Here is a 111,778-nt window from a genome sequence, read left to right on the forward strand (position 1 = left end):
GCAGGATGCCGACCGCAAGAGCGCGGAACATCGGCTCCAGCGCTTCGACAGGTACACCCTGTGCCGGAAAATTCCGCATGATGATCCCCTCGCCCATGGCGGCAAGACTGGCCACGACCAGTTCCAGGTCACCAACGGGATCAATTTCGCCGCGGGCCTTGGCGGCGCTGACGGCTGACAGAAGCTTTTCGCGCATCTGCCCTTCATAAAGCTCGCATTGGGCGGCAACGGCCTCGTTGCGGATGGCCTCCGCCCGCACCTCGGCAAAGAGCCGTGCGCTGGCATCGTCAACGCCGTTCGCCGACTTCTGGCGAACGTGATCGAGACCGACCATCACAAGCGCATCGATGATGTTCCCATACCCGCTCATGCGGTCGAGAATTTCGGCGCTTGCCTTGCGATGGCCGGCGACGATGGCTTCGATCAGGGATTCCTTCGAGGGGAAATAACGGTAAAGCGCGCCGGGGCTCATGCCTGCCTCGGAGCAGATGTCGTTCATGGACGCGCCGCGAAAACCCGCGCGGACAAAGCAGTTGGTGGCCGCTTCAAGGATGCGCGCTTCCTGGACTTCGCGGTTCTGGGCCCGCTTGCCGAACAGTTTGGTGACAAAACAACCGCAGGCGCTGTCCGATTTGTCATCGGTCAGAAGCTTCGTTTGTTTTGGCAGAATACTGTCGGTCACGGCGCACCACAAAAAAGAGCGAATGTTCACTCTCATTTAAAGCGAAACGCAAAACCGGTCAATACGAGAATGAACGTTCTCGTTTATTTTTTCAATCAGCCGCTACTGTGCGTGTCAGGAAAACTTGCCCGAGCGCGGGAAACCCTTCGGCACCATGCGGCCGGCGGAAGCGCGCGGACCGATCCATTCGGCCAGTTCCTCCCGGCTGCGCGTGAACGTCCTGTCCGCCGCATCCTGCCATGTGAGCCCCTGCTCCATGGCAAAGACGCGGATATCGGAGACGCCGCCATCCTTGTAGCGCTGCAGGCGTACGCCCTTGCCGCGCCCGAGTTCGGGAATTTCCGCCAGCGGGAACACCAGCATCTTGCGGTTTTCGCCGACGATTGCCACGCTGTCGCCGGTGACGGGAACGCAATGGCGGGCCTCGTCCGGCGCCTTGACGTTCATCACCTGCCTGCCCTTGCGGGTATTGGCCATGACATCCGCCTCCGGCACGAGGAAGCCGTTGCCGTCATGGGATGACAGCAGCAGCTGGCGCCCGGGATTGTGGACGAAGGCCGTGACGATGTCCTGATCGTTCTCCATATCCACGATGATGCGGATGGGCTCGCCATGGCCGCGCCCGCCGGGCAGGCTGTTGGCGCCGATGGTGTAGAACTTGCCGCCCGTGGTCAGGATCAGAATGCGGTCCGTCGTTTCCGCATGGAATGCCAGCTTGAGCTTGTCACCCTCCTTGAAGGTGAGCGACGAGAAATCGGGCAGATGCCCCTTCATGGCGCGCAGCCAGCCTTTTTCCGAGACGACGACCGTGACTGGCTCCTTCTCGATCATGGCGTGGTGAATATCGGTCAGGTCATGCTGCGGCGCATCGGCAAAGGTGGTGCGGCGCTTGCCGAGCGGTGTCGTGGCCGCATATTTCTTCTGCATTTCGGCAATCTGCCAGGAAATGGTCTGCCACTGCTTGGCATCGGAACCCAGCAATTGCTCGATCTCACCCTTTTCAGTGGTCAGACCGTCGAATTCCTTGCGGATCTCGAATTCCTCGAGCTTGCGCAGCGACCGCAGCCGCATGTTCAGGACCGCTTCCGCCTGGACATCGGTGAGCCCGAAACGGGCCATCATTTCCTGCTTGGGCTCATCCTCCTCACGGATGATGCGGATCACCTCGTCCAGATTGAGATAGGCAATCAGGAAACCGCCGAGAATTTCCAGGCGGCGCTCGATCTCGGCCAGCCGGTGGCGTGAACGGCGGATGAGAACATCCTTGCGGTGTTCAAGCCATTGCTTGAGCACATCGCGCAGCGACAGGACGTTGGGCACCTTGCCGTTCGAGAGAACATTCATGTTCAAGGGAAAGCGCGTTTCAAGCTCGGACAGCTTGAACAGGGATTCCATCAGAATGTCGGGATTGACGCTGCGGCTCTTCGGTTCGAGCACAACGCGTACATCCTCGGTGGATTCATCGCGCACGTCATCCAGCAGCGGCAATTTCTTGGCGATCAGGAGTTCGGCGATCTTTTCGATCAGCCGGGATTTCTGCACCTGATAGGGAATTTCGGTGATGACGATGATCCACGTGCCGCGCCCCTGATCTTCCACGTGCCAGCGGGCGCGCAGGCGAAAACCGCCGCGTCCGGTCTTGTAGGCATCGAGAATGGCATCGGCACTTTCGACAAGCACGCCGCCCGTCGGGAAATCCGGTCCGCGCACCTTGGTCCGGGCGGGATTCTCGGGATCATCCTCCAGCGACATCAGCTCTTCGACCGTTGCCTCGGGGTGCTTGATCAGGTGCAGCGCAGCCGCACAGAGTTCCGACACGTTGTGCGGCGGGATCGACGTGGCCATACCCACCGCAATGCCGGACGAACCGTTGGCGAGCAGGTTCGGGAAGGCGCCGGGAAGAACGATCGGCTCCTCGTCTTCCTCATTATAGGTCGGGCGGAAGTCGACGGCGTCTTCGGTGATGCCTTCGAGAAGCAGCATCGCGACATCGGTCATCCGCGCTTCGGTATAGCGCATGGCCGCCGGGTTATCGCCGTCGATATTGCCGAAATTGCCCTGCCCGTCGACAACCGGATAACGCACGGCGAAATCCTGCGACAGGCGCACCAGCGCATCATAGATCGACTGGTCGCCATGCGGGTGGAACTTGCCCATGACCTCACCGACGATGCGGGCGCATTTGGCATAGGACTGGTCGGGCGAAAGCCGCAGCAACCGCATGGCATGCATGATTCTGCGGTGCACGGGTTTGAGCCCGTCGCGCACATCCGGCAGGGCACGGTTCATGATTGTCGAAAGCGCGTAGGCCAGATAGCGTTCTTCCAGCGCGGCTTTCAGATCAACCGGTTCAATATTATCGTCGCCATTGTCTGGCGGAATCAGGCTTTTTCCCATGTCAATGGGTTATCAACTCACCGATTCACGGGCAAGCAATGATTCGCTGAGATCACAGCCTGTTGCCTATCGTGATCGGCAAAAAATGGGCGGGGCTTGCTTCCATCCGCCAAATCTGACTTTCTACCGCCGAATTGGCCCGATTTCGCCCGGAAAGACTGTCATAGTTTTGCCGCGCGGCATGGGATAGAACTGCTTACTGACCAAAACAAGGAACACACCATGCGTCCAACCACCTCTCTGAAATCCGGCTTGCACCTTTTGGCTGCGACCACTGCACTTGTCGTTGTCTTTGCCGGTTCAGCCTATGCGGTGGACGGCAACGCGGTGGCGGCCCGTTTAAAGGCCGTTTACGGCGAACAGGGCGGCACCCTTGAATATGCAAATGTTGAAACCAACGGCTCGACCGTCATCCTCAAGGACACCAAGCTGTCCGCAGCGGGCGCCAAGGAAAGCTTCAATGCCGGTGACGTGACATTGAGCGATGTCAGCGACGTTTCAGGCGGCGGCTTCAAGATCGGATCGGCGACCGTACCGGATATCAAGTTCAGCCCCGCCGATGAACCGGACAGCAAGGTCGCCGTCGAAGGCATCAAGCTTGAAGGCATCACCCTGCCCGCTGAAGGCGCAACCGAGCCGCTGGCAAAGATGCTGCAGTACCAAAAGGGCGAAGTGAAGCACATCGGTGTCAACAGCAAGGGCAAGGACGTCTTTGCGGCCGACAACCTGACCGTTTCCGTGTCGCCATTCACCGCGTCGGCGCCGGTTGTCTTCACGTCCAATGTCGCCAGCTTCAAGGCTGACCTGTCGGGCGTGGAAGATCCGAAGACAAAGGACGCGCTCCAGGCACTTGGCTATGAAACGCTCTCGGGCAAGATCGACATGAACGGCTCGTGGAATATCCCCGATGGCCGTCTCAACGTCGACAAGTTCGCCTTTGCCGCTGACAATGCCGGCACGCTGGGGATGAAGTTCGACATTTCCGGTTACACGCTCGACTTCATCAAGGGCATTCAGGAGGCCGTGAAGAGCGGCGACGGCAAGCCTGACGATGCCAAGGGCATGGCCATGCTCGGCCTGATGCAGCAGTTGAGCTTCACCGGCGCATCGATCCGCTTCGACGATGCTTCGCTCACCAACAAGGCGCTCGACTATGCTGCCAAGCAGCAGGGCGCCAAGCGCACCGACCTGGTCAACCAGGGCAAGGCCATCCTGCCGATGATGGCAGCCCAGCTCGGCAATGCCGAATTTGCCCAGGCCCTGGGAACAGCGGTCAGCGCCTATCTCGACAGCCCGAAGAACATCGAGATCAAGGCTGCCCCGGCCAAGCCCGTGCCGTTTGCGATCATTGCAGCCGGCGGCATGGCCGATCCGAAGTCGCTGATCAAGACACTCGGCGTGACGGTCAACGCCAACCAGTAATCGATAAGAACGGCAAAGAAAAAGCCCGGCGAGATGCCGGGCTTTTTTGTTTGTCCTGAATCGGTTGGAAAGAGTTTTTAATCCTCTTTCTTCATCGGTGCGAGGCGGATGTTGAGATCACGCAGCTGCGCTGGCGACACGTCCGACGGCGCATTCATCAGGAGATCATAGGCCTGCTGGTTCATCGGGAACATGGTGATCTCGCGCAGGTTCTTGGCACCCACGAGCAGCATCACGATGCGGTCGATACCGGCCGCCATGCCGCCATGCGGCGGTGCGCCGTACTGGAACGCGCGGTAGAGGCCGCCAAAGCGCTCTTCCACGGTTTCCCGCGAATGACCGACCGCCTCGAACGCCTTGACCATGGTTTCCGGCAGATGGTTGCGGATACCGCCCGAGGAAATCTCAAAGCCATTGCAGACGAGATCGTACTGGAAAGCCTTGATCGTCAGCGGGTCCTGGTGCTCCAGTGCGTCGATGCCGCCCTGCGGCATCGAGAACGGGTTGTGGGCAAAATCGATCTTCTTCTCGTCTTCCAGCCATTCGAAGAACGGGAAGTCGACAATCCAGGCAAGCTTGAACTGGTCGCGGTCGACGAGATTGAGTTCCTCGCCCGCACGGGTGCGTGCCGCACCGGCAAAGGAGACGAACTTCTTGGGATCGCCCGCAACGAAGAACGCCGCATCGCCGTCGTCCAGACCCAGCTGTACGCGCAGGGCCTCGGTGCGTTCCGGTCCGATGTTCTTGGCCAGCGGGCCCGCGCCCTCAAGCGCTTCACCTTCCTTGCGCCAGAAGATATAGCCAAGGCCCGGCTGGCCCTCGCCCTGCGCCCAGGAGTTCATGCGGTCGCAGAAGGCGCGCGAGCCGCCTGTCTTGGCCGGGATGGCCCAGACTTCCACCTTCGGATCATTGGCGATCATGTTGGCGAAGACCTTGAAGCCGGAACCGGCGAAATGCTCGGTGACCGCCTGCATCTCGATCGGGTTGCGCAGGTCGGGCTTGTCCGAACCGTATTTGCGCATGGCATCGTCATAGGCAATGCGCGGGAACTGCTGCGTCACCGGCTTGCCCTCGGCAAATTCCTCGAACACGCCGCGCAGCACAGGCTCCATGGTCGACAGCACGTCTTCCTGCTCGACAAAGCTCATTTCGACGTCGAGCTGGTAGAACTCACCCGGCAGACGGTCGGCACGCGGGTCTTCGTCGCGGAAGCAGGGTGCGATCTGGAAGTAACGGTCGAAACCGGACATCATGATCAGCTGCTTGTACTGCTGCGGCGCCTGCGGCAGCGCATAGAACTTGCCGGGATGAATGCGGCTGGGCACGAGAAAGTCGCGCGCGCCTTCCGGCGAGGATGCCGTCAGGATCGGCGTCGAGAATTCGGTGAAGCCGATCTCGGTCATGCGGCGGCGCATGGCGGCGATGATCTTGGTGCGCGACATGATGTTCTTGTGCAGCGTGTCGCGGCGCAGGTCGAGGAAGCGGTACTTCAGACGGATGTCTTCCGGATAGTCCAGCTCGCCGAACACCGGCAGCGGCAGTTCCTTGGCGGCGGACAGGATTTCGATCTCGCGGGCAAACACCTCGATCTCGCCGGTCGGCATGTTGGCATTGACCGTATCGTCCGTGCGGGCCTTCACTTCGCCGTCGACGCGGATCACCCATTCGCCGCGCACGGTCTCGGCCAGCTTGAAGGCAGGCGAGTCGGGGCTGGCGACGATCTGGGTCAGGCCGTAGTGATCGCGGATGTCGATGAAGAGAATGCCGCCATGATCGCGGACGCGATGAACCCAGCCGGAAAGACGAACGGTCGAACCAACGTCGGATTTCCGCAGGGCGGCGCAGGTATGGCTGCGGTAACGGTGCATGATATGTGCCTCTGAGATGCTTGATGCTTGCTGCCGGAAGACGTGAAGAAAGCTCCGGCCATGATCTTGGAATTTGCGCGGACAAGCGCATTTTGACGGCGATTTGTCAAGATTGCGAATTGCCGGAGGGCTGTTTTGTGGGCCTATCAACCATATGGACGCGACAAGCAGCGAAGAAACTCGGACAGGCGAGACAAATGCATTTCCATTCGCTATAGAAATTTCATGACCATGATTACAACCACAGATCAGCTTGACCAGGCTGTAGCCGCCCTTTCGCAATCCGATTTCGTAACAGTCGACACGGAGTTCATCCGGGAGACCACGTTCTGGCCGGAGCTTTGCGTTATCCAGCTCGCATCCCCTGATCATACTGCCATTGTCGATGCTCTCGCGCCGGGCCTCGATCTCGCGCCATTTTTCCGGCTGATGGCGGATGAGACCATCGTCAAGGTGTTCCACGCGGCCCGGCAGGATATCGAGATCATTTTCCATCTCGGCAATCTCATCCCCCACCCGGTCTTCGACACGCAGGTGGCGGCGATGGTCTGCGGCTTCGGCGATGCCATTGCCTATGATCAGCTGGTGCAGCGAGTGAACGGCGCGCAGATCGACAAATCCTCGCGCTTCACCGACTGGCGCCGCCGCCCGCTCTCCGACAAGCAGCTCGATTATGCGCTGGCCGATGTTACCCATCTGCGCGACATCTATCTCTACCTCAAGGCAAAGCTCGAGGAAGAAGGCCGCACCGACTGGGTGCTCGACGAGATGAAGGTGCTGACGGCGCGCGAGACCTATGACATGCATCCCGACGATGCGTGGAAGCGCCTGAAAATGCGCCTGCGCAAGCCGCAGGAGCTTGCCGTACTGCGCAGCGTCGCCGCCTGGCGCGAACGCGAAGCGCGCGAACGCAACGTGCCGCGCGGCCGCGTCCTCAAGGACGACGCCATCTACGAGATCGCCCAGCAGCAGCCGCGCGACGTGGAGGCGATGGGCCGCCTGCGCACCATCCCCAAGGGCTGGGAGCGCTCCAGCATAGCCACGGGGCTGCTCAACGCTGTCAATATCGCGCTGGACATGCCGAAGGAAGATATGCCGCGCCTGCCGAAATCCGTGCAGTCGCCGGAAGGTGCCGGCGCTGCCGCCGAGCTTCTCAAAGTGCTGTTGCGCCTGGTGACGGAAGAGCACGGCGTTGCCGCCAAGGTCGTCGCGACGTCAGACGAGATCGACCGGATTGCCGCCGAAGGCGATGCGGACGATATTCCGGCCCTTCAGGGCTGGCGCCGCGAAGTTTTTGGCGAAAAGGCGCTGCAGCTGATCAATGGCGAGTTGTGCCTGAAGTTCGAGAACAAGCGGATCCGGGCGGTGCCCTGCACGGACTGATCCTTCGGCCTGTGCCGAAGTATCAGTCCACCAAAACTGGCTAGCATCGGCCCAGTGAAACCATGCTGATGCGAGGCAATGATGTCTGATACCCCCGTGCAAACCCCGTCTCTGGTCAGGGAACTGGCGCTTCTCGCCGTTCTCGCCACGCTGTGGGGCGCTTCCTACACCTTCATCAGGGTGGGGGTGGAGACAATCCCGCCCATCACCTTCATCGCTGCCCGCACGCTGATTGCCGGCGGACTGCTGCTGGCCATCATCAGGCTGCGCGGCCTTGCGCTGCCGCGAGATCCAGCCATGTGGAAACGCTTTTTCATCCAGGCCTGCATCAACAGCGTCGTCCCCTTCACGCTGATCGCCTGGGCGGAATTGACCGTCAATGCCGGTCTTGCCACCATTCTCAATTCGACAACGCCGATCTTCGCTTTTCTGCTGACTGTCCTCATCACCCGCCACGAAGCCGTGACCACGCGAAAAGTCTTCGGCGTGGCGGCCGGTGTCGTCGGCATTTCCCTGATTATCGGGCTTGAGGCATTCAACGGCATCGGCAAGGAACTGGTGGCACAGCTTGCCATTGTTGCCGCAACGATCTCCTATGCGGCGGCGGCCATCTTCGGCAAGGGTTTCAAAAATCTCGATCCGATGATGCCCGCTGCCGGTTCGATGCTCTGCGGCGCCGTCATCCTCATTCCGGTCAGCCTCGTGGTCGACCGGCCATGGACGCTGGCGCCCTCGGCCCACTCCTTGCTCGCACTGCTTGGCCTTGCCGTGTTCTCCACCGCCCTCGCCTTCGTGATCTATTTCCGGCTGATCAACACGCTCGGCACCGTCGGCACGACATCCCAGGCCTATCTGCGCGTGCCGATCGGCGTCGGCATCGGCGTGCTGTTTCTCGGCGAAAGCCTGAGTTCGACCGCATGGATCGGCCTGATCTGCGTGATTGCCGGTGTCGCGGCGATGACCCTTCCCGCGCGCAGGAAGGCGGCTATCGTCGCCTGAACACCGGCAATTATTTGCCGATGGCTATTTTCAGCGCCTTGCCCGTCAGTTTCGCCAATTGCTGCAAGCGGCCTTCGGGGACATCGCCGATCAGATCGGCATTCCTGGCCGCCACCTCCAGATAGAGGCCGTCGGGCGCCTGTTTCCACGAGAGGTTGGGAACCACTCCGGCCATGGATGCGGAAAAGGGATAAACGATCCGCATGATCGCCGCCAATATCTTCGAATATTCCAAAAGCCGCGGCGTGGCCAGCGCTGCCAGCTCCGGGTCGGCTGCGCTGTTGGCAATGCCTTCGTGGCGGAAGAAATTGGCAAGCGCGATATAGGCCCGCCCCGGATGATCAATGCCAACAAAGGCGGCATTGGAGATCATGTTCAGCGCCTGCGAACCGCGATAATCGGGGTGGGCACGCCAGCTGATGTCGGCGATCAGGCAGGCCGCGCGGCGATAGCGCTTCTCGTCCGCCGTCTCGTCATAGCCGAGCGCGGCAAAGGCGTCGCCGCTCCAATCCGCCAGCTCACGCGCATAGGCGGGCGAACGGGCGCGCAGCACGGCCAGTTCATCGGCGGCGGCAATCAGCGGATCTTCCAGCTGTTCGGATTCCGACAGCAGCGAAAACAGAAATCCTTCCCGCACGCCCAGGGCCGAAAAGACAACCTTTGACGGACGCATCTTGCGGATGGTTTCAAGCAGGGCGATGGCACCATAGGACAAGAGCGCACGGCGGTTCTTCGAGACGTCCTCGATCCCGCGCATATTATCGAGATTGCCGTCCGCGACACGCTTGAGGAAGCGCTGTGCCTCCTCGAAGGGAATCTCGTAATGATGCATGACGTGCAGCGGATAGTGTTCGGCGCTCATATGCAGCTTGGCGAGGTTTCGCCACGTGCCGCCCACGGCGTAGAACGCCCGGCCCTTGCCCTTGGCCAGAAGCTTGGCCGATTCCAGCGTCTTCTTGGCGATATCGGACGCGGCGGAAAGATCGCCGTTCGACATATCCTGCAGACGCAGGCCGCCCAGCGGCAGGGTGATGCCGTCGCCGATGGTGCGGCCTTTGACGTCGACCAGTTCGAGACTGCCGCCGCCCAGATCGCCCGCGATACCATCGGGATCATGAAAGCCGGAGATGATCCCCAGCGCGGAATAATAGGCCTCTTCCCGGCCGGACAGAACCTTGATCGGTTCTCCCAGAACGATTTCGGCCTGGGCGATGAAATCGGGGCCGTTTTCGGCTTCGCGCGCTGCCGCCGTCGCCAGCACATCCAGCGAGCGGGCGCCCGCCTGATCGGCCAGGGCGCGGAACCGGCGCAGCGCCCGCAGGGCGCTTTGCACGGCCTTTTCATTCAGCTTGCCGGTTTTTACGAGGCCTTTGCCAAGGCCGCAGAGAATCTTTTCGTTGAAAAGGACGGTCGGCGAACGGGTAACCCCCTCATAGACGACCAGACGTACAGAGTTCGAGCCGATGTCGATGACACCGGCCGGATGGCGTCCTTGCACACGCCCCTGCGCTGCGGATATCATGCAGTCTTGTTTTTCGCTGCTTTGGATCGCTTGCGGTGAGCGATCAAGCGTGGTGCTGAAGACTTCAGCGACTTGCCGCGGCCGGACAGGCTGGGATTTGTCATGAAATATTCCTGCGCGTTAAAAGCATCTTCTCCATCCGCCGGAACAATCCGGCGCGATGTACCGTCTGCTAGTAACTCGTAACTCTGCTGGTTGTCGAGAAGGTTTGCCAGCATAATCTGTGAAAGAAGCTGTTGATGCACAGTTGGATTGGTGATCGGAACCAGCGTTTCGACACGGCGATCCAGATTGCGGGTCATCATATCGGCTGAACCGATATAGACGAGCGCCTTTTCCGACGGCAGTCCCGCACCGTTGCCGAAGCAGAAGATGCGGCTGTGCTCGAGGAAGCGGCCGACGATGGATTTCGCCCGGATCGTGTCGGACAGGCCCGGAACCTGCGGACGCAGGCAGCAAATGCCGCGCACGATAAGGTCGATGTCGACGCCATGCGTGCTGGCATTGTAGAGCGCATCGATGATCTGCGGATCGACCAGCGAATTCATCTTCATCCAGATTGCCGCAGGACGGCCGGCCTTGGCGTGCTCGATTTCCTCAGCGATGTGCTGGAGAATGCGCGGGCGCAGGGTGGTCGGCGACACGGCGATGCCCATCTCGCCCGATGGCTGGGTATAGCCGGTGATGAAATTGAAGATCTGGGCAACGTCGCGGCCGATCGACGGCTCGCACGTGAAGAACGACAGATCCGTATAAATCTTGGCGGTGATCGGGTGGTAATTGCCCGTGCCGAGATGCACATAGCTGCGCAGCTTCTGCTCCTCGCGGCGCACGACCAGCGACATTTTTGCATGGGTTTTCAGCTCGATGAAGCCGAAGACGACCTGAACGCCGGCGCGTTCCAGATCGCGCGCCCAGCGGATATTGGCTTCTTCGTCGAAGCGCGCCTTGAGTTCGACCAGCGCCGTCACCGACTTGCCCGCATCGGCCGCATCGATGAGCGCACGCACGATGGGGCTGTCATTGGAGGTGCGGTAGAGCGTCTGCTTGATGGCAACCACTTCCGGGTCCGCCGCCGCCTGGCGCAGGAACTGCACGACGACGTCGAAGGATTCGTAGGGGTGGTGCACCACGATGTCCTTTTCGCGGATTGCGGCAAAGCAATCGCCGCCATGCTCACGCACCCGCTCGGGGAAGCGCGGGTTGTAGGGCACGAATTTCAGGTCGGCGCGCGGAATGCCGACGATTTCGGAGATGGTGTTGAGCGCCAGAAGGCCTTCCAGCACACTGATGCGGTTGTCGGGAACACCAAGTTCCGTCGCCACGAAAGCACGCAGCGATTCCGGCATTTCGTCATCGAACTCGATGCGGATCACCTGGCCGCGGCGGCGCCGCTTCAGCGCGCTTTCGAACAGGCGCACCAGATCTTCCGCTTCTTCCTCCACCTCGATATCGCTGTCGCGGATGATGCGGAATGTACCGGCGCCTTTGACCTCATAGCCGGGGAACAGCCGCCCGGTGAACAGGCTGATGGCATCCTCAAGCGTCAGGAAGCGGAAACGCCCGGCATCGTCGGGAATCTGGATGAAACGTTTCAACGCCTGCGGCAGGCGCAACAGCGCCGTCATCGGCCGGTTGTCGATGCTGCGGCTCAATAGCATGGCGATGGTGAAACCGAGATTGGGAATGAACGGGAACGGATGCGCCGGATCGATGGAAAGCGGGGTCAGGACGGGATAGATGGTTTCAAGGAAGTGATCCTCGAGCCAGAGACGCTCGCTTTTGGTCAGCTTGTCCGGACGAACGATCTCGATGTTTTCCGCCAGCATCTCGACGCGCAGTTCGTTCAGGCGCAATTGCTGGGCGGCCTGCAGTTTGCCGACTTCATCGAGCACGAATTCCAGCTGCTCCTGCGGCGTGCGCCCGTCCGGGCTGCGATTGGCGACGCCGGCACGCACCTGCCCGGCAAGACCGGCAATGCGCACCATGAAGAATTCGTCGAGATTGGCGGCGGAGATGGACAGGAAGCGCAGGCGCTCCAGCAGCGGCTGGTGCACGTTGTGGGCTTCTTCCAGCACGCGGCGGTTGAACTGCAGCCAGGAAAACTCGCGATTGACGAAACGGTCGACACTGGTGTGCAGATCCGGCAGACCGATGGCTTCGACTGCATTCGTTATGGCGGGTGACTGATCGTTCATTGTCATTCTCCGATTAGAATAGTCCCGTCAAATGCGGAATCACAGGCCACATTAGTCAAGTCTCTTGAAGGTTTTATAGCAATCGCCGCCAATCCGCGCCCAACCCGATAAAAATCAGCACCGCCAGCTTACACCGGAAACAAAACCTTCCGCGATGAAATTCTCCCGAAGACCCGGCATAATGCCATTTGCGGCGCAACCGGGCGCTACTTGTGTCAGATTGCCTCGCTTTGGCACAGCAGAAGCGATTTTCTTCGCCGCGGAATTGCTCTATGAGAAAGGCAATCTTATTGCCTACCCACGGAAAGCCCAGGAGCGACACATGGCCGGACACAGCATTCCCCACTTCCAGAACAGCGCTGGTCACGCCGCCATCAGCATTGGCGTCAAGGAATTCATGTGCGTTGGCGCCAATCCGCCTTTCGATCATCCGCATGTCTTCCTCGACCTCGGCGATGACAATGAAAAGGTCTGCCCCTACTGCTCGACGCTGTATCGCTATGATGCGTCGCTCTCCGCCGGAGAAACAGTTCCTGCCGGTTGCACCTATGTGGACGACAAGGCTGCCTGATTGCAAACGCCCGTCATCGATCTGAAGACGGCTCGCAACAGGCGAACTCCCAATCCTGATCAAATCATCGTTGCGGGCGCCGGTATTGCCGGCCTGACGCTGGCGCTGGCGCTCAGCGCCAGGGGCTTTGCCGTCCAGATCTTCGAGAAGAGCGCCGTTCTGGCCGAAGCGGGCGCCGGATTGCAGCTTTCGCCCAATGCCACCCGCCTGCTTGCCCGCCTTGGCGTGCTGGAAAGGCTGATGCCCCATGCGGTGCAGCCGGATGCCGTCTGCCTGCAGGACGGCGTGAGCGGCAAGGACCTCCTGCATCTGCCCATCGGCAAGGCTGCCGAGCAACGCTGGCACGCGCCCTATATCGTCTGCCATCGCGCCGACCTGCAGCAGGCACTCCTTGCCGAAGTGCGCCAGCGCAACACCATCGCCATGCAGCTGGAATCGGCCGTTACCCATCACAGGAGCGATGCTCAGGGCGTGCTGGTTCGCGTCCAGTACAATGACCGTATCGAAGAGCATCGCGGCGCCCTGCTGGTCGGGTCCGACGGCGTCTGGTCGAACACGCGCAACGCGGCGTCCGACCTGGACCGCGCCCGCTATACCGGTTCCATCGCCTGGCGCTCGTCCGTACCGGCCGAGCGCCTGCCCGCATCGTTCAGCGCCCTTTTGCCCGGCGGAACCAATGTGGTTGCCTGGACCGGCAGCAATGCGCATCTCATCGCCTACCCCATCCGCTCGGGCGAGCTGATGAATTTCGTGGCGGTGGCGCGTGACCGGAAAAATCCCGGGCGCTGGGACATCGAAGTCAGCCCTGACGCGCCCAGCCAGAATTTTGCACGGGATTTCTACGGATGGCATCCGGGCATCCGCGATCTGGTGCTGTCAGCCGGGCACTGGACACCCTGGCGCCTGTTCGAGATGAAGCGGTGCAGCTTCCTGCGCGACGAGCGGCTTGTGCTGATCGGCGACGCCGCCCATGCGATGACGCCCTATGCGGCGCAGGGCGCGGCCATGGCCATCGAGGATGCCTGTGCCCTTGCCGCCGCACTCGGCCACGACAGCGAAACCTGGCCCGCAGCCTTGGCGGCCTACGCCAAAAACCGGACAAAGCGCATCGAGTCGGTGGTGCGGCGCGGCGCACTCAATCAGCTGGCCTATCACGCCAAGGGGCCGGTGGCGCTGGCTCGCAACCTGCTGCTGCGCAACCGGCCACCTGAAAAATTCGTGGCGGGCTTTGACTGGCTCTATGGGTTTGATGCGGAGTCGTAGCGGTTATTCCGCGGGCAGTCCGCGCTCGCGCAAATGCTCCCTCGCCAATGCGATTTGCTTCCTGGAACGCTCGGTTTCTTTTTCAAGCTGACTAAACTCATACCGGGCAGCAAAAAATCCACCCACTCCAATGAGATTGATCATGAAGATTGCATAAATGAGCATGTTTGCATCAATCGTCATTGCCAGCCATCTCTCAGTTTGTTTTTTCCATAAAGATGCAGGCCGCAGGATATCATCAAAGCCTGCAACAATCCACAAACGATCAATGCCTTGCCTATCCCGGCGTAGTTGCTCAAAAGGGCTGGATTCAGAACTGAGCCAAAAATCGGTCCAAGAAACCCAGTGATAAAGATGGCTGTCGAGAGACGGTCATATGCGGCAACGGTATATTTCAACACTTCATTGTTGCGGTTCTTACGCAGCAACTCTGCCGCGTCTATCTGCGCGCTTGTCAGCCCTTGAAAGTTCTCGGTCATAAAAAACTCCGACTAAAAAATATTCTAAAAATCCAGAAATTAAAAAGAATATGTCCTGTTATAAATTATTGTACATCTCAGCGGCCAGACAAGGCTTTCGCCGCCAATTCCAGTCACGCCTAACAAAACAGCGGCCAAAAAGGCCGCTGCGATGCGTTTTCAGATGATGCGCAGACGGCTCAATGCAGGATCTGGCTGAGGAACAGTTTTGTGCGCTCATGCTGCGGATTGTCGAAGAAGGCCGCCGGTTCGTTCTGCTCGACGATCTGGCCCTGATCCATGAAGATGACGCGGTTCGCCACCTGGCGGGCAAAGCCCATCTCGTGGGTGACGCACACCATGGTCATGCCCTCTTCGGCAAGCTGCACCATGGTGTCGAGCACTTCCTTGATCATTTCCGGATCGAGCGCCGAGGTCGGCTCGTCGAACAGCATGATGCGCGGGTTCATGCACAGCGACCGGGCAATGGCCACGCGCTGCTGCTGGCCGCCGGACAGCTGGCCGGGATATTTGTTGGCCTGCTCGGGAATCTTGACGCGTTCGAGATAATGCATGGCGATCTCGTCCGCCTTCTTCTTCGGCATCTTGCGCACCCAGATCGGGGCGAGCGTGCAATTTTCCAGAATCGTCAGGTGTGGAAACAGGTTGAAGTGCTGGAACACCATGCCCACTTCGCGCCGCACTTCATCGATCTTTTTCAGATCGTTGGTCAGTTCGATGCCGTCGACAAGAATCCGGCCGCTCTGGTGCTCCTCGAGGCGGTTGATGCAGCGGATCATCGTCGACTTACCCGATCCGGAAGGTCCGGCAATGACGATGCGCTCGCCGCGCATCACCTTGAGGTTGATGTCCTTGAGGACGTGGAAATCGCCATACCATTTGTTCATGTTGGTAATTTCGACGGCCACGTCGGTCTTGGAGACCTGCATGAGCGAGCGGTCGACGTGAATTTCGGATGGATCGACAACGTTTTCAGTGGTCATGCGTATGCTCCTTAGCGTTTATGTCCTGTGTCCAGCCTGCGCTCCATGAAGATGGAATAACGCGACATGCCGAAACAGAAAATCCAAAAGACGAACCCGGCAAAAATCAGGCCGGATATGGGGGTTTGCGGGGATGCCCAGTTGGCATCGTTGAAGTGCTGGCGCACGGTTCCAAGCAGATCGAACATGCTGATGATGGACACCAGCGATGTGTCCTTGAACAGGCCGATGAAGGTGTTGACGATCCCGGGGATCACCATCTTCAGCGCCTGCGGCAGGATGATCAGGCCGGTTTTCTGCCAATAGCTCAATCCCAGCGAGTCAGCGCCTTCGTACTGTCCCTTCGGAATTGCCTGCAGGCCGCCGCGCACCACTTCCGCCATATAGGCCGATGCGAACAGTGCCACGCCGATCAGCGCGCGCAGGAACTTGTCGAACGTCACGCCCGGCGGCAGGAACAATGGCAGCATGTAACTGGCCATGAACAGCACGGTCACCAGCGGGATGCCTCGCACCATTTCGATGAAAACGACGCACAGCATCTTGATGATGGGCATTTTCGAACGCCGTCCCAGGGCCAGGACGATACCGAGCGGCAAGGAGACGGAAATACCGACAAAGGACAGAACCAGCGTGACGAGCAGGCCGCCCCATGTCGCCGTTTCGATATAGGGAAGGCCGAACCAGCCGCCAACCAGCAGGAAGAATGCAACGATCGGGAAGACAAAGAAGAACACGATCGCATTGGCTGACTTGAAGGGAATCCTCGGTATCAGCAGCGGAATCAGCAGGACGACAAACATGATGCCGACAATGTTGACGCGCCAGTGCTGCTCCTGGGGATAGCGGCCATACATGAACTGGTTGAAATTGGCGTTCACATAGGCCCAGCAGGCACCCGACCAGCCTTCCGGCTGGGTGCCGCCCTGGGACACCGTGGCGCAGACCGCGCGATCCGCCCCCGACCAGGAGGCCTGGACGAACAGCCAGTTGATCATCGGCGGCACGAACCAGGCGAGAAGGAAAATCGCAAACACTGTCAGGATTGCGTCAATGGGCGTTGCCATCAGATTGAGGCGTATCCAGCGCACGATCCCGCGCTCGCCCAAGGGCGGCGTCTGGCCTTGCAGCATTTCGGTCCGTACGAAACTCAGATTGTTGTCGGCCATGATCAGCGCTCCACCAATGCCATTTTGGCGTTGAACCAGTTCATGAACAGCGATGTGAGCACACTCAGGCTGAGATAGATCACGATGAAGATCGCCACCACTTCAATGGAACGGCCGGTCTGGTTGAGGATGGTTCCGCCAACGGCGAACAGATCAGGATAGCCAACCGCGACCGCGAGCGACGAGTTTTTTGTCAGGTTGAGATACTGGCTGGTCAGCGGCGGAATGATGATGCGCAGGGCCTGCGGCACCACGACAAGCCGCGTCGTTGTACCCGCGCGCAGCCCGAGCGCGTGCGAAGCCTCGCTCTGTCCCTTTCCCACGCCGCGAATGCCGGCACGGACGATCTCGGCGATGAAGGACGCGGTGTAGAAGGACAGCGCCAGATAGAGCGACATGAACTCCGGTCCGACCAGGGCACCGCCCTTGATGTTGAAACCGCCGAGTTCCGGATAATTGACGGTGACCGGAAAGCCCTTGAGGGCGAATGCCAGGAAAGGCAGGCCGATGATCAACGCCAGCGAGGTCCACAACACCGGAAAGCGCTGGCCTGTTGCCATCTGCCGTTTATAGGCCCAGCGGCGGACCAGAAAGGCACCGATGACGGCAAGCACGAAAGCCACGCCGGCGAGCCAGGCGCCCTGACCGAAAACCGGTACGGCAAAATAGAAGCCGCGATTGTTCAGGAAACTGAACGGCAGCGCTATGCTCTGGCGCGCCTGGGGCAGAACCGCCAGAACGCCGGAATACCAGAAGAAAATAACCAGCAGCGGCGGGATGTTGCGGAACACCTCGACATAGACGGTGCACAGCTTGCGGATGAGCCAATTGTGCGAAAGCCGCCCGACGCCGATGATGAAACCGATGATGGTGGCCGTGATGATGCCGACCACGGCAACCAGCATCGTGTTCAAAATGCCGACATAGAGCGCCTTTATATAGGTCGAGTCACTCGAATAGTCGGTGAACGGATGCGAGCTGATATCGAAGCCGGAGCGGCCGTCGAGAAAACCGAAACCCGTTGCCAGGTTGGCGCGCTGCAAATTGGCAATTGTATTGTTGACAAACCAGTACCCCAGGGAAACCAGTACAATCAGAACGACGAGCTGATAGATATAACCGCGAATTCTCGGATCGTTCAGAAGTGATACTTTGGCGCTACCTGTACCGGCAGGCGTAATATCCTGCGATGCCATTGACCCCTCATTTCTTTTAATCGTTTATTTTTATTATTTTTTTTAATTGTTCCCCCGGAAAGGAGGACGAGCCCCCTTCCCGGATATCAGATCATGATTTTAAAATATCAGCGGATCGGCATTGCGTATTGCAGGCCGCCCTTGCTCCACTGAGCATTGATGCCGCGCGCAATCTTCAGCTTGCTGCCGGAACCGATATTGGATTCGAACACTTCGCCGTAATTGCCCACCGCCTTGACGATATTGACAACCCAGTCATTGGTCAGGCCGAGATCGACGCCAAGCTTGGTGTTGGCTTCCTGGCCAAGCACGCGCTTGATTTCCGGGCTGTCGCTCTTGGTCAGTTCCTGGACGTTGGCCTTGGTGATGCCAAGCTCTTCGGCCGTCAGCAGGGCGTAATGCACCCAGCGGATGACATGCGCCCACTGGCTGTCGCCCTGGCGGACAACGGGGCCGAGCGGCTCCTTGGAGATGATTTCCGGCAGAACGACGTGGTCATCCGGTGCCGAGAGGGTCAGACGAATGGCGTAAAGGCCGGACTGGTCCGTGGTGTATACGTCGCAACGTCCGGCATCATAGGCGGCGTTGACTTCTTCAAGCTTCTCGAAGACGACGGGGTTGTATTCCATCTTGTTGGCCTTGAAATAGTCGGCCAGATTGAGCTCTGTCGTGGTGCCGGCCTGAACGCAGACCGAAGCGCCCGACAGCTGCAAGGCGGAATTGATGCCCGACAGCTTCTTGGCGTTGATCATGAAACCCTGGCCGTCGTAATAATTGACGCCGGTGAAATCAAAGCCCTGCGAGTCACGGCTGAGTGTCCAGGTGGTGTTACGAATCAGAACGTCGATTTCGCCGGACTGCAGCGCTGGCAGGCGGTCCTTGGCGGAAAGCGGCGTGAATTTTACCTTGGTTGCATCGCCGAAAATGGCGGCAGCGACAGCGCGGCAATAGTCAACGTCAAAACCGGACCATTCGCCCTTGTCGTTCGGCGCAGCAAACCCGGCCAGACCGGTGTTGACGCCGCATTGCAGAAAGCCTTTTTTCTTGACGTCCTCCAGCGTGCCGGCGGAGGCCGCAGAAGCCAGCAAGAGCAGCGCCGATACCCCCAGAACGCTCTTCAAAACAAAATTTTTCATAACGACTAAACCCTTTTAATTGTTGCCCGTGGTTCCCAAGAGAGAAATTTTACACGCCGGCGGGTTCCCCCACACCCTTTCAAGGGTCCAGCATGTCTCCCATTCACCCCTGTATCGAAGGGCATTCTACGTGTTTGGTCAAGGGATAATCTTTGCTCAATATTTTTGCAGAAACGGCCGAATGGCTGCTTCTGAATGGAGTTTTCGATTATTTCTTGGTCAAAAACCCAATTCAGCGCCAGAACTGCGCGCGAAACCGCAAAACCGGGAAGAATCGTGTGCCATCGAACAGAAAGGCCGCCCGGCGCCCGGCCAGAAATCTGGCAAGCGCGAGGGTAAAGAGGAAGCCCACGCTGTAGCCCGCGACCACATCCGTCGGATAATGCGCCCTGGCAACGATGCGCGTAAAGGCAATGAACATGGTTGCCAGGATAATCGGCACCCGCCAGCGCGGAAACCAGAGGGCGAGAACGGCGCCAACTGCACCCATCGTGGTTGAGTGTCCCGAGGGAAAACTGGCAAAATCATACCCCGCCTGAAACGGCGAAAAACCATTGGCACCAAGGGTATCGATGAATTTTGGCCGGGCACGCCCGATGCAGAATTTGGCGATATTGGTCAGAATGCCCGAGAGGGCCACCGCCCAGAACGCAAATGTCGCCTGGGCATAGATCAGGCCGAGACGCACGCGTTTGGCATGGGGCAGCTTGCGCCAGTCAATGCCGATCAGGCAAACCGCAATGAAAAAGGCCGGGATCAGATACCATTGCGACAAACCGACATCCGTCAGCAGCCGCAGCGAGCTCAGCGGCCCCTGATGCGAGGACAGGTTGCGCGACAGCGCATCGTCGAAGGGGTGCAGCAGCAGAATAACGAAGAAGATCAGGACCGCCGCCATCGACATGCCGCCTGTCCATGCCGCCGGGCTGTTCGGATAGGCTGGTGCCCGCATGCGCCGCAGGAAGTTGACGATCGAGCGGTGCGCGCGTTTCAGGCCTGACGGGGATTGCGGATTGCTGGCTGCAGTCATTGTTTCTCCCATTGACCCAAGCGGGTTTATTCTTTTTCGCCGCCGTGCTCGCCTGTTGCAACGGGAACGCCGTGGCTTTATCGACTTCTCCCAGCAGTTACAATTGTTGGCATCGCAGGGCGGAGGATATTCCATGGGCAAAGAGTCGGACAAAATGGCAAAATTCGGGATCAACACGCGCCTTGCCCATGGTGGCTATGATCCCAGGGATTATCATGGTTTCGTCAATCCGCCCATTGTCCATGCCTCGACAGTCCTGTTCCCCGATGCGGAAACCATGGCGAGCCACAAGCAGAAATACGGCTATGGCACGCATGGAACCCCCACGACCGACGCGCTGTGCCAGGCCATTGACGAACTGGAAGGCTCGTTCGGCACGCTCCTCGTGCCGTCGGGCCTCGCCGCGGTAACCATTCCCCTCTTGGCCTTCCTGTCACCGGGCGATCACCTGCTGATGGTGGACAGCGTCTACGGCAATACCCGCTATTTCTGCAATACGACGCTCAAGCGGCTCGGCATCGAGGTCGAATATTACGATCCGCTGGTTGGCGCGGGCATCGAGAAGCTCATCCGCCCCAACACATCCGTCGTCTTTACCGAATCCCCCGGCTCCAACACGTTCGAAATTCAGGATATTCCGGCGATCGTCGAGAAGGCGCACGCGGCAGGCGCCATCGTCATGATGGACAACACCTGGGCAACGCCACTCTACCTGAAGCCGCTGGATTTCGGCGTCGATATCTCCATCCACGCGGCAACGAAATATCCATCCGGCCATTCCGACATTCTCATGGGCACGATTTCCGCCAATGAAAAATGCTTCCGGCAGCTTGAGGACAACTACACGGCCATCGGCCTGTGTGTCGGCGGCGATGATGCCTATGATGTCCTGCGCGGCTTGCGCACCATGGCACTGCGCCTGGAACGCCACGGCGAGAATGCACTTGAAATAGCGCGCTGGCTGGAAAAGCAGCCCGGCGTGATCGAGGTCCTGCATCCGGCGCTTGAAAGCCATGCCGGGCATGCCCTGTGGAAGCGGGATTTCAGCGGCGCCGCCGGTGTGTTCTCGATTGTCATCGAAGGCGAGACAAAACACGCACGGGCCTTCCTCAACGCCCTCGATATTTTTGCGCTCGGCTATTCATGGGGCGGCTATGCGAGCCTCGCGCTTCAGGTCAACCTGTCCGACCGGGTGCTGACGGGCAAGCATTACAAGGGCCCGCTCATCCGCCTGCAGATTGGCCTTGAGGATACCAAGGACCTCATCGCCGATCTGGAAAAGGCGCTTGCCGCGGCAAGACATGCGCAATAACGCAATAAACAGAAGGTGATTTCGCCTTGCCGATGGTTCTTGCTATGACAACGCCATGAGCAGGCTTGCCATTCTTCTGACATTTCTCACGGCGTTTTCTGCCGGCTGGGTGCCCGTGTTGGCGGCGCCCGTGCGGCTGGCCAGCGAAATGGCGGTACAATCGGCGGGTCCGATGGCCGGTCACGCCCATGCCTGCGCCACCAGCCAGGAACAGTGCACGGCAAAGATGCCCCATCCAGCGCTTTGTTCCGCCTGTATCGCCATACCAGCCATTGGCATTGCCGCCGTGACGACTGCTTCAGCCCGGATGCTGGTGCCGCACGGCACGCAACTGCCCCTCATTGCCCAGGCCAGCGCGCCGCTGTCGCCACCACCCAAACCGCTATTGATTGCTTCCTATCCTTCATAACGCACGGGTGAACAGGTCATAGCCTGTGCTTGTCTGTCTGACCTGAGGAAAGATCAATTCAATGAAAACCAGCTATTTCTCTGCCGCAGCCCTCGCCTGCGCCCTTGCCTTCACCGCACCTGCCCTGGCGCAGGAGCACAAGATGATGAAGCATGACGCCATGGCGATGCAGCCAACCGGCGATCAGGGCCCATCATCCAAGGCGTTCACCGAAGCCAACACCAAGATGCACAAGGACATGTCCATCAAGTTCTCAGGCGATGCCGACAAGGATTTCGTCCGCGGCATGATTGCCCACCATCAGGGGGCAATCGACATGGCCAAGGTGGAGCTGAAATACGGCAAGGATGAAGAAATCCGCAAGCTTGCGACCGATATCATCGCCGCGCAGGAAGGCGAAATCAAACAGATGAAAGCCTGGCTGGCCAAACATGGCGGCTAAGCCGCGCCAGCCATAGACGCTCCCAGAAACAAATTACCCGCCGGGTCAAAGCGGCGGGTAATTCAAAACCATCCAGGAACTCTCAGGAGGCGTTGTGATGCTGCATCTCGTAGGATGCAGCGCGTTTCTGCAGACTCAGTTCCCACAGGCTATGGGCAGCATCGGCATAGGTCGACGTGCCAGCCTTGAACTCTGCCGAACGCAATGGCAGCAAATCTTCCACGACATCCAGTGTCCGCGATGGAAGAATGTCGGTGCAGGTCCAAAGACGCCGGAACACGGCGCTGATCAGAACCTGCCTGTCATTGACCTCAATCTGAGGTTCATCGTGCCCGAGTTCCCAATCCTCCAAAGCATCAAGGGCGTCTTGAAAGGCACTATGCAATATGACGGGCGCGTGGCCCTCATGAAGTGGGTGCAGCAAACCAGGCATTCCTGTCTCCTCACTCTTGCGTTGCAATGCCGGGGGCTCCCGGAAGCAGAATCATAAGGGCGAGCGGGCGTGATCAGCAAGACAAAACTTCGATACAAGACCGATTGGCTAGAGATTTCTGATTAAATCGAGATTTCACTACAGTTTTAAACATCAATGCTGATATCTTTATTATGAAAAGCTATGCAACTTATTGATAAAAATGAATTTACCTACCAATTCAACTGGGCTTGCCCTGCCCCGGTCCGCCACCTGCCCGCAGCCGGGAAAAGCGGCGCGCCGCCGCCTTGGCCGGTGAACTGATTCACGCAGCCATCTTGCCAAAACCGCGGCATTGGCCCATTCATGTCCCGCTATTCGTGATCGAGGAAATTGGCACATGACGACGACGAAACACCTTCCGCTGATTATTGTGGCCGTGCTGCTGGCCGGCTGCGGCAATATACAGGGACAGCTTGATCGCGAAAAAATTTCATCCCTGCATTATGACACGGTCGAGTGCCCCGCGCTGATTGCGCAAAAGAACGCAGCGATGAGCCAGATCAGCCAGTTGACCAATGGCGCGGGCTACCGCGAGCCGAGCGTGATCACAGGCTTTGGCCCCATCCTGCCGGATTATCGCACCGCCAACCAGAAGAAGGCCGGCGCCCTGCAAGGACAGGTCGATTCCATGACCCGCTCCATCGCACGGCGCAAATGCACGGGCTGATTGCCCGCAGACGCGCGCTGTCCCGGCAAAGAAATGGCCCCTTCCGGGGCCATTCTTGTATCATGCGCCTGTTCTCATGAGCCGCGCAGCAGCTTGCACAAGGCAACCAGCGAGCTGTCATAGCTCATCGCGTTGGATGAAATTTCAACACAGCGGATTTTCAGCTTCATCCGGTCCTGAGCCGTGAGCTGCGCCAGTCTGGCAGCGATCGCCTTGTTGTTTACACCGGGATTGAGGCTGCCCGGCTTGGTGCCGCCGCCAAGGATACCGCCGCCCGTGGTGATTCCGCCCGGACTGACACCGCCGGGATTGGTACCCCCTCCCGGATTGGCGCCACCCGGATTGGTGCCACCGCCAATACCGACACCCGCCCCGGCGCCGATCCCACCGGTCCCGCCGACAGTCGCGCCAACACCGGCACTCACGCCGTTTGCGCCGCCGACATTGGCCCCGACCCCTGCGCCGATACCCCTTGATCCGATATTTGCGCCGGCTCCGGCCGTCACACCACCGGTTCCACCGACATTGGCGCCGAGACCGGCGCTAACGCCATTGTTGACACTGGCGCCCGCGCCCGCATTGATTCCGCTGGAACCGCCAATCGACGCGCCTGCTCCCGCTGCAATGCCCTTGGAGCCGCCAACCGATGCATCCGCACCCGCCTTTATGCCGCCGACATTGGCGCCGGCGCCCACGCCCAGCCCGCCATTCTGCGATCCGCCGACCGAAACACCGCCCACTGACAAACCTCCGGCAAGCGCTGGCGTCGACAGTACTGCAAGTATGAAAGAGCCAGCTACAATGCAACGCGTCTTTTTCTCGAACCTGTTCATTACAACCTCCCAGTCATTTTATTATTATTTCCAAGCAAAAACATCTTAGAACACCGATATATGCGCTATTTACTCATATAAATCAATAAAATTCATGGTTTAAATTATAAGTGATCTTTTATTATTAAAACAAACAAAGCATTACACACACCACAACATTGTGATACATGATAATACTATTATTTCGCGTCTGTATTTCTGTTCAGTTTATAATTTTACTCTGACCTCCGCCATGAATTCCAAAAAACTTTGGAACCGATAGAATGCAATACGTGTGAAAACCAAACTTAGTTTCACTTTTGAATATATTTTCCTCCATTATTGTAAAATACTCCTTTTCTTCTTGAAAGAAACACAGAGTAACATTTGAATATCGCAACATTAATTACAATTTGAGCGAATACTTACTTGATGAATCTATTCGCAGATGTAACGGGATGATTGCGCCTGATCGCGCGAGCACAAGTCTGGTCCGGGATAGGCCGTCCAAATGGGCAGCACTCCTGCCTGACCGGCTGTGCGCACGCCCCATGCGATCCACAGCGCAATGCCGGAAAAGCAAGTCTGCGGCCATGACTTTCATTTTACTTAAAATTTTCGGGACGGTGTAAGCGATGATTAAGCAAGAAACCCGGTGATACTTTGCTAACCAGTTTCTTTAAGTCAGCCGAAATTGTTGGAAGCCTAAGTTCACGACGGTTCAACGAAACCGCGTCAACAGCAACGCTTCAACAGGGATACAGAACATGACAACTCTTTTCACACGTTTTCTCAAGGATGAGTCCGGCGCAACAGCGATCGAATACGGCCTGATTGCTGCCCTCATCTCCGTCGCCATCGTTGCCGGCGTTGGCAGCCTCGGCAGCACGCTCGGCACCACATTCACGACAATCGGCACCAAGCTGAGCACCGCCGTAGCACCGAAGCCATAATATCCAGCCTGCTCAATTCGGGCAGAGCTTGCATTGGAACCAGATCTCACGATCTGGTTCTTTTCATTTGAAATGGCCGATAGGCATAAAAGAAGAATTTTATACTCATATTTGTGAAACAACGAGAGAGATTTACTTATCTTCCTAAACGTTGTTACTTCTCTCCAGTTTGTTTCAGAGTGATTTCGAACAAATCCTGGAGGGGACCATATCATGATCTTTGGCATGACTTCCTTTACGTTCATTCACGTTCTCATCAGCCTGATCGGGATCATATCGGGGCTGATCGTTCTCGCCGGGCTGCTCGCATCCGATAGAAAGGACGGGTGGACCCTGATCTTTCTGGTGACCACCGCCGCGACGAGCCTGACCGGGTTCGGCTTCCCCTATCAGGGTTTTACGCCCGCCATCGGCGTCGGCATCCTCTCGATCATCATTCTCATCATCGCGGCCGCCGCCCGTTATCCCCTCCGCCTCGCCGGTGCGTGGCGGTGGATCTATGTGATCACGGCGCTGATTGCGCTCTACCTCAATGTTTTCGTGCTTGTCGCCCAGTCATTCCAGAAGATACCGGCACTGAATGCCTTGGCACCCACCGGTTCGGAACCGCCATTTGCAATTGCGCAAGGGGTCGTCCTGCTCCTGTTCATCGCGGCGGGTTTTGCCTGCCTGCGGCGGTTTCATCCCGCCATGCGGTGAAAAACCCGTCCCGCCGCTCGACAGCGCCGGGTCATCGCACTACACCGTTTGCAGTTTTCGCCAGGGGGTATTCATGAAGCCGATCTATCTTTCCGCCGTGTTCTTGCTGGCCATGCAGGCGACAGGCCTTGCCCAGCCCATTGACAGCTACACGGCCAGGCTCAGTTCCGCCGACCATTTCAACTCGACCGGCCAGAGACTGGACAGCGCGGCGGCCATCATTCGCCAGGACCGGGCGAATTTCTATGTCTATGGCAACCGCGATCCGGACGATGAAGCGGACAGCTTCTTCCGCAGCAAGGACAACCGCGCCCGCCTGGAAAGCATGCTGAACCGGGGCAAGTTCACGCCTGCAGCGCGGCGGGCCATCGTCAACGGCACACCGCTGATCCATGTCGATATCTATGAGGACTCCATCGACGTTGCCGTCGAAGCCGATTGAGACGGGGCCAATCGCCTTCCGCGCCGCCCTCCATCCGGTCCGCTCAATCGGATGGACTAGAATATTACACCTCCCGGTACCGCCAGGTCGGTGTTATGATCGTGTTTTGAAATTGTTCTCGAATTGCCACGCTGGTCCAACGTGACTTGGCCTCACCGCGATTTGCAGGTTCAAAATCCGTTGACCTCTGCCTGGCCAAGCCCATGCGGGAGAAAGCAATGGAGGAGGAGGACGACGAAAGCAGGGAGAAGGACGATTATGCGCCCTATATGACATCCATATGGGGTTATCTCGCCGTCTTCCTGATCATCATTCCCATTGTGCTGATTCTCGGCCGCAAATTCGGACGATGACCCAGTCCAGCCGGCCTTTGTTCCGGCCTGCCCCAGACCGTTCAATCGGCCTCGCGGCGAAGGGGCAGACAAGTGGAAAACAGCATGGGGTCGCGCTCCGGTTTCCAGGGAACCGGCGTGTCCGGACCGCAGGCCTGATCGCGGCAAACCGTGGCAGAATTGCGGTTCACCGGCAACAATACCCGGCTTCGCGAAACGACTTATCTATCGGATTTCACGTGATTTTGTCACATTCATGCCCGCGTGGAACCGCACAGCGCGACACAACTGGAGAATTACGACAAAAGTACCAAAGGTTGTCGCTGACCGGCCTTTTCTGGCGCATATCGTCTTGTGCTCCACCCCTTCGTCCAATTTGCTGACACATACCTGCAGTTGTGTTGGCAGGGGACGTTTGGAAAGGGCCATCTGAGTGCTTACTCTGTACTTTTTGGAAGACTACCGTAACCCGGGCCATTCAAATCACGAGACCGAAATGGCGACACATCGCCCCGAGAACCCAAAGCCAGTCAAAAAGACCAAGAAAGTCAAACCCGTCAAGGCCGCGGCGACGACGAACTGGGATGAGCTTATCGCCCGCAGCGTCAAGCTCGAAGACAGGCTGATCAAGAAACTGAGATCGCGCCATATCGTTCGCAAGCTCAAGGTGAGGACGCTGGCCAAATAGGATTTTGACAGCTGGCACTGCACCGGTCGCGGCTCCCAAGCCGAAGACCGGTGCCATTCATGTGCGGCCTTCCATCGGATCTGTTCATGATGCAACGCTTCGACGCTTTCGCGCCGGCGCCATAGGCAACATTTAGCCTTCCATAATTACAGAAGTTCTCGTTGCATATTCGCGCAATAGTTGTATTCATTTCCGTAAAATTGTAATCGCTCTGGAATCCCCGATGTCTGACGACAACAAACAACCCAGCGTATTCGCAGGTTCCTGGCGGCTCGCGATCATCATGCTCATTATCCTGGCCGCTGTCTGGATGCTCGGTCGCGCCTTCGCATAACAACCCTAGGTTTAGTAAACGCTGTTTCAACCGGATATTGTTGCGCTGCAGCACATTTCTGTGCGTCGATTCCGCAACACTTCTGTGCCCATCAGGTCATTTTCGGTGCATTTTCTGAATTATTTTCATGCACACGCTTTGACATTTAACTTTCATGTTGATGGAATAGGCACCTGCAGACGAATTAGGGGAACATTCGAATGTATGAAGATGATGAGGACGAACAGCACTTGCACTATACCACGCCCGCGTGGTGCCATTTGCTTGTGTTTGGCTTTGCCCTGGCGATCGCCGTGCTGATTAGTCAGATTTGTTCTTCCATGGCCTGACGGCCCCCTGTCACTTCAACCATTGATACAACCGGTCCTGCGACCAGACCTAGATCGTATTTGCGGGTTTTCCCGGCTGATCGGTCGACGCGGCAAGTGTGGTGCCCAGTTGCGAGCCGGTTCGCTCGCTGACATCGATACCCGCTTCGCGCGCTGCGGCGAGGAATGCGGCGCGCGCATCTTCCGCGGATGATTTTTCATCAAGCGCGCGGCGGCATGCTTCGCAGGCAATGCCATGTTTTTCCCCCCGGCGTCGCGACCAGTACTGCGTCAGCATGCTGAGCGCGTCGCGCACGTTGCGCACGACGATGACGCGGCCGGTGCGGGGCGACTTGATGGTCACATGCGTGAAAGACAGCATTTCCATAAGCCTCCAATGCATGAGAACGAAAGTGGTTCCACTGCCCTTGATTGACGAATTCTCCCGCTTGCCCGACACTGGGCCTTTCCGAATGAGAGGGCTGCCCATGGAATATGACAAGGAGACGATCAAAGGCTCGACCGATGGTTATGGGCGCGGGGTGAAATTCGAACTCACCAACGGCCAGGTATGGGAGCAGACCAGCGCCGATGACGAGTATCTGCACCAGTTCATGCCGGAAGTTCTGCTCGATACGGCCGGAAACATCGGAAAACTCAAGATCAACGACATGAATGGCTGGGTGGAGGTCAGGCGCATTCTCTGACATCAAAGCCCCGCTTAATGTGCTCATGCGCGGCGCCGGAGACCGAAAGACCAGCCGATTGGGCGTTGCGCATCGATACCATGCAATAGTGCTGCAATCTTTGCGGCCGATCAGAGCAGGATGACACATCTTCGCGATTCCAGCCTGCCTGGCCGCCAACCGCACAGTGACGGGATTGACCTGTTGCGGGGGCTGTCGGTTGTCTGGGTCATCCTCTTTCACCTTCAACTGCGCATGCCGTTCGAAACGACGCCGCTTGGCGCCCGGCTGCCGCCGGAAATCTTCAACGCAGTGTTGCGCAGCGGCTATTACGGCGTCGTCATTTTTTTCGCCATTTCTGGTTTCCTGATTACAACCACCTCGTTGCGGCGGTGGGGGCGCCTCGACACCATCAATCCTGTGGATTTCTATGTGCTGCGGCTGACCCGGATCTGGCCGTGCCTCATCGCGCTGCTGGCCGTCCTCTGCCTGTTGCACCTGCTGGCGGCGGATGGTTTCGTCGTCACAACGGTGCCGCTCTACCGGGCGCTGCTCGCCGCGCTGTCATTTCACGTCAATTGGCTGGAGGCAGCGACAGGATATTTGCCGGGCTCCTGGGATATCCTGTGGTCGCTGGCGGTGGAGGAAATGTTCTATTTCGTGTTTCCCCTGCTCTGTCTGATAGCGCGCACGCCGGGCCGCCTCGTCGCGATGCTTTGCGTCTTCGTGGTGCTGGGACCACTCGCGCGAACGGTTCTTACGGACAACGATCTGTGGGCGGATAAATCCTATCTTTCGGGTGTCGATGCCATTGCCCTCGGCTGCATCGCCGCGCTTGTTTCCCAGCGTGTGAGGGACCGGCCCGCTCTGCGCGGCGCCTGCCTTGCCGCGGGCGTGCTGCTGTTTGCACTCATCTTCGTTTTCCGGCGGCAGACCAGCGAATTGGGACTAACGGCGCTCGGCCTCAATGTCACGGCGCTGGCGCTGGCGGTTTGCCTGATGCTCATTGCCCTGCAGGATCGCCGTCTGGCCTTCGGTGCCTGTGCCTTGGCCGTCACCGCCCCCATCCGCTGGTTCGGGCGCAACAGTTACGAAGTCTATCTCAGCCACATGCTTGTCATCACGCCGCTGGCGTCCCTCGCCCCGGCAGCGGGCAGCGATACAGTGCCAGCCCTGATGTTTTTTCTGGCCGGCCTTGTCTTGTCGGGGATAACCGGCGACCTGATTGCCCGGTTCTATTCGGCCCCGCTCAATGCGGGGTTGCGCAGCCTATACGGGCAGCGGCCTGGATAATTGCCACGGCGCCGCCGAAAACCCAGCCGAGGGGCCGGAGCGAGGTATGGGCCAGCACGGCCTTCCCCTCCCACCCGACATCAAGACGCAGGCACCCCGCCATCCCCTGGGGATAGCGGGGCGAAATGCTGCTGCAAGCCGGGATCAGTCGACTGAAATCACTTCCCCGGTGCGGCGATCGATGGAGACGCTGATGTCGTCTCCCTGATAATCGGTTCCCTCGACGATGATGCGCGACCGCGTCCGCCTGATATCGTCGACCTCGCGCACGCCTTCGGAACGGGCAATCCGCACCGCCGTCCGCTCACTGATGCTGACGCTGCGGTAAGGCCGCTCAAATTGCGGATCGACAAGGCGGACACCGCCGGGACCTATTTCGATTGATTGCGCAAATGACGGCGCTGAAGCCAACAACGTCAGAGCCGCTACACCTGCCATTGCCAAAACTTTGAACATGACTCTCTCCTTAACACGACCCACCAAAACCATACACCACATATGCTTTTGCCGACGCCCCCGAAGCAGGGTTAATGATTTGTTTAGGGCTATAGTGTGGCTGAACGCGCCGGGAAACAGCAGTCCCGATAACTTTCAGAAAACGCGTGTTACGAAGCGATCGATTTTCGATCCTTCCCGGATAAAGAGCCGACTGTCTGCAACCCGCTGATCGCCGGATCAAGGCCGTCGCGGCATCCTTGCGCTTGTCGCTGCGGGGATCATCCTGTTTGCGCCAAGGGGAAGCACCGCCTGAACCCTCCGGCATGAATCGGGTGGCTGGACATCCCGGCCCAGGCATAGATTGAACCCACACCGCAGGGAGTGTGGGTTCAATGTTGTCTCTCTTGAATGCTTTGCATGCGATGGCCGCCCGGCGGGGTGAAGGTCTGCACCCAGCATTGGCCGCGCGGCTGGAACAACATGCCGGCGGCAGCTCCGAGCGACCGGCTGCGGTCCCGCAGCCGGATCACACCGGCCCGCCGGAGGGCGGCCAGGTGGTTCAGGTCGATCTCGGCGTGATGCTGTTCAGGCGCGGCCGGGGTCGTCTGGCGGAATGATCATCATCGTATGGTTGAGGTATGGGGTCTTCTCCAGGACAACAACCGAGTCATGAAAATGAATTGCAGACGTCGTGCGCGTGATGTCCGTTTCCGCAACAACCTCGTCGCCATACAATGTTGCCGCGGCATGCATCTCATCGACAAATCCCTTGCAACGATTGATGAAATTGTTCGGCGAGCGCAGACCTCCACCCAGTTGCGGCCAGTAGCCGCCGTTCAAGTCTTCCGCCAGATAGATGCCGTCACGGGCCATCCGCGGATGAAGATAGTCGAAGGAAACATTGATATCGTCATGATGATGGCTGCCGTCATCCAGGACCACATCGGGAGCGCCGAACTCATCAAGCACGCTCTGCAGAAACTGCGTGTCGCTCTGGCTGCCAATCCTCACATGGATTTGTTCCTCTTCGAAAGCCTTGCATTCCGGCCGAATATCAATTGTCACGATACGGGCCATGGGACCAAAGTAGTATTTCCACATTTGCGCCGAACCGCCCTGCCCCGTTCCTATTTCCAGAAACGTGACAGGCCGGTTCACGTAGCGTGAAAAATATCGCTCATAGATTGGGAAATAGTGAGCGCATTTTATTATCTGTCGACCAGTATTGTTAATGAAGTACGTGTAAAGGTTCATGGTCATCTTTCTTTACGTGTAGCGTTTATCGCAGAGTTGCGCATAGCAGACATCAACAATTACTAGGGTATCCGTCAAGCTTATTTTTCTGTAGTTCCATAAAGCGAAAAACAGCCTGAAATTCTGACGAACGACGGAATTGTCATGTCGAAATTCTTGTCATCTTGCCGGTCTTGCGTGGTCGATCGAACTGTCCTTCCTGCAGCAGGCCGAAGCCATTCAGCGGTTTGACAAGGGACAAAGCGCCGCCAATAATTGGGGCGTGTTGTACCCCCGGTTTCACGGCAGCGACACACCCGTGAGAAAATGCAACGCGCCGCAGGTTCAAGAAATTCAGGAGCATCCTCGATGATCATTAATGAGATGACGAAGGCCGAAATCAATGCCTTGCTCAGCCGCGCGAGCATTGGCCGCCTGGCCTGTTCGCGCGATGATCACCCCTATATCGTCCCGCTCAGGTTCGCCTATCACTCCGTCTTTCTCTATTCGTTCACGACGCTTGGCCGAAAGGTCGAATGGATGCGGGACAACCCGCGTGTCTGCGTTGCGTTTGATGAGATCGACGCGACCAATCGCTGGCAAAGCGTGCTCGTCAACGGGCTCTACGAAGAACTGTCGAACGATCCATCCCATGTCGACGCCCGCGCGACCGCGCACCATCTTCTGAGTGCATCCGCCGAATGGTGGCAGCCCGGTTATGCAAAGACCGTCATTCGCGATTCAGAGCGGCCGCTTGAACCCATTTTCTTCCGGATTTCGATCCTTGAAACAAGCGGGCACAAGGCTGTCAAAACCGCCAGCTAGATGAATTTGACGTGCGGCGGGACTGGGACCGTGTTTTCGCCGAGCGCCCATATCCCATCGTCAAATTCAAACCCGCATTTCTGGTAGAGATCGCGGCACAAGCCGTTTGCTTCGGTTTCCGTGTACACGCCCTTCAACTGAGGATGGATTTTGGCAAGCCCTGCGATAACAGCCTGCTCAACGCCAAGGCCAACCACGCGGCAGCTCATCACGAATTGGAGGATGACCTGGTTTCTCACAATGGCAATTCCGACCAGACCGTAATCGGTGTATTTGTCACCGACTTCGAAGATCTCGAACGTGGCGCCCGACAGGAAGGCCTGCAGGCATTCGTTGACGGTCCAGCGCTTGCCCGTGGTGTTGAACTGATTTGACTTGTTGATCAGTTCCAGCGCTCGCGGAAAGCGTTCGTCGTCCACGGTGTTGATCGACCGGATGCCGACGGAAACATCAAGCGAAGCCAGGAACTCCTCCCGGGTCATATCGGCCTTTGCCGTCTCGCGCTGCACCTGCGCCTGTATCATCTCGGTGCGCCGGCTGGACTCCTGCGTGACATACGCAACCTGCGTTTCCGGCGCCCAAAGCAGCGTGCTGCGGATCGAATACAACTCCTCGCCAAGGACACGGATGGCCGGAAATGCGGCTTGCACGCTCTCCCGCTCCACCGGATTGTCATCGATGAAAAGAACGTTCTTCGACAGGAGATTGGTTTCGTTGAGAATATCCTGGATGTTTTCCGCCTTTGGCTTCCAGTTTATTTTCCGGACCGCGAAATCGTCGATATCCAGCCGGTGCTTGAGCAATTGAGGCCACAGATCGAGAATTTTCGCTTCGTCATTCTTGCTGACGATGGCCAGGATGATGCCGCGCTGCTTCAAAAATTTCAGGGCTTCGATCAGGCCGAGCGGCCACCCTTCCAGGACAAAGCGATTGTGTATGCCTTCTTCAGCGATAACGCCGCGCCACAGCGTGTCGTCCAGATCGAGGATCACCAGCTTGACGCTGTCCTGCTGCGTGAGCGTCCGGTACATTGCATGGATCTCGCTCCAAAAGCCGAAGATGAAATCCTCTATGTTAAACGGGTAAAGGCTGGTCAGTTTCGCGGGCTGGACAATGCGGGTTGTGTCGTGAATGGAATCCCAGTCATTGGCATAACCGGCATGCGACCAGTTCCAGACGAGATCCTCCTGAATGAACTTGCGGCCGAATGTCTGCGCGATCGCATCGGTCTGGACCATGTGAGCCCCATGTTCCCTTGCCAGTTCGTGCAGTTTGCGGTTCAACTGCTCGACGAAATAGGTGGGGTTGCGCAGGTCATAACGCGGCAGAAGCCGCCCCATGTGATTCTGCTGCGGCGTAAAATATTCGGACACGAAGGTCGTGAGCCTGGTGTCTTTTGTGAATGCCAGCGCGCCGGTAAATGTCTGGATCAGACGCTGCTCGCATTCCCACAATTTTTCCCTGAACGGCTCTTCGCTGGTATGCGGAATATCCGACAGCATGTTTTCCGGCACAATCGTCCGCAAGGGCAAATGTATGAGCTGGAAGGCATATTCTTCGATTGGATGCGGCGGTTCTGTCAGATCACCGGGGTAATTGTACAGGACATGATCGACTTCCGCGCCCTTGAAGATGACATGGGCGTAGTGGAATAGACCCGCCGCCATGCACGATCCGACAACGAGGATTCGTTTAACCGGTACGGGTGTTACTTCCAGTGTATCGGGGGTTCTGAATTTGTAGGCGATCTTTTGATTACGCACAGAAGCCGTGGTTTCAAGCATTCAGAGCACCTCCAAACAATCGAAGATCAAACTATGCGGTGCCTTCAAATCGCCGCAAGACACATCGCGAAGGCAAAGGACGAAAAGCGCGGCATTGGCGGTTAGAGTAAACGCCTATCCAAGTATCCTGATGGCAGCCTGTTCGAACGCAGGAACCAGCCCGATATACTCGTATTTGACGTCGTTTTGTGCAGCAAACTCCTGCAATGCCAGATGCTCGTGACGCTTCCAGTCGGGGTAATTGAAATAATCATCAAACAAGATGACGGTCCCCGGAACGATCCTGTCGCGAAGCTCAGTCAGAATTGTTTTTGTCGATGAATACAGATCACAATCCACATGAATGAAGGAAGCCTTGCCTGGATGGCTTGCAAGGAATGGCCGTAAACTTTGGTCAAACCAGCCAACGACGAGCTGAACATTTTCACGGACGGCTGGAAGGTCTTCCCGCGCGAAGGTTCCGGCCTTGATGCCAGGCGTCCAATCTTCCGGAAGGCCCTTGAAGGAATCAAATCCATAGATGACTTTATTGTGCAGTTTTTCGGCCGTTATGTTGATGGTGTGCCCGGAATACACACCGAATTCAAGCACCAGGCCATCCACCTCTATTTGATCCAGGGCGAATTTCAGAAGCTCTTCCCGGCTCGCGAACCGGGGCCGGTTGCGCATGTGCTGCTGCACATAATAAAAACACTCGATTGCAGTCGCGAAGTAAGCAACGGAATCGATGTTGTAGGGGCCGCCCACTGTCCCGAATATCTTGTCATGGGACAATTTTACCTGGTGATAGAATATCGCTTCAGCCTCTGCGCTCGGAAATAGTCCAGAGCCACCGTGATTATCCATAGCCACCTCCAAACAGAGTAAATCTGAACTACAGTCACTCTGTATGAATTCAGTAACTTCATCAATATGCGACACGTTAATCTACGCAATAAATTCTTTGCGACGATATTTCTTAGTTAATCTGTTCGTTATTTGTATAAATCTGTCGTATTTTGAATTATATCTGCATTGCCCTGCACTTGATATTACTGCAAATCAGGGTTCGCCTATGGCCTGGGCTTGATGTGAACAGCCTGCGACAGGAAAGCCGCAGCAAGGACCGTTTCCGAAACACGCGCTTGCCGAATGTCAACGCTTTCTGTATTCGTAACGTACTGGGAATGGGGTTCTCCCAATAACCGCCATGATGGCTGATGACTCCTGCTTTTAACCGGCATCCGGCCGGAAGGAGTGGGTATGGAATCGATTTCTCTTTACATTTTGGTCTTCGTCGGCGGCGGCATAGGCTCGGCCTTGCGCCTGGGTGCCAATCAGGTCTCGTTGCGTCTGCTGGGCCCAGACTGGCCCGGCGGCACCCTCTTTGTGAACCTCGTCGGCTGCTTTCTGATGGGATTGTGCGCGGGTTGGTTTGCTTTTCGTGGCGGCGGGACGGAATCCCAATCGGTCCGATTGCTGATTACAACCGGCATTATTGGCGGCTTTACGACATTTTCGGCCTTCGCGCTTGATACGGCAACCCTATGGCAACGCGATAACGGAATTGCATCCGCCGCCTATGTGATCATTTCCGTCGCCGGCTCCATCCTGGCAGCATTCATCGGCTTGTCCGTATTTCGCGGGACAACACCCTAGCAGCGGTTTGCGGCGGCCGGAAAGCCACGGGCCGTCAGGATAGGCCGTCCGGTTTTATGAGTCCCACTTCGCGCTCAAGATTGTTCCATGTCGCTTCCTCAAACGCCTGCGGCCATTCGATATTCCATCTCTCCGCCATTTTTCGAGCCCGTGGCAGAAAGGCTTTCGCGCAGGCAAGGTGAGCGTCGATCAGGGACTGGGGCGTCGGCTCCAGCGGCGGAATGCTGGCGAGCAGGCCCAGTTGCTCGGGGGAAAGCCTGCGGCTCCACGCCAGCATACCGCCCTTGTCCGACCGTTCGACCTCCTCGCTCAGGAGATTGAAGAGCATCATTCTAAGCAACTCGACGCCGGCCATGCTAAGGAGATACTCCCTGCGGCCGCTCGCGACAGCCAGGAGGCCGAACACGCGGAAAAACTCATTGATGAGATAGGCGACATATCCCTTGTTGGGTCCAGTCCAGGGAACCGTGGCCGGTAAAGCATCATACAGGCCCTGCCTGTCGATCAGGGGCTTGAGCGCGTCCCTGCTGCGCTTCTTCAGCGATTCCGCATCGGCTACGGCCAGATCGACCCGCTGCCATTGGTCGGTGATGGCATTGAAGACGCGCTCCTCCTTGCCCAATTCGTTCCAGAAGACAACCGGCGCGATGGTTTCGAGCTGGTGCCGCCACCCGGCGCTGAACTCAGCCTGATCATCACGCGCAACGATCGCCAGCAGGTCGACATCGGTGTAGGCATCGGCCTGCCCCTTTCCGAAGCTGCCCGCCAGAAACAGCGCGATCACCCTTTCATTGGGTTCAAAGACGTTCCTGATCTTCTCGATAAATTGCTCTTGCCACACGGGGGTGTTCTCCGGCCTCCATGGCAGGATAGTAAGCCGCCATCGCCGCCCGTGGAAGGGCTGGCGCCTCCGTTGCGGCCCCTTTATCGACCTGCAGCGCCCGGTATGATAGGTTTCAGCAGCCTGATCTTGCTTTCTCCCTGGCGAAGCGATGGCGGCCTGCGCCGGTCGCGCAGGGCTCAAACGGATGGCGGGTGTTTGCGATGCTGGAAACAGACAAGGTGTTCGCCGGCTCGGTTCCGGAAAACTACGACCGCTATATGGTGCCGTTGATTTTCGCGCCGTTCGCAGCCGATCTTGCACGGCGCGCCGCGTCGATGAAGCCGGGCGCCGTGCTGGAAACCGCGGCAGGCACCGGGGTTGTCACCCGTGCATTGGCGCCAGAACTGCCTCCTGGTGCCAGCTATACCGCAACCGACCTGAACCAGCCCATGCTCGACCGCGCTGCTTCGCGGCAGCCTCCCGGCCGGCCCATCCTGTGGCGCCAGGCGGATGCTTTGGCACTGCCGTTTGACAATGCGGCCTTCGATCTCGTTTGTTGTCAGTTCGGCGCGATGTTCTTTCCCGACCGCCTATCCGCCTACCGCGAAGCCAGGCGTGTGCTGAAGCCCGGCGGACATTTCCTGTTCAATGTCTGGGATCGCATCGAGGAGAACATATTTGCAAACGATGTGACGGATGCGCTCGCAAGGATGTTTCCGCAGGATCCGCCGCGCTTTCTGGCCCGCACACCGCACGGCTACCACGATACGGCGCTGATCCGTAGCGAGCTGGCGGACGCGGGTTTCTCCCGTGTGCTGATCGAGACAAGGGCCGAACAAAGCCGCGCCTCCTCGCCGCGCCTTCCGGCCATTGCCTATTGCCAGGGAACGCTGCTTCGCAACGAAATCGAGGCGAGAGGCGAGGGAAAGCTGGCAGCGGCAACCGACTATGTCGCATCCGCGCTTGCCGGCAGGCATGGCAGCGGCGCGATTGCGGCCAAAATCCAGGCTCACATCATTCTGGCGGCGGTCTGACCTGCATCACGCCCGTTTTGACCGAAAGAGGCTGCGGCGTTAAGGTAGACCGGTTGCCACGGCCACAGGGACACCGCTTTTCAATGCGGAAAGATGCGTTTGGCTCAGACGGCCGCGGATGAGGATTGGAGACCGCGTCAACGTCAAGATGGGAAAGGACGAACCATGGTAAATGCCAAGAACACGATCTGTATCTGGTACGACAAGGATGCCGAGGCGGCAGCCCGCTTCTACGCTGGGGTTTTTCCCGACAGTTCAGTCAAAGCCGTTCATCGCGCTCCCAGCGACTACCCGTCCGGCAAGGCGGGCGATGTGCTGACGGTGGAATTCACGGTTGCCGGCATCCCCTGCATCGGCCTCAATGGCGGACCGGTGTTCAAGCACAGCGAAGCATTCTCGTTTCAGATCGCCACGGACGATCAGGAGGAGACCGACCGATACTGGAACGCCATCGTCGGCAATGGCGGCGAGGAAAGCGCCTGCGGCTGGTGCAAGGACAAATGGGGCGTCTCCTGGCAAATCACCCCGCGCGCGCTGACCGACGCGATGGCTGCCGGCGGCGCTGAAGCAAAACGCGCGTTCGATGTGATGATGGACATGAAGAAGATCGATATCGCCGCAATCGAGGCGGCCCGGCGCGGGTGACGGCACGATACCGCGCCTAACGCCTGTTGTGGAATGCAAACGGCCCGTGCACGATAGCGAACTTACAGTGATGACATGACGGGGCTTCGTTTTTCGCGTACCGATGCGTGAATGAGAGGCTCCGCCACTCAGTTTCGGTATTGGCTCTATTTTTACTTTCACACACCACTTATTTGGGGGGAAACCAAATGAACCGCCATCGTGTTCTGATCACATCATCATTTGTGGTTTTGAGCCTTTCCGGCTGCGTGACAGCGGGGAATGATGCCCGAGACGCTTATACAAAGACATCTCTTTCCGGTCAGGAGATCTTTATCTACCACGATACGGAGGTCAATCCTGACTGTTCAAATGCTGGTATGCCAGTTGTCAAAGCCGTTGCAGGGCCAAGTCATGGTTCCGTCCGCATTATTCAAAGCAAAGTCTATCCCAATTTCAGCAGGGACAACATGCGCTATAAATGCAATGCAAAAGCCGTCGAGGGAATAAAGGTCCTCTACACATCGGATAAGGGCTTTAAGGGGCGAGATAAAGTGACGATTTCCGGCCATACTTCGACCGGCAATGCTCATTCAACGACGGTGGATATTAAAGTGGAATAGAGTATAGCGCACCGCCGACGAGGAGGCACTGTGCTGCTCAGCGTGCCGTCGGCACGATGCCTTCTGAATTTTCCGGCGGGATGAGTACCGGTGATCGCTCAGGGTTTTGAACCTCTTTGGTTGCGTTCTACCCAAGCCGAATAGGGTTGCACGCCGAATTCTGGATCCGGTACACCATCGAGCACATGCAATAGTTCGATAGAATGACCATCGGGATCTTTGAAATAAATCGAGATGGCAGGCATCCAGCCAAAGACCACGGGTTCGGTTACGGGCTCGCCACGAAATCCCAAAGGTTTAACGTTTAACGCGTTCAAGGTCGCACATGCGTTGACGACCAATTCTTGCGTTGCACGGAAGGCGAAATGAAGTTTCATATGCAGCGGCGCGGACCCTACGCCCCAGAGCCCCAGCATTCCAGCCTCTTTCCCTCCCACCCAAAAGAACGCAACGTTCCGCTCGCGGATCTCCGTTGCAAGCGTCAGCCCGACCTTTTGGCTGTAAAAGGCAATTGAGCGTTCCAGGTCCGAAACCGGCAGGTGCGTCTCGTAAATTCCTAAAATGCCTTCGTTCAAAACCCCTTGAGTCATAAATCGCCTGCTCCTCCGCCAACTTGATTTACCGGTTTTCGCACCTCAAGTGCTGTTGAGGTCAAGAGGGATATAGCAAACATGGCATTCCGTCCCGTTCAAGCCGCCAGACTGCGCCACCCGATTGCCATGGCCGCAGCCTCGTCATCGATCCTGAAAGGAAGGCGGACGCTTCTCAATGAAGGCCGCCATACCCTCGGCGCGGTCGTTGAGGGCAAAGGTGAGGTGAAACATCCGCCGCTCAAGGGCGAGGCCGCTCGACAGCGATCCATCAAGCCCCTGCACCACGGCCGCCTTGATCATCTGCACCACCGGTGCCGAAAGGGACGCGATCCGGGATGCAACCGACTTCGCCTCCTTGATCAGTTGATCGGGCGCTACAACACGCGAGACCAATCCCTGGCAACGCCATCGGCCATTGTAAGGCCATGCATCTCCTTGACGCCGGCGCCCGCGGCGAAGTGCAAGCCCTCCCCGGTGAGGATGATCACTTTGATCGCAGGATCAGCGTCCAGCCGGTCCAATGCACGCGTCAGCGCTTCAACCATCGCATTCGACAGGGCATTGCGCTGCAGGGCACGGCTGATCGTGACGGTTGCGACCGCCTGCTCGATGGAAACGATGATGGATTCCGGATGCATCCTGCCCTCTCGCTGGCCGGAAGCTTGGCGCAAGCGGGAGGTGGGATGAAGTCAAATATTCTCATCCGGTACACGCCGCATTTTGATGCAAAGAACACATTCCGTCGCCCGCCTCAGCTTGCCACTTTGCGGCTGGACACATAGGATTCGCTGCATTCGAGAAGAGGTCATATATGCTGATCATCATGAGCGGACTTCCGGGCACTGGAAAAACCACCATAGCGCGTGAGCTTGCCCGGCGCCTGAACGGCGTGTTTTTGCGCGCTGACACGATTGCACAGGCTCTCATTGCGGCAGAGGTTATGAAAGACGATGACAATCCAACGGCATACATCGTCGGATATGCCGTCGCGGAGGAAAACCTGCGCACGGGAGCAACCGTCATTGCCGATTACGTCAATGGTCTGGCCTTGACCCGCCGGGCATGGCGGGATGTGGCAGCCCGCGCCGGTGTTCCCTTTCATGCGATTGAGGTCATATGTTCGGACATGGCAGAGCATCGCCGCCGGGTTGAAACGCGGGCTTCAGATATTGCCGGCCTCGTGCTGCCGACGTGGCAACAGGTCGCCGGCCGGACCTACGAAAAATGGGATGCGGGAACGACGACGGTCGATACGTTTACCACCGGCCTTGAAGATGCCGTTGCTGGTTTATTGGTTCAACTCGGGAAAGGCTGCAGCGATCATTGAACGGAGCATCCCGGCGGTTGGAAAATGATTCCGGATTTTCGTCCAACCTGTTGAAAGGAAATGGCGATCCCGGCTGGATTCGAACCAGCGACCGTCGGCTTAGAAGGCCGGTGCTCTATCCAGCTGAGCTACGGGACCAGCGTTTACACCGGCGATGGCAGTATCGCCGGGAAATCCGAACAAACTGCAAACGCCTGAACGTCAAAAATCAATGCGTCCAGGGCTGCTTGCGGTCAAAGCGGAAGTTTTCCGAATAGGAAACCACACGCCGCCTTGTTTCCTTGGGTTCCTGCACCGAATAGGCAATGCCGTTCTTCTGTGCATAGGCGATTGCCTCTTCCTTCGTTTCGAAGGACAGGCGGATCTGGCTCTTCATGTCGCGCGATGACGTATAGCCCATCAACGGCTCAACCTTGCGCGGCTGTTCCGGCTCGAATTCCAGCATCCAGCTTTCGGTCTTGGCCTTGCCGGACTGCATGGCTGTTTTTGCGGGGCGGTAAATACGTGCTGCCATTAGAAGAAATCCCTTTGTCTGAAATCCCGATATAGTACAGGCTTCGGTTCAGTACCAGCAGCATCATCGGTTGAAATGGTCGGAGCGGAGAGATTCGAACTCCCGACCCTCTGGTCCCAAACCAGATGCGCTACCAGGCTGCGCTACGCTCCGTATCATGTTCAACGTTGGCTTCCCTAGAGTTTTTGATTCCGGAACGCAATAGCCAAATCAAAGAAAAGCCCGCAAACGGAACAAAAGCTTTGCAGCGGCGGCGAAGACAACGGTGAAAGTTGCAGGCAAGCCGCCGGGCATGTTCCGCCGATGTTCCGCCCTGCCCCGCAGCCGGTGCTGCCGGTGCGGCGGCGGCCTGCAATGATTCGGCGACAAATGGCTTGATTGTAACGTCCGACTTTGGAACACTCCCCCTGCTCGAACACCGGCGCGGGTCCGGCAGCACCTGCCCTCTGGCGGGAGGCTGCGCCGCGTTGAAGATACGTCCTTGACCGGGGTCATACCCCCGGAACTGGTTTTGCAGGGAACGCCCCGTTGTCCGCCGAGATGTGCGCACTGACGGCTCGTTCAAACCGTTGGAGTTTCATCATGTCAGCACACATCGAGATCACAGATACGGCAGCGTTCGACCTCGCCCAGGGCATCGCCGATACCCAGAAGGCAAAACTGCGGGAGCAACAGCTGCACCAGATCAGCGATGACGATATGCAGATCGGTGAAACCTGGTTCGTTTGGGGCATTTTCAGCGCCATCACCGATGACCGCGCGCGGCAGCAGAAACTGCTGGCCGATTATCTCGCCCGGAAAATCCAGCCGCGCGGCGACATTGCCAAAATCGTCAGGGATACGCTCGCCCTCGACAGCGAGGGCAACCAGTTGTTCAACGCGATTTCCACCGCCGGACGGCAAGCCTATCACGAAGACGGCGACCATCACCTGAGCAAGATCGCGGCGATCTTTCTCAACGCCATCAAGAACCACTGATCTTAGAGATCGAAGGTCGCCTGCCCCTCGTCGAGGGCCGTGACGACACTGGCGGCCAGCGCGCGGGTGATTTTCGATTTTTTCTCCAGTGCCGCGCGGTCAAGACGCTCGACGATGCGGCTGGCGGTGGACAGCGACCGCTCGATATGGCTCACCAGAAAGCCGATCACATTGGGATCGACAGCGATCTGCCGGTCGGCAAACAGCTTGTACATGACCCCGGATAACAGCATGTCATCCGGCTCGCCGATCTCCACCGTCGTTGCTGCCTTCAGGCGTGAGGCAAGGTCGGGCAGTTTTACCGGCCAGCTGCCCGGCCAGCGGCGCGAGGTCATCAACAGGCTCGATCCGCTCTGGCGCACGCTGTTGATCAGATGGAAAAGCCCGGCTTCATCGATCGGGCCGTCGCCGATGGCATCGATCAGGAAGGGGCCGGTCTTGCCCGAGGCATCGCCGATATGTGCGGCATCGATGACGGTTGCGTCCGATTCGGCCTTCCAGACCGCCGCCAGATGCGTCTTGCCCGATCCTGTCGGCCCGGCAAGGATGACGACGGGTGAAATCCAGCCTGGCCAGCGGTCGACAATATCCACCGCCGCCATGTTGGAGGCGGTGACAATCAGGTCGTCGCGCGAATATCCCGGCTCATGGCCAAGATCGAGCGGCAGTTGTCGCGGTGCATCGGTCATACCGGGTGAAATACAGTCAATGCCGCCCCGATGTCACCGGATTTCTTTGGACTGCCCGCTTTTGCTGTAGTCGCCTGTGTAGAGCGGGGATTGCCGGTAACGGCCGATGACAAAGCGCACGAGCACGCCCATCGCGGCTGCCGTCGGCACGGCAATCAGCATGCCGGTGAAGCCCATGAGCGAACCGAAGGCAAACAGCGCGAACATCAGCCAGACCGGATGCAGCCCGACGGAGGAGCCCACCAGTTTCGGCTGCAGGATATTGCCCTCGAAGAACTGGCCGATGAAGAACACCACGGCCACGGCCCCCACATAGAAATAATCCGGCCAGAACTGCACCAGCGCCACGCCGATCGCCAGCACCAGCCCGACCAGCGAACCGACATAGGGAATGAAACTGATGAGACCGGCAAACAGCCCGATCAGCAGGCCGAAATTCAAGCCGACAATGGTCAGCCCCACCGCATAGATCATGCCGAGCAGCAGGCACACGGTGCCCTGCCCGCGCACGAAGCCGGCAATGGCCTTGTTCATGTCACGGGCGATTTCGCGCACCGTCTGCACATGGTCGCGCGGCGTCAGATTGTCGATGCTCTGCACCATGCGGTCCCAGTCGAGCAGCATGTAGAATGCGACGACGGGCGTGACGACGAACAGCGCCGCGACATCGATCAGCGTCTTGCCCGAACTCCAGATCGACTGCAGCAGGGTGGACAGGAACCCCGCGCCTTGCTGCAGCAGGGAATCGAGGCTGTTGCGGATGACGGAGGCATCGACGCCGATGAAATCCTTCAGCCACTGGGAATCGCGGTTGGCGATGAGTTCCTGCAGCCGGGCGACATAGCTCGGCAGGCGGGCGATGAAATCGGTCATCTGCGAGGCCAGGATCGGCACGAGGATCATCAGCAGCAGTGCAAAGGTCACCACGAACAGGATGAGGATGACAATGGTCGCCAGCAGGCGCGACATGCCCAGGCGCTCCAGCCGGTCGGCCACGGGATCGAGGAAATAGGCCAGCACAAGCCCGGCCACGAAGGGCAGCAGGATGGACGAGAAGATGTAGAGGAACAGCGCCAGGAACACGACGGCGCCGGTCCAGAACACCGCCTGACGGCGCACGCTGGTTGCCAGAGTGCTCACCTGCACATCCACATGGATGTCACGTTCGGCCGGTGGTGTCGTCTTCGTCTTGCTTACGGTTTTGCTCATAGCCAGCCATATGTTGTGTCCATGCCACGAGATAGGCAGTGGAGGACGCTGCGGTCAAGAGTGCAACCATCCATACCAGAATCGTCCGCCCCGCGCCGAACGAAAATTGGAAGGTCATATCGGCCAGCGTAAACGCCACCAGCACGATCTGCAGCGCCGTGTTCGCCTTGGACACGAATAGCGGGCGCATTTCCACCGGATTGGCCATCACCGTCGACAGCAGCACCGCACTGATAATGAGGATGTCACGCGAAACAACGATGACAACCAGCCAGACCGGCAGCTCGTTGAGGAACCCGAGGACGACGAACAGGGTAACCAGCAGCAGCTTGTCGGCCATGGGATCAAGATAGGCGCCCAGCTCCGAACGCTGGTCGTAGCGGCGGGCGATGTAACCGTCGACGCCATCCGAAACACCCGCAACGACAAAACCGGCAAGTGCCGCACCGACCGAACCGGACAGCAGCGCCATGACGATGAACGGTACGAGGATGAAGCGGAAGATGGTGATATAGTTGGGAATTGTCACTCTGCCGGCTTCCTCGCACTTTCTATCGTTACGCTCTAGATGGACGCAGCAGCGGCATTGCTCAACCCCTTTCCCGCGGCCAAACTGTCGATATCTGGTGTTTTCACCCGGCTTGGGGCACTCAGAGCTTGCAGCGGCGGCGGAGTCGTGCCATTTCGCCAGCAACAATCCGGAGCTGACAATGACGATCAAAAATGGCCTCACCTATGCGCAGGCAGGCGTCGATATCGATGCCGGCAATCTGCTTGTCGAAAAGATCAAGCCGATCGTGCGCTCGACGCGCCGTCCCGGTGCCGATGGCGAGATCGGCGGTTTTGGCGGCCTGTTCGACCTGAAAGCCGCCGGTTTTACCGATCCGGTTCTCGTTGCCGCCAATGACGGCGTCGGCACCAAGCTGAAGATCGCCATCGATGCGGGCGTGCATGACACGGTGGGTATCGACCTCGTCGCCATGTGCGTCAACGACCTGGTGGTCCAGGGCGCGGAACCCCTGTTCTTCCTCGACTATTTTGCCACCGGCAAGCTCGACCCAGATCAGGGCGCGGCCATTGTCAGCGGCATTGCCGAGGGCTGCCTGCAGGCTGGATGCGCGCTGATCGGCGGCGAGACCGCGGAAATGCCGGGCATGTACCGCGACGGCGATTACGATCTGGCCGGTTTTGCCGTTGGCGCTGCCGAGCGCAACCAGCTGCTGCCATCGGGCGATGTGGCCGAAGGCGATGTCATTCTCGGCCTTGCCTCGTCGGGCGTTCACTCCAACGGCTTTTCGCTGGTGCGGCGCATCGTCGAACTCTCCGGCCTCGGCTGGGATGCCGACGCGCCCTTCAAGCCGGGCACATCGCTCGGACAGGCCCTGCTCACGCCGACGCGCATCTATGTCAAGCCGCTGCTGGCGGCGATCCGCGAAACCCATGCGATCAAGGCGCTTGCCCATATCACCGGCGGCGGTTTCCCGGACAATATTCCCCGCGTGCTGCCGAAGGAGCTGACCGCCAGCATCGATCTTTCCGCCATCGCGGTGCCGCCGGTGTTTTCCTGGCTGGCCAAGGTTGGCGGCGTCGCGCGCGATGAAATGCTGCGCACGTTCAATTGCGGTATCGGCATGATCGCCGTCGTCGCACCGGAAAACGCCGATGCCGTGCTCGCCGCGCTCAAAGCGCAGGGCGAAGACGCCGTGCGCCTTGGCACCATGGTTGACCGCGCCGACAGCGGTGTTGTCTATCAGGGCACTCTGGCGCTGTGAGCAACGCAGCCCGCAAAAAGCGCGTCGCGGTGCTGATTTCGGGCCGCGGTTCCAACATGACCGCCTTGATCGAGGCGGCAAAGGCGGCTGACTATCCCGCCGAGATCGTGGCCGTCATCGCCAACAAAGTTGACGCTGGCGGGCTGGAGACGGCAAAGGCGCACGGTATCGCCGCGCACGCCATTGCGCACCGCGACTATCCGACGAAGCAGGCGCATGAGGCTGCCGTCTCTGATGCACTGCAGGCAGCGGGAGCGGAAATCGTCTGCCTCGCCGGCTACATGCGGTTGATGTCGGCTGAGTTCGTTCAGGCCTGGGAAGGCCGGATGATCAATATCCACCCGTCGCTCCTGCCGCTGTTCAAGGGCCTGCACACGCATGAACAGGCGCTTGAAGCCGGAGTTCGCGTGCATGGCTGCACCGTGCATTTTGTCACGGCGGGCATGGATGAAGGCCCAATCATCGCCCAGACCGCCGTGCCGGTGCTCAATGGCGATACATCAGACAGTCTTGCGTTGCGGGTACTGTCCGTGGAACACGAGACCTATGCCCGCGCCCTGGCGCAGGTGGCATCCGGCAAGGCCGTCATGCAGGCCGGGCGGACAGTATTCAGCGATTGATCAAGTGACACCGCCGCCTAGGCAGCATCTTTCTTGTTCTTTGTCGCAGGCACAATTTTCAGTTGCAGTCCAAGCGCGTCAGCGACTTTTGTGATCGTCGCCAGTTCCGGATTACCCTCGCCGCTCAAGGCTTTATATATTGTCTGACGCGGGAGACCGGTTTTCTGGGAAAGCTCGGTAATCCCGCGTGCACGCGCGATCGTACCCAAGGCGCGCGCTATTTCCGCAGGCGTTCCATCTTCACACGTCGCCGCCAGATATTCTTTGATCATCTCTTCGGAATCCAGATGATGCGCGGTGTCATAGGGACTTAACTTTATCATGATCTGACTTTCCTCAAGGTGATGGCCATGGTCTGTGCCCTCTTGATATCGCGGTCCTGTGTACTCTTGTCACCGCCGCACAACAGGATGATCAAGACACTCTTTCGCTCAATATAGTAGACGCGGTACCCCGGACCATAATCAATACGAAGTTCACTGACGCCCTCGCCCACAGCTTTGACATCACCGGGATTGCCTTCAATCAATCGATCGAGCCGTTTGGCAATTCTCGCTCTGGCTCGCTGATCCCGCAGACCATCAAACCAGTCTAAAAACGTGTCGGTCTTTTCAATCAACCGCTTCATAAATGTAAACCATAGTTGTCAAAATGTATAGATGCTCAAAATTGCAGATTCAAAAAACAGTCAAAAATATCAATAAAATCAATTCATTGCCGAGCGGACCCAAACCTTACTGTCATGGAAGGCCGCACCGCCATAGGGCGCTGATGCGTCCGAACCCGTCAGCACGTTGATGCCTTCGCCGCGCTCGAATGCCGAGTTGCGGAACAGCCCTTCCGAAATCACCACGCCGCGCTTGAGACCGGCGTTCAGGCGGGCATGCACCACCACCTCGCCGCGCTCATTGCCGATTTCGACGCGCATGCCCTCCTCGATGCCGAGACCGCTCGCATCGTCCGGATGGATCAGCAGTTCCGGGCGGCCTTCCTTCAGCAGCGACGTCGGCGTTTCGGCAAAGGTTGAGTTGAGGAAATTATGGGCGGGCGATGTGCCCAGCCGGAACGGATGTTTTGCATCCGCAACTTCGATGGCTTCCCAATAATCCGGCCATTGCGGCAGGGTCGTGAACGGCCCCTGGGTGCCCATGGACTGCGGCGGACGGTTGGGCGACGGGCTGCCGGTCCAATCCGGCTTGAAGCGGAATTTGCCGTCGGGCCAGTTGAAACCTTTTTCGTAATGCGCGGTTTCGTAGTCCGGCTGCACATCGAGCCAGCGGATTTCCTTCAGCACGTCATAGCCCGGCAGATTGCTCGCCGCCATCATATGGTCGATCAGTGTTTTGGCGTCGAGATCGAAGCCCGGCAGGTCGCCGACGCCAAGGCGTTTTGCCAGTTCATTGATGACATAGAGGTTGGGGCGTGTTTCGCCCGGACCGTCGATCAGCTTGGGGCCGAGGACGATATGCTGCTGGCCGCCGCCGCGATAGATGTCGTCATGCTCCATGAACATGGTGGCCGGCAGCACCACGTCGGCCAGCTTTGCCGTGTCGGTCATGAACTGCTCGTGCACGGCCATGAACAGGTCCTCGCGCAGCATGCCCTGCTTGATCAGGCGCTGCTGCGGCGCGACATTGGCCGGGTTGGTGTTCTGGATCAGCATCGCCATGACGGGCGGCCCGCCATAGAGCGTATCCTTGTCGCCGTTGAGCGCCAGACCGATTTTGGACTGGTCGATATGGCGAACGGAGGAATCCTTGAACGCCTGCCCTTCGATTTCCCGCTTGTCCATGCGGAAAATCCCGGAATTGGAGTGAAATGCCCCGCCGCCTTCATGTTTCCAGGCGCCGGTGACGGCCGCAATGGACAGCGCCGCATGCATGTTCACAGCGCCATTGCGCTGGCGGGTGAAGCCATAGCCAAGCCGGAAGAATGTCTTCTTCGTCGTGCCGACGAGCCGGGCGAACTCTTCGATCTCGGCAACGGTCAGGCCGGTCAGCGCCGCCGCCCACTCCGGCGTGCGGCCGGCAAGATGCGCTTCCAGCCCCTTCGGATCGTCCGTATAGGCGTTGAGATAATCCCAGTCGGCAAGGCCGTCGCGGAACAGCACGTGCATGACGGCGCAAGCCAGCGCCCCGTCGGTTCCCGGCTTCAGCACGAGGCCGAGATCCGCCTGCCGCACGGTGGCATTCTCATAGATATCGATGGCGACGATCTTGGCGCCGCGCTCCTTGCGGGCGCGCACCGCATGGGTCATGACATTGACCTGCGTTGCCGCCGCATTGGTGCCCCAGATCACCACGCAATCGGACTTGGCCATTTCGCGCGGATCGACGCCGCCAAGCTTGCCGGTCCCGGCGAAAAAGCCGGTCCAGGCCATGTTGGTGCAAAAACTGTCGAACTGGTTGGAATATTTTTTGGCGTGGCGCAGGCGGTGCATGGAATCGCGCTGCACCAGCCCCATCGTACCGGCATAGATGTAGGGCCAGATGCTTTGCGAGCCGTATTCCGCTTCGGCCTTGAGAAAGCGCTCGGCAATCAGATTGAGCGCGGCGTCCCAGCTTGCCTCTTTCCACACGCCCTCGCCTTTGGAACCGCCGCGGACAAGCGGCTTCAGCAGCCGGTCTGGATGGTGGATGCGCTCGGCATAGCGGGCGACCTTGGCGCAGATGACGCCAGCCGTATAGCTGTTGTCCTTGGCGCCGCGCACGCGTCCGATCTGGCCGGAATCGAGCACCTCGACATCCAGCGCGCAGGTCGAAGGGCAATCGTGAGGACAGGCCGAGTGGCCCGTGCGGAGAATGACAGCTTTGTTCATGGCCTATCCATAGCGCAGTTTTCGCGCCGCCGGAATGGGCTGGATAAATGCTGCAGAACGCAAAATGTCGCGACCGCGCTTGACGCTGGCGGGTGGACTTGATACTTAAGTGATTACTTTAGTATTGAATGCTGTCGAAGCTTTGCATGGGAGGTCCTGAAATGTCACTGAAATTGTATTTTCACCCGCTATCGTCGTTTTGCATGAAAGTGCTGACCGCGCTTTATGAGAATGACACGCCCTTCGAGCCGTGCATGGTCGATTTCATGAACGAAGAGGCAAGCGCCGATTTCCGCAAGATGTGGCCGATCCGGCAGTTTCCGGTCTTGCGCGACGAAGCCCGGGGCCAGACCGTTCCTGAATCCAGCATCATCATCGAATATCTCGCCCAGCACTTTCCCGGCAAAACGCCGCTTTTGCCCTCCGAGCGGGAACCGGCACTGGAAACGCGCTTCTACGACCGTTTCTTCGATCTGCACGTGCATGTGCCGATGCAGAAAATCGTCACCGACAGGCTGCGCCCCGAGGGCCAGAACGATGCGCTGGGCGTTGACCATGCCAGACAGAAGCTGCGAACCGCCTATGATGTGCTGGAAGAGCGTCTCAAAGGCCGGACATGGGCGGCGGGCAGCGCCTATACGATGGCGGACTGCGCCGCCTCGCCCGCGCTGTTCTACGGCGATATGGCCGTGCCGATCGGCGAAGGATATCCCGTGCTGACGGCTTATCGCGATCGCCTGATGAAGCGGCCATCCTTTGCCCGCGCCCTGGAAGAGGCAAAGCCCTATTTTGACATGGTGCCGAAATAGGCGTCAGGCAAGGCGCATCACGGCAGCACCGGCGGCGATCAGCGCCACGGCGATCAGGCGCTTGACGCCGATATTCTCCTTGAGAACCAGGGCGGAGATGGCCACGGCGAACAGGATCGACGTTTCGCGCAGGGCGGCAACGGCGGCGACCGGGGCCATGGTCATCGCCCACAGGGCAAGACCGTAGGAGCCGAGCGTGCCGACGCCGCCGACCGTGGCCAGCCGCGTCCGCTTGAGGAAATGCGGCCAGAGTTCGCCCTTGCGGGTCACCATGGTCCAGAGGAACAGTGGAATGGCGTTGAGCGTGAAAACCCACATCGTATAGGCCGCCGGTGCGCCGGAATGGCGCACGCCGATGCCGTCGATCAGGGTATAGGTGGCAATCACCAGCGCATTCAAGAGCGCAAAGACGGTCGTGGCGCGGTTGGCTCCTGCTCGCCGCCGCGCTTCCAGCGCCAGCGCCAGCACGCCGCAGCAGATCAGGGCGATGCCCGACCATTTCTGCGCCGACAGGAACTCGCCAACCAGCGGACCGCTGGCAATGGCAACGAACAATGGCGCCGTGCCGCGCATGATGGGATAGGCCTGACTCATGTCCCCGCTGCGGTACGCCGCCGCCACAAGCGCGAGATAGATGAGCTGAACGACGCCCGATGCCGCCAGAAACGGCCAGCTTTCGCGCGCCGGTGCCGGCAGGAACGGCAGGCAGATCATGGCGATCACCCCGGCTGCCGTTACGACCACGACGGTGTTGAGGAATTTATCGCCCTCGGATTTGACGACAGCATTCCAGCTTGCATGCAGGAATGCGGCAAACAGGACAATAAGAACAACCGTTCCGGACATGATCAGACCCCGGCACACCCGAAATGCGCGTGCTCCCTGTGCTCAATGACACATTTGGGTCATAAGGCAAATTCGATAATCTCATCTTTAAAGTGAGAAGTTCTAAACGGCATTGATACCGTCGACAAAGCTGGCAAGACCGGCGCGCAGCGGCGTGCCGAATTCAGCGCTTTTGGCGATGCCGTCCGCATCCAGTTTCCTGCCCTTGAGCGGCAGGGTGAGTGCGGCGCTGGTGATCACATGCGCCGACATCGTCATCAGCACTTCCATGAGAAGCGGCGTGATGCGCTCCGAATGCGGCGAGGTATTGATCAGAAGCACCGGCTTTCCCGGAAATTCGACGCATGACACGAGCCAATCCAGCATGTTCTTGAAGCTGCCGGGAATGCCATGGGCATATTCCGGACAGGAAATGATCAGTCCATCGGCCGCGCCGACCTGCTTGCGCAGCGCCACAATCTTCTTGGGCGGCTTGTCGCCGTCGAGATCGGGATTGAAGGGCGGCAATCCCGCCAGCCCCGCATAAAGCGCCACGCTGACACCGGCGGGCACCAATTGGCTGCACGCTTCCAGCACGGACTTGTTCATGGAAACGGCGCGCAGGCTGCCGGACAGGGCGAGAAGTTTTGTCATCGGGAGACCTTCGGGAATCAATTTGACAATCAGCATAGCGAGATGCTTGTGATAGCACCAACATCGTGAAACAAGCAGGGCCATGAACTACCGTCACGCCTATCACGCCGGCAATTTCGCCGACGTCGTCAAACACATTATCCTCACGCGGATTGTGCTCTATATGCAGCGCAAGGACCATGGTTTTCGCGTCATCGATACCCATGCGGGTATCGGCCGCTACGATCTCAAGGGGACGGAAGCGGGCAAGACGGGCGAATGGCAGAGCGGCATCGGCCGCCTGCTCGAGGCCAAACTGGATACGGATGTCGCCGGTCTCATCCAGCCCTATCTGGATATTGTCCGCGCCGAAAATGCCGATGGCACCATCCGCCACTATCCCGGTTCGCCGCTGATCGTGCGGCACCTCCTGCGCAAGCAGGACCGGCTGTCGGCGCTCGAACTGCATCCGAACGATGCCCGGCTTCTCGCTGACGTGTTCGAAGGCGATGTGCAGGTGCGCGTGACAGAGCTGGATGGCTGGCTGGCGCTGGGTGCCCACCTGCCGCCCAAGGAAAAGCGCGGCCTCATCCTTGTCGACCCGCCGTTTGAAATCGGCGGCGAATTCGACCGCCTTGTGGAAGGGCTGGTCAAGGCGCACCGGCGTTTTGCCGGCGGCACCTATGCCTTCTGGTATCCGGTCAAAGACCGGCAGGAGGTCAAGCGCTTCGCCGCGCTCCTGTACGATACCGGCATTGCCAAAATCCTGCGCGCGGAGCTGATGATTCGAGCGCCCTCGCCGGAACCCCGGCTCGACGGCACCGGCATGATCATCGTCAATCCGCCTTTCACGCTGGAGAGCGAGCTGCGAACCGTTTTCCCGGCGTTGTCAAAAGTCCTCAGTGACGGGAAGAATGCCGGTTTCACCGTCGATTGGATCCGCGGCGAGCAAGTTGGTGCTTGACCGCGCGCACCGGCTGTCCGACATTGGCAGCATATCGATACCTCATGGAGAGTGACCCCTATGGCACGCGTTTCCACCCTTCTCGCCACGACCCTTGGCGCTGTACTGGCAATTTCCTCCGCCGTTCCGGCCTTTTCCGCCGATTACCTGCAACGCGCGCCCAGCCAGACCTATGACGATACCTGCGGCAAATCCGGCGTCCTCAATCGCATCGTGAACCGCTTCTCCTATCAGGTGCATCACGTTCCGGGCCTGCAGCAGGTTGCAATCCAGGATTTCAGCGAAGTCCACCAGCAGCGCTATGAACCGAGCCGCGATCCGGAAATGTCGGCCGTCGCGCGCTATTATTGCCAGGCGACCGCCCATCTGTCCGACGGCAAGCAGCGTCCAGTCTGGTACGTCGTCGAAGAAGGCCTGGGCTACGCCTCCATCGGCAACAATGTCGAGTTCTGCGTTGCCGGGTTCGACCGCTGGAATGTTTACAATGGCCGCTGCCGCAGCCTGAAATGATCCGTGACCGCTGATGCAGCTCGGCAGCCTGGCGCGCTACGCCCTGTTTGCAGCGCTTCTTGGCGTGTCCGTATTGACCTATCTGCGTGAGCAGCAGCCGCGGCAAAGTCTTGCTCCCGCGCAAACACCCGAAGTAATTGCCGCGGGTGAACGCCAGACAACAGGCGCGCCCGCCGCATCGGTACCGGCGGGCAGCGGTTTTGATTTCTATGTTCTCGCCCTGTCCTGGTCGCCCAGCTATTGCGCTGCCGAAGGCTCGAACGCCAACCGGCAGCAATGTTCGACCGGGCGCCCCTACGGTTTTGTCGTGCACGGGCTCTGGCCGCAATATGAACAGGGCTATCCGCAGGACTGCACCACGGACGAGCCGCGTGACGTGCCATTCAGCCAGGCGAGACAGCTTTCCGACATCATGCCCTCCGCCGGGCTCGTCACCTATGAATGGCGCAAGCACGGCACCTGCACCGGACTGACGCAGAAAGACTATTTTTCGGTGATGCGGCAGGCGGTATCGCGCGTTGCCATCCCGTCTGCCTACAACCAGCCCACCCAGCGGGCGCCGGTCAATCCGCAGCTCGTCGAACAGGCTTTTGTCACGGCCAATCCGGGAATGACGCGGGATGCGGTCTCCGTCACCTGCGACAGCACATTCCTGCGCGAGGTGCGTGTCTGCCTGACCAAGGACCTGCAGTTCCGCAGCTGCCCGGAGATTGACCGCTCCTCCTGCCGCAGGCGTTCCGTCGACATGCCGGGAACGCGGTAGTACTGCCGATCACCCCCCTCTGATCTGAACGCTTTGCGAAAAGCCGCCGGGCGTTTACCGTTCGCCATCGAATCGTCAACCGAGGAGCGTCATCGTGACGAAAATTCTGTATTCCCCCGCCTCGCCCTACAGCACCAAGGTGCGCATGGCTGCCCATTACGCCGGCATTCCCATTGAAAGTGTGCTTGTTGACACCAGCACGGCGCCAGCCGAACTGATCAGCGCCAATCCGCTCGGCAAGATTCCGACGCTCATTCTCGATGACGGCAAGGCACTCTACGACAGTCGCGTCATCACCCAGTATTTCAACCGCGTGTCGGGCAACAAGATTTTCCCGCGCAATGCCGAAAAGCGGCTGGAGGCGGAACAGCTGGAATCCATTGCCGACGGGCTGTGCGATGTGCTGCTCACCCATGTCTATGAGCGGCGTTATCATCCGGAAGAAAAAATCCACCAGCCATGGCTCGACTGGCAGTGGGCCAAGGCGATCCGCGTGCTCGACTATCTGAATGCGGCGCCGCCGCGCCTCGGCAAGAAGCTGCATGGCGGCCATATCGCGCTGGCCGCCGCCCTCGCCTATGCCACCCTGCGCTTCGAGGGCAAATGGGAAAAGGGCCGCTCGAAGCTCAAGCGCTGGCAAAAACGGTTCGAGGAGCTGCATCCCGAACTTGCCGCGCTTCTGCCGAAATAAATCCAGGACAATAAAAAAGCCGGGCAGTTTCCTGCCCGGCTTTTTCTAAAGGTCAAGTCCGGATTAGAACTTGTAGCCAACACCAACGCGAACTTCGTTCGTGGTGATCTTGTTCGATACGCTGTCGAGGCCGCCGAGATCATAGTCCTTCTTGCCAAAGTCGGTGTAGCGGTATTCAACGCGGCCGACGATGTTCTGGGTGATCTTGGCTTCTGCACCGGCACCGGCTGTCCAGCCGACGTGGGTCTTGCTTTCGCTGCCGAGAGGACCGGACAGCTTGCTGTCGGTGATGGCAACACCGCCTGTACCATAGAGCAGGACCGGATCAAGTGCGATACCGGCACGGGCGCGGATCGAACCTTCTACACCCTGCTTGGCCTTGTAGCCGAAGTTGTTTTCCTTGGCACCGGAATAGCCGATGTCGCCTTCAGCACCGTATACGAACTGGCCGTTCTGCAGGTTGTAGCCGCCGTAAGCGCCACCCTTGAGGCCGTCGGCATCGAGCTTGCCAACACTGGTCTTGTTCTTGTTCCAGCCATAACCGCCGTACACACCGAGGTAAGCGCCGGACCAATCGGCCTGGGGGGCCTGGTATGCAGCTTCAGGCGCAGGAGCCTGTTCGGTGATGATGTCAGCAGCCAGAACTGGGGCGGAGAGCGTCAGCACAGCCGCCGAAGCGAGGATCATTGTCTTAAGAGTGCGCATGGCAATCTCCTTTTTTAAACTCTTTTACACGGAGCGGGCACTTGGTCGGGGGGATAAACCAAAACTTGCGTCCGCTGAACGAGAGGAACATTCGCTTCTCATTGTGGCGGCACTCGCGCCAGACTGTGAAAAGAAACTGTCGAGAAAATGGCAGAAATGCGATGTGTTCATTATGCAACATCTCGATTTTACGAACGATTTCAATCAGATAAAAATAGTACGACAAAATAGATTTTACGAAATATTTGAGAAAATTTTATCGAAAAGTCAGAAAATCACCCCCTTCAATATAGTATACTTAACCGATACTTAAACTTTGCATTATGCTTGGGTTTTTCAGCTGATTTCTGCCGCTATACCCACCGTCATCAGACGAAAATGCCATGAATGAAATGAACAACTGGAATTTCTCATTTGTCAGTGCAGACGCCGCAAACCCTCGCGCTTTGCCGATATCCTCCCTATATTCGGGCCTATATTCAGGCGTGAATCGCGAGACTGGGAGAGCCGTGTGCACAGAGATAAGACCGTTGCCCTTGTCACAGGCGGCGCAAGGCGTGTTGGTAAGGCGATTGTAGAGAATCTTGCCGCCAATGGTTTTGCTGTGGCTATTCATTGCAATCATTCGCTGGAAGAAGGCCGCGCGCTGCTGGACACAGTAGAGGCAGCCGGGGGCACGGCGGCGGTGGTTCAGGCGGATCTGACCGACGCCGATGCGGTTCGCGGCCTGATCGGCAGCGCCGAGGACGCGCTCGGCCCGGTGGAAATCCTTGTCAACAATGCGTCGATCTTTCACGATGACGGGTTCGGCCATTTTGACGACCGTGTCTGGGACAGGCATTTCGCCGTGCATGTCAAAGCCCCGGTGCTGCTGGCCGACGCGATGAAATCGGCGCTTCCCGAGGGGGAGAACGGCCTCATCGTCAATATCATCGACCAGCGCGTGTGGAGACTCACGCCGAAATTCACCTCCTACACCCTGTCGAAGGCCGCCCTGTGGGCCGCGACCCAGACCATGGCGCAGGCGCTGGCCCCGCATATCCGGGTCAATGCCATCGGTCCCGGCCCGACCATGCAGGGGGAACGTCAGGAGAGAATCGATTTTGAACAACAAGTTGACGGCCTGCTGTTGAAACGCGGGCCCGATCTGGCAGAATTCGGCAACACGATCCGCTATCTCTGGCAGACGCGCTCCATCACCGGGCAAATGATTGCCCTGGATGGCGGGCAGCATCTGGCGTGGGAGACGCCGGATGTCACAGGAATGGCAGAATGACCAACGCACGCAATCATCCGGCAATCGACCCGGCCCCGCCGCTGTCCCCTGACGGGACTGCGGAGGATACCGGCGTGATCTTGGATGATGAGGGCCCGCTCGCCGCGGAAAACAGCGAGCCGATCCGCGACGTCGCGGCGCTGATCAATGCGATCGAATGGGATTCCAGCGTCGAAAGCGACGGAACCAGCGGTGCCGATGTCATCGGCGAACTGGTAAAGCGGCTGCCCAACAAGCCGGGCGTCTACCGCATGTTCAACGGCGACGGCGACGTGCTCTATGTCGGCAAGGCCCGCAACCTGAAGAAGCGCGTTTCCAACTATGCACGCGGTCAGGGCCACAACAACCGCATCGCCCGCATGATTCGCGAAACCATGAAAATGGAATTCGTCGTCACCCGCACCGAGACCGAGGCGCTGCTGCTGGAAGCGAATCTCATCAAGCGCTTGCGCCCGCGCTTTAATGTTCTGATGCGGGACGACAAGTCGTTTCCCTATATCCTGCTGACGGCGCCCAAACAGACCGACCGGCGGCTGGCACCCGGTATTTTCAAGCATCGCGGCGCCCGCTCGGCGAAGGGCGATTATTTCGGCCCCTTTGCCTCGGCGGGTGCTGTCGGGCGCACGATCAACGCGCTGCAGCGCGCCTTCCTGCTGCGCACCTGTACCGATTCCTTCTACGAAAACCGCACGCGGCCCTGCCTGCTCTACCAGATCAAGCGCTGCTCCGGCCCCTGCACCAGCGAGATCAGCGAAGCGGATTATGACGAGCTGGTCAGCGAGACCAAGGCGTTTCTGTCCGGCAAGAGCCAGGCGGTGAAAACCCACCTGTCCGATGCCATGCGCGAAGCCTCCGCCGAACTCGATTTCGAGCGCGCGGCGGTCTATCGCGACCGCCTGTCTGCTCTCTCCCACGTCCAGTCGCATTCGGGCATCAACCCGCAATCGGTTGAAGAGGCCGATGTCTTTGCCATCTACCAGGACGGCGGCACCACCTGCATTCAGGTGTTCTTCTTCCGCACCGGCCAGAACTGGGGCAACCGCGCCTATTATCCCAAGGCCGATTCATCGCTGTCGAGCGCCGAGGTGCTCGGCGCCTTTCTGGCGCAGTTCTACGATGACAAGCCCTGCCCCTCGCTGATCATGCTGTCGGAAACGGTGGAGGATCAGGAACTGCTCGGCGTCGCCCTGACGGCGAAATCCGACCGCAAGGTGACGATCACCGTGCCGCAGCGCGGCGAGAAGAAGGACCTTGTCGAACACGCGCTCAGCAATGCGCGCGAGGCGCTTGGCCGCCAGTTGGCCGAAACCTCGTCGCAGTCGCGCCTGCTCAAGGGTGTCGCCGAAACCTTCGGCCTGGAAAAAACACCGCGCCGCATCGAGGTCTACGACAACTCCCACATCATGGGTACCAATGCCATTGGCGGCATGATCGTGGCGGGCCCGGAAGGGTTTGTCAAAAACCAGTACCGCAAGTTCAATATCCGCTCGACGGAGATCACGCCGGGCGACGATTTCGGCATGATGCGCGAAGTGATCGAGCGCCGCTTCAGCCGCCTCGTCAAGGAACACGGAACACCCGAGAACAAGGACATGCCGGATACCCCGGCGGATGTGGAAATCGATGAATTCGACGAGGAGTCCGATGCCTTCCCCGCATGGCCCGACATCATCCTGATCGACGGCGGCCAGGGCCAAATGAGCGCCGTGCGCGGCATTTTGCAGGAGATGGGCATTGCCGGCAAGGTCACGGCCATCGGCGTTGCCAAGGGCGTGGACCGTGATGCCGGGCGCGAGCGGTTCTTCATGGAAGGAAAACAGTCCTTCACCCTGCCGCCGCGCGATCCCGTCCTGTATTTCCTGCAGCGGCTGCGCGACGAGGCGCACCGCTTCGCCATCGGCACCCACCGCGCCAAGCGCAAGAAGGAAATGGTCAAGAATCCGCTGGATGAGATCGCCGGGATCGGCCCTTCACGCAAACGTGCACTGCTTCATCAGTTTGGCACGGCTAAAGCTGTATCGCAGGCTGCTGTCGAAGATTTGATGAAGGTGGACGGGATATCGGAAGCAATGGCCATCACCATTCGCGATCATTTTCGCTCATAGCTTGGCTTAACTATTGAAATCGGGACACAATTGCGCCCGACTCCCGCATGATGAGCTTGACGTTTGGCGGACAAGCCCGTTTGATCGGCACTGATTTGATTGGTTGGAAATATGCCCAAGAACAACGCCTACTCCTTGCCGAACCTGTTGACCTATGGGCGCATTCTCGCGGTGCCGCTGGTCGTGCTGTGCTTTTTCCTCGAAGGCAGCCTGCAATCCAGCGATGCGGCGCGCTGGGGCGCGCTGGTCATCTTCGCCATTGCCAGCATCACCGACTTCTTCGACGGCTATCTCGCGCGCATCTGGAAACAGACTTCGACCATCGGCCGCATGCTTGATCCCATAGCCGACAAACTGCTGGTATCGGCCTGTCTTTTGCTGCTGGCGGCGGATGGAACCATTGCCGGCTGGACGCTGTGGGCGGCGATCATCATCCTGTGCCGCGAAATTCTCGTTTCGGGCCTGCGCGAATATCTGGCGGAACTGAAAGTCAGCGTGCCGGTGAGCCAGCTGGCGAAATGGAAGACGACCATCCAGATGTTTGCCGTGGCTATCCTTCTGGCGGGACCTGCCGGCGACAAGATCGTGCCGCACACGACCCAGTTCGGCATCGCCCTGCTGTGGGTGGCGGCCCTCGTGACACTCTATACCGGCTGGGACTATTTCCGCGCCGGACTGAAACATGTGGTAGATTAGAGCCATGGCAGTGAAGCTTGTATATTTCGCGTGGGTGCGCGAACGCATCGGCAAGGGCGAAGAGATCATCGATCTCGCGCCCTCCATCGTGACCGTCGGCGATCTTCTGAGCCACCTCAAAACCCGCGGCGAGGAATATGAGGCGGCGCTGGAATATCAGGACGTCATCCGGGTGGCCATCAACCAGGAACATGTCGATCACAAGACACCGATCGGCGGCGCGCAGGAGATTGCCCTGTTCCCGCCCATGACCGGCGGCTGATGCTATGACCGGCACGATCCGACCGCGCGTCGCCATCCAGAGCGGCGATTTCGATACGGCCGCCGAAATTGCCCGCCTGACATCGGGACGCCATGACATCGGCGCCGTCGTCACCTTCAGCGGGCTGTGCCGGGATGAAGCCGGAACGCTCCAGGCACTGGAAATCGAGCACTACCCCGAAATGGCCGCCCGCGAGATCACCCGCATTGCCGGTGAAGCGCTCGGCCGCTGGCCGCTGACGGGCCTGACGGTCATCCACCGCTTCGGCATGATCCGGCCCGGCGAGAACATCGTGCTTGTCGTGGCCGCTTCCGCCCATCGCCGCGCCGCCTTCGATGCCGCCGCCTTCCTGATGGACTATCTGAAGAATGCCGCGCCCTTCTGGAAGAAGGAACACCTTGCCAGCGGTGCACAAAGCAACTGGGTCGAGGCCAAATCGACCGATGCGGCTGCGCTCAAGCGCTGGAACGAGGTGAAGTAATGCGGCGGCTTGCCATTCTCTCGCTCATCGTCGGTTTCGCCGGCGTGATCGCGCTGTTCGGCCTGTCGTTCAAGGCGCGCAGCGAAAGCCGTGCGCCTGACCTCACCGGTGCGTCCTGGCTGGCGGAAGACATCAATGGCGGCGGCGTCATCGATTTCGCCCAGACAACCCTGATGATCGGCCATGACGGCGCGGTGAGCGGCTCCGGCGGCTGCAACCGCTTCATGAGCAAGGCTGTGGTCAAAGGCCGCAAACTCACCTTCAAGCCGGCGGCAGCAACGCGCAAGCTCTGCCCGCCTGCCCTGATGGATCAGGAACACAAGTTCTTTGCCATCTTGGAGCGCACCCGTGCCTTCCGGCTGGTGGATGGCAAGCTGACGCTGCGCGATGCATCGGGCAAAACCATTGCCCGGCTGGCGCGGCAGGACTGAATTGACAGCCCTTTTAAAACAAAAAAGCCGGGAAAATCCCGGCTTTTTCTGTTTCAGCTGAACCAATCAGCCGACGATTTCCGTTCCGGAGAACCAGTAAGCGATTTCTTCTGCGGCTGTCTCAGGCGCATCGGAACCGTGAACCGAATTTTCGCCGATCGACAGGGCGAATGTCTTGCGGATGGTGCCTTCGTCGGCATTGGCCGGGTTGGTGGCGCCCATGACTTCGCGGTTGCGGGCAATGGCGTTTTCGCCTTCCAGAACCTGAACGATGGTCGGTGCGGAGGACATGAATTCAACGAGTTCGCCGAAGAAAGGACGTTCCTTGTGAACGGCATAGAAGCCTTCGGCTTCGCGGCGGCTCATCCAGACGCGCTTGGAAGCAACGACACGAAGACCAGCCTCTTCCAGCTTCTGTGTGATGGCGCCGGTCAGGTTGCGGCGCGTCGCGTCGGGCTTGATCATCGAGAAAGTGCGTTCAATCGCCATGGAATAAAACCTTGTCGTTAGGGGAATTGGATGGCGGCTCTATAGCGTCAGGCAGCCCCTTTGCCAAGGGGCCGCCCGTCAGAAACCCTGCATCTTGCCTTTAGGCCGCAGCACTGATCTCGCGGGCGATACCGCCATGCAGATCGAGGCAGCGCTCGAACCAGTCATGCACCGGATCGTTCTCGTCCACGAGCTTGAACGGCGTCAGCACCCGCACCCACTGGAACGCCCCGAACACGATGTAATCGCTGAACAGCGGGCCCTTGCCGCCGATGAACGGCTGCGACAGCAGCATCTTGCGCAGCGGTTCGAGGCTTTTGGTGAAGGCGTCGTGCCTGGCGTCGCGTTCGGCAGCCACCGCCTCCAGCGGGCGGCCGAAGATTTTTTCCCGGCTCTCGCGAAAATAGGCCTGGTTCGGCGCATCGAGAATATCGTGCACCGGCATGAGAATGACCACATTGATATAGGGATGCAGCGTCATCTGCGACCAGCCCTCGACGAAGCGGGCCATGGCCCGGCCGCCCTCGCCCTTGAACAGCGACGGCCGGTCCGGATAGGTGTCTTCCAGATAGAGGGCGATCTCGAAGGAATCCGCCACGCGCGTCTCGCCATCGCGGATAACAGGCACCTTCGGCGAAAATGCGCCTTCAAGCGCCGGGATATCCTTGAACGACACGCGATTGCGGTTGAACGGCAGGCCCTTGTGGGCCAGCGACATCACGGTTTTCCAGCAGTGCGGGCTGAATGGCCGGTTCAGATCCGTACCGACGAGTTCGTGCAGAATGATTCCCATGGAAAGCCGCCTCTGTTTGGATATTGTGGCAGCAAGACTGACGCATTTCGGCAGAAAGTCAATTTGGCGCAACAGCATTTCCGCATGAGCGCCGCTCGTTATGAACGTGCCCAATCGGACACAGATATCGCCTAACCTCACTTTCCCGCGCAATCGGGCGATATCTGCGGCACGCACGGCTTGCGAAAAGCACATTTCCCGTGCAAAAGCGCGGCCATGCTTATTCTCAACGACATATCCGTGCGTATGGCCGGACGCCTGCTGATCGATCACGCCAACCTCAACCTGCCGTCGGGCACGAAGGCGGGACTGGTCGGGCGCAATGGCGCGGGCAAATCCACCCTGTTCAAGGTGATCACCGGCGAGATGCCGGCGGAAACCGGCGATTTCTTCCTGCCCAAGAACATCCGTATCGGTCAGGTGGCGCAGGAAGCGCCGGGAACCGAAGATTCCCTGCTCGAGATCGTGCTGGCCGCCGACCAGGAGCGCACCGCCCTGCTGGCCGAGGCGGAGACAGCCACGGATCCGCACCGCATCGCTGAAATCCATATCCGCCTGGTCGATATCGACGCGCATTCGGCCGAAGCGCGCGCCGGGGCGATCCTTTCCGGCCTCGGCTTCGATTCCGAAGCGCAGAAGCGCCCGGCCTCGTCCTTCTCCGGCGGCTGGCGCATGCGCGTGGCGCTGGCGGCCGTGCTCTTCGCCGAGCCGGACCTGTTGCTGCTGGATGAGCCGACCAACTATCTCGATCTGGAAGGCACGCTGTGGCTGGAGGACTATGTCCGCCGCTATCCGCACACGGTCATCCTGATCAGCCACGACCGCGACCTTCTCAACTCGGCCGTCAATTCGATCATCCATCTGGATCAGACCAAGCTGACGCTGTGGCAGGGCAATTACGACCAGTTCGAGCGCCTGCGCAGCGAAGCGCTGGAGCTGCAGCAGAAGCAGCGCACCAAGCAGGAAGCGCACCGCAAGCACATGGAAGCCTTCGTCGAGCGTTTTCGCGCCAAGGCGTCCAAGGCCAAGCAGGCACAGTCACGCCTGAAGGCCCTGCAGAAGCTGAAGCCGATTTCGTCGGTGATCGAAGACCATGTGGCGCCGTTCCATTTTCCCGAGCCGGAAAAGGTGGTGGCATCGCCGATCATCGCCATTGAAAACGGCGAAGTCGGCTATACGCCCGGCAAGCCGGTGCTCAAGCATCTCAACCTGCGCATCGACGCGGACGACCGTATCGCGCTGCTGGGCTCGAACGGCAACGGCAAGTCGACGCTGGCCAAGCTGATCAGCGGACGCCTGCCGCTGCAGAGCGGCCGCATGACGGTGGCGCCGAACCTGAAGATTTCGTTCTTTGCCCAGCACCAGCTCGACGATCTGGTGCCGGAGGACAATGCCATCGAGCATGTGCGCAAGCTGATGCCCGATGCGCCGGAATCCAAGGTGCGCGCCCGCGTTTCGCAGATGGGCCTGGCCACGGTGAAGATGAACACGGCGGCGAAAGACCTTTCCGGCGGTGAAAAGGCACGGCTTCTGATGGGGCTTTCCACTTTTCAGGGTCCGAACCTGCTCATCCTGGACGAGCCGACCAACCATCTGGATATCGACAGCCGCGAAGCGCTGATGCATGCGCTCAATGATTTCGACGGCGCGGTGATCCTGATCGCCCACGACAGGCACCTGATCGAAGCCACCATGGACCGGCTCTGGCTGGTGCGTGACGGCGCGGTTGCGCCCTATGACGGCGATCTCGACGCCTACCGTTCTCTGGTTCTGGCCGATGCCAAGGCCGAGCGCTCCGGCAACAGCAAGATCACCGCCGATGACGGGCAGAAATTGACCAAGGCCGAGCAGCGCAAGCTGTCGGCGCAGAAGCGCGAAGCGCTGAAGCCCTTGCAGAAAAAAATCCAGGAAGCCGATGCCATGGTGCAGCGCTTCCAGAAGAAGATCGAGACCCTGCAGGACCAGCTGGCCGACCCGGTCATCTACAGCCGCGAGCCGGCCAGGGCGACGCAGATCGGCAAGGAAATCGGTTACGCCAAATCCTCGCTCGCCCGGGCGGAAGAGGAATGGCTGACGCTGTCGACCGAATATGAAGAGGCAATGGCTGATCTGTAGAAATCGCAAGAGAGGGGATTTGCAGGTCGAAATCCTCCCCTCTCCTGGATTTTCCGGATCGTCCGGAACGTCGCCCGCCCCTCGTCAGGGCGGCTTTTTCATGCGGCTACGAAAGATCAGCCGCGAACACCGTCTTCCTGCGCAGCGGCAGGGCAAAACCGGCGACCATCGCGGCAAGGCCGATCATGGTTGAAACCGCAAAGATGGTCATGGTTGCAGCGCGCAGGGCCTCAGGGCTTGTTGCCTGGGGATAGCTGGCGGCATTGGCCACCAGACCGGCCACCGCGGCCCCGATGGCGTAACCGGCGGATTGCAGCGTCGGCAGGAGGGCGGAAGCCCGGTCACGCTCGCCGTCGCGTGCCGATTCCATCACGCTCTGGCTCAAAAAGCCCCAGCTGACCCCGAACCCGGCGCCGATGCTCATCTGGCCAACCAGAACCACGCCCGGCAGATCGGCGGAGAAACCCAGAACCAGAACGGCAAGGCCGGTCACCAGCAGCGCCGGTCCGAGCCGGATCATCTGCGCGCGGCGGCGCTGGTCCTGCACATTGGCAACCAGAATGGCAATGCTGCTCCAGGCGACGGCAAAGCTGGCGCTGAACGCACCGGCCATGGTCGGGCCGTAGCCCCAGAGATTCTGCAGGGTCATGACGAGATAGACCGAGGTGGAGGCCTGGGCGACAGGCATCAGCAGCACGATCCACAGGCCGATCCCCACCGTCGACGTCAGGGCAAAGGCATCGGACGGGAACAGCGGCGTGCGGCTGCGGCGGTCAACCGCAACGACGGCAATGAGAACGGCCGCAGCGCCGGCGACGCACAGGACCTCCAGCGTCAGGGTCTGCATGACGCCGGCAAGCGCCACCAGCATGATGCCGCCGCCGATGGCGCCCAGCCGCAGGAAAGGCACGGACAGCGGCGCAGCTTCGGTCGCCGAGCGCGGCACGATGCGGAACACCAGTGCGATGAAAATCAGCGCCATGGGCACATTGACGAGGAACGCGGCGCGCCAGGATACGGTTTCCGTCAAAAGCCCGGCAACCAGCGGACCGCCGAAGGCGGCGATGGCCCAGACGACGGCTTCGGCGCCAAACACCTTTGCCACCAGGCGCGACGGGAACAGGTCGGGAATGAGCGCATAGCAGATGGCGGCGATCACGCCCTCACCCAGCCCCTGCAGGGCGCGGCCAACAAGCACTTCCGTCATCGACGAGGCAAAGGCGGCGATCAGCGTGCCCGCGAGGAAGACAATGGCGGCCCCGACCAGCGCCCGGCGCGGGCCGAGCCTGCCCTTGAGCAAGGCGCCACTGGCGCCGCCGACAATGGACAGGACGAGATAGAGCGTGAAAGCCCAGGAAATCAGCTTCAGCCCGCCGATCTCGCGCACCGCCGTCGGCAGGGAGGTGGAAACGAGAAACCCGTTGAAGGCAAACAGCGCCACGCCGAGGCAGAGCGTCGTGGTTGCGGCGGAAAACTGCGGGGTCAGCAGCTCAGACCAGCGGGCATCGCTGGCTGTGTCGTCGGGTTCATGCATGGCGTCACCTCAATTAAATAAGTTTTGTGTTTTTATATTCCGGTTAATAAAATAAGCAATCGCTTTTTAAAAATAATCTTGTTATGCTCCCACCATGCAGGATCGAACGACAAACCGCATGCTTTATTCCCTGAAGGTGGCCGGCGCGCAGACCGCAGCGTCCCTGGCGGACCGCCTCGGCATTACCGCCGTCGCGGTGCGGCAGATGCTGGGGCGGCTGCATGAGGATGGCCTTGTCGCCTATGAAGACAGCCGCGAGACCGTTGGCCGTCCGAAACGCTTCTGGCACCTGACCGGGGAAGGCAACGGGCAGTTTCCCGACAACCATGCGGCGCTGACGGCCGATATACTGGCATCCGTGTCAGCCGTGTTCGGCGATGCCGGGCTCGACAGGCTGATCGCGCACCGCGAAACCGCCACGCTCGACCACTACCGCACGGAACTTGCCCATGCGGGCTCCCTCGAGCAACGGGTGCAGCGTCTGGCGGAAATACGCTCCGCCGAGGGGTACATGGCAGAAATAACCCGCGATGCGGCGGGTGCGCTGGTTCTGGTGGAAAACCACTGCCCGATCTGCGTGGCCGCCAGGGCATGCCAGAAACTGTGCCGGTCGGAGCTTGATGTGTTTCAAGCCGCGCTTGGTCCCGATGTCGAGGTCAGGCGCTTCGAGCATATCTTGAAAGGCGCCCGGCGCTGCGCCTACCGGATCACGGAAAAGCCGGGTGACAGCGGTCAGCTGGCGATGAAGCTGTAGAGCATCGGGCTCATATAGCCCCTGCCAACGCGCCAATAATCGCGCATCGGCCCGCCCTCGCATTGAAAGCCGAGCCGTTTGGCCAGCCGGATTGAAGCCGTGTTGTCGGGGTGGATGATCGCCGTGATGCGGTGCGCCTTCAAATGGGCCACGCAATACTCCATCAGCGTCTTGACCGCCTCGCTCATCAAGCCCTGCCCGTGCCATTCGCTGCGCAGGATATAGCCGATTTCAAGCCGGTGATTGCTGACCTCGCGGTGATGGTAGTTCACCATGCCGATGCATTCGTCCGTGGTCCTGTCGGCCACCGCCCAGGCCATCGAATCATAGGGCGACGTGGTCTTCGCCAGGATGCGCAGGCACCGCCGCGTTTCCTCCATGGTCGTGCAAGCGGTGAACCCCCAATATTGCGTCAGCGTTTCGTTGGCGAGGCACGCATGCAGCCCGGCCTCATCGCGGCTTTCGAACGGCCGCAGGCGCAGGCGCGGCGTCAGCAGTGTCGGACAGGCAATCTGCACCATCACCGCCCCCATTTGGGCGCGGGCGGCGTGCTGTTGGGATTGGCCTTGCGGCGCCCCAGACGCATCAGGCCTAAAATGCTGACGGCAATCAGGGTCAGACCGGCCGGAACGACGCGCTTGTCGATGCTCACCGCGCCCTTGCGCAGGACGATATCCACCTGCGCCACGTCGAGGCCGTCGGCGTCGCCGGGTCCGATGGCAAAGGTATAATCGCCGGGAAGCACGGGGTCGATGTCGCCCATCCTGTCGCGATAGACACGCGGCCCCTGCGGCGAACCGCGATTGGCGGCCTGCGCATTGACGTAGGAGAGCGTCTTGACGAGCACGTCCTTGCCGTCCCGCGACACGACCGAGGTCAGCGCGGTGCGCCCTTCGGCTGGAATGAAATTGCGCAGCGGCTGCATGTCGACAAAAATTCGCACCGGGCCGTCGCTGGCCTTCAACGAAACCGTCACCCGCTTGTACGGGCCGGGCCGGTCAAACACCCGCCATGACCCAAGCTCGCTGCCGGAAAAATTATAGGCGTACCAGGGATAGCCAATTCCCAGCGCTACACCGGCGAGCAGGAGCAACAGCAGCAGCTTGCGCATCTCTCAGGCCTTCTTTTCCCAGCGCCCCTCGGCATTCTGCTGCCAATAGGTCAGCGTGTGCCCCCCGGCCTTCAACTGCTTCCACTGCTCTCGCGCCTGTTCAAGCTGCATCTGGTCATGCCCGTCGAACATCAGCACCAGCCGTTCATAGGCTTCGACATGCGCCGGCACCGCGCCATCGACCAGAAAACGCACCGTAGCCCCGTTCGGATTGCCCTCGCCCGTGGTCAGTATGACCGGCTGCTCCTCCGGGTGCGGCTCCTGGTCCGTGGCATGGGCCAGAAAGGACGCATCGGACCAGGTCCACAGATGGTTGTCGAGGCTGTCGCGCCGCTCCTGCGATCCGGTCTGGATGACCACCTTCCACTGGCGGCTCAGCGAGCGCTCGACCAGGCCCGGAAGCGCATTTTCCAGTGTCGATTCGGTGAGGTGGTAGAAGAGGATTTCGGTCATTGTCTCTCTTGGCTCAAAAACGCGCCAGTGTCACTTCGTTGAAGCAGGCCTTGACCGATTCGTCAAAGAATGGGTGATGCGGCGGGTGGCGCAAGCCACCCGCCGCCTTCATCAGCCTTCGAAATTGTCCTGGACCAGCCGGTCAAGCAGGCGGACACCGAAACCGGACGCCCAGGACTGGTTGTACTCGCTTGCCGGCGTGCCCATGGCGGTACCGGCGATATCCAGATGCGCCCAGGCCGTATCCCCGACAAACCGCTTCAGAAACTGCGCCGCGATGATGGCGCCGCCAAAGCGGGTGCCGATGTTCTTCATGTCGGCATTCTTGGTGTCGATGAGCTTGTCGTACTCGGCACCGAGCGGCATGCGCCACACTTTCTCGCCGGTTGCCTGCCCCGCATCGAAGAGCTGCGCCGCCAGCGTGTCGTCATTGGAGAAAAGCCCCGCATGCGACTGGCCGAGCGCAACCATGATCGCGCCGGTCAGCGTGGCGAGGTTGACCATGAATTTCGGCTGGAAACGCTCATTGCAGTAATAGAGTGCATCCGCTAGGACCAGCCGGCCTTCCGCGTCGGTGTTGAGCACCTCGATGGTCTGACCCGACATGGAGGTGACGATATCGCCGGGACGCTGGGCATTGCCGTCGACCATGTTTTCAACGAGGCCGACAATGCCGACCACATTCACCTTGGCCTTGCGGCTTGCCAGCGTGTGCAGGAGGCCGGTGACGGCAGCCGCGCCGCCCATGTCGCCCTTCATCTCATCCATGCCGGCGGCCGGCTTGATCGAGACACCGCCGGAATCGAACACCACGCCCTTGCCGACAAAGGCGATGGGCGCGTCCTTGCCCTTGCCGCCCTGCCATTCCATGATCGCGAGCCGCGCCGGGCGCACCGAACCCTGCGCCACGCCGAGCAGCGAGCCCATGCCGAGCTTCTTCATGTCCTTGGGGTCGAGAATCTCGACCTTCACATCGAGTTTCTTCAATTCCTCGATGCGTTCGGCAAATTCGACCGGTCCGAGAATATTGGCCGGTTCATTGACGAGGTCGCGCGCCAGAACAACGCCTTCCGCCACAGCTTCGGCATTGGCAAAGGCCTTCTTTGCCGCCTGCGGGTCGGCCACGAGAAGGGTGATCCTGGCCGAGGATTTTTCTTCCCGCTCCTCGTCACTCCTGCCCTTTTTCGTCTTGTACTTGTCGAACGTATAGGCGCGCAGCAGCATGCCGAGCGCGAAGTCCGCGGCATTTTCGCCCGTCACGTCCGTGTCCGGCAAGGCCAGAACCACGGAAACATGCTTGGCCTTGCCGATTTTTGCAAAGGCCGAACCGCCCAGTTTCAGCCAGTCATCGGCCTTCAGCCGGGCTGGATCGCCAGCGCCAACCAGCACCAGGCGGTCAAGCTCGGTGCCTGCGGGCGCGAGCGTGCTCAGGCTTGCTGCAAGTTTTCCCTTGAAATCCGAGACATCGATGATACGCGACAGCAACGCTTGCCCGACGACAGATTCGGCTTCCTGCGCGGCCTTGCCTTCGGCTGCCAGAAGCAAAATTGCGGTTCCGTTTTCAACGGCGGCAAACTTTGCAAAACTGATGGATGGTCGTTTGGACATGATATCTCCAGATTGAACAAATTGTGACTTCCTAATTCATCAAAGTTGATGAATGAAGTGGGTAACGGTAGGGATCGGGCGCTAACACCTTGTTAACCAGCTTTCTTCGCCTATTTTTAGCCAAGACTGACTAGATTGAACATATAACGGGTTCGTCCCATAGTGCGGCAAAATAATGCCATGGATTGTATGGCATAGATGAAATCGCCGGTCATTGGTGACCGGCAGGTCGACAAACAAGGTGGCGGAACTCTTTTGCGAAACATGACATGCGCCTGATTGAGTATTATATCTTGCGACGCATCGTCGTCATGTTTCTGGCAGTTCTCCTGTCAGCGGTCGGCATTACGTGGATCGTCCAGGTCCTCGGCCGCATCAACTTCCTGACCACCAGCGGCCAGAGCTTTTTCTACATCCTGAAGTTCAGCTCCAACCTGCTTCCCGCCGCCTTTCCCGTCGTCATGCCGTTCGCGCTTGTTATCGCCGTGACGCAGACGCTGTCGACGATGAACCAGGATTCGGAACTCGTCGTCATCAATGCCTCGGGCGCGCCGCGTTCCACGGTCATCCGTCCCGTCCTGCTTTTTGCCGTCTTCGTGGCCGGCGCTTCCTTCGTCATTGCCAATTTCATCGCCCCCTATTCGCAGATGAGCATGCGGCAGATGCTGGCGGACGCCCGCTCCGACGTCATCAATCTTGTCGTGCAGCAGGGCTCGTTCCAGCGGCTGGACAAGGATCTTTATCTGCAGATTGAAAGCCGCGATGCCAATGGCGCGATCAAGGGCCTGTTCGTGTCCGATTCGCGCGATCCCGTGACCGACCTGCTTTACTACTCGAAAGACGGCCTCGTGGTCGACAAGGGCAGTCAGAGCCTTCTGGTCATGAAGGACGGCGAAATCGACCGCCGCGACGTGAAGACCGGCGATGTGTCGATCATCAAGTTCAACACCTATGCTCTTGATCTTGCTGAATTTTTGCCATCGGATGATAAGGATGTCACCATCTTCCCGAAGGACCGTCCGCTGAACTATCTGATGAACCCAGACCCGAACGACACGGTCTATCAGCAGAAACCGCTGCGCTACACGTCGGAGCTGGCCAAGCGGCTGACCGACTGGATGTACCCCATCGTTTTCGCCTTCATCTCACTGGCGGCGGCGGCGGATTCGCGCTCGCACCGGGAGGCCCGCATTTCAGCGTCCTTCACGGCCATCACATTGAGCCTTGTCGTCTTCTGGATCAGCTATTCCAGCGGCCAGGCGTCGGAAAAGAATGAAAACGTCATTCCCTTCCTCTTCGTCTTTCCGGTTCTTGTCACCATCTCGGCCATCTATGCGCTGGCGACAAACCGCCAGATCGGCGTGCCGGCAAAAATCGCGGACTTCTTCAAGAATGGGTTTTCCTCGCCGCAGGCCGCCCTTGCAGGCGTCAAGACAAAGCTGCTAAATCCCCGCTCCGGACGTGGAGCGCGTGACGAATGATAGGCTGGACCCTCGGACGTTATTTCTTTCTCCGCTACGTGACGATCACCTGCTATTTCCTCATGGGAAGTTTTGCGCTGGCGCTCATCCTCGATTTCACCGAGCTGTCGAGCAAGCTGGCCGCACTGCCGGAGTACTCCTCCATTCAGGCATTCGGCCTGTCCGTGATGCGCATTCCCTATATCATGCAGCAGGTGTTTCCGTTCATCGCGCTGTTTTCGGCGATGACCACGCTGATCTCGCTCAACCGGAAGTATGAGCTTGTCGTGGCACGCTCCGTCGGCGTCTCGGCCTGGCAGTTTCTCCTGCCTGCCTGCACCGGTGCTTTCCTGTTCGGCCTTCTCGCCGTGCTGATCGTCAATCCCCTCGCCGCCTATGGCTTCGAGAAGAGCGAAGCGGTTCAGGCGGCGTGGCGCAGCGGAAAGACCAACGATACAACCGACGATCGCGTGCCCTGGCTGCGCCAGAAAACCGATGAAGGCGAGACCATCATCGGTGCCAAGAATATCGTCAACCGCGGGTTGCGGCTGGTCGATGCCTCCTTCATCCGGCTGGACAAGAACAAGGACATTATCGAGCGTCTCGACGCCAAGACGGCCGATCTGGAAGACGGCTATTGGCAGTTGAAGGACGTGACGAAATTCGTCCTCGGCGAGACACCTGTTTCACCGGGAGATGTCCGTATTGCGACGCATCTTCGGCCTGAATTCGTTGAAGAAAGTCTGGCCCGGCCCGAGACAATTCCTTTTTTTGAGCTGCGTAACAAAATTGCCGCAGCCCGTTCTTTTGGCTATCCAGCCAATGCTTTTGACATGCATTTCCAGTCTTTGCTGGCTTTGCCTGCGCTTTTAATGGCGATGACCCTAATCGCTGCGACAGTTTCGCTGAAATTTGTTCGCTTTGGACAATCTGGAACGATGATTCTGGGTGGCGTCCTCGCGGGCTTCGTGCTTTATGTCGTCACAGTTGTGGTCAAGGCATTCGGAAATGCGGGATTCGTTCCGCCTTTCGTTGCCGCTTGGACTCCGGTCCTGATCGCAACTTTTTTTGGGGTCTCCTTTCTGCTGCACAAGGAGGATGGTTAGAGTGGGATTGAATGTAACGCGCTCGGTGTTGCCGACGTGGCTCGCACGGCTTATGTGCGGGACGGCCGTGCTATGCCTTGCAGGCGGGATTTCGTTCCCGGCCTTGGCCCAGACACAAGATGCCCTCGCAGGTAATTTCAAGACGAATCCGAATGCCCAGATGCTGCTGGAATCGGATGAACTCGTCTATGATATCAATGCCAAGACGATTTCCGCCGTCGGCGGCGTGAAGATCGAATATGACGGCAACCGCCTCGTTGCCCGGCAGGTCACCTATGACCAGAAGACCGGCCGGCTGAAGGCGCTCGGCAAGGTCGAGATCGTCGAAAAGGACGGCAACCGCATCTATGCGGAAAATCTCGATGTCACCGATGACTTCAAGGAAGGTTTCGTCAATACGCTGCGCGTCGAGGCTGCTGATAACACGCGCTTTGCGGCGGAAAGCGCCGAACGCATCGGCGGCGAAATCACCAAGTTCAACAATGGTGTCTACACCGCCTGCGAACCCTGCCGCGACAAGCCGGGCAAGGCGCCGCTTTGGCAGGTGCGCGCGCAGAGGATCGTCTGGAACGGCAAGAACAAGACCATCCGGTTCGAGCGCGGACGCTTCGAGCTGTTCGGCATGCCGCTGGCCTTCCTGCCGGCGTTTGAAATCGCCGATCCGACGGTGAAGCGCAAAAGCGGCTTCCTGATGCCGAGCTACAAATATGAGACCAATCTCGGCTACGGCGTCAGTGTCCCCTATTTCTGGGCGCTTGCTCCCAATTACGACCTGACCCTGACCGGCACCGGCTATACGAAGCAGGGCTTCCTCGCCGATGCGGAATGGCGCCATCGCCTGGAAAACGGCGAGTACAGCGTTCGCATCGCCGGTATCAGCCAAAATGATCCGAGAGCATTTTATAATACTGCCGCACCGGACAATGATGCCCAAGACTGGAACAACAAGAACCGTGGCATGATCGGTTCGAAGGGCGCGATTCACATCAACCCGCGCTGGACCCTCGGCTGGGATGCCATGGTGCAGTCGGACAAGGCCTTTGCCTATCGCTATGGCCTCGACGGCTATGCGGACTACAACAAGACCGACCAGATCTACCTGACCGGCCTGCATGACCGCAACTATTTCGATGTGCGGCTCTACAAGTTCCATGTTCAGGAAGGGTGGGCGGACTCCTTCAGCGCATCGTCGGAAAACAAGCAGCCCTGGGTTCTGCCAAGTCTCGACTATGCCTATATTCCGACCCAGCCGCTCGCTGGCGGCGAGTTGAATTTCAACTTGAACTTGCAGGCGCTGTATCGCGACAAGGTCGATGCCAATGCGGGATACACGGGTCTGCCGCGCTCCGGCTATCTCGCCGGTATCAAGGGCAATGATGGCCGCATCACCGGCGAAGTCGAGTGGAAACGCACCTTCATTACCGGTAGCGGCCTCGTCCTGACACCTATTCTCGCCCTGCGCGGCGATGGCATGTATGTCGATTCGGATTCTCCTGGCGTCACCCGCGACCAGGCCTTCCGCGGCATGGCAACCGCCGGGCTCGAAGCCAAATACCCGATCCTGTTCACGGCGGCCAATTCCACCCACGTGCTCGAACCGACGGCGCAGCTCTTTATCCGCAACAATGAGCCCTATGCCGGCCAGATGCCGAACGAAGATGCGCAAAGCTTTGTCTTCGATGCGTCGAGCCTGTTCGAGCGGGACAAGTTCTCCGGCTACGACCGGGTCGAGGGCGGCACACGCGCCAATCTCGGCATCCGCTATTCCGGCACGTTCAACAACGGCCTGTCGCTCAACGGTATTGCCGGCCAGTCGTTCCAGCTTGGCGGCGTGAATTCCTTTGCCTCGCAGGACTTTGTCAATGTGGGCGCGGAATCGGGTCTGGAATCGGCGCGCTCCGACTATGTGGCGATGATCGGTGCCAATTATGGTGCCTATACGCTGACCACCGGCGGCCGCTTCGACAAGGATACGTTCGAAGTTCAGCGCGGCGAAGTTGCGGCAACGGGCTCGGGCAAATACGGCTCCGTTTTCGGGAAATACGCATTTATCGCTGCTCAGCCGACCTATGGCTTCCCTGAAGACCGCCAGGAAGTCACCCTCGGCGGCACGGCCAAGCTGACGCCGAACTGGCGCCTCCTTGGCTCGGGCACCTACGATATCGTGCATGACACGCTGGTAAAGCGCACGGCAGCGATTGCCTATGACGATGAGTGCTTTACCTACCAGATGTACTATACGCAGCAGCGGCCCATCACCGGCGCTGGCACCGCCGGCGAAACGACGACGACATACGGCTTCCAGATCTCCTTCCGTACCCTGTGGGAATTCGGCAAGCCTGTCGATATTGGCGGCATTTGATGATTTCTTTTCAACTGGCCGCCCTTGCGGCCAGTCATGCTTTTGCCTTAGTAAAACGGCAATAGAACGAAAATGAATCTCACAGGAATGGATTTTACCGGTCATTTTTGTCAAAATGGTCAAAAGAGATCCATAATGATCGGATAATGTGGACTATGATGGTGAGGAAGCACATTCTTGCAGCGGCGATTGTTACCGCTTTGGGCTCGGGCCTGGCGGCGGGCATTTCGCTGCCTGCCCAGGCGAGCGACGTCAAGGTAATCGTCAATGGAATGCCGATTACCGACTATGACATTGCCCGGCGCGCAGCCTTTTTGAAGCTGCAGCACAAGAAGGGCAACCTGACGCAGATGGCGCGTGAGGAACTCACCGACGACATGCTGAAGCGCCAGGAAATGCGGCGGCTGAACATCACCATTTCCGATACGGAAGTGAACCAGGCCTTCGAGCGCTTTGCCACCAACAACAAGATGACGCTTTCCCAGCTCACCGGCGTCCTCGACAAGGCCGGTGTGACAGCCGACCATTTCAAGGAATATATCCGCCTGCAGATGGGCTGGGGCCGCGCGCTCGGCACCCGCAACCGGTCCCAGGGCGGCAGCCGCGTGTCCGAACAGGATGCCGTGCAGCGCATGCTGAAGGATGGCGGCAAGAAGCCGGTCTCGACCGAGTACACATTGCAGCAGGTCATTTTCGTTGTTCCGGCCACCGATCGCGGCAATATCGCCAAGCGCCGCAACGAGGCCAATGCGCTGCGCGCCAAATTCAACGGCTGCGATTCAACCCGCGACATGGCAAAGGGCATACTGGACGTGACCGTCCGCGACCTCGGCCGTTTCGTCGAACAGGAACTGCCGCCCGAATGGTCCAAGCAGGTCAAGGCTACATCAGCCGGGCATGCGACCACGACGCTCGACACCGACAAGGGCGTTGAATTCCTCGGCATCTGCGCAACGCGCCAGCTGTCGGATGATCGCGTTGCCCGTCTGGTTTTCTCGCAGGAAGCGGCAGCGGCCAACCAGAAGCCCGATGCCACGGCAGAGGCGGTGAACAAGCAGTATGTCGATGATCTGCGGAAAAAGGCATCCATCGTCAATCGATGATGGTATTGCCTTCCCATGAGCAGCATCCTCGCCGTAAGCGCCGGTGATCCCTCCGGAATCGGACCTGACATAGCGCTCGCCGCATGGGCACTGCGTGCCCCGGCGCGCCTGCCCGCCTTCTTCCTGCTCGGCGACGAGGCGGTTTTGGCGGCGCGTGCCGCACAACTGGGAATAAACTGCCCGCTGGAAACGGCGACGCCGGAAACAGCCGCAGAAATATTTCAGCGGGCCTTGCCGGTCGTTCCCCTGCAAAACAGGCAGATCAACCGGCCCGGCGTTCCGCTCGCCGAAAATGCCGCCGGAACGATCGAGGCGATCGAGCGCGCCGTGGCCTACACGCTTTCCGGCCGCGCCAGCGCCGTCGTCACCTGCCCCATCGCCAAGAAGCCGCTCTATGAGGCGGGTTTCCGCTTTCCCGGCCATACGGAGTTTCTGGCGCATCTGGCCGGTGAACAGCTCGGCCGCGCGGTCACACCCGTCATGATGCTGGCGGGGCCCCTGCTGCGCGCGGTTCCCGTGACCATCCACATTGCGCTTGCCCGTGTTCCCGAGGTGCTGGATACCGACCGGATCGTCACCATTTCACGCATCACCGCGCAGGCGCTGAAAAACCAGTTCGGCATTGCCAATCCGCGCCTTGCCATTGCCGGTCTCAATCCGCATGCGGGCGAAGGTGGCGCCATGGGGCTGGAAGACGACGAGATCGTCCGCCCGGCGGTTGAAATCCTGCGCAATGAAGGCATCGATGCCCGTGGCCCGCTTCCGGCTGATACGATGTTCCATGCGGCGGCGCGCGCGTCCTATGATGCGGCGATCTGCATGTATCACGACCAGGCGCTCATCCCGGCCAAGACGCTGGGCTTTGACGACAGCGTGAACGTGACGCTCGGCCTGCCCTTCGTGCGGACCTCGCCCGACCATGGCACCGCATTCGACATCGCCGGATCGGGCAAGGCCAAGCCGGACAGCTTCATCGCCGCATTGCGCCTGGCGGGTGAACTCGCCTCCCATCGCTCCAGCCCGGAAAACAACGCCGCATGAGCATCGACAGCCTTCCCCCTCTGCGCGAGGTCATCGACCGGCACGAACTGATGGCCAAAAAATCCCTCGGCCAGAATTTTCTGCTCGATCTCAACCTGACCGCCAAGATCGCGCGGCAGGCCGGTGATCTGAAGGACCAGACCGTCATCGAAGTCGGGCCCGGCCCCGGCGGCCTGACCCGCGCCCTGCTGGCGCAGGGCGCCCATGTGATTGCCATTGAACGCGACGAGCGCTGCCTGGCGGCGCTGCAGGAAATTTCCGATCATTATCCCGGCCGCCTGCGCGTCATAGCGGGCGATGCGCTGGAGACGGATTTCAAGGCACTGGCGGGGAACGGTACGGTCAAGATCGTCGCCAATCTGCCCTATAATGTCGGCACCCAGCTTTTGATCGGCTGGCTGTTGAGCGAGCCATGGCCGCCCTTCTATGCCTCGCTGACGCTGATGTTCCAGCGCGAAGTGGCCGAGCGCATCGTGGCAAAACCTGGCTCCGATGCCTATGGCCGCCTCGGCGTGCTGGCGGGCTGGCGCACGGAAGCCAAAATAACCTTCGACGTGCCGCCGCAGGCCTTTACCCCGCCGCCGAAGGTGACGTCCTCGGTGGTTCACCTTGTTCCGCGCGCCGAGCCGCTCGCCTGCGATGCGACCATGCTCGGCCGCGTCACGCAGGCCGCCTTCGGCCAGCGCCGCAAGATGCTGCGCCAGAGCATCAAACCGCTCGGCGGTGAAGCGCTGCTGGCCAAAGTCGGGATTGATCCGACACGCCGCGCCGAAACATTGTCCATCGATGAGTTTGTGGCGCTGGCCAACGCGGTTTAAGGTTATATTTTAAGGGGATACACCAGAGTTCACCCCCTCTGGCTTGCCAGCCATCTCCCCCACAAGGGGGGGGAGATCTCATTGGCATCAACGCTTCTGCATACTTTGCAATATCTCAGAACTGTCGAAACCCTTGTGAAGGCTGCTCTCCCCCCTTGTGGGGGAGATGGGCGGCAGCCCAGAGAGGGGTGAGGTTCCCGTTAATCGATCTTCTCATCCAGAAGGCCGCTGACGAAATCAAACAGGCCGGGGCAACGGTCGCGGCGCAGGCGTTCGGCCGTCACGATGGACGCGTTGAACCTTCATTGGGGCTACACACACGTTAGAATTTGAGGCATAATTGATCTATTAGAACCAAATCAATGTTCATGTCAGTTCGGTTTTTTATTCGTATTGAAAATCAATTTTTTGAGGATGAATAATTGTGACCCCGTCATATGGCAAGATTTTAAAAGACGTTCATTCATGGTTATCCACTCGGCTGGACTGCCTCGCGCTTCTGGCTTGGTTTGTAAGCGGAGTTTTCTCCCCATTCGTGGCAACACATGATGAAGGAACCCCAACTGCCTCATTTGACTGTGTAGAACGATGAAGCCAGACATCGCGAGGCAGCAAGGCAAAACAGTCCTCGTAACGGGCGCCTCCGGTGGAATTGGATATGCCGTATCCAACCGCTTTGTTGATGACGGAGCCAATCTCTTCATAACCGGAAAGACTAGCGTTGCACTGACAAAAGCAGCCAGCAGCTTGGGTATCTGCAGTGATCAATCCATTCAGGGCGATGTGGCGAATATACAAGATTGCGAACGGATCATTCGAACAGTCATCGCCAGAACTGGACGTCTCGATCTGCTGATTAATTCAGCGGGGGTGTGGACAGAAGGACCATCCGACGAGGCAAGCGAAGCGGATTGGGACCGCACAATCGATATTAATCTCAAAGGCACATTTTTCATGTGCCGGTATGCAATACCGCACCTTGAGAAGACATCTGGCAGCATAATCAATATCAGTTCTGATGCAGGCATCACGGGGAATAAGGAAGCGGCGATATATTCCGCGTCGAAGGGCGGGGTAAATTTACTGACAAAGTCGCTAGCACTTGAACTGGCTCCGCGAGGCATCCGCGTTAATGCAATTTGTCCGTGCGATGTGGCCACCCCTATGATCGAATATCAGGCAAATACATTCGGGAAAGGCGATCCAGAAGGCTATAAGCGCAAGTTATTATCGGCTTATCCGCAGAATGAGCATGCGCGATTTGCAGAACCTGAAGAGATTGCAGCGTTTGTCTATTTCATTGCATCAAGAGAGGCAGCACCAATTACTGGCGCGTGCCTACCCATAGATTTTGGACTGACAGCCGGTTCATAATGTGAACGCATGGCGGCTTGATCAGCGAATTCGTGCGCTCGTCAACGCGGTTTAGGTGTGGGTTAGGGGAAAACATTGGTAAATCTTGCATAACCACTGTGCGTGGTTATGCAGATATCAGATACCCTGCGCCGTTAATCGATCTTCTCATCCAGAAGGCCGCTGACGAAATCGAACAGGCCGGGGCAACGGTCGCGGCGCAGGCGTTCGGCCGTCACGATGGACTGGACCTCGTGATAGGCACGTTCCAGGTCCTTGTTGACGATGACGTAATCGTAGGAACGCCAGCGCTCGATCTCGTTGCGCGCATTGCGCAGGCGCATGTCGATGACTTCTTCGGTGTCTTCGGCGCGGCGGTGCAATCGCAGCTTCAGGTCGGCCATGGACGGCGGCAGGATGAAAATGCTGACGACATCGCCCTTCATCTTGTCCTGCAACTGCAGGGCGCCCTGCCAGTCGATGTCGAACAGCATGTCCTGCCCGTCGGCAAGAGCGTTTTCCGCCGCCTCACGCGGCGTGCCGTAGAAATTGCCATGCACTTCAGCCCATTCGATCAGTTCATCGCTGTCGCGCAGGCGTTCGAATTCGCGCACCGAAATGAAATGATAATGCACGCCGTCGATCTCGCTGGCGCGGCGCGGACGGGTGGTCACGCTGATCGACAGCGACAGCTCGAGCTTTTCCTTGTCGTTGAGCAGCAGACGGGCAATCGTCGACTTGCCGGCGCCTGATGGCGACGACAACACCAGCATGAGGCCGCGGCGCTTGATGCTGTTTGAGGCGTTGAGCATGTTTACTCCAGATTCTGTATTTGCTCGCGCAATTGATCCACAACCGCCTTGAGGTCAAGTCCAATCGACGTGATCGAGGCCGCATTGGCCTTGGAGCAGAGTGTATTGGCCTCGCGGTTAAATTCCTGTGTCAGAAAATCCAGCTTGCGCCCGACACCGTTGCCATCGCGCAGCAGCGTGCGCGCCGCCGCCACATGCATGTCCAGACGGTCCAGCTCTTCCTGGATATCGGCCTTGGTGGCGAGAAACGCCGCCTCCATGTGCAGGCGCGCCTCATCGAGTGCCGGAGAGGCATCGAGGAGCAGTGCAACCTGCGCCGCCAATCTCGACCGGACAGCGTCGAGCGTCCGGCTCGGATCGCGCCGCGCCTCCCCCGTCAGCCGTTCCACCGCATCGATCTGGGTGCTCAATATATCGCCGAGCGCCTTGCCCTCGCTCTCGCGGTTGCGGGCAAGCTGCACGAGCGTCTCGTCGAGGGCCGCAAGCACGGCCGCCTCGACCTCAGCCTGGTCTTCTTCCGTCAGTACGTCCTGGGGCGCCTGCAGAACGCCGCGCAGCGCCATCAGGCCTTCCGGGGTGGATTGGGCCAGACCGAAGTCCGCACGCAGCTGGGCGGCAATCCTCGCCAGTTCCTGCAGCAGCGGTTCATTGATGAGCGCCCTGGCATCGCCGGCGCTGCGGTCAACGCTCAGGGCGGCCTGGAAGTTGCCGCGCTTGAAATGCTGGCTGAACACGGCGCGCGCCTTCTGCTCCACGGCTTCGAAGCCCGCGGGCAGCCGGAACCGCACGTCCAGCCCCTTGCCGTTCACCGATTTGATTTCCCATGAAATCTGCGCCCCGGCGCTGTTCCGGAGGTGACGGGCAAAACCCGTCATGCTTTGCAATGACATTTTTCCCCCAAAGTCCAAAAGGACAAAGGCCTGATCGTCGCCAGGCCTTTCTATATTATTCCTCTGCCGGTGCGCTGTCGTCGGTTGCAGACGGCTTGGCATTCTTGTCGCCGGTTGCCGCTTTCGCGGCTTCATCAAGGCGATTTTTCTCGACCGTGCGCCAGCGCTTCACATTGTCGTTGTGGTCATCCAACGTTTCGGCAAACACATGCCCGCCTGACCCATCGGCCACGAAGTACAGATCCTTGGTCTGCGAAGGATGCGCGACAGCTTCCAGCGCATCGCGGCCCGGATTGGCAATCGGGCCAGGCGGCAGGCCATTGATCGTATAGGTGTTGTAGGGCGTCGGCTTCTCCAGATCCGATTTCAGGATCGGGCGGTCGGCCGGTTTGCCCTTGCCGCCGAACAGGCCATAGATGATCGTCGGATCGGACTGCAGGCGCATGCGCTTGTTCAGGCGGTTGATGAACACGGCGGCAACACGCGGGCGTTCATCCGCCTTGCCCGTCTCCTTCTCGACGATGGACGCCAGCGTGACGAATTCCTCGATGGTCTTGAGCGGAATGCTCTGGTCGCGGCGCGCCCAGATATCCTCGACCAGCTTCTTCTGGTCAGCCTGCATCTTCTTGAGGATTTCCTCGCGCGTCATGCCGCGCGAAAAGCGCTGCGTGTTGGCGAACAGCGTGCCTTCCGCCGGAGCGACGGCCGGCAATGCGCCCACCAGCACGTCATCCTCGCTGATACGCTGGAGAATCTGGTCAACGGTCAGGCCCTCGGGAACCGTCAGCGAATGCAGCACCGACTTGCCGCTGCGCAGCAGGTCCATGATCTCCCGCATCGAGGCATGCGCCTTGATTTCGTATTCACCGGCCTTCATGTCGCGCTGAAAGCCATAGGCCTGAACGCCATACTTGAACACGCGCCCATCGGTGATGATGCCGCGGCGCTCGAGCCCATCGGCGATCTCGACGATGCCGCTGCCGTTCTTGACGACATAATTGGCGGTCACTTCCGTCGGGCCGGGTTCGTTGAAGGCAACCTTGCCGAAATAGACCGCGGCAGCGGCGGCAATCACCAGAAGCACGACCAGCGACAGCATGAAATTGGCAAAGACGACGATCTGGCTGCGCGCACGGCGCGAACGGCGCCTTGGCGCGGGCGGCGGCGTGCCCGGTTCGGGGCGCAGAGCCTCGGAGGCCGACTGCGGAACAATCGGATTGCGCTCCGGCGCGCTGGCGGCGGCTGAACCGTTCGTCTCTTCAGACTGCTGATCTGAGCTCACACGGGCACCTCGAGCATGTTTTCCGGTTGGAACCGGTATTATTTTGATTGTGAATATGGCGAAAGCGCGAAAACGCTTCCGCCATTGCTTCAATCACTGTTGATAACGCCGCAAAACCAGCGAAGCGTTGGTGCCGCCAAAACCGAAGGAATTGGAAAGCGCCACATCGACGGTGCGATGCCGCGGCTTGTGCGGAACCAGATCGATCTTTGTCTCGACCGATGGCGTGTCCAGATTGAGCGTGGCCGGAGCGACATTGTCGCGAATGGCCAGCGCACAGAAGATGGCTTCGGTCGAACCGGCTGCACCGAGGAGATGGCCGATGGAGGACTTTGTCGACGACATCGACACCTTCGGCGCGGCATCGCCCAGAACGCGTTCAACCGCTGCCAGCTCAATCGTATCGGCCATCGTCGATGTGCCGTGCGAATTGATGTAGTCGACCTGATCCGGGGTAATGCCGGCGCGCTTGAGTGCCATTTCCATGGAACGCTGCGCACCCTCGCCGCTCTCGGACGGAGCGGTGATGTGATAGGCATCGCCGGACAGACCGTAGCCGATGACTTCGGCATAGATCTTCGCCCCGCGGGCCAGCGCATGTTCGAGCTCTTCCAGCACGACAACACCGGCGCCCTCGCCCATGACGAAACCGTCGCGGTCGGCATCATAGGGACGCGAGGCCGCTGTCGGATCGTCGTTGCGGGCAGTGGACAAGGCCTTGCAGGCGGCAAAGCCGGCCAGCGAGATGCGGCTGACGGGCGATTCCGTTCCGCCGGCCACCATCACATCCGCATCGCCGAAGGCGATCAGACGCGACGCGTCACCGATTGCATGCGCGCCGGTCGAGCAGGCGGTAACGACCGCATGATTGGGGCCGCGCAGCTTGTGCTTGATGGAAACCTGGCCGGAAGCGAGGTTGATCAGGCGGCCGGGAATGAAGAAGGGCGAAATGCGGCGCGGACCCTTGTCGCGCAACGTATAGCCGGCTTCAACGATGCCCTCGAGACCGCCGATACCCGAACCGATGAGAACGCCCGTGGCAATCTGGTCCTCGTCGCTTTCCGGCGCCCATTTGGCATCGGCAAGCGCCTGGTCAGCGGCAGCCATGGCATAGATGATGAAAGGATCAACCTTGCGCTGTTCCTTCGGTTCCATCCAATCGTCGGGATTGAATGTGCCGTCGGTTCCATCGCCGACCGGAATGCGGCAGGCAATCTTGCAAGGCAGATCTTCGACTTCGAACTCCGTCACCAGCCGGGCGCCACTCTTGCCAGCCAAAAGGCGGGACCAAGTCTGCTCGACACCGGATGCAAGAGGAGAAACCAGCCCAAGGCCGGTTATGACAACGCGCCTCATGGCCGATCCTTCAATGTCATATTCAGCATGATGTTTTCCGGCGGCCCTGCGCAGGTTCCGGCAGGGGCGCTGTGCCGCCTGTCAAAATCCCTGCGCTGCCGGGCCGAATGAAAATCAGGCTTGTGCTTTATCGATGAACTTGACGGCATCGCCGACTGTCAGAATGGTCTCGGCAGCATCATCGGGAATTTCAACGCCGAATTCTTCTTCGAAAGCCATCACGAGCTCGACAGTATCCAGGCTGTCTGCGCCCAGATCGTCGATGAAGCTCGCACCATCGGTGACTTTCTCGGCATCAACGCCCAGATGCTCAATCACGATTTTCTTGACGCGTTCTGCAGTATCACTCATGTGGAAACCTCAACCTGTTGTTTTTCTCCATGCCTTGGTTAGCGGCACGGATGACTCTAATCAAGCAATAAGATGGCAGGCCAGCCTTGTTTAACAGCTAAAACCCTCATCCCAGCCACTTCTTCCCTAAGGAATGGAAAAGGCATCAAATCGATTTGACACCCTGACTTGGTGCGCGACTTATCACGCTTTATTCACGGCCTCAATCGCATAAATGTGTTTGCGACGTAAACGCCCGGCGCAAAAGTGCAGCCGGGCGCGATGTTATATCGACAGGAGGGGGCAACCACCAGATCAGACCGGTGGCTTTAGCCGTTCAAAGCTCCAGTTTGATCTGGCGGGATGAAGCACCAACCAGAATTGTGGCGGGCGGCACCAGTTTCCACTTGGCATTGGCGACATCCCAGATGCTCTGCAGTTTCGGGGCGATCTTGACCGACACGGTTTTCTTCTCTCCGGGCTGCAGTTCGACTTTGTCCCAACCAACGAGCCGCTTGGGCGGTTCGCCTGAACTGGCGGGAAACTGAGCGTAGATTTGCGGGGTTTCCCTGCCAGCCAGAGTGCCGGTGTTTTCAAGCGTGAAAGTGGCCGTCTTGCTGCCATCGCCATCCGTGGTCACACGCAGATCCGAATAGTGGAACTCTGTGTAGGATAAACCGAAGCCGAACTCGAACAATGGCTCGACACCCTTTGAGTCATACCAGCGGTAGCCAACATTGAGGCGCTCCGCATAAACGGGATTTTTCTCCCATTCCTTGCCCGCCGTCGGCGTATCGGCGTCGGCTTTCGGAAAGGTAACCGGCAGTTTGCCCGATGGATTGACCTTGCCGAAGAGAACATTGGCAATGGCCGGACCGCCATTGTCACCGGGGTACCAGACCTCCAGCACGGCTGACACGTCGTTGATCCACGGCATCAGAATGGGATTGCCACTTTCAACGACGACGATCGTGTTCCTGTTGACGGCGGCGATGCGCCGGACCAGCTCATCCTGATTGCCCTGCTTTCCCTCCGCGGTGCGCGCGTTGTTCAAGCCAAGCGTACCGAGATCGGCCATCTCTCCAGCGGGTTGGGCGACAACGACAATTGCAACGTCGGCTTGCTGCGCCTGTTTCACCGCATCATCAATTTCCTGTTCCGTATAAGGCCGGAACGGTTCTGCCTCGTCACTGTTCCCGCCATATACGACCTCTGCGGAGGGTGCCGCATTCCGGATCGCTTCCAGCATGGGTACTTTGACCCGCTTCCATGGATTGGAGGTGAAACAGGGATTAAATTTTTGGGGAAAATCGATATTCCTGCACTTTCCGTCGTACAGAGGAAATGAACCGTAGGTTGTGTTGGTGACGCTGCCCGATCCGCTGCCGACCAGTATCGCCTTGTCGGCATGCGCCCCGGCCACTGCTATTTTCTTGAGCTTTGAAGCATCGAGCGGCAGCAGTTTGCGCGGGGTCTTCGCGTCCAGCGGGGCTTGCTGCGGCTGGTTTTTCAACAGGACGATGGATTGTTCCGCCGCCTTTTGCGCCATTGCTTCAGCCGCGGCAAAATTGATGTCCGGAACAAAACCCTCGGCTTGGTTGTTGGGCGGCGGATTGTCCATGACGCCAATGCTGATCATGGTTCGCAGCTTGCGGTGCACCATCTCGTTCAACCACTCGATCGTTATCTCCCCCGCCTCCAGGGCCGCTTTGACCTTGGCTGGCACAAAATATTCCGCCGCCCGGTAATGCTCGTCTTCATCCAGCCCGGCATTGATGGCTGCCGCCGTGGAGTGGGTGGCGCCCCAATCGGATTGCACCTGTCCCTTGAAACCCCACTCCCTCTTGAGAATATCAGTCAGAATATGCGGGTGTTCGCAGGCCCATATGCCCGGCGCATAGCCATCCAGCGACAGCTGATTGTAGCTGCACATGACATTGCCGGGCTGGCTCTCCTGAACCGCGATTTCAAAGGGCAGCATGTAGATCTGACGAAGGGTCCTTTCGTCGATCACACTGCTTCCCTCCGTGCGGTGGGCTTCCTGTTCATTGCCCACCATATGCTTGATGGTCGCAATAACATGCTGGCTTTGCGTTCCCTCCGTTCGGCTTGCGAGCATTTTACCCGCGAGCACAGGATCTTCTCCCAGATATTCGAACATGCGCCCTACACGCGGGTCCCGCACCAAATTGGCGCCGCCACCGAGTCCCATGCCATATCCCTGCGCACGGGCCTGTTTCGCCACTTCCGCCGCAAAGAGGTAGGCAAGATCACGGTCCCAGCTCGCCGCTATGGCGAGCGTGGCCGGGAATGTCGTGCTTTTGAAGATTTTGCTTCTTGAGCCCGCCGAGGAATCGATCATGAGCAGTTCAGGTATCTTCAACCGCGGCAGTCCGGGGATATGTCCCGCGGCGGAGCCAATCTCTGACATCTTGCGGTGATCGGTGTGGATGAACTGGATCTTTTCATCCAGGGACATCTGCGCCACCAGCGCCCATGCCCGCGCATCCGGGTCTTGCGGCAGCAGAACGTCGGCTTTCTTTGCCGGGTCAACGCTGCTTTCGGCGACTTCGGCGGGCGCGCTGGCCGAATAGGATCCCGTAGCGTCGGCTGCTGGTTTTTCGTCCTTGTTGCAGGCGGACGTGAAAATCGGAATGAGAGATAAAATAAGCGCGTTCCATATGGATTTTTTCAAAACAGTTTCCTCCTCGAAATATTCTTGGTTTAATTGTTTTGATGGTCGAAATAATTCAGGCAAAAATCAATTCTACAAAGGTCTAGAGTCGGGCCTATTCGTACCTTTAAAACAAAACCCCGGACGTTTCCGCCCGGGGTTTTCAAATACAGACAGGTCTGACCTGGCTCAGATCATCGCCATGCCGCCATTGACGTGGATCGTCTGGCCGGTGACATAGGACGCCTCATTGCTGGCGAGATAAACCACGGAGGATGCCACCTCTTCGCCCGTACCCATGCGGCGCATGGGAATGGCGGACATGATGCCTTCCTTCTGCTTGTCGTTCAGCTTGTCGGTCATCGCCGATTCGATGAAACCGGGCGCAACGCAATTCACCGTGACATTGCGGCTGGCAATCTCAGCCGCCAGCGCCTTGGAGAAGCCGATGAGCCCGGCCTTGGACGCGACATAATTGGTCTGGCCGGGATTGCCGGTCACGCCGACGACCGAGGTGATGTTGATGATGCGGCCATAGCGGCGGCGCATCATCGGATGGGTCAGTTCGCGGGTCAGGCGGAACACGGCGGTCAGGTTGACCTCCAGCACATTGTCCCAATCGGCATCGCTCATGCGCACGAACAGGCCGTCCTTGGTGATGCCGGCATTGTTGACGAGGATTTCGACGCCTTCGAGATCGGCTTCCGCCTTTTCGCCCAGCGCCTTCACTTCATCGCGGTTCGACAGGTTGGCCGGGAAAATCTTGACCCGGTCGCCCAGTTCGCTTGCCAGCGCTTCGAGTTTTTCCACACGCGTGCCGTGCAGGCCGACAATGGCGCCCTGCGCATGCAGCGCGCGGGCAATGGATTCGCCAATACCGCCGCTGGCGCCGGTTATGAGAGCCTTGCGGCCTGTCAGGTCAAACATTGCTCAATCCCTTCCGTTCAAACGTTCAGCGCGGCAACGGCCGCGTCAATATCATCCGGCGTGCCGACGGCGACACCGGATATGTCCTTGTTGATGCGGCGTGCCAGGCCGGTCAAAACCTTGCCCGCGCCAATCTCATACAGTGTCGTTACGCCATTGGCGCCGAACCATTCGACCGTTTCGCGCCAGCGGACCTGGCCCGTCACCTGCTCGACCAGCAAGGCGGCGATTTCATCGGCCGAGGTTACCGGCGCAGCGCGCACATTGGCGATCAGCGGCACCACCGGATCGTGCTTGGCGACGTTGGCCAGCGCCTCGCGCATGGCATCGGCGGCCGGCGCCATCAGCGCGGAATGGAAGGGGGCGGAAACCGGCAGCATGATGGCGCGCTTGGCGCCCCGTTCTGTCGCAAGGGCAGCGGCTGCCTCGACCGGCGCCTTCGAGCCCGAGATGACGATCTGGCCGCCGCCATTGTCATTGGCGATCTGCACCGGGCCTTCGAGCGCCGCATCGGCGCAGACAGCGGCGACAACCTCGTGCTCGAGCCCGATAATGGCGGCCATGGCGCCAGCCCCGGCGGGAACCGCCTGCTGCATGGCATTGCCGCGGATGCGCAGGAGACGCGCCGTATCGGCAAGCGAGAATGTTCCAGCAGCGCACAGCGCCGAATATTCGCCGAGCGAATGACCGGCGACATAGGCCACCTTGTCCCTGATCGACACGCCGCGCGCTTCCAGCACGCGGATGACGGCGATGGACACCGCCATCAGCGCCGGCTGCGCATTGGCGGTCAGCGTCAGGGTGTCTTCCGGGCCTTCCCAGATGATGGAGGACAGCTTCTCGCCGAGCGCATCGTCGACCTCGTCGAACACGGCCCTGGCTTCGGCAAAATTATCGGCCAATGCCTTGCCCATGCCGACGGCCTGACTGCCCTGACCGGGGAAAGTGAATGCTATGGACATGGGGCGTGCCTCCGGATTTCTCTTTATCGTCGTCAATCTGCCGCGCGATGTGCCTATCGGCAAGCCCGAAGTCAAGCTTTCATGCGCCGCGCTGGCCGCACATGCACATTATAATAGGCGGAATAACGGGTTTTCGGCGCCACGCCCGCAAATGCGTCTGGCCATTGAACGAGGAGAATGACGGGCGGTCCTTGGAACGCGGGTCTTGGGGTATGCTGTATGCGATGCTTGCGATCCAAGGACCACCCGCCCCGGCGTTTTCAGGTTTTTGCCGGTGTACCACCACCGGGCCAAACCTCCCCGGCCGCACGAGGTTTTCCTCCCTGCATGGCCGAAGCGCCGATCCTTTCCCGACTTTCGAAAGTTTCCGGAAGCATTCCCGCCGGAAAGGACAGGAATGAGAATAAGCGAGGATGGGAGAACGTGGATAAGTTGGCGTGATTTTTATTTGGGCTGGCAAAACTGTGGTGCGTTACAAATCCCCATAAACCGCCCGGCCTTTCGCGTTGCAATATAAAACGTCCATGGCGGGTTGCGTCTTTTGCCATTTGCCCGTATAAGCCGCCCGTTCATTGCTCGGCGTCAGCTGGGGGCTGAACGGAGGGCCGGATTTCGATCCGTGGAAGCGTAAAAGCTTCAGCCTCCCGTGTCTCCGCTCTCGATCGTCTCCATCAGCGTCCTTTCTTCGCCGGTCACCCGGCAGAGAGATTCGCAGAGGTTTACCGTTGATTCCGGGCAATATTAACGAAGAAAGGCAAAGACAATGGCTCTTTATGAACATGTGTTCCTTGCTCGACAGGACATTTCGCAGCAGCAGGTCGATGCGCTTGTAGAACAGTACAAGGGTATCATCGAGGCCAATGGCGGCAAAGTCGGGCGTATTGAAAGCTGGGGCCTGCGCGCCCTGACATACCGCATCAACAAGAACCGCAAGGCGTATTACTCGCTTCTCAACATCGATGCTCCGGCAGCCGCCGTTGCCGAAGTCGAGCGCCAGCAGCGCATCAATGAAGACGTTCTGCGCTTCATGACCATCCGCGTTGAAGAGCACGAAGAAGGCCAGTCGGCCATGCTTGCACGCCGTGACGATCGCCGCGAACGCGACGACAAGTTCGGTGGCCGTGATGACGATCGTCCGCGCCGTCCACGCCGCCCGCGTGACAACGAAGCCGGTGAAGGAGCAGAATAATGGTTGATATCAATCAGATCCCGACCCGCCGTCCGTTCCATCGCCGCCGCAAGACCTGCCCGTTCTCGGGTGCCAATGCGCCGAAGATCGACTACAAGGACATCAAGCTCCTGTCGCGCTACATTTCCGAGCGTGGCAAGATCGTTCCTTCCCGTATCACGGCTGTCAGCCAGAAGAAGCAGCGCGAACTCGCCCAGGCGATCAAGCGCGCCCGTTTCCTCGGCCTGCTGCCATACGTTGTGAAGTAAGACACTCGGAGGCGGCTGGATTTCGTCCCGCCGCCTTCAGCCCTCCGGGGCAATAAAGCCTTCCGCGATGGGCGCGGTCAGGCACACCAGAAAACCCAAGTTGAGGGATTGGTTGAAAAACCACCTCTAACTGCTTCAACAGGCAGGACAGCGAGCGATATGAAACTGACTGGAACAGATATCGGTATTGGCGTGCTGGCGGGCCTTGCGGCTGCGCTGCTGACGACCGGTGTCATCGTCAATTCCAGCCTTGCCATGATCTTGCTGCTGTTTTCGCCGCTGCCGATCTTTGTCGCGGCGCTGGGCTGGGGCACGGCCTGCGGCTTCATTGCCGCGCTCACCGTGGCGGTTGCCGTATCCGTCATCGCCGCCCCGACGGTCGCCGTCGTCGTCGTGCTCATCACCGCCCTGCCCGCCGCCGTCGGCGCCTATTTCACCGGCCTTGCCCGTCCCGCCGCCGAGATCGGCGGACCCAAGGACGTCTATGTCTGGTATCCCCTCGCCGATACGATGCTGCGGCTGGCGCTTGTTGTTGCCGCCGGCTTCATCGTCATCGGCGTCATGATCGGTTTCAGCGCGGATTTTGCCCGCCAGCTGGCGCAGTCGCTGACCCAGCAGCTGGCCGTGAGCAATCCGGAACTGGCGGCCAATGCCGAGCTGACGCAGAGCATGGCGCAGTTCGTCGTGCGTGTTCTGCCGGCCCTGCAGCCCGCCGCGTGGCTGAGCATCATCATTGCCAATCTCTATATCGCCCTGCGCCTGACGGCTGCTTCGGGCAAGCTGCGCCGCCCGCGGGATGACTGGCCGCGTGCCCTGCGCATGCCGCGCCCGGCGCTTGTCATCTTTGCCGTCGCCTGCGCGGCTGCGTTCCTGCCGGGCGGTCCCGGCTATGCGGCAACAGCGGTTGCCGGTGCCCTCGGCGCCGGGTTCATCCTGGCCGGCTTCGGCATGCTGCATGCCCGCACGCGCGGCGCCACCTGGCGGCCATTTGCGCTGTGGTTCGCCTATCTCGCCGTGTTTCTCTTTGTTTTTGCGCTTCTCGTCTTCCTTCTCGCCGGTCTGTTTGACACATCGCGCAACGCGCCGGTTTCGAAGGCTGTGAATACCGATACCCCACCCAATAACGACAATTGAATTGAACTTGAAAGGAAAACTCACATGGAAGTCATTCTTCTCGAACGCATCAGCCGCCTCGGCCAGATGGGTGAAACAGTCAAGGTAAAGGACGGCTTTGCCCGTAACTTCCTTCTGCCGCAGGGCAAGGCGCTTCGTGCCAACGAAGCCAACAAGAAGAAGTTCGAAGGCCAGCGCGCCCAGCTCGAAGCCCGCAACCTCGAGCGCAAGACCGAAGCCCAGGCAATCGCCGACAAGCTCGACGGCAAGACATTCGTCGCCGTTCGCTCCGCCGGTGAAACCGGTCAGCTCTACGGTTCGGTTTCGACCCGCGACATCGCCGACCTGATCACCGCCGAAGGTTTCTCGATCAACCGCAACCAGGTTGAACTGAACACGCCAATCAAGACGATCGGCCTGCACAAGATCGTTCTGGTTCTGCATCCGGAAGTTGAAGCAACGGTTACGATCAACATTGCCCGTACGGCCGATGAAGCCGAGCGCCAGGTCAAGGGTGAAGACCTCACCTCCGCCGAAGCGATCTATGGCATTGAAGAAGCACCGCTTTCCGACGAATTCTTCGACGAAGACGAAGAAGGCGAAGAAAACGCCTGATTTCAAAGCAAAAACCGCTCGCAGGAGTGGCGTTTGCTTTACCATAAAACACCCGGCAGAGATGCCGGGTGTTTTTTTGCTTTGCAGAATCAAAAAAAGAGGTAAATTTATTTAGGGTCCTGACCCTGTCCTACCCACGCCCGACCTTGGCTCGATCCCGAGCCTCATAATGGCCGAGCTCTATCGTCAATGATGGAGATTGTTCATGAATGCCATTCTTAGGGCTGCGCTTTCGCGGCTCATCCACACTGGTACACTTTCGATTACTGACTCATCCGGCCAGAAGCGCACCTTTGGTGACGGGACCGGAGAACCGATCCATTTCCGCATCAACACGGCCGCCGCCGAACGGCGGATTGCCTTCGACCCCTCCCTGCATTTCGCCGAAGCCTATATGAACGGCGAGCTCGATGTTCTCGACGGCGATATCTACGACGTTTTGAAGATCATCTTCGAAAACACCGGCGCCACCGCGGCGCGCGAGCCATGGATGCTGGCGCTGGAGGGCATTCGCCGTGCCACCCGCCGCCTGCACCAGATGAACAATCTTGCCCGTTCATCCAGCAATGTGCAGAGGCACTACGATCTGTCGGAAGAGCTGTACCGCCTGTTTCTCGACCCGGACATGCAGTATTCCTGCGCCTATTTCGAACATCCCGATGCGACGCTCGAAGAGGCGCAGCTGGCCAAGAAACGCCACATCGCGGCAAAGCTCCTGGTCGAAAAGGGCCACAAGACCCTCGATATCGGCTGCGGCTGGGGTGGCCTCGGGCTTTACCTCGCCCGGCATCTCGATGCCAATGTGCTGGGGGTCACCCTCTCGCACGAACAGCACGGCATTGCCAACAAGCGGGCCATCGACGAGGGCCTGTCGACACAGGCCCGCTTCGACCTGCGCGACTACCGGACCATCGAGGACAGTTTTGACCGGATTGTCTCCGTCGGCATGTTCGAGCATGTCGGCGTCGGGCATTTCGCCGAATATTTCCAGCACACGGCGCGGCTGTTGAAGAAGGACGGGGTTTTCGTCCTGCATTCGATCGGCCGGTCGGATGGGCCGTCCTATACCAACGCTTTCATCCAGAAATATATCTTTCCGGGCGGCTATATCCCCGCGCTCTCGGAAGTGCTTCCGCAGATTGAAAAGGCAGGCCTTGTCATCACCGACATCGAAATCCTGCGGTTGCACTATGCCGACACACTGCGCATCTGGCGCGAGCGGTTCATGGCGAACCGCGACAAGGCCAAGGCGATCTATGACGAGCGCTTCTGCCGCATGTGGGAATTCTATCTCGCCGCCTCGGAATCGGCCTTCCGCTGGCAGAACCTGATGGTGTTCCAGATCCAGCTGGCGCACCGGCAGGAATCGGTTCCGCTGACGCGCAACTACATCGAGAAGGAAGAAAAGCGCCTGAAACGGCTGGAAAGCGAGCGCAGCTGCGCCAATACCCAGGTCGACAACCGGGAATCGGCTGTCGGGCGCTGACGTCTGCTGAAACAAACCCGTTGGCCCGCCGCGATCATGATGATCGCGGCGGGCCAAAGCATGAATCGCGCCCGGTTTTCGCATCGTGGCGGCGTATTCTACCAAGTGCGCGGTGGACATTGGCAGGAGAACGCGCTTAAGCCTCCCCACGGGCTGCCGAATAGCCTAGAATCAGCAAATGCGAATCGCGCAAGAGACGTGGCCAATCTTTTTCCCCTCTGTGGATAGCGGGGTCTAAGGTTGTTACCTGCATTGCCTAGGATTCGCGGCGCAGGCCATAGTTAATTCGAACGGGAAAAAATACCATGGCTGAGGCAGCACGCAAATTCATCGAGGTACGGGAAAACGCGGACAAGCTTTACCGCGAAGCGCCGAACAATATCGAAGCCGAACAGGCGCTGCTCGGGGCCATTCTCATCAACAATGATGCGTTTTACCGGGTCTCCGACTTTCTCAAGCCCGTGCATTTCTACGAGCCGCTGCACCGCAAGATTTTCGAAGTGTCGTCGGACATGATCCGCATGGGCAAGATGGCCAATCCCGTGACGCTGAAGACTTTTCTGCCCGTGGAGGAGAAAGTCGGCGAGATGACGGTGATGCAGTATCTGGCGCGCCTGGCCGCCGAAGCTGTCACGGTCATCAATGCCGAAGATTATGGCCGCGCCATTTACGATCTTGCCACGCGCCGCGCGCTGATCACCATCGGCGAGGACATGGTCAACATCGCCTATGACGCGCCGGTGGACGTGGCGCCGCAAGGCCAGATCGAGGATGCCGAGCGCCGCCTGTTCGAACTGGCGGAAACCGGCCGCTACGATGGCGGCTTCCAGACCTTCACCGATGCGGTGAAAACCGCCGTCGACATGGCCAATGCCGCCTTCATGCGCGACGGGCACCTGTCCGGCGTCTCCACCGGCATCCATTCGCTCGACAACCGCATGGGCGGCCTGCAGCCCTCGGATCTGATCGTGCTCGCCGGCCGTCCGGGCATGGGCAAGACCTCGCTGGCCACCAACATCGCGTTCAACATTGCCGCGGCCTACGAGTCCGAGCAGCTGGCGGACGGGACGATGAAGGCCAAGAATGGCGGCGTCGTCGGCTTCTTCTCGCTCGAAATGTCGTCGGAGCAGCTGGCCACCCGTATTATTTCCGAGCAGTCGGAGATCAGTTCATCGAAAATCCGCCGCGGCGAAATCAACGAGGCTGAATTCGAAAAGCTCGTCGCCTGCTCGCAGCACATGCAGAAGGTGCCGCTCTATATCGACCAGACCGGTGGTATTTCCATTGCGCAGCTCGCAGCCCGCGCCCGGCGGCTGAAGCGTCAGCGCGGCCTTGACGTTCTGGTCATCGACTATATCCAGCTGATGCAGGGCTCGTCCAAAAAGGCCTCGGAAAACCGCGTGCAGGAAATCACCGAAATCACCACGGGTTTGAAAGCGCTCGGCAAGGAACTCAATACCCCGATCATCGCGCTGTCGCAGCTCTCCCGTCAGGTGGAAAGCCGCGAAGACAAGCGCCCGCAGCTCTCCGACCTGCGTGAATCCGGGTCGATCGAGCAGGACGCCGACGTGGTGATCTTCGTCTATCGCGACGAATACTACATCAAGAACAAAGAGCCGAAGGAAGGCACCGAGGAACATTTCAAATGGCAGGCCGACCTCAAGGAAGCCATGGGCAAGGCGGAAGTCATCATCGCCAAGCAGCGTCACGGCCCGACGGGCACGGTGAAGCTGGCCTTCCAGGCGGAGTTCACCCGGTTCACCGACCTTGCGGAAGATTCACACCTGCCAGAACGCTTCGAGTAATCAATTGAACAGCACAAAACCCCATGTCACCACCGCAGGCGCCGATCCACGCCTGGCGGGCGGGCGGCTTACCATCGATCTCGATGCGCTCGTGGCCAACTGGACGTTCCTTGCGGAAAAATCGAAACCGGCGCAGGCCAGCGCCGTCGTCAAGGCCGACGCCTACGGGCTCGGCATCGACCATGTCGTACCTGTCCTGCACGATGCCGGCTGCCGGACCTTCTTCGTGGCACTGGTCGAGGAAGGTTTGCGGGTCAAGGCAATCGCACCGGATGCGCGGGTGTTTGTGCTGAACGGCCTGTTTGCCGAAGCGCGCCCGGTGTTCGAAGCATCGGGACTGATCCCGGTCCTCGGTTCCCACTACGAAATCGACCTGTGGACCGGCGCCAATGCCGTGAGCGGGCTGAAACTGCCCTATGCCCTGCATGTGGATACGGGCATGAACCGGCTGGGCCTGACCGTGGCCGAAGCGCTCGACTTCGCCGCGAATGCCAGGGAAATGCCCGTTCTGGTCATGACGCATCTGGCAACGGCGGATGAGCCCGGTCACGTGCTCAACCAGCGGCAATTTGAGTCATTTCAAACGCTTCGCGCTGCCTTTGCAGGCATTGAATCAAGCGCGTCCAACTCCTCCGGTATTTTTCATGCGGTCTCCAATGGCGGCGAGTTGAGCCGTCCAGGCATTGCCATGTATGGCGGCGAGGCGCTGGCCGGTGTGGCCAATCCCATGCGCCCCGTGGTGACGCTGGAAGCGCGCATCGTGCAAATCCGCACCAGCCCCAAGGGCGAGACGGCGGGTTATGGCGCCACGGCGCTTTTGGAACGCGATACGCGCATTGCCATCAGCTCAGTGGGTTATGCGGACGGCTATCTGCGTTCGCTGTCGGGCAGCGGCACGCCGCTGCGCAACGTCGTGCCCAAGGGCGGCGAAGGCTTTGTCGCCGGTCACAAAGTACCGGTGCTCGGCCGCGTGACCATGGATATGGTATCCTTCGATATCACCGACCTGCCCGAGGACGCCGTCAAGCCAGGCGATCACGTCGAGCTGTTCGGCCGCAATATTGCCCTGGACGATGCAGCGCGCGCTGCGGGCTCCATCGGCTTCGAACTTTTGACCAGCCTTGGAAACCGCTACCACCGCCGCTACCTCTATTCCGGAAAAGGCGCCTGATGGCCAAGGCAAGAATTCAGTTCATCTGCCAGAACTGCGGTGCCGTGCACACGCGCTGGGCGGGCAAGTGCGATTCCTGCGGCGAATGGAACACACTGGTCGAGGAAGGCACGGCGGGCGGCATCGGCAGCGGTCCCGGCAAGCTGTCCGGCCGCAAGGGGCGCGCCGTCGCCCTCACCTCGCTGTCCGGGGAAATCGAGGATGCACCGCGCATCCAGTCCGGCATCGGTGAACTGGACCGGGTCACCGGCGGCGGTTTCGTGCGCGGTTCGGCCATTCTGGTGGGCGGCGACCCCGGCATCGGCAAATCCACCCTGCTGACCCAGGCGGCTGCCGCACTGGCGCGGCAGGGCCACAAGGTCATCTATGTCTCGGGCGAAGAAGCGGTGGCGCAGATCCGCCTGCGGGCGCAGCGTCTGCATGCCGCCGACACCGATGTGCTTCTGGCCGCCGAAACCAATGTCGAGGATATCCTCGCCACCATTTCCGATTCCAAGCGGCCCGATCTCATCATCATCGATTCGATCCAGACCCTGTGGACGGATGCCGCCGATTCGGCGCCGGGTACCGTTACGCAGGTGCGCGCCGGGGCCCAGGCGATGATCCGCTTTGCCAAGCAGACCGGCGCGGCCGTGGTTCTGGTCGGCCATGTCACCAAGGACGGCCAGATCGCCGGGCCGCGCGTCGTCGAGCACATGGTGGATGCGGTGCTGTATTTCGAAGGCGAAGGCGGCCACCACTACCGCATCCTGCGCACGGTGAAGAACCGTTTCGGCCCGACCGACGAGATCGGCGTGTTTGAAATGTCCGACCGCGGCCTGCGCGAAGTTGCCAACCCGTCGGAGCTTTTTCTCGGCGAACGCAATGACAAATCGCCGGGCGCCGCGGTTTTTGCCGGAATGGAAGGCACCCGGCCGGTGCTCGTCGAAATTCAGGCGCTGGTGGCACCCTCGACACTCGGCACGCCGCGCCGTGCGGTCGTCGGCTGGGACGGCGGCCGCCTTTCGATGATTCTGGCGGTGCTTGAGGCCCATTGCGGCGTGCGGTTCGGCCAGCACGACGTTTACCTGAATGTGGCGGGCGGATACCGGATTTCCGAGCCCGCAGCCGATCTTGCGGTTGCATCTGCACTGGTTTCCTCAATTGCCGGTATTGCCCTTCCGGCCGATTGCGTCTATTTCGGCGAAGTCAGCTTGTCTGGCGCCGTTCGCCCGGTGGCGCATGCGGTGCAGCGGCTGAAGGAAGCAGAGAAGCTTGGGTTCAAGCAGGCTGTTCTTCCCAAGGGAAGCAACGACGTGCCGAAAGGACGCAATGCCCATCTGACCGAGACCGCTTCGCTGCCGGACCTTGTGGCCCGGATTGCGGCGTCCGGTCCTGGTAAAACGAAACGCGACGACTGACGCGGCACAGTCCTTCTGAGAGGGCGTGCGGGTCGGAATTGGATTGGGGATACATGTAAATGCCTATTACGTTGCTAGACGGAATTCTTTTGGGCATCACCCTCGTTTCGGCGGTTCTGGCCATGGTGCGCGGCTTTTCGCGCGAAGTGCTGTCCGTCGTGTCATGGGCAGCGGCGGCGGCCGCCGCCTATCTCTTCTACAAGCCGGTCGTACCCTTCCTCGCGCCCTATATCAGCAATGAGACCATTGCCCAGATCGCGGCCGCCGGCATCGTCTTCATCGTCACGCTGATCATCGTCTCCGTCATCACCATGAAGATTGCCGATTTCATCATCGACAGCCGTATCGGCGCGCTCGACCGTACGCTCGGCTTCCTCTTCGGCGCGGCGCGCGGCGTTCTTCTCGTGGTTGTCGCGATGCTGTTTTTCAACTGGCTCGTCACGGACAACCAGCCCGCCTGGGTGGCACAGGCCAAGTCCAAGCCGATGATCGACTCACTCGGCGCAAAGCTGATTAGCCTTTTGCCGGAAGACCCGGAATCAACCATCCTGAAGCGTCTGAAGCCCGGCTCGAGCCATACTCCTGACGCAACGACGGCACCTGAACCCAAGGAAGATATCCCGCCGGAAGGCACGACACCGAAACCTTGAGGGGTTTTCGAGGTGCGACAAACGGTTAACTTGGCGTTTGCGTGGTAATACCCCACATAGTGTGGCATAATGGAATGACAGATCTTACAGTTGAATCTGCGGCGAAAGGCTTGCGGTAATGACCGACATTTTTCGTGATGAGACCCCTCTCATGTCCCTTGACGACGACACACTGCATGAAGAGTGCGGTGTGTTTGGCATTTTGGGGCACCCCGATGCCGCCACGCTGACGGCGCTGGGCCTGCATGCCCTGCAGCATCGCGGGCAGGAAGCGGCGGGTATCGTCTCCTATGACGGCAGCAAGTTCTGCTCGGAACGCCGCATGGGCCTTGTCGGCGACCATTACACCAACCCCGCCACGCTGGCGCAGCTGCCCGGCGACCGCGCCATCGGCCATGTGCGCTATTCCACGACAGGCGATGCGGCGCTGCGCAATGTGCAGCCGCTGTTTGCCGAACTGGAAATCGGCGGCATCGCCATCGCCCATAACGGCAATTTCACCAACGGCCTGACGATGCGCCGCAAGCTGATCGCCGACGGCGCGATCTGCCAGTCCAATTCCGACACGGAAGTGGTGCTGCATCTCATCGCCCGTTCGCGCAGCACATCGTCGAGCGACCGTTTCGTCGATGCGATCCGCCAGATGGAAGGCGGCTATGCCATGCTCGCCCTCACCCGCACCAAGCTGATCGCCGCGCGCGATCCGATCGGCATCCGCCCGCTCGTCATGGGTGATCTCGACGGCAAGCCGATCTTCGCCTCCGAAAGCTGCGCGCTTGACATCATCGGCGCGAAGTTCGTGCGCGACATCGAGAACGGCGAAGTCGTCGTCTGCGAAATCCAGAGCGATGGCACCATCAGCATTGAAGCCTTCAAGCCGCAATCGCCGAAGCCGGAACGCATCTGCCTGTTCGAATATGTCTATTTTGCCCGCCCGGATTCCGTTGTCGGCGGCCGCAACGTCTACACCGCCCGCAAGAACATGGGCATCAACCTGGCCAAGGAAGCACCGCTGGACGCCGACGTCGTCGTCCCGGTTCCCGACGGCGGCACGCCTGCGGCCATCGGCTTTGCCCAGGCGAGCGGCATTCCATTCGAGCTCGGTATCATCCGCAACCATTATGTCGGCCGCACCTTCATCGAGCCGACCCAGTCGATCCGCGCCTTCGGCGTCAAGCTCAAGCATTCGGCCAACCGCGCCGTGATCGAAGGCAAGCGTGTGGTTCTGGTCGACGATTCCATCGTGCGCGGCACCACGTCGGTCAAGATCGTGCAGATGATCCGCGACGCCGGGGCACGGGAAGTGCATATCCGCGTCGCCAGCCCGATGATCTATCATCCGGATTTCTACGGCATCGACACGCCGGATGCGGACAAGCTCCTGGCCAACCAGCACGCGACCCTTGCCTCCATGTGCCAGTATATCGGCGCGGATTCGCTGGAATTCCTGTCCATCGACGGGCTGTACAAGGCGGTCAGCGGGGCACCGCGCGATGCACAGGCGCCGCTGTTCACCGACCACTACTTCACTGGCGATTACCCGACCCGGCTGGTTGACCGGGACGGCATCAGCAATGTGCGCCAGTTCTCGCTTCTCGCAAACAATGGCTAACGGTTGAGTTCCCATTCATGATTTCTGACGGCAGTTTCCGGCTGGACGGCAAGCTTGCGCTTGTCACCGGCGCATCCCGCGGCATCGGTTATTTCCTTGCCAAAGATCTGGCAGCGCGCGGTGCGCATGTGATTGCCGTCGCCCGCACGGTGGGCGGGCTGGAAGAGCTGGACGATGAAATCAAGGCAGCGGGCGGCACGGCAACGCTGGTGCCGCTGGACCTGACCGACATGCCCGCCATCGACCGGCTCGGCGGCTCCATCCATGAGCGCTGGGGCAAGCTCGACATTCTCGTCGCCAATGCCGGTATCCTCGGCACGATTTCGCCGATCGGCCATGTCGAAGCAAAAGTCTTCGACAAGCTGATGAACATCAACGTCACCAGCGTCTGGCGGCTGATCCGCAGCACCGACCCGCTGCTAAAACTTTCCGAGGCGGGCCGTGCGGTGCTGCTGTCATCAGGCGTTGCCCACTCCGCCCGCGCCTATTGGGGCCCCTATGCGGCATCCAAGGCCGCTGTCGAGGTGATGGGCCGCAGCTGGGCCGAGGAAGCGCGCCAGACAAAACTGCGCATCAATTCGGTCAATCCCGGCGCGACACGCACCGCCATGCGGGCGCAGGCCGTGCCGGGCGAAGACCCCGACACACTGCCGACGGCGGCGGAGGTGGCCGCCAAGATCGCGCTCATCCTCGATCCGAGGATCGACGCTACCGGCAAGCTCTACGATGTGCGCGCGGGAAAACTGCTGGGCTACAACGACCCGAGCTGAGAGCTGATCATCCCGCGAGGCGAATAATTGCCGCGCCGGATTTGCCGGCGGCAAGCGCCCTGGCGCGCCAGGCCTTCGGGCTCATGCCGGTGACACGCAGGAACTCGCGGTTGAAGTTGGACTTGGTCTGGAACCCGGCATCGAACATGATGCCGGTGACGGCGCGATCCGTATCCGCCAGCAGGCGGCAGGCCTCCCGCACCCTGTAATCATTGACATAATGCGAGACGCTCATCGCCTTGACCCGGTTGACGGCCATCGACACCTGCCGGGCGGGCAGGCTCATCTTGCGGGCCAGGCGGTTGAGGTTGAGATCGGCATCCCGGTAGAGTTCCCGCGCCTGCATCAGCCGGTCAAGCGCGGCGGCGATGTCCGCGTCTTCGGCGGTGGGCAGCACCGGAGGAGCCGTATCTTCCACGGTGGTTTCGTCCCGCTCTTCCGGGCGGCTGGCTCCGGCTATGGTGGCCGCGCTCCCGAGGACGAGCAGGGCCAGGACATTGCCTATGGCAATGATGCGGGCGGAATGGCTGCCGTCCGACTGGGCAAAATCCCAGCTGATGACGATATCGATGACAGCGGAACTCGCCACGGCAAAGGCAGTGAGCTGCAGCGCCCGGTAGGAACTGATGACGCCGTCCAATCGGGATGAACCCAATGCGTCGGGCCCGGCAAAGGCGAGACGGCAGAGGGCAATGCCATAGCCCGCGAACACCAGGATGATAACCAGCGATATCGGGGCGGGCCAGAAGGCGATGAGGCCGATCACCACGAGCGTCGGCAAGAGGTGCAGCAGCAACCACGGACGTTGGGCTGGCGGCCGCTCGCTGCGCAGGCCGTCAAAGCTCAGCCATGCCAGCGTGGCGATGACAACGGCAAGCACGGCCTGGACCGGCAGGACCTCCAGCACATCGTAGCCCCAGCGCACCCCGATCACCACCGATTGCAGGGCATAGACCGACACCAGGGCGAGAAAGAACGGATTTCTGTCATTGCTATCGCTTCGCCGGATCATCTGAACGAGAAGAACGACAAGCAGGACGGCAACGACAAAGGGCAATGGCACAAACAGCATGGAACCTGCGACCGGAACGAGTGGATGAGGCCCACTATGTCCTGAAACGCGATCGCGGACGACCTGAATTGCGATCAAGGTCGAATTTCAGCGGACAGCGCCCTCCTCTGCTTGCCACGCCAAGCCACAGGAGCCCCATCATGCTGAGCCTTATCACCGCCATTCTGCTTTTCTTCGGAACCATAACCCCCAGCGCCGCCGAGGCAGAACAGGCCAAGCCGCCGCTCGATATCGCTGCGATCAACAGCGTCGCCATAACAGGAGAAGCCAGCAGCATCGTGTTCACTGCGGGCGATGGCCCGCCCTATCAGGCACGGATCATCGCCACCCGGTCCGGCTGGTTCTCCGGCTGGTATTCGAGCTGGTTCGCCGATCAATGCGCCACCCGCACCACCATGGAGATCAGGGAACAGACGCTGCGCATCCATGTGATCAATGCGCCGTTTCTGAGCCTTTCCGACTGCGCGGTGCTGATCCGCGCCAGCCTGCCCGCCGGCAGCGATGTCAGCATCGAACAGGCAGCACTGCAGGCCCGGCTGACCGGCGACTATGGTGCCGTGCGCATCAAGGGCCATGCGGCGGATTTTGCGCTCGATGGGCACGCGGCGAGCCTCGATATTTCCGGTGATGCCGTGCGCAGCGACCTGCGCTTTGCCCGCGTCAGCAGCAGCGAAACGATCCGGCTCGATTCCCGCGCGCTCGACGCCTCCTTCGCCTTCGGCAAGGACGTTTCCATCAGCTACGCCGTGGATGCCAAGGCTTCGCTTGTCGACAGCAAGCGGGACAGCACGTCCGGTGCCAAACCCGCGATCAGCATCAAAAGCGACTATGCCCGCGTGACGATCCGCTAATCTCCACCTCTTCAAACAAGGAACATTATCATGAGATTTTTCAGTGCCGCAGCTCTGGTCGTTTTGGGTGTGTTTTGGCCTCTTCAACAGGCGCTTGCCGACCAAATTGCCGGCGTACAATTTCTGTCGATTCCAAGTCCGGCCCGCTCGAAGCCGCTCGACGTCACCATATGGTACCCAGCAAGCGACGGAAGCCATCCCATTCTCGTTGGCGACGACATACTGTTCAAGGGGACCGAAGCTTTCATGAATGCACCCGTTCAATCAGGGCGCCATCCATTGATCGTACTTTCGCATGGTTCTGGCGGCTCGGTCATTGGTCTTGCCTGGATTGCGACGGCGCTTGCAAAAGCCGGTTATGTGGTCGCGGGTCCGGATCATCCGGGAACAACGCGCGGAAATTCCACGCCAATCGAAACGACCATGCTTTGGCAACGGACAAATGATCTGTCAGTGCTTCTCGACAATTTGACCACAACGTCCAAATGGAGCGATTCCATAAATGTCGGTGAAATCGGTGTCTTGGGTTTTTCGCTGGGCGGCCATACGGCATTGTCGATTGGCGGCGGTCAAGTCCGGCGGAATGATTATGCCGATTATTGTGATCAGTTCAAAACGATGCCGGACTGCGTTTGGTTTGCCAGCGGTCATGTCAATCTACGCTCGATTGATAAGGAATTGTTCGAACAATCCAATCGCGATGACCGCATTCAATCTGTCGTGGCGATTGATCCCTCAGTCATCCGGGCATTCACAGCGACGAGTTTGAAAAACATCCAGATTCCTGTGGACGTCATAAACCTTGGGACAACAGATACGATTCCTGTCGCGGTGGAAGCCAGTGCAGTCGTTGGGCAAATACCCCATGGTTCGCGAGAAACGGTCCCCGACGCTGTCCACTTCACTTTTCTGCCTGAATGCCAGCCAGATGGCCATGAGATCCTGAAGAAATTCGGCGAAACGGATCTCCTCTGCGACGATGGCGGCGGCCGCTCGCGCAGCGCCATTCATGCGCAGCTGATCGATATGATTACCAAGGCGTTCGACCGGACGCTCAAAGCGCAATAGATGCGCTGCAAAATCATTGTGCGTGTCGAACCACGCACAGAGCTTATGCAGTTCCCTCAGACGGTGCGGACTCTGAAACGGCAGCGGCGGCAGCAGCATCCGCCGCCTCGTGCCGCTTCCACGCACGGGCGCTGAACGGCAGGCTCAGGAAGAAGCCGATGGTGGTCAGCGTCAGCGTCTGCCACGTATAGCTCATCAGGAACGCCACATAGACCACGATGAACAAAAAGCTCGGCATCACCCAGTCGGAGCGCAGTTTTGTTCCGGCTGCCTTGCCGCTGAAGACAGGCAGGCGGCTGATCATCAGGATCGCCACGCACACCGTATAGGCGGCACCGGCAAAGGCCAGCGGCCTTGTCGGCGCGAGGCCGAGAAAGCCGAGATAAACCGGCAGCATCACCAGCATGGCCCCCGCCGGGGCGGGAACGCCGGTGAAAAAATTGCTCTGCCATGCCGGCTTGCCGACGATGTCGAGCATGACATTGAAGCGGGCGAGGCGCAGACAGCAGGCGATGCAATAGAGCAGCGCGGCGATCCAGCCGAAGGAGCGGGCCTGATCCAGCATATAGGCATAGAGCACCAGTGCGGGCGCCACGCCGAAATTGACGATATCGGCCAGCGAATCCATCTGCGCGCCGAATTTTGTCGAGCCCTTCATCATGCGGGCGATGCGCCCGTCAATGCCGTCGAGGAAGGCGGCGAGAAGCACCATCGACACCGCCAGTTCAAAGCGGTTCTCGAAAGCCAGCCGGATGCCGGTCAAACCGGCGCAGATGGCCAGAACCGTGATCACATTGGGCACGAGGTAGCGCATGGGGATACGCGAACCGGCGGCCTCCTGCACCTGCGGCTTTTCGTCGAACAGCGGATCGGTCTCGGGTTCGTTCATTGACCGTGCCTCAGCTGATCCGGACCAGCGGAGCGCTCGGCTCGCCGCCGAATTCCGCCAGCACGCTTTCGCCGCCGACGGCGGTCTGGCCAACGGCAACGCGCGGTGCAAAGCCTTCCGGCAGATAGACGTCGAGGCGCGAGCCGAAGCGGATCAGGCCGAAGCGTTCGCCGATGGAAATGGAATTGTTTTCATCGACCCAGCAGACAATGCGGCGGGCGACGAGACCGGCGATCTGCACCACGGCCACCTGGCCATTGGGACTGTCGATGACGACGCCGTTGCGCTCATTCTCCGAACTTGCCTTGTCGAGTTCCGCATTGAGGAATTTGCCCGGCTTGTGGACAATGGTGGTGATGCGTCCGCGCACCGGAGCGCGGTTGATATGGCAGGAGAACACGTTCATGAACACGGAAATGCGGGTCATTTCACGCTCGCTAAGGTTGAGCTCGCGCGGCGGCACGGCGGGCCCGACAGCGGAAACGATGCCATCGGCCGGGCTGATCACCAGCCGGTCGTCGGTCGGGGTGACGCGCTGCGGATCGCGATAGAAATAGATGCACCAGGCGGTGAGGATGAGGCCGATCCAGAACAGCGGTTCCCAGAAATAGCCGAGAACCACGGTCACACCGGCAAACCCGGCGATGAACGGATAGCCTTCCCGATGAATGGGGACCAGAGTGTTGCGGAAGGAGTCGACAAGGCTCATTGGTTTGTTCCTGACAGCGCCGGGTGCTCGCCGGGCAGCATACACGCCGCGCCGGAATTTCGCGTTACTTATCGGAGATTGGCAGCGGGGGCAAACCTTTCAACCCGGCTTGCACCGTTCATCAGCAGAATTCTTCCGCATTCCATTTTTTCCGGCTGCGACTTTTCACGGCTCGACGGCGACATCCAAGGCCGGCTTGCCGCGAACGACGACACCCAGATCGTCCTCCTCGCGCACCTTGCGCAGGCGTTCTTCGGCCTCGGTTGCCTCGCGCTGGCGGTTCCACATGGAGGCATAGAGGCCGTTTTCGGCCAAAAGCGCCGCATGACGGCCGCGTTCGGCAATCACGCCGTCCTTGAGCACGATGATCTCGTCGGCGCCGATGATCGTCGACAGGCGGTGGGCGATCACCAGCGTGGTGCGGTCGCGGCTGACCAGATCGAGCGAAGCCTGGATTTCGTGTTCCGTGGCGCTGTCGAGCGCCGAGGTCGCCTCGTCGAGGATCAGGATCGGCGGCGCCTTCAAAATGGTGCGGGCAATGGCAACGCGCTGCTTTTCGCCGCCTGACAGTTTCAGGCCGCGCTCACCGACCATGGCATTGTAGCCCTCCGGCAGGCTCTGGATGAAACTGCCGATCTGGGCGAGTTCCGCCGCATTGCGCACTTCCTCTTCGGTCGCCGTGATGCGGCCGTAGCGGACATTGTAGGCGATGGTATCGTTGAACAGCACCGTATCCTGCGGCACCATGCCGATGACAGCGCGCAGGCTTTCCTGCGTCACGTCGCGGATATCCTGGCCATCAATGCTGATCGAGCCGCCCTGGATATCGTAGAAGCGGTAGAGCAGGCGCGACAGGGTGGATTTGCCCGCGCCCGACGGGCCGACAATGGCAACGGTCTTGCCGGCGGGAACCTCGAAGCTCACCCCCTTGAGGATCGGGCGCTTGGGATCATAGGCGAACGCCACATTGTCAAAGCGCACGGCGCCGCGCTCGATCACCAGCGGCCTGGCACCGGGCTTGTCGGTGACTTCCTGCTCGACATCGAGAAGGTCGAACATCTGTTCGATATCGGTCAGCCCCTGGCGCACTTCGCGGTAGATGAAGCCGATGAAATTGAGCGGGATGGAAAGCTGCATCAGCATGGCATTGATGAAGACGAAATCGCCGAGGGTCTGCGTGCCGGCCAGCACCTCCCTGCCCGACATGATCATCATGACCGCCATGCCGATGCCGAAAATCACCGACTGGCCAAAGTTCAGCCAGCCGAGCGAGGTCCAGATGCGGGTCGCCGAGATTTCATAGCGCGCCATAGCCGCATCGAAGCGGCTGGCCTCCATCTGCTCGTTGCCGAAATATTTGACTGTCTCGAAGTTCAAGAGCGAGTCGATGGCCTTGGTGTTGGCGTCCGTGTCGGAATCGTTCATGTCGCGGCGGATGCTGATCCGCCAGTCGCTGGCGCGGATGGTGAACCAGGTATAGAGCCAGACCGTCGCCACGACCACGGCGAGATAGGACAGGCCATAGGCGAACGCGAAAATCACCGCGGTCATCAGGAATTCGATGATCGTCGGCGCGGTGTTGAGGATGGTGAAGCGGACGATGGTTTCAATGCCCTTGGTGCCGCGCTCGATGATGCGCGACAGGCCGCCGGTGCGCCGCTCGACGTGGAAGCGCAGCGACAGGTTGTGCATGTGCACGAATGTCCGGTAGGCAAGCTTGCGCACCGCATATTGCCCGACACTGGCAAACAGCGCGTCGCGCAGCTGGTTCAAGCCTGCCTGAACGATGCGGGCGGCATTGTAGGCCGCCACCAGCATCAGCGGACCGACGAGAATGAGCGGCACCAGATCGGACGGCACGAACTTGCCGTTCAGGGCGTTGGTCGCCCATTTGAAGAAATAGGGCACCAGAATGAGGATGACCTTGGAAATCAGCAGATAGAACGAGGCCCAGACGACCCGCATTTTCAGGTCGGGACGTTCATCCGGCCACATGTAAGGCCAAAGATTGCGGATGGTCTGCAGCGTTTTGCCAGACTCGGCGGAGACAGTTTTTTCAGCCACGGCTATTCCTTGATGGCCGCAGCGGCTATCCGCGCTGCCGGCACAATGGTATCGGGCGGACAGCACAGATTGGCCATATCGCTGACAAGGGCGGCGACATCGGCAAAGGCGTCCGGATTGATGCTGTAATGGGAACTCTGGCCGGACTGGCGGTAATTCACCAGACCTGCATCGACCAGTATTTTCAGATGCTGCGATACGGTCGACTGCGCCAGATCAAGCGTTGCGACGATATCCTTGCAGCAGGATGCGTTCAGCCCGGCCAGCTGCCGGACGATGCGCAGGCGCGCGGGATGGGCAAGCGCGGTTAGAATCCGCGCCGTTTGCGCATCTGACATCGCCTGTTGAAATCGGTTGCTGCATTTCATCGTTCATCGGCGATAAACGATATAATTTTCCAATGCAAGGGTAAAAGCAGGTCATCCATGCCATGCAGACGCGGATCTGGAGCATATCCGGCGCTCAAGCATCAGAAAAAGCCGTTGAGGAATGCCGCCGTCCGATCCGAGATTCCGACGATCTTGTCGGTTGCCTGGCGGTAGAACTTGAAGTTGAGTTCCGTGCCGGGTTCACCATCCTTCCAGTCGGTAAGATGCTTGAGTTCCCGCCTGCCCAGCGGTCGCACGGCAAGGGCATCGCGCCGGATCGTCACGCTGACGCGCGGCGTTTGCCTGATGACGCCGCTCGTCCTGGCGATGGCTTCGGCTGAGATGACGGCACCCCGGGCAACAAGCCCCTGCCCGCCCTCGTTCTCGCTGGCAAAGAGAAAGACCGTGTCCCCGGCGGCGATATGCTTGCCGCCATACATGGTCTTCTGCGCGGCGAATGCGAATAGTTCCGCCCGCGGATCGCGAATCTCGGCTTTGATCGCGAATGCCACCCGTCCATCCTCCCGCTATTGCGGCGCCGGCTTGTCCTTGTCCGGCAAGGCAAAGACCTGGCCGGGGAAAATCCTGTTCGGGTTCTGGATCTGCTCCTTGTTGGCCAGATAAATCGTCGTGTAGCGCACACCCGCACCGTAGGTCCGGCGCGAAATTGTCCACAGGTTGTCGCCGCGCCGGATGATGACCGAACCATCGACATTGCGAAGCGGCTTGGCCGTATCGGCGCCGGGCGCCGTTTCGCTGCCGGCGGCCGGGGCTGTCCCGGCGGAAGCCTGCGGCGCTGCATCCGGTGTTCCCGCCGCGGGGGCCGGTGTTGCCGATGGTGCGACGGCGGACACGCGCTGGCCCGCTTCGCGCTTGAAAGGCACCGCAGCGCGGGCAATGACGGTCACGCCGTCCTTTTCGACCATATCAGCACGGATGATATAGTCGCCCACCGGCAGATCACGGGTTGTCTGCACGAGAAAGTGGCCGTCGGCACCTGTCTTGGTCGAGCCGATCAGATTGTCATTGGCATAGACCTTGACCATGTAGCCGGCATCGGCAATTCCGGCGATGAACAGTTTGCTGCCTTCGATCTCCACCGCTTCAACGACGATGCGGGCTTTGGCCGCTGGCTGCTTGACCGGCTTGGCGCCGGTCGGCGCCGCTGCTGCGGCGGGCTGGTTCGAAGCCGCCTGACCAGCTGGTGCTTCCGGCACGGTGATCAGCCGGCTCGGCTGGCCGGATTGCTCGACAAGCGCCAAGACCTGTCCCGATTTGGTTTCGGGAATGGAGACGATCGCCGTTTCCAGCGATGTCATGGCGCTGCCATCGGGTGCGGTCGAGCGCAGGACCAGCTGATAGTCGCCGGGCTTCAGCGGATCATCGAGAACAATGACGAAATCGCCATTGGGCGATGCCTTGGTGGTTCCAAGAATATCGCCGCGGGCCAGAAGGTCCACCTTGGCATTGTTGGCGGCCTTGCCTGCCAGAACGATTGTCCCCTTGGGGTCAACGCGCAGCACATCGAAGGCTGGAGCACCGGGCTTGCCCTCGGCTGCCTCAACCTGCGGCGTCGCCGTGCCCGCGGCAGGCTGGGCGGCGGGTGCCACTGTGCTGGCCGAAGACGCAGCTGGAGCGGCTGGAGCTGCAGTTTGCGGCTGTTCGGCCGGTTTTGCTGCAGGCGTTTGCGCGGTTGGCGCCGATGCGTTTTCCGGTGCGTTTCCGCTCGCCGTTACGGCCGGTGTATTGGAAGTCGGCTTACCCGGAACAAACCCCAGATAGGCAGCCGCCAGCCCCACGGCGACAACAACTCCAAACCCCAATAGTGCAAACTTGTTCTTGACCATCGAACCCCAACCCTTTTGTTCTTTTTGCTCTAGTGGTCCGATTCTGACATTTGCCCCCCATTGATACAAGCCAAATAAGCAAATGTCAGAATCAAAGGACCACTAGCAAGTCTATGATTCTAGTGGAACTTTGAATTTGACATTCGCATGCTGCAGGTGATGTCAAACGGAACGCGAATGTCAAATTCGTTCCACTAGCGCCTTTTCTGCTCCGCCACAAGAAAACCGTTTAGATTCAGCCTCATTCTTTGTGATTATTCTACCAGATTCGCAATTCGAGACTTTTGCCGCATCCGCAACGGCTTGACGTTTCACCGCACAGAAGGCACCACTTTTCAAATGAGCAAGATTCGATCCATCTGCGTTTACTGCGGCTCGTCTCCGGGCCGCGATCCGATTTACAAACAGAGCGGCAAGATGCTGGGCAAATCCATTGCCGAAAACGGGCTTGAGCTGGTTTACGGCGGCGGCACCAAAGGCATCATGGGCGCCGTTGCCGACGGTGTCATGTCGGCGGGCGGCAAGGTCACCGGCATCATTCCAAAGTTCCTGATGAACAAGGAAGCGACCGAGCATGCGCTCGGCCAATTGTCGGAGCTGGTCGTCACCGAAGACATGCATGAGCGCAAGCACAAGATGTTCGAGCGCTCCGACGCCTTCGTCACCCTGCCCGGCGGCATCGGCACGGTGGAGGAGATCGTCGAGATCATGACCTGGGCGCAGCTCGGGCGCCACCGCAAGCCAATGGTGTTCGCCAACATCAACGGGTTCTGGAATCCGATGCTTGCCCTCATCGATCACATGAAGGCGGAAGGCTTCGTGCATACGTCACATTTGGTCAATCCGCTTGTGGTAGAACGCCCGGAAGATATCGTTCCGGCGATCCTCAATGCAGCTGCAAGAGGCGACCGGGACGGCGACGAAGCAATCATCGAACGGCTGTAGCCGGAAGGAGCGGGATTTCATGGTTCAAACGCTGAGCTTAGATCCTGCCCCCGACGCCAAGCTTCTCCCCCAGGACGACTTCGTCATATCCTACCGGTTCGGCAGCGATGGAGCGCTGCTGTCCGAACCTGCCGCCGTGACGGACAAGGCATGGACCTGGAAGAGCTATGCGCTGGCCGATGCGCGCGCCCGGCGCAGCCTCGAAGCGGACAGGAGCCTGCCGGAGAGCGTGCGCGAGGCCTTTCTGTCCTCCGGCGATCAATGCCAGATCAGCTTCGAGGACGGCTGGCTGTTCGGCGAGCTGCCGGATCTGCAGCACGAGCACTATGGCGATCCGCGCGAACTCGGCTATTTCCGCTTTGCCTTCGACAAGAACCTGTTCATCAGCGGCCGCAGGCATCCGCTGCAATCGGTGGACGACGTGCGCCAGTCCATCAATCGCGGCAAGATCAGGCCGGCCGCACCGATCGCGCTGTTCAATGCGATTTTCCGGCGCTTTCTCGATCTGCTCAAGGCCGAGATCAACCGGCTTTCGGAAACGCTCGATTCCATCGAGGACCACATCGTCGGCGAAAAATGGCAGGGCGAGCGCGAGCGGCTGGTGCCGGTGCGCCGCCAGATCGTGGTGTTTCACCGCTATCTCACGGCTGCAACCAGCCTGTTCCGCCACATCGACCACGCGGACCGGCGCGCCCTGCCGGAAGATCTCGACGATCTGATCGAAGGCCTGTCGATCCGCGCGGCAACGCTGCATGCGGAAGGCGAGCAGCTGCAGCAGCGCGCGAGGCTGCTGCAGGACGAACTGCTGGCCAAGATGACTGACCAGTCCAACCGGTTTCTCTACGTGCTTTCCGTCATGACCGCCGTGCTGTTGCCAAGCAATGTCATCACCGGGCTGTTCGGCATGAACACGCCGGGCCTGCCCTTTGCCAACAGCGCGCACGGCTTCTGGGTGGTGGCGCTGCTCGCGGTGATCATCTCGGCCATGGTCTACCTGATCGTCCGCAGGATCGGCGGATCAGGGCGTTAGAGCCTTCGCCTTGCGCGATTCGTGCAGCATCGACCAGGTGTAGATTGCCAGCGCCGCCCAGATCAGCGCGAAGGCAATGAACTGGCTGTTGGAGAACGGCTCCTTGAACACGAAGATGGCGCACAGGAACACGATGGTCGGCGCGAGATACTGCATCAGGCCGATGGTGGTGTAGCGCAGGAGCTTTGCACCAAAAGCGTAGAGAATAAGCGGAATGGCCGTGGCCGGACCGGCAAAGAGCAGAAGGCCGATATCGTGGCCGCCGCCATTGACGAAATGGCTGGTCCCCTGCGCTACGGTCCAGGCAATGAAGCCCAGCGAGGGAATGGACAGGATCAGCACTTCCAGCATGAAGCCTTGCGTCGGGCCGATGGGCAAGGTCTTGCGGAAGAAGCCGTAGAAGCCGAAGCTGAAGGCAAGAACCAGCGAAATCCATGGCAGGCCGCCGGACGAATAGGTCAGGAGCAACACCGCGCAGGCGGCAAGGCCGACCGCCACCATCTGCGGGCGCGTCAGCTTTTCCGACAGGAAAATACTGCCGAGCACGACATTCACCAGCGGATTGATGTAATAGCCGAGCGCCGTGTCAACCGCATGGTTGGCCCCGATGGCCCAGACATAGGTGCCCCAGTTGATGGTGATCAGCGTCGCCGTCAATGTCGCCATGGCCAGCATGCGCGGTGTCGTCAAAGCGGTTCTC

119 protein-coding genes, 2 tRNA genes, 1 pseudogene and 1 riboswitch (2 of these 123 only partly in view) are annotated in these 111,778 nt (G+C 59.5%); of the genes and pseudogenes, 63 read left to right on the top strand and 59 right to left on the bottom strand.

Annotated elements, in window-relative coordinates; all coding sequences use genetic code 11:
- Both C5750_RS18955 and parC read right to left on the bottom strand, forming a co-directional pair.
- A protein-coding gene (locus C5750_RS18955; protein WP_165401801.1) for a TetR/AcrR family transcriptional regulator crosses the window boundary here: on the bottom strand, positions 1-682 show its 5' portion. 17 nt of this gene lie to the left of the window's left edge; only the first 682 of its 699 coding nucleotides appear in the window; the start codon lies at positions 680-682; the stop codon falls past the left edge of the window.
- Positions 683-796: 114 nt separating this feature from the next.
- Positions 797-3,079, bottom strand: a complete 2,283-nt coding sequence (parC, locus tag C5750_RS18960; RefSeq protein WP_105735635.1) for a DNA topoisomerase IV subunit A — start codon at positions 3,077-3,079, stop codon at positions 797-799.
- A gap of 222 nt (positions 3,080-3,301) precedes the next feature.
- On the opposite strand from parC, the gene C5750_RS18965 reads away from it, so the two are divergent.
- Positions 3,302-4,501: a hypothetical protein gene (locus tag C5750_RS18965; RefSeq protein ID WP_105735637.1), complete on the top strand. Its 1,200-nt coding sequence runs from the start codon at positions 3,302-3,304 to the stop codon at positions 4,499-4,501.
- Between the two features lie 77 nt (positions 4,502-4,578).
- Here the strand turns inward: C5750_RS18965 and aspS are convergent, their stop codons facing one another.
- Positions 4,579-6,369, bottom strand: coding sequence for an aspartate--tRNA ligase (gene aspS, locus C5750_RS18970; protein ID WP_105735639.1), 1,791 nt, complete (start codon positions 6,367-6,369; stop codon positions 4,579-4,581).
- Positions 6,370-6,594: 225 nt separating this feature from the next.
- On the opposite strand from aspS, the gene rnd reads away from it, so the two are divergent.
- Positions 6,595-7,752 (top strand): ribonuclease D, encoded by a 1,158-nt coding sequence (rnd, locus tag C5750_RS18975; protein ID WP_105735641.1) that lies wholly within the window; start codon positions 6,595-6,597, stop codon positions 7,750-7,752.
- A gap of 78 nt (positions 7,753-7,830) precedes the next feature.
- Positions 7,831-8,751 (top strand): DMT family transporter, encoded by a 921-nt coding sequence (locus C5750_RS18980; RefSeq protein WP_105735643.1) that lies wholly within the window; start codon positions 7,831-7,833, stop codon positions 8,749-8,751.
- Between the two features lie 10 nt (positions 8,752-8,761).
- Here the strand turns inward: C5750_RS18980 and ppx are convergent, their stop codons facing one another.
- Complete coding sequence (ppx, locus tag C5750_RS18985; protein ID WP_105735645.1) at positions 8,762-10,273, bottom strand: exopolyphosphatase; 1,512 nt, start codon at positions 10,271-10,273, stop codon at positions 8,762-8,764.
- Positions 10,270-12,471: an RNA degradosome polyphosphate kinase gene (locus C5750_RS18990; protein ID WP_105735647.1), complete on the bottom strand. Its 2,202-nt coding sequence runs from the start codon at positions 12,469-12,471 to the stop codon at positions 10,270-10,272. Before C5750_RS18990 ends, ppx begins: the two co-directional genes overlap by 4 nt.
- 322 nt (positions 12,472-12,793) lie before the next feature.
- Here C5750_RS18990 and C5750_RS18995 point away from each other — a divergent pair, with 322 nt between their 5' ends.
- Complete coding sequence (locus C5750_RS18995) at positions 12,794-13,042, top strand: zinc-finger domain-containing protein (protein ID WP_105735649.1); 249 nt, start codon at positions 12,794-12,796, stop codon at positions 13,040-13,042.
- Positions 13,043-14,305: an FAD-dependent monooxygenase gene (locus C5750_RS19000; RefSeq protein WP_105735651.1), complete on the top strand. Its 1,263-nt coding sequence runs from the start codon at positions 13,043-13,045 to the stop codon at positions 14,303-14,305. It abuts the gene before it with no gap.
- A 3-nt stretch (positions 14,306-14,308) separates the two neighbouring features.
- Here C5750_RS19000 and C5750_RS19005 read toward each other — a convergent pair whose 3' ends face one another.
- From C5750_RS19005 to C5750_RS19035, 7 genes are all read right to left on the bottom strand, one after another.
- Positions 14,309-14,488, bottom strand: coding sequence for a hypothetical protein (locus C5750_RS19005; protein WP_105735653.1), 180 nt, complete (start codon positions 14,486-14,488; stop codon positions 14,309-14,311).
- Positions 14,485-14,784: a hypothetical protein gene (locus tag C5750_RS19010; RefSeq protein WP_105735655.1), complete on the bottom strand. Its 300-nt coding sequence runs from the start codon at positions 14,782-14,784 to the stop codon at positions 14,485-14,487. Before C5750_RS19010 ends, C5750_RS19005 begins: the two co-directional genes overlap by 4 nt.
- A 179-nt stretch (positions 14,785-14,963) precedes the next feature.
- A complete protein-coding gene (locus C5750_RS19015) occupies positions 14,964-15,767 on the bottom strand; it encodes an amino acid ABC transporter ATP-binding protein (RefSeq protein ID WP_105735657.1) in 804 nt (267 codons plus the stop codon).
- A gap of 11 nt (positions 15,768-15,778) precedes the next feature.
- Positions 15,779-16,936: an amino acid ABC transporter permease gene (locus C5750_RS19020; protein ID WP_105735659.1), complete on the bottom strand. Its 1,158-nt coding sequence runs from the start codon at positions 16,934-16,936 to the stop codon at positions 15,779-15,781.
- A 2-nt stretch (positions 16,937-16,938) separates the two neighbouring features.
- Entirely contained in the window at positions 16,939-18,132 is a 1,194-nt protein-coding gene (locus tag C5750_RS19025; RefSeq protein ID WP_105735661.1) for an amino acid ABC transporter permease, read from the bottom strand.
- A gap of 107 nt (positions 18,133-18,239) precedes the next feature.
- Positions 18,240-19,268 carry an amino acid ABC transporter substrate-binding protein gene (locus C5750_RS19030; protein ID WP_105735663.1) on the bottom strand — a complete coding sequence of 343 codons (1,029 nt, stop codon included), beginning with the start codon at positions 19,266-19,268 and terminating at the stop codon, positions 18,240-18,242.
- 232 nt (positions 19,269-19,500) lie between these two features.
- Entirely contained in the window at positions 19,501-20,298 is a 798-nt protein-coding gene (locus tag C5750_RS19035; RefSeq protein ID WP_158531325.1) for a phosphatase PAP2 family protein, read from the bottom strand.
- A gap of 133 nt (positions 20,299-20,431) precedes the next feature.
- On the opposite strand from C5750_RS19035, the gene C5750_RS19040 reads away from it, so the two are divergent.
- From C5750_RS19040 to copM, 3 genes are all read left to right on the top strand, one after another.
- A complete protein-coding gene (locus C5750_RS19040) occupies positions 20,432-21,610 on the top strand; it encodes a cystathionine beta-lyase (protein ID WP_105735667.1) in 1,179 nt (392 codons plus the stop codon).
- A 55-nt stretch (positions 21,611-21,665) separates the two neighbouring features.
- Positions 21,666-22,019, top strand: a complete 354-nt coding sequence (locus C5750_RS19045; RefSeq protein ID WP_105735669.1) for a hypothetical protein — start codon at positions 21,666-21,668, stop codon at positions 22,017-22,019.
- A gap of 61 nt (positions 22,020-22,080) precedes the next feature.
- Positions 22,081-22,461 carry a CopM family metallochaperone gene (copM, locus tag C5750_RS19050; protein ID WP_105735670.1) on the top strand — a complete coding sequence of 127 codons (381 nt, stop codon included), beginning with the start codon at positions 22,081-22,083 and terminating at the stop codon, positions 22,459-22,461.
- 82 nt (positions 22,462-22,543) lie between these two features.
- Here the strand turns inward: copM and C5750_RS19055 are convergent, their stop codons facing one another.
- Positions 22,544-22,894 (bottom strand): BRA0787 family protein, encoded by a 351-nt coding sequence (locus C5750_RS19055; protein WP_245421166.1) that lies wholly within the window; start codon positions 22,892-22,894, stop codon positions 22,544-22,546.
- A 379-nt stretch (positions 22,895-23,273) separates the two neighbouring features.
- Here C5750_RS19055 and C5750_RS19060 point away from each other — a divergent pair, with 379 nt between their 5' ends.
- Positions 23,274-23,603, top strand: coding sequence for a hypothetical protein (locus tag C5750_RS19060; RefSeq protein WP_105735672.1), 330 nt, complete (start codon positions 23,274-23,276; stop codon positions 23,601-23,603).
- A 74-nt stretch (positions 23,604-23,677) separates the two neighbouring features.
- On the opposite strand, the gene C5750_RS19065 is transcribed toward C5750_RS19060, so the two are convergent.
- A complete protein-coding gene (locus C5750_RS19065; RefSeq protein WP_245421167.1) occupies positions 23,678-24,343 on the bottom strand; it encodes a hypothetical protein in 666 nt (221 codons plus the stop codon).
- Between the two features lie 839 nt (positions 24,344-25,182).
- Between C5750_RS19065 and C5750_RS19070 the strand changes: the two genes are divergently transcribed.
- The 6 genes from C5750_RS19070 (at position 25,183) to C5750_RS26940 (ending at position 28,192) form a co-directional block, all read left to right on the top strand.
- Complete coding sequence (locus C5750_RS19070) at positions 25,183-25,368, top strand: Flp family type IVb pilin (RefSeq protein WP_105735675.1); 186 nt, start codon at positions 25,183-25,185, stop codon at positions 25,366-25,368.
- Between the two features lie 225 nt (positions 25,369-25,593).
- Positions 25,594-26,067, top strand: coding sequence for a hypothetical protein (locus C5750_RS19075; RefSeq protein ID WP_245421168.1), 474 nt, complete (start codon positions 25,594-25,596; stop codon positions 26,065-26,067).
- Positions 26,068-26,140: 73 nt separating this feature from the next.
- Positions 26,141-26,509 (top strand): hypothetical protein, encoded by a 369-nt coding sequence (locus tag C5750_RS19080; protein ID WP_105735680.1) that lies wholly within the window; start codon positions 26,141-26,143, stop codon positions 26,507-26,509.
- Positions 26,510-26,727: 218 nt separating this feature from the next.
- Positions 26,728-26,862 carry a hypothetical protein gene (locus C5750_RS26935; RefSeq protein WP_280952419.1) on the top strand — a complete coding sequence of 45 codons (135 nt, stop codon included), beginning with the start codon at positions 26,728-26,730 and terminating at the stop codon, positions 26,860-26,862.
- 475 nt (positions 26,863-27,337) lie between these two features.
- Positions 27,338-27,529: a hypothetical protein gene (locus tag C5750_RS19085; RefSeq protein WP_105735682.1), complete on the top strand. Its 192-nt coding sequence runs from the start codon at positions 27,338-27,340 to the stop codon at positions 27,527-27,529.
- Between the two features lie 534 nt (positions 27,530-28,063).
- Complete coding sequence (locus tag C5750_RS26940) at positions 28,064-28,192, top strand: hypothetical protein (RefSeq protein WP_264319180.1); 129 nt, start codon at positions 28,064-28,066, stop codon at positions 28,190-28,192.
- A gap of 49 nt (positions 28,193-28,241) precedes the next feature.
- Here C5750_RS26940 and C5750_RS19090 read toward each other — a convergent pair whose 3' ends face one another.
- Entirely contained in the window at positions 28,242-28,553 is a 312-nt protein-coding gene (locus C5750_RS19090) for a DUF982 domain-containing protein (protein WP_158531324.1), read from the bottom strand.
- 106 nt (positions 28,554-28,659) lie between these two features.
- Between C5750_RS19090 and C5750_RS19095 the strand changes: the two genes are divergently transcribed.
- The gene (locus tag C5750_RS19095) at positions 28,660-28,878 is read left to right on the top strand and encodes a hypothetical protein (RefSeq protein ID WP_105735686.1); all 219 of its coding nucleotides are present in this window, start codon (positions 28,660-28,662) and stop codon (positions 28,876-28,878) included.
- Between the two features lie 120 nt (positions 28,879-28,998).
- A complete protein-coding gene (locus C5750_RS19100) occupies positions 28,999-30,150 on the top strand; it encodes an acyltransferase family protein (protein WP_105735688.1) in 1,152 nt (383 codons plus the stop codon).
- Between the two features lie 144 nt (positions 30,151-30,294).
- Here the strand turns inward: C5750_RS19100 and C5750_RS19105 are convergent, their stop codons facing one another.
- Complete coding sequence (locus C5750_RS19105) at positions 30,295-30,606, bottom strand: PepSY domain-containing protein (RefSeq protein WP_105735690.1); 312 nt, start codon at positions 30,604-30,606, stop codon at positions 30,295-30,297.
- A 374-nt stretch (positions 30,607-30,980) separates the two neighbouring features.
- Here C5750_RS19105 and C5750_RS19110 point away from each other — a divergent pair, with 374 nt between their 5' ends.
- Entirely contained in the window at positions 30,981-31,205 is a 225-nt protein-coding gene (locus C5750_RS19110) for a hypothetical protein (RefSeq protein ID WP_130502123.1), read from the top strand.
- Here C5750_RS19110 and C5750_RS19115 read toward each other — a convergent pair.
- On the bottom strand, positions 31,174-31,842 hold the full coding sequence (locus C5750_RS19115) for a class I SAM-dependent methyltransferase (protein WP_158531323.1): 669 nt from the start codon (positions 31,840-31,842) through the stop codon (positions 31,174-31,176). The two genes, C5750_RS19110 and C5750_RS19115, sit on opposite strands and share 32 nt — an antisense overlap.
- A gap of 348 nt (positions 31,843-32,190) precedes the next feature.
- On the opposite strand from C5750_RS19115, the gene C5750_RS19120 reads away from it, so the two are divergent.
- On the top strand, positions 32,191-32,646 hold the full coding sequence (locus C5750_RS19120; protein ID WP_158531322.1) for a pyridoxamine 5'-phosphate oxidase family protein: 456 nt from the start codon (positions 32,191-32,193) through the stop codon (positions 32,644-32,646).
- Here the strand turns inward: C5750_RS19120 and C5750_RS19125 are convergent.
- Both C5750_RS19125 and C5750_RS19130 read right to left on the bottom strand, forming a co-directional pair.
- On the bottom strand, positions 32,643-34,430 hold the full coding sequence (locus C5750_RS19125; RefSeq protein WP_105735698.1) for an HAD-IIIC family phosphatase: 1,788 nt from the start codon (positions 34,428-34,430) through the stop codon (positions 32,643-32,645). The two genes, C5750_RS19120 and C5750_RS19125, sit on opposite strands and share 4 nt — an antisense overlap.
- Before the next feature lie 114 nt (positions 34,431-34,544).
- The gene (locus C5750_RS19130; RefSeq protein WP_105735700.1) at positions 34,545-35,276 is read right to left on the bottom strand and encodes a class I SAM-dependent methyltransferase; all 732 of its coding nucleotides are present in this window, start codon (positions 35,274-35,276) and stop codon (positions 34,545-34,547) included.
- Between the two features lie 307 nt (positions 35,277-35,583).
- A riboswitch (Fluoride riboswitch) is annotated at positions 35,584-35,646 on the top strand.
- A gap of 26 nt (positions 35,647-35,672) precedes the next feature.
- On the opposite strand from C5750_RS19130, the gene crcB reads away from it, so the two are divergent.
- Positions 35,673-36,068, top strand: coding sequence for a fluoride efflux transporter CrcB (gene crcB / locus C5750_RS19135; protein WP_105735702.1), 396 nt, complete (start codon positions 35,673-35,675; stop codon positions 36,066-36,068).
- 34 nt (positions 36,069-36,102) lie between these two features.
- Here the strand turns inward: crcB and C5750_RS19140 are convergent, their stop codons facing one another.
- Positions 36,103-36,909 (bottom strand): aminoglycoside 6-adenylyltransferase, encoded by an 807-nt coding sequence (locus C5750_RS19140; protein ID WP_158531321.1) that lies wholly within the window; start codon positions 36,907-36,909, stop codon positions 36,103-36,105.
- 203 nt (positions 36,910-37,112) lie between these two features.
- Here C5750_RS19140 and C5750_RS19145 point away from each other — a divergent pair, with 203 nt between their 5' ends.
- The 3 genes from C5750_RS19145 (at position 37,113) to C5750_RS19155 (ending at position 39,172) form a co-directional block, all read left to right on the top strand.
- Entirely contained in the window at positions 37,113-37,925 is an 813-nt protein-coding gene (locus tag C5750_RS19145; RefSeq protein WP_105735704.1) for a class I SAM-dependent methyltransferase, read from the top strand.
- Between the two features lie 165 nt (positions 37,926-38,090).
- On the top strand, positions 38,091-38,570 hold the full coding sequence (locus tag C5750_RS19150) for a VOC family protein (RefSeq protein ID WP_105735707.1): 480 nt from the start codon (positions 38,091-38,093) through the stop codon (positions 38,568-38,570).
- A gap of 188 nt (positions 38,571-38,758) precedes the next feature.
- Positions 38,759-39,172: a hypothetical protein gene (locus tag C5750_RS19155; RefSeq protein ID WP_105735709.1), complete on the top strand. Its 414-nt coding sequence runs from the start codon at positions 38,759-38,761 to the stop codon at positions 39,170-39,172.
- 98 nt (positions 39,173-39,270) lie between these two features.
- On the opposite strand, the gene C5750_RS19160 is transcribed toward C5750_RS19155, so the two are convergent.
- The 3 genes from C5750_RS19160 to C5750_RS19170 all read right to left on the bottom strand — a co-directional run bounded on the left by C5750_RS19160 (position 39,271) and on the right by C5750_RS19170 (position 40,403).
- Complete coding sequence (locus tag C5750_RS19160) at positions 39,271-39,762, bottom strand: VOC family protein (RefSeq protein WP_105735711.1); 492 nt, start codon at positions 39,760-39,762, stop codon at positions 39,271-39,273.
- A 144-nt stretch (positions 39,763-39,906) separates the two neighbouring features.
- Positions 39,907-40,158: an enoyl-CoA hydratase-related protein gene (locus tag C5750_RS19165; RefSeq protein WP_105735713.1), complete on the bottom strand. Its 252-nt coding sequence runs from the start codon at positions 40,156-40,158 to the stop codon at positions 39,907-39,909.
- The gene (locus C5750_RS19170; RefSeq protein WP_105735715.1) at positions 40,140-40,403 is read right to left on the bottom strand and encodes an enoyl-CoA hydratase/isomerase family protein; all 264 of its coding nucleotides are present in this window, start codon (positions 40,401-40,403) and stop codon (positions 40,140-40,142) included. The genes C5750_RS19165 and C5750_RS19170 overlap by 19 nt, the downstream gene beginning before the upstream one ends.
- A 173-nt stretch (positions 40,404-40,576) precedes the next feature.
- Between C5750_RS19170 and C5750_RS19175 the strand changes: the two genes are divergently transcribed.
- A complete protein-coding gene (locus C5750_RS19175; protein ID WP_105735717.1) occupies positions 40,577-41,092 on the top strand; it encodes a P-loop nucleotide/nucleoside kinase family protein in 516 nt (171 codons plus the stop codon).
- Between the two features lie 61 nt (positions 41,093-41,153).
- Here the strand turns inward: C5750_RS19175 and C5750_RS19180 are convergent.
- The 3 genes from C5750_RS19180 to C5750_RS19190 form a co-directional block, all read right to left on the bottom strand.
- A tRNA-Arg gene (locus C5750_RS19180) sits at positions 41,154-41,230 on the bottom strand.
- Between the two features lie 70 nt (positions 41,231-41,300).
- Positions 41,301-41,606 carry an ETC complex I subunit gene (locus C5750_RS19185; protein ID WP_105735719.1) on the bottom strand — a complete coding sequence of 102 codons (306 nt, stop codon included), beginning with the start codon at positions 41,604-41,606 and terminating at the stop codon, positions 41,301-41,303.
- 76 nt (positions 41,607-41,682) lie between these two features.
- Positions 41,683-41,759, bottom strand: a tRNA-Pro gene (locus C5750_RS19190).
- A 429-nt stretch (positions 41,760-42,188) separates the two neighbouring features.
- On the opposite strand from C5750_RS19190, the gene C5750_RS19195 reads away from it, so the two are divergent.
- Entirely contained in the window at positions 42,189-42,584 is a 396-nt protein-coding gene (locus C5750_RS19195) for a hypothetical protein (protein WP_105735722.1), read from the top strand.
- Positions 42,585-42,586: 2 nt separating this feature from the next.
- Here C5750_RS19195 and hdaA read toward each other — a convergent pair whose 3' ends face one another.
- From hdaA to C5750_RS19205, 3 genes are read right to left on the bottom strand one after another with little or no spacing between them, the layout of a single operon-like run.
- Positions 42,587-43,285, bottom strand: a complete 699-nt coding sequence (gene hdaA, locus C5750_RS26620; RefSeq protein WP_425350498.1) for a DnaA regulatory inactivator HdaA — start codon at positions 43,283-43,285, stop codon at positions 42,587-42,589.
- Positions 43,286-43,306: 21 nt separating this feature from the next.
- Complete coding sequence (locus C5750_RS26625; protein ID WP_110003320.1) at positions 43,307-44,482, bottom strand: AI-2E family transporter; 1,176 nt, start codon at positions 44,480-44,482, stop codon at positions 43,307-43,309.
- Positions 44,433-45,011, bottom strand: a complete 579-nt coding sequence (locus C5750_RS19205; RefSeq protein ID WP_105735724.1) for a CDP-alcohol phosphatidyltransferase family protein — start codon at positions 45,009-45,011, stop codon at positions 44,433-44,435. The genes C5750_RS26625 and C5750_RS19205 overlap by 50 nt, the downstream gene beginning before the upstream one ends.
- Before the next feature lie 181 nt (positions 45,012-45,192).
- Between C5750_RS19205 and purM the strand changes: the two genes are divergently transcribed.
- On the top strand, positions 45,193-46,254 hold the full coding sequence (gene purM / locus C5750_RS19210; RefSeq protein WP_425350491.1) for a phosphoribosylformylglycinamidine cyclo-ligase: 1,062 nt from the start codon (positions 45,193-45,195) through the stop codon (positions 46,252-46,254).
- Positions 46,251-46,874 carry a phosphoribosylglycinamide formyltransferase gene (purN, locus tag C5750_RS19215; RefSeq protein ID WP_105735726.1) on the top strand — a complete coding sequence of 208 codons (624 nt, stop codon included), beginning with the start codon at positions 46,251-46,253 and terminating at the stop codon, positions 46,872-46,874. Before purM ends, purN begins: the two co-directional genes overlap by 4 nt.
- A 17-nt stretch (positions 46,875-46,891) precedes the next feature.
- Here purN and C5750_RS19220 read toward each other — a convergent pair whose 3' ends face one another.
- The 3 genes from C5750_RS19220 to C5750_RS19230 all read right to left on the bottom strand — a co-directional run bounded on the left by C5750_RS19220 (position 46,892) and on the right by C5750_RS19230 (position 49,692).
- The gene (locus C5750_RS19220) at positions 46,892-47,197 is read right to left on the bottom strand and encodes an addiction module antidote protein (protein ID WP_105735728.1); all 306 of its coding nucleotides are present in this window, start codon (positions 47,195-47,197) and stop codon (positions 46,892-46,894) included.
- Entirely contained in the window at positions 47,194-47,502 is a 309-nt protein-coding gene (locus C5750_RS19225) for a type II toxin-antitoxin system RelE/ParE family toxin (protein ID WP_280952420.1), read from the bottom strand. The genes C5750_RS19220 and C5750_RS19225 overlap by 4 nt, the downstream gene beginning before the upstream one ends.
- Before the next feature lie 78 nt (positions 47,503-47,580).
- Complete coding sequence (locus tag C5750_RS19230) at positions 47,581-49,692, bottom strand: molybdopterin oxidoreductase family protein (RefSeq protein WP_105735729.1); 2,112 nt, start codon at positions 49,690-49,692, stop codon at positions 47,581-47,583.
- A gap of 161 nt (positions 49,693-49,853) precedes the next feature.
- Between C5750_RS19230 and C5750_RS19235 the strand changes: the two genes are divergently transcribed.
- Positions 49,854-50,501, top strand: coding sequence for a glutathione S-transferase family protein (locus C5750_RS19235; RefSeq protein WP_105735731.1), 648 nt, complete (start codon positions 49,854-49,856; stop codon positions 50,499-50,501).
- Positions 50,502-50,504: 3 nt separating this feature from the next.
- On the opposite strand, the gene C5750_RS19240 is transcribed toward C5750_RS19235, so the two are convergent.
- Both C5750_RS19240 and C5750_RS19245 read right to left on the bottom strand, forming a co-directional pair.
- A complete protein-coding gene (locus C5750_RS19240) occupies positions 50,505-51,347 on the bottom strand; it encodes an EamA family transporter (protein WP_105735733.1) in 843 nt (280 codons plus the stop codon).
- 102 nt (positions 51,348-51,449) lie between these two features.
- Positions 51,450-51,980 carry an NADPH-dependent FMN reductase gene (locus tag C5750_RS19245; RefSeq protein WP_158531320.1) on the bottom strand — a complete coding sequence of 177 codons (531 nt, stop codon included), beginning with the start codon at positions 51,978-51,980 and terminating at the stop codon, positions 51,450-51,452.
- 82 nt (positions 51,981-52,062) lie between these two features.
- Here C5750_RS19245 and C5750_RS19250 point away from each other — a divergent pair, with 82 nt between their 5' ends.
- From C5750_RS19250 to C5750_RS19265, 4 genes are all read left to right on the top strand, one after another.
- The gene (locus tag C5750_RS19250) at positions 52,063-52,923 is read left to right on the top strand and encodes a 23S rRNA (adenine(2030)-N(6))-methyltransferase RlmJ (protein ID WP_105735737.1); all 861 of its coding nucleotides are present in this window, start codon (positions 52,063-52,065) and stop codon (positions 52,921-52,923) included.
- A gap of 60 nt (positions 52,924-52,983) precedes the next feature.
- Positions 52,984-53,433, top strand: a complete 450-nt coding sequence (locus C5750_RS19255) for a hypothetical protein (RefSeq protein ID WP_105735739.1) — start codon at positions 52,984-52,986, stop codon at positions 53,431-53,433.
- Positions 53,434-53,446: 13 nt separating this feature from the next.
- Positions 53,447-54,196: a ribonuclease T2 family protein gene (locus tag C5750_RS19260; protein ID WP_105735740.1), complete on the top strand. Its 750-nt coding sequence runs from the start codon at positions 53,447-53,449 to the stop codon at positions 54,194-54,196.
- Positions 54,197-54,290: 94 nt separating this feature from the next.
- Complete coding sequence (locus C5750_RS19265) at positions 54,291-54,887, top strand: glutathione S-transferase (protein ID WP_105735742.1); 597 nt, start codon at positions 54,291-54,293, stop codon at positions 54,885-54,887.
- Positions 54,888-54,950: 63 nt separating this feature from the next.
- On the opposite strand, the gene C5750_RS19270 is transcribed toward C5750_RS19265, so the two are convergent.
- Entirely contained in the window at positions 54,951-55,592 is a 642-nt protein-coding gene (locus C5750_RS19270; RefSeq protein ID WP_105735744.1) for an outer membrane protein, read from the bottom strand.
- A 511-nt stretch (positions 55,593-56,103) separates the two neighbouring features.
- Between C5750_RS19270 and C5750_RS19280 the strand changes: the two genes are divergently transcribed.
- The 6 genes from C5750_RS19280 to C5750_RS19305 all read left to right on the top strand — a co-directional run bounded on the left by C5750_RS19280 (position 56,104) and on the right by C5750_RS19305 (position 60,843).
- Positions 56,104-56,868, top strand: a complete 765-nt coding sequence (locus C5750_RS19280) for an SDR family oxidoreductase (protein ID WP_105735748.1) — start codon at positions 56,104-56,106, stop codon at positions 56,866-56,868.
- Positions 56,865-58,973 carry an excinuclease ABC subunit UvrC gene (uvrC, locus tag C5750_RS19285; protein WP_280952421.1) on the top strand — a complete coding sequence of 703 codons (2,109 nt, stop codon included), beginning with the start codon at positions 56,865-56,867 and terminating at the stop codon, positions 58,971-58,973. The genes C5750_RS19280 and uvrC overlap by 4 nt, the downstream gene beginning before the upstream one ends.
- Positions 58,974-59,084: 111 nt before the next feature.
- Positions 59,085-59,669 carry a CDP-diacylglycerol--glycerol-3-phosphate 3-phosphatidyltransferase gene (gene pgsA, locus C5750_RS19290; protein ID WP_105735750.1) on the top strand — a complete coding sequence of 195 codons (585 nt, stop codon included), beginning with the start codon at positions 59,085-59,087 and terminating at the stop codon, positions 59,667-59,669.
- A 4-nt stretch (positions 59,670-59,673) separates the two neighbouring features.
- Positions 59,674-59,931, top strand: coding sequence for a molybdopterin converting factor subunit 1 (gene moaD, locus C5750_RS19295; RefSeq protein WP_105735752.1), 258 nt, complete (start codon positions 59,674-59,676; stop codon positions 59,929-59,931).
- A gap of 4 nt (positions 59,932-59,935) precedes the next feature.
- Entirely contained in the window at positions 59,936-60,412 is a 477-nt protein-coding gene (locus C5750_RS19300; protein ID WP_105735754.1) for a molybdenum cofactor biosynthesis protein MoaE, read from the top strand.
- Positions 60,412-60,843: an META domain-containing protein gene (locus C5750_RS19305; RefSeq protein WP_105735756.1), complete on the top strand. Its 432-nt coding sequence runs from the start codon at positions 60,412-60,414 to the stop codon at positions 60,841-60,843. Before C5750_RS19300 ends, C5750_RS19305 begins: the two co-directional genes overlap by 1 nt.
- A 66-nt stretch (positions 60,844-60,909) precedes the next feature.
- Here C5750_RS19305 and ndk read toward each other — a convergent pair whose 3' ends face one another.
- Together ndk and C5750_RS19315 are read right to left on the bottom strand one after the other, a co-directional pair.
- On the bottom strand, positions 60,910-61,332 hold the full coding sequence (gene ndk / locus C5750_RS19310; protein WP_105735757.1) for a nucleoside-diphosphate kinase: 423 nt from the start codon (positions 61,330-61,332) through the stop codon (positions 60,910-60,912).
- Between the two features lie 100 nt (positions 61,333-61,432).
- Positions 61,433-62,125, bottom strand: a complete 693-nt coding sequence (locus C5750_RS19315; RefSeq protein WP_105736143.1) for a glutathione S-transferase family protein — start codon at positions 62,123-62,125, stop codon at positions 61,433-61,435.
- Positions 62,126-62,341: 216 nt separating this feature from the next.
- Here C5750_RS19315 and C5750_RS19320 point away from each other — a divergent pair, with 216 nt between their 5' ends.
- Positions 62,342-64,240, top strand: a complete 1,899-nt coding sequence (locus C5750_RS19320) for an ABC-F family ATP-binding cassette domain-containing protein (protein ID WP_105735759.1) — start codon at positions 62,342-62,344, stop codon at positions 64,238-64,240.
- A gap of 106 nt (positions 64,241-64,346) precedes the next feature.
- Here the strand turns inward: C5750_RS19320 and C5750_RS19325 are convergent, their stop codons facing one another.
- Positions 64,347-65,774 carry an MFS transporter gene (locus C5750_RS19325; protein ID WP_105735761.1) on the bottom strand — a complete coding sequence of 476 codons (1,428 nt, stop codon included), beginning with the start codon at positions 65,772-65,774 and terminating at the stop codon, positions 64,347-64,349.
- A 118-nt stretch (positions 65,775-65,892) separates the two neighbouring features.
- Here C5750_RS19325 and C5750_RS19330 point away from each other — a divergent pair, with 118 nt between their 5' ends.
- On the top strand, positions 65,893-66,528 hold the full coding sequence (locus C5750_RS19330; protein WP_245421169.1) for a helix-turn-helix transcriptional regulator: 636 nt from the start codon (positions 65,893-65,895) through the stop codon (positions 66,526-66,528).
- Here the strand turns inward: C5750_RS19330 and C5750_RS19335 are convergent.
- The 4 genes from C5750_RS19335 to C5750_RS19350 form a co-directional block, all read right to left on the bottom strand.
- Positions 66,507-67,049: a GNAT family N-acetyltransferase gene (locus tag C5750_RS19335; RefSeq protein ID WP_158531319.1), complete on the bottom strand. Its 543-nt coding sequence runs from the start codon at positions 67,047-67,049 to the stop codon at positions 66,507-66,509. The two genes, C5750_RS19330 and C5750_RS19335, sit on opposite strands and share 22 nt — an antisense overlap.
- On the bottom strand, positions 67,049-67,639 hold the full coding sequence (locus C5750_RS19340) for a hypothetical protein (protein ID WP_105735766.1): 591 nt from the start codon (positions 67,637-67,639) through the stop codon (positions 67,049-67,051). Before C5750_RS19340 ends, C5750_RS19335 begins: the two co-directional genes overlap by 1 nt.
- Before the next feature lie 3 nt (positions 67,640-67,642).
- Entirely contained in the window at positions 67,643-68,092 is a 450-nt protein-coding gene (locus tag C5750_RS19345) for a DNA polymerase III subunit chi (protein WP_105735768.1), read from the bottom strand.
- Between the two features lie 111 nt (positions 68,093-68,203).
- Positions 68,204-69,700, bottom strand: coding sequence for a leucyl aminopeptidase (locus C5750_RS19350; protein WP_105735770.1), 1,497 nt, complete (start codon positions 69,698-69,700; stop codon positions 68,204-68,206).
- Between the two features lie 269 nt (positions 69,701-69,969).
- On the opposite strand from C5750_RS19350, the gene C5750_RS19355 reads away from it, so the two are divergent.
- The 6 genes from C5750_RS19355 (at position 69,970) to rsmA (ending at position 77,590) form a co-directional block, all read left to right on the top strand.
- Entirely contained in the window at positions 69,970-71,181 is a 1,212-nt protein-coding gene (locus C5750_RS19355) for an LptF/LptG family permease (protein WP_105735772.1), read from the top strand.
- A complete protein-coding gene (gene lptG, locus C5750_RS19360) occupies positions 71,178-72,266 on the top strand; it encodes an LPS export ABC transporter permease LptG (RefSeq protein WP_105735774.1) in 1,089 nt (362 codons plus the stop codon). Before C5750_RS19355 ends, lptG begins: the two co-directional genes overlap by 4 nt.
- A 1-nt stretch (position 72,267) precedes the next feature.
- Complete coding sequence (locus C5750_RS19365; RefSeq protein ID WP_199538049.1) at positions 72,268-74,628, top strand: LPS-assembly protein LptD; 2,361 nt, start codon at positions 72,268-72,270, stop codon at positions 74,626-74,628.
- A 155-nt stretch (positions 74,629-74,783) separates the two neighbouring features.
- On the top strand, positions 74,784-75,731 hold the full coding sequence (locus C5750_RS19370) for a peptidylprolyl isomerase (RefSeq protein ID WP_105735779.1): 948 nt from the start codon (positions 74,784-74,786) through the stop codon (positions 75,729-75,731).
- Positions 75,732-75,746: 15 nt separating this feature from the next.
- The gene (gene pdxA / locus C5750_RS19375) at positions 75,747-76,772 is read left to right on the top strand and encodes a 4-hydroxythreonine-4-phosphate dehydrogenase PdxA (protein WP_105735781.1); all 1,026 of its coding nucleotides are present in this window, start codon (positions 75,747-75,749) and stop codon (positions 76,770-76,772) included.
- Positions 76,769-77,590, top strand: a complete 822-nt coding sequence (gene rsmA, locus C5750_RS19380; RefSeq protein ID WP_105735783.1) for a 16S rRNA (adenine(1518)-N(6)/adenine(1519)-N(6))-dimethyltransferase RsmA — start codon at positions 76,769-76,771, stop codon at positions 77,588-77,590. The genes pdxA and rsmA overlap by 4 nt, the downstream gene beginning before the upstream one ends.
- Positions 77,591-77,790: 200 nt before the next feature.
- On the opposite strand, the pseudogene C5750_RS19385 reads toward rsmA, so the two are convergent.
- Positions 77,791-77,880: pseudogene (locus C5750_RS19385) on the bottom strand (guanylate kinase); the annotation flags it as partial.
- 298 nt (positions 77,881-78,178) lie between these two features.
- Here C5750_RS19385 and C5750_RS19390 point away from each other — a divergent pair.
- A complete protein-coding gene (locus C5750_RS19390) occupies positions 78,179-78,964 on the top strand; it encodes an SDR family NAD(P)-dependent oxidoreductase (protein WP_105735785.1) in 786 nt (261 codons plus the stop codon).
- Between the two features lie 134 nt (positions 78,965-79,098).
- Here C5750_RS19390 and gmk read toward each other — a convergent pair whose 3' ends face one another.
- The 8 genes from gmk to fabD form a co-directional block, all read right to left on the bottom strand.
- Positions 79,099-79,755, bottom strand: a complete 657-nt coding sequence (gmk, locus tag C5750_RS19395) for a guanylate kinase (protein ID WP_105735787.1) — start codon at positions 79,753-79,755, stop codon at positions 79,099-79,101.
- Between the two features lie 2 nt (positions 79,756-79,757).
- Positions 79,758-80,645 (bottom strand): YicC/YloC family endoribonuclease, encoded by an 888-nt coding sequence (locus C5750_RS19400; protein WP_105735789.1) that lies wholly within the window; start codon positions 80,643-80,645, stop codon positions 79,758-79,760.
- Positions 80,646-80,700: 55 nt separating this feature from the next.
- The gene (mltG, locus tag C5750_RS19405; protein ID WP_425350499.1) at positions 80,701-81,966 is read right to left on the bottom strand and encodes an endolytic transglycosylase MltG; all 1,266 of its coding nucleotides are present in this window, start codon (positions 81,964-81,966) and stop codon (positions 80,701-80,703) included.
- Positions 81,967-82,020: 54 nt separating this feature from the next.
- Positions 82,021-83,283 carry a beta-ketoacyl-ACP synthase II gene (gene fabF / locus C5750_RS19410; protein WP_105735793.1) on the bottom strand — a complete coding sequence of 421 codons (1,263 nt, stop codon included), beginning with the start codon at positions 83,281-83,283 and terminating at the stop codon, positions 82,021-82,023.
- 114 nt (positions 83,284-83,397) lie between these two features.
- Positions 83,398-83,634, bottom strand: coding sequence for an acyl carrier protein (locus C5750_RS19415; RefSeq protein ID WP_008128530.1), 237 nt, complete (start codon positions 83,632-83,634; stop codon positions 83,398-83,400).
- A gap of 316 nt (positions 83,635-83,950) precedes the next feature.
- Positions 83,951-86,308 carry a glycoside hydrolase family 3 C-terminal domain-containing protein gene (locus tag C5750_RS19420; protein WP_105735795.1) on the bottom strand — a complete coding sequence of 786 codons (2,358 nt, stop codon included), beginning with the start codon at positions 86,306-86,308 and terminating at the stop codon, positions 83,951-83,953.
- Positions 86,309-86,476: 168 nt separating this feature from the next.
- A complete protein-coding gene (gene fabG, locus C5750_RS19425; RefSeq protein ID WP_105735797.1) occupies positions 86,477-87,214 on the bottom strand; it encodes a 3-oxoacyl-[acyl-carrier-protein] reductase in 738 nt (245 codons plus the stop codon).
- Between the two features lie 17 nt (positions 87,215-87,231).
- Positions 87,232-88,176 carry an ACP S-malonyltransferase gene (fabD, locus tag C5750_RS19430; protein ID WP_105735799.1) on the bottom strand — a complete coding sequence of 315 codons (945 nt, stop codon included), beginning with the start codon at positions 88,174-88,176 and terminating at the stop codon, positions 87,232-87,234.
- Here fabD and C5750_RS19435 point away from each other — a divergent pair.
- The 12 genes from C5750_RS19435 to C5750_RS19490 all read left to right on the top strand — a co-directional run bounded on the left by C5750_RS19435 (position 88,169) and on the right by C5750_RS19490 (position 100,235).
- On the top strand, positions 88,169-88,357 hold the full coding sequence (locus tag C5750_RS19435; protein ID WP_110003319.1) for a hypothetical protein: 189 nt from the start codon (positions 88,169-88,171) through the stop codon (positions 88,355-88,357). The genes fabD and C5750_RS19435 overlap by 8 nt on opposite strands.
- Positions 88,358-88,939: 582 nt before the next feature.
- The gene (rpsF, locus tag C5750_RS19440) at positions 88,940-89,365 is read left to right on the top strand and encodes a 30S ribosomal protein S6 (RefSeq protein WP_105735802.1); all 426 of its coding nucleotides are present in this window, start codon (positions 88,940-88,942) and stop codon (positions 89,363-89,365) included.
- The gene (gene rpsR, locus C5750_RS19445) at positions 89,365-89,613 is read left to right on the top strand and encodes a 30S ribosomal protein S18 (protein ID WP_027229803.1); all 249 of its coding nucleotides are present in this window, start codon (positions 89,365-89,367) and stop codon (positions 89,611-89,613) included. The genes rpsF and rpsR overlap by 1 nt, the downstream gene beginning before the upstream one ends.
- 159 nt (positions 89,614-89,772) lie before the next feature.
- Positions 89,773-90,747, top strand: a complete 975-nt coding sequence (locus C5750_RS19450; RefSeq protein WP_105735803.1) for a DUF2232 domain-containing protein — start codon at positions 89,773-89,775, stop codon at positions 90,745-90,747.
- Between the two features lie 24 nt (positions 90,748-90,771).
- Entirely contained in the window at positions 90,772-91,341 is a 570-nt protein-coding gene (gene rplI, locus C5750_RS19455) for a 50S ribosomal protein L9 (protein ID WP_105735805.1), read from the top strand.
- Positions 91,342-91,546: 205 nt separating this feature from the next.
- Positions 91,547-92,827, top strand: a complete 1,281-nt coding sequence (locus tag C5750_RS19460; RefSeq protein ID WP_105735807.1) for a cyclopropane fatty acid synthase — start codon at positions 91,547-91,549, stop codon at positions 92,825-92,827.
- Positions 92,828-93,132: 305 nt separating this feature from the next.
- Complete coding sequence (locus tag C5750_RS19465; RefSeq protein ID WP_105735809.1) at positions 93,133-94,632, top strand: replicative DNA helicase; 1,500 nt, start codon at positions 93,133-93,135, stop codon at positions 94,630-94,632.
- A gap of 4 nt (positions 94,633-94,636) precedes the next feature.
- Complete coding sequence (alr, locus tag C5750_RS19470) at positions 94,637-95,803, top strand: alanine racemase (protein ID WP_105735811.1); 1,167 nt, start codon at positions 94,637-94,639, stop codon at positions 95,801-95,803.
- The gene (gene radA, locus C5750_RS19475; RefSeq protein WP_105735813.1) at positions 95,803-97,203 is read left to right on the top strand and encodes a DNA repair protein RadA; all 1,401 of its coding nucleotides are present in this window, start codon (positions 95,803-95,805) and stop codon (positions 97,201-97,203) included. Before alr ends, radA begins: the two co-directional genes overlap by 1 nt.
- 59 nt (positions 97,204-97,262) lie before the next feature.
- On the top strand, positions 97,263-97,853 hold the full coding sequence (locus C5750_RS19480; protein ID WP_105735815.1) for a CvpA family protein: 591 nt from the start codon (positions 97,263-97,265) through the stop codon (positions 97,851-97,853).
- 118 nt (positions 97,854-97,971) lie between these two features.
- Entirely contained in the window at positions 97,972-99,465 is a 1,494-nt protein-coding gene (gene purF / locus C5750_RS19485; RefSeq protein WP_425350492.1) for an amidophosphoribosyltransferase, read from the top strand.
- Between the two features lie 17 nt (positions 99,466-99,482).
- Positions 99,483-100,235, top strand: coding sequence for an SDR family NAD(P)-dependent oxidoreductase (locus C5750_RS19490; RefSeq protein ID WP_105735819.1), 753 nt, complete (start codon positions 99,483-99,485; stop codon positions 100,233-100,235).
- Between the two features lie 7 nt (positions 100,236-100,242).
- Here C5750_RS19490 and C5750_RS19495 read toward each other — a convergent pair whose 3' ends face one another.
- Positions 100,243-101,307, bottom strand: coding sequence for a helix-turn-helix domain-containing protein (locus C5750_RS19495; RefSeq protein ID WP_105735821.1), 1,065 nt, complete (start codon positions 101,305-101,307; stop codon positions 100,243-100,245).
- Positions 101,308-101,447: 140 nt separating this feature from the next.
- On the opposite strand from C5750_RS19495, the gene C5750_RS19500 reads away from it, so the two are divergent.
- Positions 101,448-102,158, top strand: coding sequence for a hypothetical protein (locus tag C5750_RS19500; protein ID WP_105735823.1), 711 nt, complete (start codon positions 101,448-101,450; stop codon positions 102,156-102,158).
- Positions 102,159-102,188: 30 nt separating this feature from the next.
- On the top strand, positions 102,189-103,226 hold the full coding sequence (locus C5750_RS19505) for an alpha/beta hydrolase family protein (RefSeq protein WP_105735825.1): 1,038 nt from the start codon (positions 102,189-102,191) through the stop codon (positions 103,224-103,226).
- 43 nt (positions 103,227-103,269) lie between these two features.
- Here the strand turns inward: C5750_RS19505 and pssA are convergent, their stop codons facing one another.
- From pssA to C5750_RS19535, 6 genes are all read right to left on the bottom strand, one after another.
- A complete protein-coding gene (gene pssA / locus C5750_RS19510) occupies positions 103,270-104,040 on the bottom strand; it encodes a CDP-diacylglycerol--serine O-phosphatidyltransferase (RefSeq protein WP_245421182.1) in 771 nt (256 codons plus the stop codon).
- Positions 104,041-104,125: 85 nt separating this feature from the next.
- On the bottom strand, positions 104,126-104,869 hold the full coding sequence (locus C5750_RS19515) for a phosphatidylserine decarboxylase (RefSeq protein ID WP_280952422.1): 744 nt from the start codon (positions 104,867-104,869) through the stop codon (positions 104,126-104,128).
- Between the two features lie 120 nt (positions 104,870-104,989).
- A complete protein-coding gene (locus C5750_RS19520) occupies positions 104,990-106,888 on the bottom strand; it encodes an ABCB family ABC transporter ATP-binding protein/permease (RefSeq protein WP_425350493.1) in 1,899 nt (632 codons plus the stop codon).
- Positions 106,889-106,890: 2 nt separating this feature from the next.
- Positions 106,891-107,226 (bottom strand): ArsR/SmtB family transcription factor, encoded by a 336-nt coding sequence (locus tag C5750_RS19525; protein WP_245421170.1) that lies wholly within the window; start codon positions 107,224-107,226, stop codon positions 106,891-106,893.
- A gap of 131 nt (positions 107,227-107,357) precedes the next feature.
- Positions 107,358-107,768: a hypothetical protein gene (locus C5750_RS19530; RefSeq protein ID WP_105735833.1), complete on the bottom strand. Its 411-nt coding sequence runs from the start codon at positions 107,766-107,768 to the stop codon at positions 107,358-107,360.
- A gap of 15 nt (positions 107,769-107,783) precedes the next feature.
- On the bottom strand, positions 107,784-109,103 hold the full coding sequence (locus tag C5750_RS19535; RefSeq protein ID WP_105735835.1) for a LysM peptidoglycan-binding domain-containing protein: 1,320 nt from the start codon (positions 109,101-109,103) through the stop codon (positions 107,784-107,786).
- A 339-nt stretch (positions 109,104-109,442) separates the two neighbouring features.
- On the opposite strand from C5750_RS19535, the gene C5750_RS19540 reads away from it, so the two are divergent.
- Positions 109,443-110,048, top strand: a complete 606-nt coding sequence (locus C5750_RS19540; RefSeq protein WP_105735837.1) for an LOG family protein — start codon at positions 109,443-109,445, stop codon at positions 110,046-110,048.
- Positions 110,049-110,067: 19 nt separating this feature from the next.
- On the top strand, positions 110,068-111,078 hold the full coding sequence (locus tag C5750_RS19545) for a CorA family divalent cation transporter (protein WP_158531318.1): 1,011 nt from the start codon (positions 110,068-110,070) through the stop codon (positions 111,076-111,078).
- On the opposite strand, the gene rarD is transcribed toward C5750_RS19545, so the two are convergent.
- Positions 111,067-111,778, bottom strand: partial view of an EamA family transporter RarD gene (gene rarD, locus C5750_RS19550; protein WP_105735841.1) — the 3' portion only. Its footprint extends 206 nt past the window's final position; 712 of the gene's 918 nt are visible here — the last part of the coding sequence; the start codon falls outside the window, past its right edge; it ends in the stop codon at positions 111,067-111,069. The two genes, C5750_RS19545 and rarD, sit on opposite strands and share 12 nt — an antisense overlap.

Source organism: Phyllobacterium myrsinacearum, from assembly GCF_002980555.1.
Lineage (GTDB): Bacteria > Pseudomonadota > Alphaproteobacteria > Rhizobiales > Rhizobiaceae > Phyllobacterium > Phyllobacterium myrsinacearum.

Bases quoted from the DNA above. Each gene is read 5' to 3' on its own strand.
- parC (WP_105735635.1), bottom strand. From the start codon at position 3,079: ATGGGAAAAAGCCTGATTCCGCCAGACAATGGCGACGATAATATTGAA.
- C5750_RS18965 (WP_105735637.1), top strand. From the start codon at position 3,302: ATGCGTCCAACCACCTCTCTGAAATCCGGCTTGCACCTTTTGGCTGCG.
- aspS (WP_105735639.1), bottom strand. From the start codon at position 6,369: ATGCACCGTTACCGCAGCCATACCTGCGCCGCCCTGCGGAAATCCGAC.
- rnd (WP_105735641.1), top strand. From the start codon at position 6,595: ATGACCATGATTACAACCACAGATCAGCTTGACCAGGCTGTAGCCGCC.
- C5750_RS18980 (WP_105735643.1), top strand. From the start codon at position 7,831: ATGATGTCTGATACCCCCGTGCAAACCCCGTCTCTGGTCAGGGAACTG.
- ppx (WP_105735645.1), bottom strand. From the start codon at position 10,273: ATGATATCCGCAGCGCAGGGGCGTGTGCAAGGACGCCATCCGGCCGGT.
- C5750_RS18990 (WP_105735647.1), bottom strand. From the start codon at position 12,471: ATGAACGATCAGTCACCCGCCATAACGAATGCAGTCGAAGCCATCGGT.
- C5750_RS18995 (WP_105735649.1), top strand. From the start codon at position 12,794: ATGGCCGGACACAGCATTCCCCACTTCCAGAACAGCGCTGGTCACGCC.
- C5750_RS19005 (WP_105735653.1), bottom strand. From the start codon at position 14,488: ATGACGATTGATGCAAACATGCTCATTTATGCAATCTTCATGATCAAT.
- C5750_RS19010 (WP_105735655.1), bottom strand. From the start codon at position 14,784: ATGACCGAGAACTTTCAAGGGCTGACAAGCGCGCAGATAGACGCGGCA.
- C5750_RS19015 (WP_105735657.1), bottom strand. From the start codon at position 15,767: ATGACCACTGAAAACGTTGTCGATCCATCCGAAATTCACGTCGACCGC.
- C5750_RS19020 (WP_105735659.1), bottom strand. From the start codon at position 16,936: ATGGCCGACAACAATCTGAGTTTCGTACGGACCGAAATGCTGCAAGGC.
- C5750_RS19025 (WP_105735661.1), bottom strand. From the start codon at position 18,132: ATGGCATCGCAGGATATTACGCCTGCCGGTACAGGTAGCGCCAAAGTA.
- C5750_RS19030 (WP_105735663.1), bottom strand. From the start codon at position 19,268: ATGAAAAATTTTGTTTTGAAGAGCGTTCTGGGGGTATCGGCGCTGCTC.
- C5750_RS19035 (WP_158531325.1), bottom strand. From the start codon at position 20,298: ATGACTGCAGCCAGCAATCCGCAATCCCCGTCAGGCCTGAAACGCGCG.
- C5750_RS19040 (WP_105735667.1), top strand. From the start codon at position 20,432: ATGGGCAAAGAGTCGGACAAAATGGCAAAATTCGGGATCAACACGCGC.
- C5750_RS19045 (WP_105735669.1), top strand. From the start codon at position 21,666: ATGAGCAGGCTTGCCATTCTTCTGACATTTCTCACGGCGTTTTCTGCC.
- copM (WP_105735670.1), top strand. From the start codon at position 22,081: ATGAAAACCAGCTATTTCTCTGCCGCAGCCCTCGCCTGCGCCCTTGCC.
- C5750_RS19055 (WP_245421166.1), bottom strand. From the start codon at position 22,894: ATGCCTGGTTTGCTGCACCCACTTCATGAGGGCCACGCGCCCGTCATA.
- C5750_RS19060 (WP_105735672.1), top strand. From the start codon at position 23,274: ATGACGACGACGAAACACCTTCCGCTGATTATTGTGGCCGTGCTGCTG.
- C5750_RS19070 (WP_105735675.1), top strand. From the start codon at position 25,183: ATGACAACTCTTTTCACACGTTTTCTCAAGGATGAGTCCGGCGCAACA.
- C5750_RS19075 (WP_245421168.1), top strand. From the start codon at position 25,594: ATGACTTCCTTTACGTTCATTCACGTTCTCATCAGCCTGATCGGGATC.
- C5750_RS19080 (WP_105735680.1), top strand. From the start codon at position 26,141: ATGAAGCCGATCTATCTTTCCGCCGTGTTCTTGCTGGCCATGCAGGCG.
- C5750_RS26935 (WP_280952419.1), top strand. From the start codon at position 26,728: ATGGAGGAGGAGGACGACGAAAGCAGGGAGAAGGACGATTATGCGCCC.
- C5750_RS19085 (WP_105735682.1), top strand. From the start codon at position 27,338: ATGGCGACACATCGCCCCGAGAACCCAAAGCCAGTCAAAAAGACCAAG.
- C5750_RS26940 (WP_264319180.1), top strand. From the start codon at position 28,064: ATGTATGAAGATGATGAGGACGAACAGCACTTGCACTATACCACGCCC.
- C5750_RS19090 (WP_158531324.1), bottom strand. From the start codon at position 28,553: ATGCTGTCTTTCACGCATGTGACCATCAAGTCGCCCCGCACCGGCCGC.
- C5750_RS19095 (WP_105735686.1), top strand. From the start codon at position 28,660: ATGGAATATGACAAGGAGACGATCAAAGGCTCGACCGATGGTTATGGG.
- C5750_RS19100 (WP_105735688.1), top strand. From the start codon at position 28,999: ATGACACATCTTCGCGATTCCAGCCTGCCTGGCCGCCAACCGCACAGT.
- C5750_RS19105 (WP_105735690.1), bottom strand. From the start codon at position 30,606: ATGTTCAAAGTTTTGGCAATGGCAGGTGTAGCGGCTCTGACGTTGTTG.
- C5750_RS19110 (WP_130502123.1), top strand. From the start codon at position 30,981: ATGTTGTCTCTCTTGAATGCTTTGCATGCGATGGCCGCCCGGCGGGGT.
- C5750_RS19115 (WP_158531323.1), bottom strand. From the start codon at position 31,842: ATGAACCTTTACACGTACTTCATTAACAATACTGGTCGACAGATAATA.
- C5750_RS19120 (WP_158531322.1), top strand. From the start codon at position 32,191: ATGATCATTAATGAGATGACGAAGGCCGAAATCAATGCCTTGCTCAGC.
- C5750_RS19125 (WP_105735698.1), bottom strand. From the start codon at position 34,430: ATGCTTGAAACCACGGCTTCTGTGCGTAATCAAAAGATCGCCTACAAA.
- C5750_RS19130 (WP_105735700.1), bottom strand. From the start codon at position 35,276: ATGGATAATCACGGTGGCTCTGGACTATTTCCGAGCGCAGAGGCTGAA.
- crcB (WP_105735702.1), top strand. From the start codon at position 35,673: ATGGAATCGATTTCTCTTTACATTTTGGTCTTCGTCGGCGGCGGCATA.
- C5750_RS19145 (WP_105735704.1), top strand. From the start codon at position 37,113: ATGCTGGAAACAGACAAGGTGTTCGCCGGCTCGGTTCCGGAAAACTAC.
- C5750_RS19150 (WP_105735707.1), top strand. From the start codon at position 38,091: ATGGTAAATGCCAAGAACACGATCTGTATCTGGTACGACAAGGATGCC.
- C5750_RS19155 (WP_105735709.1), top strand. From the start codon at position 38,759: ATGAACCGCCATCGTGTTCTGATCACATCATCATTTGTGGTTTTGAGC.
- C5750_RS19160 (WP_105735711.1), bottom strand. From the start codon at position 39,762: ATGACTCAAGGGGTTTTGAACGAAGGCATTTTAGGAATTTACGAGACG.
- C5750_RS19170 (WP_105735715.1), bottom strand. From the start codon at position 40,403: ATGCATCCGGAATCCATCATCGTTTCCATCGAGCAGGCGGTCGCAACC.
- C5750_RS19175 (WP_105735717.1), top strand. From the start codon at position 40,577: ATGCTGATCATCATGAGCGGACTTCCGGGCACTGGAAAAACCACCATA.
- C5750_RS19185 (WP_105735719.1), bottom strand. From the start codon at position 41,606: ATGGCAGCACGTATTTACCGCCCCGCAAAAACAGCCATGCAGTCCGGC.
- C5750_RS19195 (WP_105735722.1), top strand. From the start codon at position 42,189: ATGTCAGCACACATCGAGATCACAGATACGGCAGCGTTCGACCTCGCC.
- C5750_RS26625 (WP_110003320.1), bottom strand. From the start codon at position 44,482: ATGAGCAAAACCGTAAGCAAGACGAAGACGACACCACCGGCCGAACGT.
- purM (WP_425350491.1), top strand. From the start codon at position 45,193: ATGACGATCAAAAATGGCCTCACCTATGCGCAGGCAGGCGTCGATATC.
- C5750_RS19220 (WP_105735728.1), bottom strand. From the start codon at position 47,197: ATGATAAAGTTAAGTCCCTATGACACCGCGCATCATCTGGATTCCGAA.
- C5750_RS19225 (WP_280952420.1), bottom strand. From the start codon at position 47,502: ATGAAGCGGTTGATTGAAAAGACCGACACGTTTTTAGACTGGTTTGAT.
- C5750_RS19230 (WP_105735729.1), bottom strand. From the start codon at position 49,692: ATGAACAAAGCTGTCATTCTCCGCACGGGCCACTCGGCCTGTCCTCAC.
- C5750_RS19235 (WP_105735731.1), top strand. From the start codon at position 49,854: ATGTCACTGAAATTGTATTTTCACCCGCTATCGTCGTTTTGCATGAAA.
- C5750_RS19240 (WP_105735733.1), bottom strand. From the start codon at position 51,347: ATGTCCGGAACGGTTGTTCTTATTGTCCTGTTTGCCGCATTCCTGCAT.
- C5750_RS19245 (WP_158531320.1), bottom strand. From the start codon at position 51,980: ATGACAAAACTTCTCGCCCTGTCCGGCAGCCTGCGCGCCGTTTCCATG.
- C5750_RS19250 (WP_105735737.1), top strand. From the start codon at position 52,063: ATGAACTACCGTCACGCCTATCACGCCGGCAATTTCGCCGACGTCGTC.
- C5750_RS19255 (WP_105735739.1), top strand. From the start codon at position 52,984: ATGGCACGCGTTTCCACCCTTCTCGCCACGACCCTTGGCGCTGTACTG.
- C5750_RS19260 (WP_105735740.1), top strand. From the start codon at position 53,447: ATGCAGCTCGGCAGCCTGGCGCGCTACGCCCTGTTTGCAGCGCTTCTT.
- C5750_RS19270 (WP_105735744.1), bottom strand. From the start codon at position 55,592: ATGCGCACTCTTAAGACAATGATCCTCGCTTCGGCGGCTGTGCTGACG.
- uvrC (WP_280952421.1), top strand. From the start codon at position 56,865: ATGACCAACGCACGCAATCATCCGGCAATCGACCCGGCCCCGCCGCTG.
- pgsA (WP_105735750.1), top strand. From the start codon at position 59,085: ATGCCCAAGAACAACGCCTACTCCTTGCCGAACCTGTTGACCTATGGG.
- moaD (WP_105735752.1), top strand. From the start codon at position 59,674: ATGGCAGTGAAGCTTGTATATTTCGCGTGGGTGCGCGAACGCATCGGC.
- C5750_RS19300 (WP_105735754.1), top strand. From the start codon at position 59,936: ATGACCGGCACGATCCGACCGCGCGTCGCCATCCAGAGCGGCGATTTC.
- C5750_RS19305 (WP_105735756.1), top strand. From the start codon at position 60,412: ATGCGGCGGCTTGCCATTCTCTCGCTCATCGTCGGTTTCGCCGGCGTG.
- ndk (WP_105735757.1), bottom strand. From the start codon at position 61,332: ATGGCGATTGAACGCACTTTCTCGATGATCAAGCCCGACGCGACGCGC.
- C5750_RS19315 (WP_105736143.1), bottom strand. From the start codon at position 62,125: ATGGGAATCATTCTGCACGAACTCGTCGGTACGGATCTGAACCGGCCA.
- C5750_RS19320 (WP_105735759.1), top strand. From the start codon at position 62,342: ATGCTTATTCTCAACGACATATCCGTGCGTATGGCCGGACGCCTGCTG.
- C5750_RS19325 (WP_105735761.1), bottom strand. From the start codon at position 65,774: ATGCATGAACCCGACGACACAGCCAGCGATGCCCGCTGGTCTGAGCTG.
- C5750_RS19330 (WP_245421169.1), top strand. From the start codon at position 65,893: ATGCTTTATTCCCTGAAGGTGGCCGGCGCGCAGACCGCAGCGTCCCTG.
- C5750_RS19335 (WP_158531319.1), bottom strand. From the start codon at position 67,049: ATGGTGCAGATTGCCTGTCCGACACTGCTGACGCCGCGCCTGCGCCTG.
- C5750_RS19340 (WP_105735766.1), bottom strand. From the start codon at position 67,639: ATGCGCAAGCTGCTGCTGTTGCTCCTGCTCGCCGGTGTAGCGCTGGGA.
- C5750_RS19345 (WP_105735768.1), bottom strand. From the start codon at position 68,092: ATGACCGAAATCCTCTTCTACCACCTCACCGAATCGACACTGGAAAAT.
- C5750_RS19350 (WP_105735770.1), bottom strand. From the start codon at position 69,700: ATGTCCAAACGACCATCCATCAGTTTTGCAAAGTTTGCCGCCGTTGAA.
- C5750_RS19355 (WP_105735772.1), top strand. From the start codon at position 69,970: ATGCGCCTGATTGAGTATTATATCTTGCGACGCATCGTCGTCATGTTT.
- lptG (WP_105735774.1), top strand. From the start codon at position 71,178: ATGATAGGCTGGACCCTCGGACGTTATTTCTTTCTCCGCTACGTGACG.
- C5750_RS19370 (WP_105735779.1), top strand. From the start codon at position 74,784: ATGATGGTGAGGAAGCACATTCTTGCAGCGGCGATTGTTACCGCTTTG.
- pdxA (WP_105735781.1), top strand. From the start codon at position 75,747: ATGAGCAGCATCCTCGCCGTAAGCGCCGGTGATCCCTCCGGAATCGGA.
- rsmA (WP_105735783.1), top strand. From the start codon at position 76,769: ATGAGCATCGACAGCCTTCCCCCTCTGCGCGAGGTCATCGACCGGCAC.
- C5750_RS19390 (WP_105735785.1), top strand. From the start codon at position 78,179: ATGAAGCCAGACATCGCGAGGCAGCAAGGCAAAACAGTCCTCGTAACG.
- gmk (WP_105735787.1), bottom strand. From the start codon at position 79,755: ATGCTCAACGCCTCAAACAGCATCAAGCGCCGCGGCCTCATGCTGGTG.
- C5750_RS19400 (WP_105735789.1), bottom strand. From the start codon at position 80,645: ATGTCATTGCAAAGCATGACGGGTTTTGCCCGTCACCTCCGGAACAGC.
- fabF (WP_105735793.1), bottom strand. From the start codon at position 83,283: ATGAGGCGCGTTGTCATAACCGGCCTTGGGCTGGTTTCTCCTCTTGCA.
- C5750_RS19415 (WP_008128530.1), bottom strand. From the start codon at position 83,634: ATGAGTGATACTGCAGAACGCGTCAAGAAAATCGTGATTGAGCATCTG.
- fabG (WP_105735797.1), bottom strand. From the start codon at position 87,214: ATGTTTGACCTGACAGGCCGCAAGGCTCTCATAACCGGCGCCAGCGGC.
- C5750_RS19435 (WP_110003319.1), top strand. From the start codon at position 88,169: ATGGACATGGGGCGTGCCTCCGGATTTCTCTTTATCGTCGTCAATCTG.
- fabD (WP_105735799.1), bottom strand. From the start codon at position 88,176: ATGTCCATAGCATTCACTTTCCCCGGTCAGGGCAGTCAGGCCGTCGGC.
- rpsF (WP_105735802.1), top strand. From the start codon at position 88,940: ATGGCTCTTTATGAACATGTGTTCCTTGCTCGACAGGACATTTCGCAG.
- rpsR (WP_027229803.1), top strand. From the start codon at position 89,365: ATGGTTGATATCAATCAGATCCCGACCCGCCGTCCGTTCCATCGCCGC.
- C5750_RS19450 (WP_105735803.1), top strand. From the start codon at position 89,773: ATGAAACTGACTGGAACAGATATCGGTATTGGCGTGCTGGCGGGCCTT.
- rplI (WP_105735805.1), top strand. From the start codon at position 90,772: ATGGAAGTCATTCTTCTCGAACGCATCAGCCGCCTCGGCCAGATGGGT.
- C5750_RS19460 (WP_105735807.1), top strand. From the start codon at position 91,547: ATGAATGCCATTCTTAGGGCTGCGCTTTCGCGGCTCATCCACACTGGT.
- C5750_RS19465 (WP_105735809.1), top strand. From the start codon at position 93,133: ATGGCTGAGGCAGCACGCAAATTCATCGAGGTACGGGAAAACGCGGAC.
- radA (WP_105735813.1), top strand. From the start codon at position 95,803: ATGGCCAAGGCAAGAATTCAGTTCATCTGCCAGAACTGCGGTGCCGTG.
- C5750_RS19480 (WP_105735815.1), top strand. From the start codon at position 97,263: ATGCCTATTACGTTGCTAGACGGAATTCTTTTGGGCATCACCCTCGTT.
- purF (WP_425350492.1), top strand. From the start codon at position 97,972: ATGACCGACATTTTTCGTGATGAGACCCCTCTCATGTCCCTTGACGAC.
- C5750_RS19490 (WP_105735819.1), top strand. From the start codon at position 99,483: ATGATTTCTGACGGCAGTTTCCGGCTGGACGGCAAGCTTGCGCTTGTC.
- C5750_RS19495 (WP_105735821.1), bottom strand. From the start codon at position 101,307: ATGCTGTTTGTGCCATTGCCCTTTGTCGTTGCCGTCCTGCTTGTCGTT.
- C5750_RS19500 (WP_105735823.1), top strand. From the start codon at position 101,448: ATGCTGAGCCTTATCACCGCCATTCTGCTTTTCTTCGGAACCATAACC.
- C5750_RS19505 (WP_105735825.1), top strand. From the start codon at position 102,189: ATGAGATTTTTCAGTGCCGCAGCTCTGGTCGTTTTGGGTGTGTTTTGG.
- pssA (WP_245421182.1), bottom strand. From the start codon at position 104,040: ATGCGCTACCTCGTGCCCAATGTGATCACGGTTCTGGCCATCTGCGCC.
- C5750_RS19525 (WP_245421170.1), bottom strand. From the start codon at position 107,226: ATGTCAGATGCGCAAACGGCGCGGATTCTAACCGCGCTTGCCCATCCC.
- C5750_RS19535 (WP_105735835.1), bottom strand. From the start codon at position 109,103: ATGGTCAAGAACAAGTTTGCACTATTGGGGTTTGGAGTTGTTGTCGCC.
- C5750_RS19540 (WP_105735837.1), top strand. From the start codon at position 109,443: ATGAGCAAGATTCGATCCATCTGCGTTTACTGCGGCTCGTCTCCGGGC.
- C5750_RS19545 (WP_158531318.1), top strand. From the start codon at position 110,068: ATGGTTCAAACGCTGAGCTTAGATCCTGCCCCCGACGCCAAGCTTCTC.